General features: G+C 70.9%; 85 protein-coding genes and 2 pseudogenes (2 of these 87 only partly in view). 42 read left to right on the top strand and 45 right to left on the bottom strand.

Annotation, left to right across the window (positions count from 1 at the left end):
• Window positions 1-267, bottom strand: partial view of an aldo/keto reductase gene (locus F9278_RS34670; RefSeq protein WP_152171829.1) — the beginning only. It extends 693 nt beyond the left edge of the window; 267 of the gene's 960 nt are visible here — the first part of the coding sequence; the start codon lies at window positions 265-267; its stop codon lies off the left edge, out of view.
• A gap of 612 nt (window positions 268-879) precedes the next feature.
• On the opposite strand from F9278_RS34670, the gene F9278_RS34665 reads away from it, so the two are divergent.
• Complete coding sequence (locus F9278_RS34665) at window positions 880-1,500, top strand: AfsR/SARP family transcriptional regulator (RefSeq protein ID WP_226967086.1); 621 nt, start codon at window positions 880-882, stop codon at window positions 1,498-1,500.
• A gap of 28 nt (window positions 1,501-1,528) precedes the next feature.
• On the opposite strand, the gene F9278_RS34660 is transcribed toward F9278_RS34665, so the two are convergent.
• The 11 genes from F9278_RS34660 to F9278_RS34610 form a co-directional block, all read right to left on the bottom strand.
• Window positions 1,529-1,726: a ferredoxin gene (locus F9278_RS34660; protein ID WP_152171827.1), complete on the bottom strand. Its 198-nt coding sequence runs from the start codon at window positions 1,724-1,726 to the stop codon at window positions 1,529-1,531.
• A gap of 45 nt (window positions 1,727-1,771) precedes the next feature.
• Window positions 1,772-2,980: a cytochrome P450 gene (locus F9278_RS34655; RefSeq protein WP_152171826.1), complete on the bottom strand. Its 1,209-nt coding sequence runs from the start codon at window positions 2,978-2,980 to the stop codon at window positions 1,772-1,774.
• Window positions 2,981-3,030: 50 nt separating this feature from the next.
• Window positions 3,031-4,233: a cytochrome P450 gene (locus tag F9278_RS34650; RefSeq protein ID WP_152171825.1), complete on the bottom strand. Its 1,203-nt coding sequence runs from the start codon at window positions 4,231-4,233 to the stop codon at window positions 3,031-3,033.
• A gap of 194 nt (window positions 4,234-4,427) precedes the next feature.
• On the bottom strand, window positions 4,428-5,273 hold the full coding sequence (locus F9278_RS34645; RefSeq protein WP_152171824.1) for a PhzF family phenazine biosynthesis protein: 846 nt from the start codon (window positions 5,271-5,273) through the stop codon (window positions 4,428-4,430).
• On the bottom strand, window positions 5,273-5,578 hold the full coding sequence (locus F9278_RS34640) for a DUF1330 domain-containing protein (protein ID WP_152171823.1): 306 nt from the start codon (window positions 5,576-5,578) through the stop codon (window positions 5,273-5,275). The genes F9278_RS34645 and F9278_RS34640 overlap by 1 nt, the downstream gene beginning before the upstream one ends.
• A gap of 71 nt (window positions 5,579-5,649) precedes the next feature.
• The gene (locus tag F9278_RS34635) at window positions 5,650-6,639 is read right to left on the bottom strand and encodes an ornithine cyclodeaminase family protein (protein ID WP_152171822.1); all 990 of its coding nucleotides are present in this window, start codon (window positions 6,637-6,639) and stop codon (window positions 5,650-5,652) included.
• Window positions 6,640-6,661: 22 nt separating this feature from the next.
• Window positions 6,662-7,279 carry a hypothetical protein gene (locus F9278_RS47615; protein ID WP_226967085.1) on the bottom strand — a complete coding sequence of 206 codons (618 nt, stop codon included), beginning with the start codon at window positions 7,277-7,279 and terminating at the stop codon, window positions 6,662-6,664.
• Between the two features lie 76 nt (window positions 7,280-7,355).
• Window positions 7,356-8,333: an aminotransferase class IV gene (locus tag F9278_RS34625; RefSeq protein ID WP_226967084.1), complete on the bottom strand. Its 978-nt coding sequence runs from the start codon at window positions 8,331-8,333 to the stop codon at window positions 7,356-7,358.
• On the bottom strand, window positions 8,330-9,718 hold the full coding sequence (locus F9278_RS34620; protein ID WP_226967083.1) for a phenylacetate--CoA ligase family protein: 1,389 nt from the start codon (window positions 9,716-9,718) through the stop codon (window positions 8,330-8,332). Before F9278_RS34620 ends, F9278_RS34625 begins: the two co-directional genes overlap by 4 nt.
• A gap of 82 nt (window positions 9,719-9,800) precedes the next feature.
• Window positions 9,801-10,100: a Dabb family protein gene (locus F9278_RS34615; protein WP_226967082.1), complete on the bottom strand. Its 300-nt coding sequence runs from the start codon at window positions 10,098-10,100 to the stop codon at window positions 9,801-9,803.
• A 502-nt stretch (window positions 10,101-10,602) separates the two neighbouring features.
• Window positions 10,603-11,475 (bottom strand): UbiA family prenyltransferase, encoded by an 873-nt coding sequence (locus F9278_RS34610; RefSeq protein WP_193241763.1) that lies wholly within the window; start codon window positions 11,473-11,475, stop codon window positions 10,603-10,605.
• A 567-nt stretch (window positions 11,476-12,042) separates the two neighbouring features.
• On the opposite strand from F9278_RS34610, the pseudogene F9278_RS34605 reads away from it, so the two are divergent.
• Both F9278_RS34605 and F9278_RS34600 read left to right on the top strand, forming a co-directional pair.
• A pseudogene (locus F9278_RS34605) lies at window positions 12,043-13,395 on the top strand (2-isopropylmalate synthase); the annotation flags it as partial.
• Window positions 13,396-13,519: 124 nt separating this feature from the next.
• Window positions 13,520-16,264, top strand: a complete 2,745-nt coding sequence (locus F9278_RS34600) for an AAA family ATPase (protein ID WP_193241762.1) — start codon at window positions 13,520-13,522, stop codon at window positions 16,262-16,264.
• Between the two features lie 45 nt (window positions 16,265-16,309).
• Here F9278_RS34600 and F9278_RS34595 read toward each other — a convergent pair whose 3' ends face one another.
• The 8 genes from F9278_RS34595 to F9278_RS46440 all read right to left on the bottom strand — a co-directional run bounded on the left by F9278_RS34595 (window position 16,310) and on the right by F9278_RS46440 (window position 27,401).
• Window positions 16,310-17,638 (bottom strand): condensation domain-containing protein, encoded by a 1,329-nt coding sequence (locus F9278_RS34595; RefSeq protein ID WP_152171817.1) that lies wholly within the window; start codon window positions 17,636-17,638, stop codon window positions 16,310-16,312.
• Window positions 17,635-18,942, bottom strand: a complete 1,308-nt coding sequence (locus F9278_RS34590; RefSeq protein ID WP_226967081.1) for an MFS transporter — start codon at window positions 18,940-18,942, stop codon at window positions 17,635-17,637. The genes F9278_RS34595 and F9278_RS34590 overlap by 4 nt, the downstream gene beginning before the upstream one ends.
• Entirely contained in the window at window positions 18,936-19,187 is a 252-nt protein-coding gene (locus F9278_RS34585) for a hypothetical protein (RefSeq protein ID WP_152171816.1), read from the bottom strand. Before F9278_RS34585 ends, F9278_RS34590 begins: the two co-directional genes overlap by 7 nt.
• A gap of 38 nt (window positions 19,188-19,225) precedes the next feature.
• A complete protein-coding gene (locus tag F9278_RS34580; RefSeq protein ID WP_152171815.1) occupies window positions 19,226-21,028 on the bottom strand; it encodes a non-ribosomal peptide synthetase in 1,803 nt (600 codons plus the stop codon).
• 24 nt (window positions 21,029-21,052) lie between these two features.
• On the bottom strand, window positions 21,053-22,240 hold the full coding sequence (locus F9278_RS34575; protein ID WP_152171814.1) for an acyl-CoA dehydrogenase family protein: 1,188 nt from the start codon (window positions 22,238-22,240) through the stop codon (window positions 21,053-21,055).
• Window positions 22,237-25,362 (bottom strand): non-ribosomal peptide synthetase, encoded by a 3,126-nt coding sequence (locus F9278_RS34570; RefSeq protein WP_152171813.1) that lies wholly within the window; start codon window positions 25,360-25,362, stop codon window positions 22,237-22,239. Before F9278_RS34570 ends, F9278_RS34575 begins: the two co-directional genes overlap by 4 nt.
• A gap of 207 nt (window positions 25,363-25,569) precedes the next feature.
• On the bottom strand, window positions 25,570-27,105 hold the full coding sequence (locus F9278_RS34565; RefSeq protein ID WP_193241761.1) for an amino acid adenylation domain-containing protein: 1,536 nt from the start codon (window positions 27,103-27,105) through the stop codon (window positions 25,570-25,572).
• On the bottom strand, window positions 27,102-27,401 hold the full coding sequence (locus tag F9278_RS46440; protein ID WP_193241760.1) for an acyl carrier protein: 300 nt from the start codon (window positions 27,399-27,401) through the stop codon (window positions 27,102-27,104). Before F9278_RS46440 ends, F9278_RS34565 begins: the two co-directional genes overlap by 4 nt.
• Window positions 27,402-27,521: 120 nt before the next feature.
• On the opposite strand from F9278_RS46440, the gene F9278_RS34555 reads away from it, so the two are divergent.
• From F9278_RS34555 to F9278_RS34525, 7 genes are all read left to right on the top strand, one after another.
• A complete protein-coding gene (locus F9278_RS34555; protein ID WP_193241759.1) occupies window positions 27,522-29,369 on the top strand; it encodes a condensation domain-containing protein in 1,848 nt (615 codons plus the stop codon).
• Between the two features lie 497 nt (window positions 29,370-29,866).
• Window positions 29,867-30,076 carry an MbtH family protein gene (locus F9278_RS34550; protein WP_152171809.1) on the top strand — a complete coding sequence of 70 codons (210 nt, stop codon included), beginning with the start codon at window positions 29,867-29,869 and terminating at the stop codon, window positions 30,074-30,076.
• Between the two features lie 42 nt (window positions 30,077-30,118).
• The gene (locus F9278_RS34545; protein WP_152171808.1) at window positions 30,119-33,076 is read left to right on the top strand and encodes a type I polyketide synthase; all 2,958 of its coding nucleotides are present in this window, start codon (window positions 30,119-30,121) and stop codon (window positions 33,074-33,076) included.
• A gap of 17 nt (window positions 33,077-33,093) precedes the next feature.
• Entirely contained in the window at window positions 33,094-33,855 is a 762-nt protein-coding gene (locus tag F9278_RS34540) for a thioesterase II family protein (protein ID WP_152171807.1), read from the top strand.
• Window positions 33,839-35,578: an acyl-CoA dehydrogenase family protein gene (locus tag F9278_RS34535; protein WP_193241758.1), complete on the top strand. Its 1,740-nt coding sequence runs from the start codon at window positions 33,839-33,841 to the stop codon at window positions 35,576-35,578. Before F9278_RS34540 ends, F9278_RS34535 begins: the two co-directional genes overlap by 17 nt.
• Window positions 35,575-37,782, top strand: a complete 2,208-nt coding sequence (locus F9278_RS34530; protein WP_152171805.1) for an amino acid adenylation domain-containing protein — start codon at window positions 35,575-35,577, stop codon at window positions 37,780-37,782. Before F9278_RS34535 ends, F9278_RS34530 begins: the two co-directional genes overlap by 4 nt.
• A gap of 49 nt (window positions 37,783-37,831) precedes the next feature.
• Window positions 37,832-38,833: a LysR family transcriptional regulator gene (locus tag F9278_RS34525; RefSeq protein ID WP_152171804.1), complete on the top strand. Its 1,002-nt coding sequence runs from the start codon at window positions 37,832-37,834 to the stop codon at window positions 38,831-38,833.
• Between the two features lie 29 nt (window positions 38,834-38,862).
• On the opposite strand, the gene F9278_RS34520 is transcribed toward F9278_RS34525, so the two are convergent.
• Window positions 38,863-39,084, bottom strand: a complete 222-nt coding sequence (locus F9278_RS34520; protein ID WP_152171803.1) for an MbtH family NRPS accessory protein — start codon at window positions 39,082-39,084, stop codon at window positions 38,863-38,865.
• A gap of 263 nt (window positions 39,085-39,347) precedes the next feature.
• Here F9278_RS34520 and prcB point away from each other — a divergent pair, with 263 nt between their 5' ends.
• The gene (gene prcB, locus F9278_RS34515) at window positions 39,348-40,193 is read left to right on the top strand and encodes a proteasome subunit beta (protein ID WP_152171802.1); all 846 of its coding nucleotides are present in this window, start codon (window positions 39,348-39,350) and stop codon (window positions 40,191-40,193) included.
• 78 nt (window positions 40,194-40,271) lie between these two features.
• Here the strand turns inward: prcB and F9278_RS34510 are convergent, their stop codons facing one another.
• The 7 genes from F9278_RS34510 to F9278_RS34480 form a co-directional block, all read right to left on the bottom strand.
• Window positions 40,272-41,759, bottom strand: coding sequence for an MFS transporter (locus F9278_RS34510; protein ID WP_226967080.1), 1,488 nt, complete (start codon window positions 41,757-41,759; stop codon window positions 40,272-40,274).
• Window positions 41,760-41,936: 177 nt separating this feature from the next.
• The gene (ccrA, locus tag F9278_RS34505; protein ID WP_152171800.1) at window positions 41,937-43,289 is read right to left on the bottom strand and encodes a crotonyl-CoA carboxylase/reductase; all 1,353 of its coding nucleotides are present in this window, start codon (window positions 43,287-43,289) and stop codon (window positions 41,937-41,939) included.
• Window positions 43,290-43,392: 103 nt separating this feature from the next.
• A complete protein-coding gene (locus tag F9278_RS34500) occupies window positions 43,393-43,626 on the bottom strand; it encodes an MbtH family NRPS accessory protein (RefSeq protein ID WP_152171799.1) in 234 nt (77 codons plus the stop codon).
• Window positions 43,623-44,912, bottom strand: a complete 1,290-nt coding sequence (locus tag F9278_RS34495) for a cytochrome P450 (RefSeq protein ID WP_152171798.1) — start codon at window positions 44,910-44,912, stop codon at window positions 43,623-43,625. The genes F9278_RS34500 and F9278_RS34495 overlap by 4 nt, the downstream gene beginning before the upstream one ends.
• Before the next feature lie 8 nt (window positions 44,913-44,920).
• Window positions 44,921-46,714: a beta-ketoacyl synthase N-terminal-like domain-containing protein gene (locus tag F9278_RS34490; protein ID WP_152171797.1), complete on the bottom strand. Its 1,794-nt coding sequence runs from the start codon at window positions 46,712-46,714 to the stop codon at window positions 44,921-44,923.
• Window positions 46,715-46,763: 49 nt separating this feature from the next.
• Window positions 46,764-48,644, bottom strand: a complete 1,881-nt coding sequence (locus F9278_RS34485) for a non-ribosomal peptide synthetase (RefSeq protein ID WP_152171796.1) — start codon at window positions 48,642-48,644, stop codon at window positions 46,764-46,766.
• On the bottom strand, window positions 48,641-54,817 hold the full coding sequence (locus F9278_RS34480; RefSeq protein ID WP_152171795.1) for a type I polyketide synthase: 6,177 nt from the start codon (window positions 54,815-54,817) through the stop codon (window positions 48,641-48,643). Before F9278_RS34480 ends, F9278_RS34485 begins: the two co-directional genes overlap by 4 nt.
• Before the next feature lie 439 nt (window positions 54,818-55,256).
• Here F9278_RS34480 and F9278_RS34475 point away from each other — a divergent pair, with 439 nt between their 5' ends.
• Window positions 55,257-57,074: a fatty acyl-AMP ligase gene (locus F9278_RS34475; protein ID WP_152174304.1), complete on the top strand. Its 1,818-nt coding sequence runs from the start codon at window positions 55,257-55,259 to the stop codon at window positions 57,072-57,074.
• Complete coding sequence (locus F9278_RS34470) at window positions 57,071-58,066, top strand: beta-ketoacyl-ACP synthase III (protein WP_152171794.1); 996 nt, start codon at window positions 57,071-57,073, stop codon at window positions 58,064-58,066. Before F9278_RS34475 ends, F9278_RS34470 begins: the two co-directional genes overlap by 4 nt.
• 50 nt (window positions 58,067-58,116) lie before the next feature.
• On the opposite strand, the gene F9278_RS49085 is transcribed toward F9278_RS34470, so the two are convergent.
• Window positions 58,117-61,770: an AAA family ATPase gene (locus F9278_RS49085; RefSeq protein ID WP_264300189.1), complete on the bottom strand. Its 3,654-nt coding sequence runs from the start codon at window positions 61,768-61,770 to the stop codon at window positions 58,117-58,119.
• A gap of 323 nt (window positions 61,771-62,093) precedes the next feature.
• Between F9278_RS49085 and F9278_RS34450 the strand changes: the two genes are divergently transcribed.
• The 3 genes from F9278_RS34450 to F9278_RS34440 all read left to right on the top strand — a co-directional run bounded on the left by F9278_RS34450 (window position 62,094) and on the right by F9278_RS34440 (window position 65,579).
• Window positions 62,094-62,771, top strand: coding sequence for a helix-turn-helix transcriptional regulator (locus tag F9278_RS34450; protein ID WP_152171793.1), 678 nt, complete (start codon window positions 62,094-62,096; stop codon window positions 62,769-62,771).
• A 133-nt stretch (window positions 62,772-62,904) separates the two neighbouring features.
• Window positions 62,905-63,561: a DUF4255 domain-containing protein gene (locus F9278_RS34445; protein WP_152171792.1), complete on the top strand. Its 657-nt coding sequence runs from the start codon at window positions 62,905-62,907 to the stop codon at window positions 63,559-63,561.
• Complete coding sequence (locus tag F9278_RS34440) at window positions 63,558-65,579, top strand: ATP-binding protein (protein WP_152171791.1); 2,022 nt, start codon at window positions 63,558-63,560, stop codon at window positions 65,577-65,579. The genes F9278_RS34445 and F9278_RS34440 overlap by 4 nt, the downstream gene beginning before the upstream one ends.
• Before the next feature lie 83 nt (window positions 65,580-65,662).
• On the opposite strand, the gene F9278_RS34435 is transcribed toward F9278_RS34440, so the two are convergent.
• The 3 genes from F9278_RS34435 to F9278_RS34425 all read right to left on the bottom strand — a co-directional run bounded on the left by F9278_RS34435 (window position 65,663) and on the right by F9278_RS34425 (window position 70,098).
• Window positions 65,663-67,090 carry an RICIN domain-containing protein gene (locus F9278_RS34435; RefSeq protein WP_152171790.1) on the bottom strand — a complete coding sequence of 476 codons (1,428 nt, stop codon included), beginning with the start codon at window positions 67,088-67,090 and terminating at the stop codon, window positions 65,663-65,665.
• A 2-nt stretch (window positions 67,091-67,092) separates the two neighbouring features.
• Window positions 67,093-68,535 carry an RICIN domain-containing protein gene (locus F9278_RS34430; RefSeq protein WP_152171789.1) on the bottom strand — a complete coding sequence of 481 codons (1,443 nt, stop codon included), beginning with the start codon at window positions 68,533-68,535 and terminating at the stop codon, window positions 67,093-67,095.
• Between the two features lie 96 nt (window positions 68,536-68,631).
• Complete coding sequence (locus F9278_RS34425) at window positions 68,632-70,098, bottom strand: hydrolase (protein ID WP_152171788.1); 1,467 nt, start codon at window positions 70,096-70,098, stop codon at window positions 68,632-68,634.
• Between the two features lie 195 nt (window positions 70,099-70,293).
• Between F9278_RS34425 and F9278_RS34420 the strand changes: the two genes are divergently transcribed.
• The 4 genes from F9278_RS34420 (at window position 70,294) to F9278_RS46435 (ending at window position 73,069) form a co-directional block, all read left to right on the top strand.
• Window positions 70,294-71,871: a phage tail sheath subtilisin-like domain-containing protein gene (locus tag F9278_RS34420; protein ID WP_152171787.1), complete on the top strand. Its 1,578-nt coding sequence runs from the start codon at window positions 70,294-70,296 to the stop codon at window positions 71,869-71,871.
• 72 nt (window positions 71,872-71,943) lie between these two features.
• Window positions 71,944-72,387 carry a phage tail protein gene (locus F9278_RS34415; RefSeq protein ID WP_033526822.1) on the top strand — a complete coding sequence of 148 codons (444 nt, stop codon included), beginning with the start codon at window positions 71,944-71,946 and terminating at the stop codon, window positions 72,385-72,387.
• On the top strand, window positions 72,387-72,914 hold the full coding sequence (locus F9278_RS34410; protein ID WP_152171786.1) for a hypothetical protein: 528 nt from the start codon (window positions 72,387-72,389) through the stop codon (window positions 72,912-72,914). The genes F9278_RS34415 and F9278_RS34410 overlap by 1 nt, the downstream gene beginning before the upstream one ends.
• Window positions 72,911-73,069 (top strand): DUF6760 family protein, encoded by a 159-nt coding sequence (locus tag F9278_RS46435; RefSeq protein WP_193241757.1) that lies wholly within the window; start codon window positions 72,911-72,913, stop codon window positions 73,067-73,069. Before F9278_RS34410 ends, F9278_RS46435 begins: the two co-directional genes overlap by 4 nt.
• Here the strand turns inward: F9278_RS46435 and F9278_RS34405 are convergent, their stop codons facing one another.
• Window positions 73,070-74,428, bottom strand: a complete 1,359-nt coding sequence (locus tag F9278_RS34405) for a hypothetical protein (protein WP_152171785.1) — start codon at window positions 74,426-74,428, stop codon at window positions 73,070-73,072. It abuts the gene before it with no gap.
• 1,831 nt (window positions 74,429-76,259) lie between these two features.
• Here F9278_RS34405 and F9278_RS34400 point away from each other — a divergent pair.
• The 8 genes from F9278_RS34400 (at window position 76,260) to F9278_RS34365 (ending at window position 84,655) form a co-directional block, all read left to right on the top strand.
• Entirely contained in the window at window positions 76,260-76,862 is a 603-nt protein-coding gene (locus F9278_RS34400; RefSeq protein WP_152171784.1) for an extensin, read from the top strand.
• Window positions 76,863-76,953: 91 nt separating this feature from the next.
• A complete protein-coding gene (locus F9278_RS34395; protein ID WP_152171783.1) occupies window positions 76,954-77,379 on the top strand; it encodes a phage tail protein in 426 nt (141 codons plus the stop codon).
• Between the two features lie 58 nt (window positions 77,380-77,437).
• Complete coding sequence (locus F9278_RS34390) at window positions 77,438-78,163, top strand: CIS tube protein (RefSeq protein WP_152171782.1); 726 nt, start codon at window positions 77,438-77,440, stop codon at window positions 78,161-78,163.
• A complete protein-coding gene (locus tag F9278_RS34385; protein WP_152171781.1) occupies window positions 78,163-80,076 on the top strand; it encodes a VgrG-related protein in 1,914 nt (637 codons plus the stop codon). The genes F9278_RS34390 and F9278_RS34385 overlap by 1 nt, the downstream gene beginning before the upstream one ends.
• Window positions 80,077-80,159: 83 nt before the next feature.
• Window positions 80,160-80,621 (top strand): GPW/gp25 family protein, encoded by a 462-nt coding sequence (locus F9278_RS34380; protein ID WP_152171780.1) that lies wholly within the window; start codon window positions 80,160-80,162, stop codon window positions 80,619-80,621.
• On the top strand, window positions 80,621-82,579 hold the full coding sequence (locus F9278_RS34375) for a putative baseplate assembly protein (RefSeq protein ID WP_152171779.1): 1,959 nt from the start codon (window positions 80,621-80,623) through the stop codon (window positions 82,577-82,579). Before F9278_RS34380 ends, F9278_RS34375 begins: the two co-directional genes overlap by 1 nt.
• Window positions 82,580-82,679: 100 nt before the next feature.
• Window positions 82,680-83,237 carry a phage tail protein gene (locus F9278_RS34370; RefSeq protein ID WP_152171778.1) on the top strand — a complete coding sequence of 186 codons (558 nt, stop codon included), beginning with the start codon at window positions 82,680-82,682 and terminating at the stop codon, window positions 83,235-83,237.
• The gene (locus F9278_RS34365; RefSeq protein ID WP_152171777.1) at window positions 83,234-84,655 is read left to right on the top strand and encodes an NADase-type glycan-binding domain-containing protein; all 1,422 of its coding nucleotides are present in this window, start codon (window positions 83,234-83,236) and stop codon (window positions 84,653-84,655) included. Before F9278_RS34370 ends, F9278_RS34365 begins: the two co-directional genes overlap by 4 nt.
• A gap of 243 nt (window positions 84,656-84,898) precedes the next feature.
• On the opposite strand, the gene F9278_RS34360 is transcribed toward F9278_RS34365, so the two are convergent.
• Complete coding sequence (locus F9278_RS34360; RefSeq protein ID WP_045563253.1) at window positions 84,899-85,111, bottom strand: EF-hand domain-containing protein; 213 nt, start codon at window positions 85,109-85,111, stop codon at window positions 84,899-84,901.
• A 186-nt stretch (window positions 85,112-85,297) separates the two neighbouring features.
• On the opposite strand from F9278_RS34360, the gene F9278_RS34355 reads away from it, so the two are divergent.
• The gene (locus F9278_RS34355; RefSeq protein ID WP_152171776.1) at window positions 85,298-85,939 is read left to right on the top strand and encodes a GNAT family N-acetyltransferase; all 642 of its coding nucleotides are present in this window, start codon (window positions 85,298-85,300) and stop codon (window positions 85,937-85,939) included.
• Window positions 85,940-85,951: 12 nt separating this feature from the next.
• Here F9278_RS34355 and F9278_RS34350 read toward each other — a convergent pair whose 3' ends face one another.
• From F9278_RS34350 to F9278_RS34335, 4 genes are all read right to left on the bottom strand, one after another.
• On the bottom strand, window positions 85,952-86,587 hold the full coding sequence (locus tag F9278_RS34350; RefSeq protein ID WP_152171775.1) for an ADP-ribosyltransferase: 636 nt from the start codon (window positions 86,585-86,587) through the stop codon (window positions 85,952-85,954).
• A gap of 106 nt (window positions 86,588-86,693) precedes the next feature.
• Complete coding sequence (locus F9278_RS34345) at window positions 86,694-87,947, bottom strand: YncE family protein (protein ID WP_152171774.1); 1,254 nt, start codon at window positions 87,945-87,947, stop codon at window positions 86,694-86,696.
• A gap of 91 nt (window positions 87,948-88,038) precedes the next feature.
• Window positions 88,039-88,620 (bottom strand): GNAT family N-acetyltransferase, encoded by a 582-nt coding sequence (locus F9278_RS34340; protein WP_152171773.1) that lies wholly within the window; start codon window positions 88,618-88,620, stop codon window positions 88,039-88,041.
• The gene (locus F9278_RS34335) at window positions 88,617-89,810 is read right to left on the bottom strand and encodes a tetratricopeptide repeat protein (protein WP_226967079.1); all 1,194 of its coding nucleotides are present in this window, start codon (window positions 89,808-89,810) and stop codon (window positions 88,617-88,619) included. Before F9278_RS34335 ends, F9278_RS34340 begins: the two co-directional genes overlap by 4 nt.
• 233 nt (window positions 89,811-90,043) lie before the next feature.
• Here F9278_RS34335 and F9278_RS34330 point away from each other — a divergent pair, with 233 nt between their 5' ends.
• The 5 genes from F9278_RS34330 to F9278_RS34310 all read left to right on the top strand — a co-directional run bounded on the left by F9278_RS34330 (window position 90,044) and on the right by F9278_RS34310 (window position 94,310).
• Entirely contained in the window at window positions 90,044-90,775 is a 732-nt protein-coding gene (locus F9278_RS34330) for a hypothetical protein (RefSeq protein WP_226967078.1), read from the top strand.
• On the top strand, window positions 90,730-91,980 hold the full coding sequence (locus F9278_RS34325; protein ID WP_226967077.1) for an SIR2 family protein: 1,251 nt from the start codon (window positions 90,730-90,732) through the stop codon (window positions 91,978-91,980). The genes F9278_RS34330 and F9278_RS34325 overlap by 46 nt, the downstream gene beginning before the upstream one ends.
• Before the next feature lie 104 nt (window positions 91,981-92,084).
• Window positions 92,085-93,422 (top strand): UDP-glucose dehydrogenase family protein, encoded by a 1,338-nt coding sequence (locus tag F9278_RS34320; RefSeq protein WP_152171772.1) that lies wholly within the window; start codon window positions 92,085-92,087, stop codon window positions 93,420-93,422.
• Window positions 93,423-93,463: 41 nt separating this feature from the next.
• A complete protein-coding gene (locus tag F9278_RS34315; RefSeq protein WP_152171771.1) occupies window positions 93,464-93,820 on the top strand; it encodes a hypothetical protein in 357 nt (118 codons plus the stop codon).
• Between the two features lie 46 nt (window positions 93,821-93,866).
• On the top strand, window positions 93,867-94,310 hold the full coding sequence (locus F9278_RS34310) for an NUDIX domain-containing protein (RefSeq protein WP_226967076.1): 444 nt from the start codon (window positions 93,867-93,869) through the stop codon (window positions 94,308-94,310).
• Here the strand turns inward: F9278_RS34310 and F9278_RS34305 are convergent.
• The 4 genes from F9278_RS34305 to F9278_RS34290 all read right to left on the bottom strand — a co-directional run bounded on the left by F9278_RS34305 (window position 94,307) and on the right by F9278_RS34290 (window position 98,651).
• Window positions 94,307-94,810 carry an ATP-binding protein gene (locus F9278_RS34305; RefSeq protein WP_152171769.1) on the bottom strand — a complete coding sequence of 168 codons (504 nt, stop codon included), beginning with the start codon at window positions 94,808-94,810 and terminating at the stop codon, window positions 94,307-94,309. The two genes, F9278_RS34310 and F9278_RS34305, sit on opposite strands and share 4 nt — an antisense overlap.
• A 309-nt stretch (window positions 94,811-95,119) precedes the next feature.
• Window positions 95,120-95,887, bottom strand: coding sequence for an enoyl-CoA hydratase/isomerase family protein (locus F9278_RS34300; protein ID WP_152171768.1), 768 nt, complete (start codon window positions 95,885-95,887; stop codon window positions 95,120-95,122).
• A gap of 87 nt (window positions 95,888-95,974) precedes the next feature.
• Window positions 95,975-97,231, bottom strand: coding sequence for a L,D-transpeptidase (locus F9278_RS34295; RefSeq protein ID WP_193241756.1), 1,257 nt, complete (start codon window positions 97,229-97,231; stop codon window positions 95,975-95,977).
• A gap of 193 nt (window positions 97,232-97,424) precedes the next feature.
• Window positions 97,425-98,651: a L,D-transpeptidase gene (locus F9278_RS34290; protein ID WP_152171766.1), complete on the bottom strand. Its 1,227-nt coding sequence runs from the start codon at window positions 98,649-98,651 to the stop codon at window positions 97,425-97,427.
• Window positions 98,652-98,800: 149 nt separating this feature from the next.
• On the opposite strand from F9278_RS34290, the gene glgX reads away from it, so the two are divergent.
• Entirely contained in the window at window positions 98,801-101,056 is a 2,256-nt protein-coding gene (glgX, locus tag F9278_RS34285; RefSeq protein WP_152171765.1) for a glycogen debranching protein GlgX, read from the top strand.
• Window positions 101,057-101,089: 33 nt separating this feature from the next.
• On the opposite strand, the pseudogene F9278_RS34280 reads toward glgX, so the two are convergent.
• Both F9278_RS34280 and F9278_RS34275 read right to left on the bottom strand, forming a co-directional pair.
• Window positions 101,090-101,296 (bottom strand): annotated as a pseudogene (locus F9278_RS34280) (response regulator transcription factor); the annotation flags it as partial.
• 81 nt (window positions 101,297-101,377) lie between these two features.
• Window positions 101,378-102,031, bottom strand: a complete 654-nt coding sequence (locus F9278_RS34275; RefSeq protein ID WP_404818967.1) for an ATP-binding cassette domain-containing protein — start codon at window positions 102,029-102,031, stop codon at window positions 101,378-101,380.
• Between the two features lie 170 nt (window positions 102,032-102,201).
• On the opposite strand from F9278_RS34275, the gene F9278_RS34270 reads away from it, so the two are divergent.
• The 7 genes from F9278_RS34270 to F9278_RS34240 all read left to right on the top strand — a co-directional run bounded on the left by F9278_RS34270 (window position 102,202) and on the right by F9278_RS34240 (window position 114,426).
• Window positions 102,202-104,025 carry an ABC transporter ATP-binding protein gene (locus F9278_RS34270; RefSeq protein WP_152171763.1) on the top strand — a complete coding sequence of 608 codons (1,824 nt, stop codon included), beginning with the start codon at window positions 102,202-102,204 and terminating at the stop codon, window positions 104,023-104,025.
• Window positions 104,022-105,914 carry an ABC transporter ATP-binding protein gene (locus tag F9278_RS34265; protein WP_152171762.1) on the top strand — a complete coding sequence of 631 codons (1,893 nt, stop codon included), beginning with the start codon at window positions 104,022-104,024 and terminating at the stop codon, window positions 105,912-105,914. Before F9278_RS34270 ends, F9278_RS34265 begins: the two co-directional genes overlap by 4 nt.
• 122 nt (window positions 105,915-106,036) lie before the next feature.
• The gene (locus F9278_RS34260; protein ID WP_152171761.1) at window positions 106,037-107,776 is read left to right on the top strand and encodes an ABC transporter ATP-binding protein; all 1,740 of its coding nucleotides are present in this window, start codon (window positions 106,037-106,039) and stop codon (window positions 107,774-107,776) included.
• A complete protein-coding gene (locus F9278_RS34255; RefSeq protein ID WP_152171760.1) occupies window positions 107,773-109,563 on the top strand; it encodes an ABC transporter ATP-binding protein in 1,791 nt (596 codons plus the stop codon). Before F9278_RS34260 ends, F9278_RS34255 begins: the two co-directional genes overlap by 4 nt.
• Before the next feature lie 288 nt (window positions 109,564-109,851).
• The gene (locus tag F9278_RS34250) at window positions 109,852-111,918 is read left to right on the top strand and encodes a M4 family metallopeptidase (protein ID WP_152171759.1); all 2,067 of its coding nucleotides are present in this window, start codon (window positions 109,852-109,854) and stop codon (window positions 111,916-111,918) included.
• A 208-nt stretch (window positions 111,919-112,126) separates the two neighbouring features.
• The gene (locus tag F9278_RS34245; RefSeq protein ID WP_152171758.1) at window positions 112,127-113,785 is read left to right on the top strand and encodes a M4 family metallopeptidase; all 1,659 of its coding nucleotides are present in this window, start codon (window positions 112,127-112,129) and stop codon (window positions 113,783-113,785) included.
• 107 nt (window positions 113,786-113,892) lie between these two features.
• The gene (locus F9278_RS34240; protein ID WP_152171757.1) at window positions 113,893-114,426 is read left to right on the top strand and encodes a DUF1990 family protein; all 534 of its coding nucleotides are present in this window, start codon (window positions 113,893-113,895) and stop codon (window positions 114,424-114,426) included.
• Between the two features lie 290 nt (window positions 114,427-114,716).
• On the opposite strand, the gene glgP is transcribed toward F9278_RS34240, so the two are convergent.
• Window positions 114,717-115,343, bottom strand: the end of a protein-coding gene (gene glgP / locus F9278_RS34235; protein ID WP_152171756.1) for an alpha-glucan family phosphorylase. It continues 2,106 nt past the right edge of the window; 627 of the gene's 2,733 nt are visible here — the last part of the coding sequence; the start codon falls outside the window, past its right edge; it ends in the stop codon at window positions 114,717-114,719.

The raw sequence follows: 115,343 nt of genomic DNA, 5'->3' as shown, positions 1-115,343 counted from the left end.
GGCGCTCTGTGCGGCCGGCGGACCGTGGACGACGATGAACACCTCGTCCCGGCAGGAGGCGACAGCCTGCCTGATGATGCTCCGTACCCGCCCTCCAGCGAACATGTCGGGCGTGTCGAGCAGAACCACACCCGAGTCAACGGCCTGCCGCACCAGCTGCACTGCCTCGGCGTGGTCGACTGCGCCGTAGTGGCCGGCGAGAGCCAAGCTCCCCAGGCCGAGCCCGTGGGCTCCCGGAACCACAAGACCCGAGTTACTCAGCCCCATTGGCCTCTCTCCTCCGTGATCACGACTGCCAGGGCATCGGCGTTCGCGGCCGACACCCCATGTCCGTGTCTATCGTGATGCCCGGTTGTCGCCAAAGCGCCCCCAGACACCCCTGATCCCTCCGTTCTCCCACCCCTGTCGCGGGCACCTCGGGCGCAGCCACGGCACAGGGTCGGCAGGGGTCCGTCTGGGGCTCTCGCGCAGAAACCCGATGTCTACGGTCTTCAGCATCAACGCATCGGGTGAGCGTTTCTCAGTTCGCCGTGGAACACAGCTCGAACGTATTCCGCCGCTGCCGTAGAGCGCTCTTCCCGTGCCCCGCCGCCGGTCCCAGGCGAGAGCGGACGGACAAGCGAGGAGAAGGGAATCGTCCCAATGAAGTACCGATTGCTGGGCCAAGTCACTCTGCAACACACCAAAGTGGTGGACATCGGCGGAATGAAGCATCGGGTTCTCCTGGCATGCTTGTTGCTCTCCGCCAACAGGTTCCGGTCCATCGACGACATCACCGAGTCCCTGTGGGACTGCAGGCCCCCGAAGAGCTCGCAGAACCTCATCCGCCTCTATGTGCACCAGCTTCGGAAGCGGATGGGAAACTCTGGCGCCGACCTTATGACGTCTCCGGGCGGATACACCCTGCGCGTCGACCCGGGAGAGCTCGACCTGCACGTCTTCGAGACGAAAACGGGCCACGCGAGGGCGCTGATGGCCACCGGGGACTACGAATCGGCCGCGGCACGATTCGACTCGGCGTTCGCGCTGTGGCGCGCCCCCTTCATCTTCTACACGGGATCACCGTCGCTCGACGAGCTGCACGGCCCGCGGCTGGAAGACACGGCGATCTCCGCTGTGGAGGACCATGCGGAAACACTGTTGGCCCTGGGGAGGTGGCTGCCCCTGACCACGCGGCTGCGGCCGCTCGTCGAACGTTTTCCGTTCCGGGAGCGCCTGCTCGGCCAGTACATGCTCGCACTCCACTGGTCGGGCAGGCGGGTCGAGGCCCTGGACGTCTTCCAGCGGCTGCGCTCCAGCCTGGTCTCCGAGCTGGGCATCGAGCCGAGCCGGGAGTTGTCCGCCCTGAGGCAGCGCATCGTCTGTGACGACACGGACCTCGCCCCGCCCGACGTCCCGTTGCCCGCCCTCGCGATGGCCGGGCCCGCCCAGCCGCGCCGACGTGTTCGGACGCGGCAGGCCGGGCAGGGACTGCAGGGCGCCCTGGAGCGGCAACGCTGAGAAGACAGTGGGGCTGGTGCGGCCTGGCTCAGTGGTCGTGCGTGGTGATCACCCCCGCGGGGCAGAAGTGGACCGCCTGGCGTACCGCCGCATGGAATTCGGCCGGTGGGGCGGACTCCAGCACGACGACCAGGGCGTCGTCGTCGTGCTGGGCGAACACATCCGGTGCGAACACTCCACACTGGCCTGTACCCAGACACCTGTCCTTGTCGATCTCGATCCTCATCGGCGAGGCTCCTTCTCTCGGTGTCGTTCCTCGAACTGTCGCGTGCTACCAGGCGACGGGGATGTGGCGCACGCTCAGGAACTCGTGGTTCTCGCGGTAGCTGATCTCCTCGTCCGGCACCGCGAGCCGCAGTCCGGGAAAGCGCTCGAACACGGCGGGCAGCGCGATCTGCAGCTGGGCCCGGGCCAATCCCTGGCCTATGCACTGGTGGATGCCGTGGCCGAAGGTCAGATGGTGCCGGGACCCCCGTGCGACATCGAGCATCCCGGGGTCGTCGAAGACACGGGGGTCGCGGTTGCCCGCGGTCACGGCCAGGATCACGCCCTCTCCCTCACGGACCGTCACCCCACCGACTTCCACATCCTCGACAGCGATCCGCCGCAATCCCGTGTACTGAACCGGCAGATGACGCAACAACTCCTCCACGGCCGCCGGCACCACCGCGGGGTCGGCGACCAGCCGCCGCAACTGCTCGGCGTGACGCAGCAGGCCGACGGCGCCGAGACCGATCATGGTGGCAGTGGCGTCGTGCCCGGCGAGCAGCAGCATGAGTACGGCGCCGACAGCCTCCTCCTTGGGAAGCACTCCGGTCCGGACGTAGTTGACGGCGACGTCGCTCATCAGGTCGTCCTGAGGGTGGCGCTCCTTGGCGTCGAGGAAGTCGCCGAGCCAGTTGAACATCTCCATGAACGCAGCGGCCACCTCAGGACCGGGGAGGGCGTTGTCCAGTGCCTTCGGAGTGTTCTCCTGGAAGATCGCCCGGTCCGTGTAGGGGACGCCCAGCAGTTCGCACAGCACCAGCGAGGGCAGCGGAAGCGCGAACTCCTCATAGAGGTCGGCTGTTCGGGGCTTGTCGGCCATCCGGTCCAGAACATCGCTCACGATCCGGTGGATGCCCGGTTTCAGCAGGTCGATGCTCTTGGGCATGAAGGCCTTGGCCAGCATCCTGCGGATGACGGTGTGCTCGGGCGGGTCGTAGTGGTTGAAGGTGCCAGGCGGCATCGGCGGGTCGTCCGGGCGCAGATGCGGGAAGCCCGGCCGGTTGCGGTCGGCGCTCAGCCGGTTGTCACCCAGGGCCGCGCGAATGTCCGCGTGGCGGGTGAAGAGCCAGGCGGTGCCACCGCCTTCCACAGCGATCCGGCGGACGGGCTCCTCCTCGCGCCAGCGGTCCAGCACCTCGGGCAGATCCAGGCGGTTCTGTCCGCCCCCTCCCGGATGCGGAAGACGTTCGAGTTCGAGCATGGAAGTGATCATGTGATGCTCCGGAGAAGAAGGGGGAGACGGGGCAGCGAGTCGTACGGTCGTCACCACACGACGGGGAGTTCGTGCACCCCGTAGAACAGGGTGTTGTCGCGAAAGGCGACCTCGTTGAAGTCGACGGCCAGCCGCAGCCCGGGAAAGCGCTCGAACAGGGCGGGCAGCGCGATCTGCAGCTGAGCCCGGGCCAGCGACTGGCCCACGCACTGGTGGATCCCGTGTCCCCAGGCCAGATGGCCGCGCACGGTCCAGCCGCGGTCGAGGTCCAGTACCTCGGGTTTCTCGAAGGCCCGGGGGTCGCGGTTGCCCGCGGTGATGGCCAGGATCACGCCCTCTCCCGCGCGGACCGTGACGCCGCCGATCTCCAGGTCCGCTGTGGCGATCCGCCGGATACCGGTGTGCAGCAGAGGCAGATAGCGCAGCAGTTCCTCGACGGCGGCCGGCACGGCGTCGGTGTCGCCGAGCAGCCGGCGCAGTTGCTCGGGGTTGCGGAGCAGGGTGATGGTGCCCAGGCTGATGAAGTTCGCGGTGGTGTCATGCCCGGCCAGCAGAAGCAGCGCGAGGACACCGACGGCCTCCTCCTTGGGGAGTTCGCCGGTGCTGACGCGGTTGACGGCCAGATCACTCACGAGGTCGTCCTGGGGGGCCCGCGCCTTGGCATCAAGAAGGTCCCCCAGATAGGAGAGCATCCGGCCGAAGGCGGCGACCACCTCCTCGCCGGGCAGGGTGAGGTCCAGGATCTGCTGGGTGTTGTCCTGGAACACCGTCCGGTCTCCGTAGGGGACGCCCAGGAGTTCGCACATGGTCAGCGTCGGCAGCGGCAGCCCGAAAGCCTCGTGCAGATTCACCGGGTGCGGCTTCTGCGCCATGGCATCCAGCAGACCGTCGACGTTGTGGCGGATGCGGGGCTTGAGCCGTTCGATGTTTTTCGGCATGAAGGCCTTGGTGAGCATGCGCCGCACGACGGTGTGTTCCGGCGGATCGTACTGGGAGAAGGTCCCCTTGGGCATCGGCGGTTCGTCCGTGCGCAGATGGGGGAATCCGGGTCGATTGCGGTCGGCGCTCAGTCGGGAGTCCATCAGGGCGGTCCTGATGTCGTGGTGCCGGGTGACGAGCCAGGCGGTACGGTCACCGGGCACGGCGATCCGGCGAACCGGTTCCTCCTCCTGCCACCGGGCGAGACGACCGGGGGTGTCGAGCGGGTATTCACCCTGGTCGCCGGGGTACGGCAGGGTGTCGAGGTCAGGCATGGCAGTCTCCGTGGGATCCGTCGGGTAGGTGGTGAGAAGGAACAGAGGGTGGTACGACCGGTCGTGGCAGCCTTCGGGGCCGGTGGCGCACGGTGGTTCACGCCGATGCACAGCGGCTGCGGTTCACATCGGCGGCCGGCCCGGAAGGGGTCGGATACACGCCTTTTCACGGCGGCGACCGGCACGGAACGGCATCAGAGCCGCACGGTGCCACGCACACAGGTCACGCTCCGGCCGCCGACCCACACGTCGTCACCGTCGGCCCGTACCGTGAGCACTCCGCGACGTCGCAGCCGGGCTCCCTGCCCGGCCTGATAGGAGCGGGGGGCGGTGCCGTCGGCGATGAGCCATTGCGCGATGCCGGCCTGGAGGCTACCGGTGACCGGGTCCTCGCGGACTCCTGAGGGCAGTGCGAAGGCACGGACTTCGAAACGCAGGGGCGAGCCCTCGGGATGGGGGCCGACCACGCCGAGCATCAGGTCCCGCATGGCCTGGTCGTCCGGCTCAAGGGCGAGCACCTCATCGGCCGAAGCGAGCCGTACGGCGGCCCAGCCGGGTCCGTTGTCGACCCAACTGTGGGCGAGGATCCTTGCCCGGTCGATGCACAACCCCCGGGCGATACGGTGCACATGGGCATCGTCCAGGGGGCCCCTGCGCCGCAGTGCGGGGGCACGGAAGCTGAGGTCCGCGCCCGAGCGGCGTACCTCGACCAGTCCGGCTCGGCACTCCTGGACGAGGGCGCCGGACGACCTGGGTCTGCCACCGGCCTCCAGCCATGCGTGGGCCGAGCCGAGTGTGGGGTGGCCGGCGAACGGGATCTCCCCGCCCGGGGTGAAGATCCGTAGTTCGTAGTCGGCCTCGGGGTGCCGGGGCGGGCGGACGAAGGTCGTCTCGGAAAGATTGGTCCACCTCGCCAGACGTGCCATCGCAGCATCGGACACTCCCTCGCTGTCGAGGACCACCGCGACGGGATTGCCGAAGTACGGTGTCTCGGCGAACACATCGACCTGAGCGAAGCCGAGCAGGCGGTCGGACGGCATCAGTCACCCCCGTCCTCGATCTCACCCTCCAGCAGGATCAGGTCCATGTGGGTGCCTTCGCGCAGGGGGACGATGGCGCGGTACTCCGGGGAGTGGTACCAGCGACGCGCGGCGGCGGCCGTCGGAAACCTCATCACCGACAGATGTGTGGGCCGCCAGGCACCCTCCAGCGCTTCGAAGGCACCGCCCCGGATCATGAACCCGCCGCCGTACAGCTCCAGGGTGTGCAGAACCTTCGCACGGTAGTCCGACATTCGCCGCTCATCGGCGATGACTCCGACGTTGCCGATCAGTAGTGCCGTCATGGAGGCTCTCCGCTTCCGATGCTTCCGATGGGGGGTGAGGAGGGTGAGGGGGCAGGGCGCCTCGGCAGGAGTCAGCAGCTGAAGTCGACCTCAGTGCCGATGCCGAGTTCCCGCGCGGCCCGGACGACGGCGAAACCGGACGCGGCGTCCTGCGCGGCCATGCCCAACGACTTGTAGAGCGTGCGTTCGGCGGCAGATGTACGGCCGGGGTGTCTGCCGAGCAGCACCTCACCGATCTCGGGGAGGTGCCGGTCCGCGGGCACGAGGCCCTCCTCGATCGGTACGGCGATCTCCGAGGACTCGCGCAGGGCGGCCTCCCGGCTGTCGACGAAGACCGAACAGGAGGCCACCGCAGCGGCGTCGAGTTCGCGTCTGCCCGGCACGGACGAGCCGACAGCGTTGACATGGACGCCCTCGGCCAGGGCCTTTGCGTGTACCAGGGGCTGGGTCGTGTCGGTCGTCGTACACACCAGATCGGCACCGCGCAGCGCGTCATCGGGCGTGGCCACCAGTTCGACACCGGCATCCACCTGTGTACGGGCCCAGGCGAGGAACCGTTCCCCCCGCTCCCGGCCACGGTTCCAGACGCGCACCCGGCGCAGCCGCCGGACCTCGCGCAGGGCCAGCAGATGGCTGCGCGCCTGGGTGCCGGCGCCGATCAGCGCCAGGTCCCCGGCATCCGGAGCGGCGAGGGCCTCGCTGGCCACCGCGGACGCAGCGGCCGTACGGATCGCGGTGACCGACGCCCCGTCCAGCATCGCAAGGGGCTGCCCGGTCTCCGGGTCGAAGACGATCACCACGCCGACATGGGTGGGCAGCCCGCGGGCGGTGTTGCCGGGTATGTGGAGAACAGCTTTGAGGCCGTACCCCGAGTCCCGCTCGCCGGTGACACGGCTCGGCATGGTGGCGAAGAGCGAGCCGTCGCGGCTCGGCCCGAGCACCGTACGTACGGGCTGGACCACCTCCCCCGCGCTGTAGCGGCGCATGACCTCGCGCACCACATGGTGCGCCGACGCCTCGGGGAAGGCCTTCCTGACCTGGTCTCCGTTCAGCAGCAGCACAGCGGACGCTCCTCTCCCCGGCTCACGCGGCCCGGCCCGAGCCGTCGGCCGAGGTCGCCCTGCCGAACACGGACCACACCATGCGGATCGGCCGGGTGCCGGAGATGAACTCCAGCCCGTACTGCCTCACCGACGGCAGGGTGGTGAGCGCGAGATCCGCGGTTCCGTCCACCGCGGCGATGGCGGCGGCACTCGTGGAGGTGGAGTGCAGCACCTTGTGCGTGGCGTGCCTCTGGGGCAGCAGCTGGGTGATGATCGGCACGGGCGCGGGATGGCTCGCGATGGTCGGGGAGTCGGGTACCGGGCCGGAGCCACGGCGGACGGCGATGCCGTACGGCGGTGTGTCCATCACGAACACTCCGGCGAGTGTGAGTTCCGCGTCCATGTAGAACTTGCTGACCGACCGGTAGGCGTTGGCCACGATCACATGGGTCACCTCGCCGTCGCGCAGGGCGTCCCCGGCTTCCTCGTAGGTGTCGTACAGGCTGATGGCGGGCACCGGATCCTCCGTCCCCGCGGCCTGGCTCGCGTACAGGGCCGCGGCCGCCTCGCTGCTGGTGCCTCGGGGGCCGAGCGTGCCGATCGTGACCCGTTGATCCGGGCGGGGACTCAGAAGAGTGGCGAAGCTGAGCAGCGTCATCCGTATTCCCTGGAGGTGGAGTGAGTGGAGAGAGGGCTGTTCACTGAGGTCGTCGGGGAGGCCGGCGGACGGGCCGTCACCCGCCCTCGGGGGCGAGGTGAGTGAGCCACCGCCGACGGGCTCCGTCCGACGTGGTCGCGGCCGTGTTGTAGAGCTCGGCGACCCGGATCGTGACCGGACCGACTTCTCCGTCCGCGATGTCCTTTCCGGAGAGGGAGGTCACTGAGGCGACGCCCTTCCCCGTCGAGGTGAGGAAGACCTCGTCGGCGGTGCGCAGATCCATCGGGCTGAGTGGGCGTTCCAGGACGGCCATACCGGCCTCCTGGCACAGGGTGATGACCGTGTCCCTGGTGATGCCCGCGAGCAGGTCGCCCGTTGCGGGAGGAGTCCTGAGGACGCCGTTCGCCACTACGAACACGTTCGCGGTGGTGGCCTCGGCGACATTGCCCGCCCGGTCCAGCAGGATGGCGTCGTCGAAGCCGGCGGAGCGGGCCTCGTCGCTGGCAAGGGCGCTGGTCGCATACCCTCCCGCGATCTTGGCCTGGGCCGGTAGCGTGTCACGGGCCGGGCGCCGCCAGGAGCTGATGACGCAGCGGGTGGGCCGTGGGGAGCGGTTCGGCGGGAAGCCGTACGTGGCGATGGACAGCCCGTCGGAGACCCCGGCCAGTGAAACCCCGAGGGGAGTACCGGGCAGCAGGGAGAGCTTGTGAGCAAGCGGGCGCACATAGACGTCGAGACGGTCGTCATGGGCGTTGCGTCTGATCAACTCGACAGTGATGTCCACGAGTTCGTCGACCGACTGGGGCATCCCGGTCATGCGCAGCATGCGGCATGCGCGAAGCATGCGCGCATAGTGTTCATGGACACGGAAGAGGTGGCGCCCGTTCGGCGCGGCGTACGCCCGGATCCCCTCGAACACGGCGGTTCCGTAGTGCAGGCCCTGGGTGGACAGGGGCAGCCGCGGGGAGGCCGCCGGCACGAAGTCGCCGCGGTCGTAGGCCCATGCGCCCAGTCCGAGTGTCGATCCGCCGGTGAGCTGTTCGGTGTCCATCATGTCCTCGTGGCGGCGATTCGCTCGGCCGAGCGGTTCTCTGTGGACACCCGGGCGCGCAGATCCACGACCCGCGCGGCCTTCCAACTCACCATCGCCCCGGTGCTGGTGATGGGGCCGGGTGTTCCGAAGCCCACGGTCAGCGGGATGCCAAGCACCTCGCGGCAGTCCTCGACGGCCTGTTCGACGTCGTCGCGGACGTGGGCCGGGTCGGCCTTCAGGGTCAGGGCGAGGAGGTCCTGACCGGAGTCGTCGCGGGTTACGGTGATCTGGTAGTCCTGGTAGCCGTGGAACCGGCGCAGCAGCAGATTCTCCAGGTCGTAGCCGTTGACCAGACGACCGTTGAGGTCGAGCCGGTCCCGGACACGGCCCAGCGCCTCCAGCCTCGGGGCCGGTACGGCAGCGCCGGGCTCGGGGTCCGTCATCCGGACCAGGTCGCCGGTGCGATACCGGATCAGCGGCTTGGCTCCGGTGTAGAGGTTGGTGACGACCAGCTCGCCGTGACGCGCTCCGTCGGCGTCGGGCCGGACCGCCTGGCCGGTGTCGGGGTCGATCACCTCGTAGTGGTTGATCAGCGGCGCGGTGCGCAGCGCCCCGTCGGAGGTCACGGCGGCGAGGACGGACGCCTCCTGGGAGGCGTACAGGGCATTGCGGGCCTCTGCCCCCCACAGCGAGCCGATGTTGGCGAGCAGGCTGGGGGACATCAGCTCACCGGTCATCATGAGAACGTCCAGAGAGAAGTCCGTGCGGGGATCCAGACCGGCCTCGGTCGCCTTCTCGGCCAGGCGCATGGCCATGCCCGGCGTGCAGAACAGGCCGTTGACCGGCAGCAGACGCATCACTTCCAGCGCACGGTCGAAGCCGATCACCGGCGAGTGGGGCCACATCTTGGCGACGGCGTGCCCCAGATCGCGGCACACGTCGCCGAACGTGTCCCCCGTGGCGTGCAGTTCACTGGGACCGGAGATCCCGATCACCAGCTTCTCCCCGTGTGCGGCGAACACGTCGCGGTAGTACGAGGTGAGCACCGTGTTGTTGTGGATGCTGTCCGATTCGGTGCGGGGGCACGGGGTGGGGACGCCCGTCGTACCGGTGGTCTCGTAGAAGACCCAGGCTTCGGAGACGGGCAGCGAGAGCATGTCGAACTGCGCTGTCCGTAGATCGTCTTTGGTGGTGAAGGGAACGCGGGGCAGATCGTCGAGCCGCAGTCCGGCGATCGTCTGCTCGGTCAGACCGGCCAGTCGCTCCCGGTAGAAGGGGGAGTGGGTACGGACGTAGGAGAGGACCTCGCGTATCCGGAGCACCTGATGCGATTCCAGGCTGTCCGCGCTCCAGTTCCCCCTGCTGAAGTCGTCGAACATGTCGTGCAGCTCAGCCGTGAGTCTCACGGAATCCGGGTGATAGTGCGTGAACAATCGATCCTCCGATGGGAAAAAGTGCTTTCGCTGACCTGTGGGATCTCCGGCCGGCTCATTCGTCGTGCAGGTCGACGACCACCCAATCGGAGATCGCGCGCCATTTTGCGACGGATTCGCGGTGGAATTCGTTGACCTGGTACTTCTCCAATGCGGCGAGATCGGGCAACACTCCGACAGCCGCGAAGTCGTAGGCGATGTCACGGTCGACCGCGTTCCACCCCACCCGCCAGGTGAGCAGTTCCGGGACCTGACCGCCGACCGCCTTGGCTGACTTCTCGGCGTCGATCACGGAGGGGGCATTGCGTGCGAGTCCGTCCTTGAGCTTGAAGAGGACGATGTGTGTGATCATCATTGCCTTTCACGCAAGGACGCCCAATGTCCTTCGGGCTGCCGTGGCGTCACCACGTCCGAGGGCGCACTGTCGTTGCTGCGATTTTTTGATGCCGACGGAAGATCGGGGTGGCATCTCTCGAAAAAAATCATGCCGATAACGGGGGCGGCATTCAAGCGCAATTCTTCGATGCAGCGGATCGAGCTCTGAGATGGGTGTGCAGCGGGACGGGATCCCGTCGTGGCCCCGGGCGGGACCTGATCCTGTGCCGTGCGTTGCACCGGCTGGGACACGGGTCGCTCGCACGGACCGGACGACCCGTCAGCACCCGTGGGGCTGTCGTCGTCGCGGCCACACCGCCTGTTCCGCCGCCTGTTCCGCCGCCGTGATGACGGACGCGGCAGCCAGAACCCGCTGTGCCCGACAAACCGAAACGGCCCGCCGTATGGACCGGCGAGCCGTCATGAACGAGGTTGTCGGTGTTCGTGGCCCGTGCTCTTTCGGGAACCAGCGCCGAAGGAGCTCAGAGAATAATGGCCAAGAGGACGAGATGGGTGGCGATCTGGGTCACCATGAAGGCGTGGTACGGCCGCCTGCGCACCTTTCGAGGTCTGCCGGGCACCGCTTCCCGACTGGTCACCGTCACGCCGATGGCTCCGAGGATCACGGTGAGAGCGCACCAGATCAGCTGGGGCGCACAGAGCGCCGAGGCGACCGTGAGGCCTACGGCTATCGCCCCTGCTATCGCTGTCAGCAGCGCCTTGGCCCCCATGTCGCCGAGGACCATGGGCCAGGTGCACCGACCGGCCGCCCTGTCACCGTCGACATCGGAGAATTCCTTGGCGATGCTTCCGACGCATCCCATCCACAGAGTCATGGTCCCGGCCACGATCGTCGGACCGATGCCCGGATGCTGGCTGTTGGCCAGGAGACCGGCCGCGTAGGTGGCCAGACCGAGCCCGGCCCCGGCCCCGGTGCAGGTGTAGTAGGTCTGTTTGAGTGGGAACGGCGGCCCGGAGTAGGCGAATCCGAGCATGAGATACGCGAAGGACAGCACAACCGCTGCCGTCCCGCCCTGAAGCGCGCACAACATGCTGATGACGGCCGAGGCGACCACTGCGGTCCGTGCGGTGCGGACGGGCAGTCGGCCCGAGGCGATCGGCCGGGTGGACGCGTTGGCGATGTCCTCCTTCCTGTCCGCGATCCCGTTGAAGATATAGATCGACATCGTGGCGCAGATCCAGCCGGCTGCCGCGACGGCCACCCCTGGGGACAGGACCGGGTTGAGGGCAGGGCCTGGCAGCGCCGTTGCGAGGAATCGGAGCAGCACCACCCCCAGCACGGCGGGCCGGCTTTCGACGAGACAGGCTGACGCCTGGCGGGCGAGAAGCTGCATGGTCATCTCCAATCGAAGTCGCCTGGCCTGAGAAGCCGGGCGAGGCGTGAGAGACACGTGCTGGGTGCCGACCGTGATCCGCACCGGGGCTCGCGGGCAGTCCCGCGGCCGACGGCACGGCCGGTCGAGAATCGGATCGATCGCGGTACGAGATGGTGGGCGCGGCACATCGAGGTCACCGGCGATCCAGGAATCAGTGGCCCGCGCCCAACAGACGCCTTGGGATGTCCGACGACCCCTGCTCCCCGTCGCCCTGACGGTCGCGAATCGAGCATGGCGAGATGGACCGGGGCTCCGCGAGGCGTCGGGCGCAGAATGGGTAACTCGGCAGCGATGCACTACACCTTTTGATACCGGTTTCGAGCCTGTCGGTCAGGCCGCGATCGACCTTGGTGGCGCAACCGCATGTGCGGCCTTGTCCGCTGTTCAGACGTATGCCTACCCTGAAATCGCCGAAGGGAGGCGGGGCTTTCATGCAGGACTTCAGCAAGGTCCTGTGCCGCAGACCTCACCGCACATCTGGATTCGCAGCAAACCCGCCGAAGGATTGAAGGGAAGAATCTGTTCATGGGACGTGAAGGAAAGCACCTGCGGTACAGCCCGTTCGTTCCGGTCGTGCTGAGCGACCGGACCTGGCCGGACATGGAGATCAGCGGGGCACCGCGCTGGCTGTCAACCGATCTGCGAGACGGAAACCAGGCTCTGCCCCATCCCATGAATCCCCTGAAGAAGCTGAAGATGTTCGAGCTTCTCGTCGACATGGGGTACACCGAGATTGAGGTTGGTTTCCCTGTGGCGAGTCAGGACGAGTACGAATTCGTGCGCCTGCTCATCGAGCAGGAGAAAATACCCGATGACGTCTCGATATCCGTGCTGGTACCAGCGCGCGAAGAACTTGTCCACCGCACACTGGAGAGCCTGCGAGGCGCGCGGAAAGCCACGGTCCATCTCTACAACGCGACCGCTCCGCTGTTCCGTGAAACAGTTTTCGGGATGAGCCGTACGGAGGTCAGGGACCTTGCCGTGCGTGGAGTCCGGTGGACGACGGAGTACGCCGAGCGGAAACTGCCCGGACTCGACCTGGGGCTCCAGTACTCTCCCGAACTGTTCAACGAGACCGAACCCGAGTTCGCGGTCGAGGTCTGCGAGGCCGTCATGGACGTCTGGCAGCCCGGCGAGGGGCGGGAGATCATCCTCAACTTCCCGGCGACCGTCGAGCGTTCACTGCCGCATGTGTTCGCCGACCAGATCGAGTGGCTCGACCGGAACCTGTCGCGGCGCGAGCACCGGTGCCTGTCGGTTCATCCTCACAACGACCGTGGCACCGGCGTCGCCGCCACCGAGCTGGCCCTGCTGGCCGGCGCTCAACGGGTGGAGGGATGCCTGTTCGGTGGCGGCGAAAGAGCCGGCAATGTCTGCCTGGTCACCCTGGGTATCAACATGCTCACCCATGGGGTCGACCCGCGGATCGACTTCTCCGACCTCGATCACGTTCGGCGCACCGTCGAACACTGCAACGAGATGCTCGTCCCGCCACGGCATCCCTACGGTGGTGAACTCGTGTACACCGCCTTCTCCGGGTCGCACCAGGACGCCATCAAGAAGGGCTTCGACGCGCTGCGGCGCAAGGCCGCGGACACCGGCCTCCAAGCCGATGAGCTCCCCTGGGAAGTGCCGTATCTCCCTGTCGATCCCAAGGACGTGGGGCGCAGCTACGAACGCGTGGTGCGCATCAACAGCCAGTCCGGGAAGGGGGGCGTCGCCTATCTGCTGAGTGCCATGCACGGTCTGGACCTTCCCCGTGAACTCCAGATCGAGTTCGGTCAGATCGTCCAGGCGGAGAGTGAGCGCAGCGGCATGGAGGTCGCCCCGGACCGGCTCAGGGAACTCTTCCTGCGGGAGTACCTGACCGCGTCGGACCTGACGTCGGACCTGACGTCGTCCTCCCCGTCGTGCGACAAGCAACTGACCGTGTAGCAGGTGTCCAGGAGACCGGGAACACCCGCTGATGCGGAACGTGAACGTGATCGAAGGAAGGACGAGCATGCAACTGGCCGATCTCGACGAGCCGTTGGCTCTGCTGGCCACGATGCTGGCCGATGCCGAGCGTGGCCACGGCCGGACCGCCCTGGTGGAAGGCGGTGCGGCCCTGGGCAAGAGCGCGCTGCTCGACGCCTTCGCCGATCAGGCCACCGGGCAGGGCGCCCTGGTGCTGGTGGCGTCGGCCACCGAGTCGGAGAACCACATTCCGCTGGGCGTCATGAGCCAGTTACTGGAGGAGGCACCGCTTGTCGCCGAGGAACGCCGCAGAACCGATGCGCTGTTCTCGTCCGCGGCGGACCACGGCCCCGAACCCTCCGCGCCGGTGTCCGTGCAGGCTCTGCGGAGCCTGTACTCGGTGCTGCTGACTCTGGCGGAGAAGCAGCCGCTCGTCATCGTCGTCGACGACGCCCATCATGCCGACCCGCCGAGCCTGGCATGCCTGTCCTATCTGACACGGCGTATCCGCACGGCCCGTGTCATGGCCTGCTTCAGCCACTCGGAGCAGGCCGCACACCGGCACACGGCGTTCCGGCTGGATCTGCTGCGCCGACCGGGCAACTGCACCCTTCGGATCCTCCCGCTCACCCGCGCCGGTGTAACGAAGGCGGTCGCGGCGCGGTTGGGCGGCGAGACCGCCCACCGGATCGCCGCCGGCTGCCTGGCCGTCACCGGCGGTAACCCACACCTCCTCGAAGGCCTGCTCGCCGACCAGCCGGCCACCGCCGCGTCCTTCGACGCGGCGGTGGCGGACGGATACGGGAAGGCCGTGGTCTCCCTTCTGCACAGGAGTGGTTCGCGGACGCTGTCGGTGGCCCAGGGGCTGGCCGTGCTCCGTTCAGCCGATGGCGTGGACCGATTGCTGGGCCTCGACGGTGACAGCGTCGCCGAGGCACTGGACGACCTGACCGTGACCGGACTCCTCAGCGCCGGGGAATTCCGCCATCCGGCGGCCAGGGCCGCCGTTCTCAAGGACATCGGCCCTCGCCGACGAGGTGAACTGCACGCCGCGGCAGCGGAGCTCACCTATCTGAGCGGAGCGCCCGCAGTCGTCGTCGCCGAGCACCTGACACTCGCACGCAGTGCTGACGCGCCCTGGATGGTTCCGGTGCTGGAGCAGGGCGCGGCGCAGGCCGTGGCGGAGGGCAGCGTCGAGCGCGCGGTGGACTACCTCAAGCTGGCCTGCACGACCTGTTCCGACGAACGGCGGATCGCCCAGCTGCGAACCTCGTTGGTCAGGGCAGAGTGGCGGATCGATCCCAGGGTGGCCGCGCCGCACCTCGGCAGCCTCCTCGCCGCGCATCGGGAAGGTCTCCTGCGGCCCGACGACGCCGTGGTGTTGATCAAGGCATTGCTGTGGCATGGAAAGTTCGACGACGCCCGGGACGTGCTCGTGGCGCTTGGAGCCTCTCCTGCGCTCCAGGGCCCGGGGCTCGCGGCTCAGGTGCAGGCCATCCGGCTCTGGCTGCGCTGCACGTACACACCTCTGCTCGAACACGTACCGAAGCCCGCCCCGGAGGCAGGCGGCAGGGCTCTTGAGCCTCCGGCAGCGGCCCACCGGATCGAGGCCGTCGGTGCCCTGGAGGCCGTACTGAGCGGGGAACCGGCCGAACGAGTGCTGACGCAGACCGAACGTGTACTGCGCAGGACGCGGATGGACGAGACAGACATGGACAGCATGGAGTCGGCACTGCTCGCACTTGTCTACGGGGAACACCCTGACCGCGCGGAACTCTGGTGCGAGACGCTGGTGGAAGAGGCCGTGGCACGCCATTCACCCAGCCGGGAGGCCCGGTTGCGGAGCATCTGGACCGAGATCAGTTTCCGGCAGGGTGATCTCGCCGAAGCGGAGCGGCAGGCGCGGCTGGCCCTGAACATCATCCCGGCGGGCGGCTGGGGAGCCCGCGTCGGAACGATGCTGGCCGGTCTGGTGACGGGACTGACAGCCATGGGCAGCTACGAGGATGCCGGACGACAACTCGCCGTCCCCGTACCGGACATCATGTGGCAGAGCCGCTACGGCCTGCAGTACCTCCAGGCCAGAGGCCGTCACCATCTCGCCATGGGCAATCCGGACGCCGCGCTGAGCGACTTCCGCTCTTGTGGCGACCACATCGTCCAATGGGGCCTGGACGCACCCGGGTTCATCGCCTGGCGCAACGACTGCGCCGAGGCCTTGGTGGATACGGGAGACTTGGACGCCGCGCGGAAACTCCTGCAGGAGCAACTGTCCCGTTGCGGAACCACGGCGCAACGGACACATGGCGTGGCGATGCGGATCCTCTCGTCGACCTTGCCCGTGCAGCGGCGCCCCGAGGCACTTCACCGCTCTGTGGAACTGCTGGAAGGCTCCGGCGACAGGTACGAACTGGCCCGTACGCTGACCGATCTCACCAGGACCCACCGTGATCTGGGGGAGTTGCGTCTGGCCCGGCTGATCGGCCGTCGTGCGTGGGATCTCGCCCAGCGGTGCCAGGCGCGCCCGTTGGCCTCCGTGCTGGGGGCCGCCCTGGGGCAGCACGTCTGGGGGCTGGAGGCCGATCCGGCACCGGCCGGGTCCGAGACCGTGATCAGCAGGGCGGAGCAGCGGGTCATCGAACTGGCCGCACGTGGTTACACCAACAGGGAGATCGGGAGACGGCTGTACGTCACAGTGAGCACGGTGGAACAGCATCTGACCAATGTCTACCGCAGACTCAAGGTCACGCGCGCCGAACTGCCCTCGGTACTGGCGGACCTGGCGGGCTGACCGCGTGCACCGGCCCCCGGAACACGCGCGAACAGGCAAGGGAACTCACGGTGTCGAGGTGTCCCGGGTCGGCGGTAGGGCGTAGAGGTGGCGGCGCAGGGTGTGGAGCAGTACGCCGAAGGCGTCCCGTGCCAGATCGTCCGCAGCCCCGGAGCGCTCCCAGACCAGGCGCACCTTCAGGTCCTCACCATGTGAGGCGGCCATGGCGACCGGCGCCGCGTACCGCAGTGGTACGGCGAGGTGGGTCTCGCGGCCGGTCACCCCGGCCAGCCGCAGGCCCGGTCGACGGCCGAGGTCCTCGAAGGTGAGGATGCCGTGCAACGTTCCGGACCAGTTCCCTCCGGCGAGCCGCACGGCGCGCACCACCTCGTCGTAGGGGGTGCCGGCCCGGTCCAGGTCGTCCCACCAGGCGGCTGCGGTGTCCTCGATGCGCGCGGGCCCGGTCGCGGCGGGGTGGACCAGGGTGTTGATGAAACAACCCATGATGTCCGGCGCGCTCGTGGGACGGCCGCCCCACGGGTAGCCGAGAGCGGGTGTCTGTCCGGCACCGGAGCAGACGCGCAAGGCGGTGGACCCGGCGTCGAGCAGGGCCGGGAAGAGAATGTGGCGGTGCTTCGGAGGGACGGCGGGCAGCCGGTGGACGAGCATGCCTTTCTCCGGTTCCTCGTCGTCCGTGGGGCACGGTGGTGGTTCGGCCGGTTCCCGGAGACCGCTCAGGTCGCTCAACCGTGCTCCCCAGTAGGCCAGAGACGCCTCGGCGGACGCCGCGTGCTCGGCCCTGAGCTGGTGGTGCACCGCCTCCCGGTAGGCGGCGCCGTCGTCGGCCTCGGGCCACGGCCCGTCGCCGTCTTGGGCGGCGTCGTAGGCGCGGGAGATCCCTGCGACGACGGCACCGAGTGACTGTTCGTCACAGGCCAGATGGTCGAGTACGACGGCCAGCAGCTCCTGTTCCTCGTCGGGGCCGCACGCCAGCAGCAGGCGCAGGGCCGGACCGTACGCCGGCGCGGCGCCGAGTTCCGCGCGCAGGGCGTCCTGCGCGGTCCCGGCCGGCACCGGCACGCGCCGGACCTCGACAGCGGGCTCGCCGGTCCGGAGCACGGGAATGCCTTTGACGAGGCGGGCCCGGCCGCACAACACCGTGTGCCGTCGAGCGAAGCCGACAGCGGCGCGTCGCAGTCTCGGCAGATCCACGGTGCCCCGCGGGAGGTGGAAGAACAGCGGCGCGAGATCCGGGCGGCGCAGCGGATCGAGAGCGCGCGCGAGCAGGAACCGGCGTTGCGCCCCGGTGAGCGGATAGATGCCGGCGGGGTCGGCCGTCGTCGCCACGACGCTCCGGTACCGCGTCAGGTAGCTCTCGGTGATGCTGACGCTCACGTGGAACGGGCCTTTCCGTGATCGGGATCTCCGGTCACGGGACCGGCCACGTCGGCCGGCCCCGTCGTTCGCTTGCGCAGCGGGGAGGACAGCACCAGCAGCGGCAGGCAGAGGAAACCGGCCGCGCAGACCCACAGCGCCGCCCTCGGCCCCCACCCGGACGCGAGCGCTCCGCCGGCCAGGGCACCCAGCGGCATGACGCCGAGCGCCAGGAAGCGCATGGTGGCGTTCATACGCCCCAGCAGCTCGGTGGGGCAGACCAGCTGCCGGAAGGTGAGCTGCGCGACGTTGTACGTGACCGCGCCGGACCAGACGACGGCGAGTCCTGTCGCGAACGTGTACGGGGCCGACGGACCGGCGGACAGTGGCCACAGGAGCGCGAACGGGGAAGTCACCGTCACCGACAGCAGGATCAGCCGCACCTGGCCGACGCGCCGGGCCATGCGCCCCGCGAGCAGCGCGCCGGCGAGCCCGCCGACGGCCGAGGCGGAGAGGACCAGTCCGATCTCCAGCGGTGACAGGGCGAGATCCCTGGTCCAGAAGGCCGTCTGCACGGAGAAGAGGAAGGCGGTGAAGAGGTTGGACGTGCCGGTGGTGACCGCTATCGCCCGAAGCTCGGGATGCCCGAGGACGAAGCCGACTCCCTTGAGGATGTCCTTGCCGAACGTACGGTCCGCGGTCGGCGCGGGCGCGGCCTCGCGGAAGCGGATGCCCAGGAGCAGCACGGCTGAGACGAGGTAGCTGATCGCGTCCGCGACAAGGGCCAGGGGCGCCCCCATCGCCTGGACGAGTCCACCGCCGATCCCAGGTCCCACGACCTCCGCGGAGGACTGCACCGTCGCCACCGCCCCGTTGCCGGCGATCAGCCGGTCGCGGGGCAGCAGGCCGGGCAGGAACGACTGGCTCGCGATGTCGGAGAGGACCGTCGCGGCGCCGGTGACCGCGGCGGCCAGGTACAGGTGCGCCAGCGTCAGCCGGTCCATGCAGGCGGCCACCGGCAAGGAGCCGATGACCGCGAAGCGCAGCAGGTCGGCCTGGACGAGTACCGGCAGCCTGCGCACCTTGTCCACCCACGCGCCGGCCGGCAGACCGGCGATCAGCATGGCGGCGGTCTCCACCACCGTCAGCAGTCCGAGATCGAACGCCGAGGCGTCCAGTTGCAGTGCGGCAGCCAGCGGCAGGGCGAGGAGTGTGACCTGGCTTCCGGTCTTGCTCGCGGCGTAGCCGAGCAGGAAGAGCCGGAAGTCACGATGACCCGTGAGGGGCGCATGCCGCGGGCGCCGCCGGGTGTTCACGGTCAGCACCGGCACTCCGCGAGGGAGAGGGGGCGTAGCCGCACCCCGTGCCGGTCCGTGCGGTCGCGCGGCTTGCTCAGCGCGGGCCGGCGCGGTTCGTCGCCCGGCTCGGTGGCGAGTTCCGCCACAAACGGGGAACGCGTGCGACGGAAGAGGTGGCCGACCCGGGGCAGTTCAGGTGCGCCGGGCAGGAGCGTGGCCGGCCTGATCCGGTGCTCGGTACCGCCGATGCCGCGTTCACCTGTGTCGGGCATCTCGGCCCGATCGGGCATCCGGCACGTGGGGATCCGCATCATCGCGTTGCCGAGCGGCTCGCGACCAGTGTGGCTATGCCGCGGAGATCGGGCTGCCGGAGCAGTTCGTGGGCCCGCAGCCGTACCTCGTACCGCTGTTCCAACGCGGCGATCAGTCGGGCTCCGCCCAGTGAATTGCCGCCGGACTCGACGAAGTTGTCGTGCAGACCGACGCCGGAGTCGCCGAGGATGTCCCGGCACAGGCGCAGCACGTCACCCTCGATCGGGGTGCGGTCCTCGCTCACCTCGGCAGGCCGTTGCGCGGAGCGTGCGCCGTACCGGGCCAGCAGAGCGTCCCTGTCGATCTTGCCGTTGGGGTTCAGCGGAAACCGGTCGACCGGGTGGAAGGCCACCGGGCAGGATTGCTCGGGCAGCCAGGCACGCACGTGGCCGCGCAGTTCTGAGGGGGTCGGGGGCTCGGCACCCGCGGTGGTCTCCAGGAAGGCCACCAGCACGGCGTCGTCGGCGTCCCGGTGCACGGCCACGACCGCGCGGCGGACTCCGGGCCGGCGTTCCAGCACCCGCTCGACCTCGGCGAGTTCGGTTCGTACGCCGCCCACCTTGACCTGGCCGTCGAGGCGTCCCAGGAAGTCCAGCACTCCGTCCGGCCGCATCACCACCTGGTCGCCCGTGCGGTACACGCGGCCGGTGTCCGGGGCGGTGACGAACCGTCGGCCGGTCAGCTCCGGGTCGAAGTACCCCAGGGCCAGGCAGTGTCCTCCGATGCGGAGTTCACCGGGCAGGCCCCGGGGCACGGGGCGGCCTGTCCCGTCGGTGACGAGGACTGTGGCGCCCGGCAGCGGGAGACCGATGGCCGGGTCTCCCCCGCTGTCCGCCTCCGCCGGTGCGAGCGGGTACGCGGTGGTCACGACGGTGGCCTCGGCCGGACCGTAGGCGTTGTACACCCGCGCGGTCACGTCCGGTCCGGGCCTGCGGCGCAGGCGGTCTCCGCCGATGCCGAGGTGGCGCAGGACGAGTCCGGCCGGCCACGGCCGGTCGAGGACGGGCTCGGCCAGTGGTGTGGGCAGGAAGCCGACGGTGACGCCGGCATCGCGCCACCAGTCGGTGAGCGTGCCGGTGTCCCAGCGGACCTCTCTCGGGCTCACGCTCAGCGCGGCGCCGGCAGTGAGCGTCGCCCACATCTCCATCAGGTGGGCGTCAAAGGCGACGTTCATCAGGAAGCTGTGGCGGTCGTCCGGTCCCAGGTCCGTCAGTTCGCGGTACCAGTGGACGAGGGAGCCGAGCGACGCCTTCCCCACCGCGACCGCCTTCGGCTCACCGGTCGAACCGGAGGTGAGCACCGCGTAGTAGGTGCCCACCGGTGTCGCGAAGGCATCGGCGGCGGGGGCGTGGACGGACGCGACAACGCTGGTGCCCGGGAGGGGCAGGCGCAGGCGCTGCGCCGACCGGTGTTCGACAGGCAGGTGTTCGGGAGCGGCGACGATGCAGCGCAGGCGCAGGCTACGGGCTGCCGTGCGGATCCGCTGCTCACCGGCGTCGGGTCCGAAGGGCAGGTATACGGCGCCCAGCCGTGCGACTGCCAGCGCGACGGCGACCAGCTCCACCGAGCGGTCCAGGCACACGCCCACGAGGTCGCCCGGGCGGACCCGGTCGGCCAGGACGCGCGCTGTCTCGTCGGCCAGGAGGTCGAGTTCGGCGTAGGTCGAGCAGTGTTCGCCGTCGATCACCGCGGGGGCGTCCGGGGTGCGCAGTGCCCAGTCGCGGAAGAGTTCGTGCACCCGGTCCTCGCGCGGTGCGTCGGCGGCGAGAACACTGGGCTCGGCGGGGGAGGTTGTGGTCATGTCGTCTCCTGACGGTGTCGCCGGTCAGTACAGGCCCAAGGACTTGGCGACGATCACCTTCTGGACCTCGGAGGTCCCCTCGATGATCGTCATCATGCGGACATGGCGGTAAAGGAACTCCAGCGGGTGGCCCCGTACCCAGCCTGTCGCTCCGTGGATCTGGAGCGAGCGGTCCACGACCCGCAGGGCGGTCTGGGAGGCGGTCAGCTTGGCGAGGGCCGCGTTCTGCGGCGCTTCCATGCCGCTGTCGAGCAACCGGGCCGAGGCGAGTGTGAGCAGTTTCGAGCTCTCGACCTCGGCGTGGCTGCTCACCAGATGTTCCTGGATGTGCTGGTATCCGCCGATCCGTTCGCCGAACGCCGTCCGCTCGCGGGCGTACTCCAGGCCCAGCCGCAGGGCGTGTTCGGCGATGCCGTTGCACTGGGCGGCCACAATCAACCGGCCCCGTGAGAGGCTGTCGATCGCGAGTGCCGTGGCCGCTCCGATGCCGTGCTCCCCACCGATCACCGCCTCCGGGCCGATGCGGACGTTGTCCAGCAGCAGTTCGAACATGGGCTCGCCGGACATCCCCTCGTAGCGCTGCCCGATGCGTAGCCCCGGCCGGTCCATGGGGACGACGAAAGCGGTGGAACCCGTGGCCCGGCCGTCCCCGAGGTCCGTGGCGGTGACGACCAGGGCGATGTCGGCCCGGTCGGCGTTGCTGACGAAGGTCTTCCTGCCGTTGAGGACCCAGCCGTCCGCGTCCCGGGTCGCCACCGCGGCCAGCCGGAAGGCGTCCGATCCGGCCTGTGGTTCGGTCAACGCGAAGCAGCGGACGAGCTCGCCGCGGACCAGCGGCACGAGGTAGCGCGCGATCTGTTCGTCTGTGCCGTGTCGCAGCAGCGGGCTGGGACCGTCGGAACCGCCCAGCGCGTAGGGGGCCAGCGAGCAGCCACTGCGGCCCGCGGCATGATGCAGTTCGACCACGGCGGTCAACGGCATGTCCGAGCCGCCGAGTTCCTCCGGGTACTCGCCGGCGTAGAACCCGAGCGCGGCGGAGCGCTTGCGTACATACGTGCGGAGGTCGGCGGGCGGGATGTCGCGCGTCTCCGGCAGGTCGTTCGCCAGGGGCGCCAGTTCGCGCCGGATGAAGGTCTCGAACGAGCGCACCAGATCCAGGTGGTCGCGTTCGAGGACGCTGGAGGGAGCGGCGTCGCTCGCCGCGACGGTCACGGCTGCCCTGCCCGCGCGGCTGGGGCGAGGTCCAGGACGCGCGCCTGGTCGGCCAGCACGGGGTGCTGGAAGAACGTGCGCAGCGGGGGTCGGCTGTCCAGGTGGAGTTCCAGCCGGGCGGCGAGCTGAGCGGCCAGCAGTGAGTGGCCGCCGACCTCGAAGAAGTGCGAGTCCGCCGAGAAGCGCCGGTGACCCAGCACTTCCTGCCAGGCACGGGCCAGTAGTGCCTGTCCGGGGTCGGAGAAGTCGGCGGCGCTGTGCGCCTGTCGGGTCTCGGTCGATTCCCGCTCCGCCACGACGACCGCGAGCGCGGCCCGGTCCGGCTTGCCGGCGTTCCCGACCGGGATCTCGGTCAGCGCGAACCATTTGCTGGGGAGCAGGGCGCTGGGCAGGGTCCGGGTGAGCGCGGCGGTCAGCTCGTTGTGGTCGGGCTGCCTCGTGCTCTGGACGAACCCGATCAGGCGTGGACCGTGTTCTCCGCCAGGGTCGAGGATCACCGAGCAGGGCCGGCCGTCGAGTACGGCGGCCGCGGCTGCCTCTATCTCTTCCAGTTCAATGCGATGGCCCCGCAGTTTGACCTGATTGTCCTGGCGGCCGAGGAAGAAGAGCCTGCCGTCGAGATCGCGGTAGCCGCGGTCGCCGGTGAGATAGACCCGCTGCCCGTCGAGTACGGCCGGGCGCACGAACCGTGCCCCGGTCGTGTCGGCCGCGCCGAGGTAGCCGTCGGCCAGCGTCTCTCCGGCGATGGCGAGTTGGCCGACCGCACCGACGGGCAGGGGCATGAGCGCGTCGTCCAGCACATGCACCTGTACGCCGGGCAACTCGGTGCCGAGCGGGATGTCGCCCTCGGCTGCGAGGTCCCGCTCGGTGATGTCGTGGACTGTGGAGGTGATGGTGGCCTCGGTGACCCCGTAGGCGTTGAGCACGGCGGCCTCGGTGTCGTCGAGGATGCCGCTCAGGATCCTGGCGGGCAGTCGCTCGCCGCCGAGCACGATCAGCCGCGGCGACCAGCGGCCGTCTCGCAAGGCCTCGCGCAGCGGTTCCCGGGCGGCGAGGAAGTAGTTGGTGGGCAGGTTGGCGACCGTGACGCCGCGCAGGGCCAGGACCGCGACGAGTTCGGGACCGGTGGGGATCTCACGCTGCGGGACCACCAGGGCGGCCCCGGCCGCCAGGGCGGGGAGCACCTCTTCGAGCGCGACGTCGAAGGAGGGCTGGGCGAACAGCAGCACCTTGTCGCGCGAGTTCAGCCGGTAGCGGCGAGTGATCGTGTCGACGTAGCTGTGCAGGGCGGGGCGGCCGACCACGACGGCCTTGGGCACGCCGGTCGACCCCGAGGTGTGGATGAGGTAGGCGGCGTCCTTCAGGGGCTCGGCGGGTGCTGCCGCCGGAAAGCGGGGCCCGTCCAGGAGTGCGGCGGTGCGGTCGGCGGGCAGGGCGAGGGAGCTTTCCCGGGTGGCGAGCACCAGGGCGGGGCTCAGCCGGTCCAGCAGCGAGCCGAGCCGGTGGGCGGGATCCCGGGGCGAGAGAGGTGCGTACACCGCTCCGGAGCGCAGACAGGCCAGCAGCGCGACGATGCTGTCGACGCCGCGGGGCAGGACTGCGGCGACGGGTTGGCCGCCGGTGACGCCGGCGTCGTGCAGGCGGGTCACGAGTGCCGACACCCGCTGGTCGAGTTCGCCGTGGGTCAGGGTGCCGTCGCTGGTGATCAGCGCCGGCGACGCGGGGTCGTGGGCGGTGAGCGGGTCAAGCGCATCCGTCTCCCGCGGTGCGGCGAGCGGCGCCGGGGCCGACGGGATGGCGAGACTGTGCAGCGCGCCGGTGGGCCGGGCCAGGTAGGCTCCGAGGAGGTCCAGGTACCGGTCCATCAGCAGATCGATGGCCGCGCCGGGGAACAGGTCGGCGTCGTAGTCCCAGATCAGGGTCATTCCCGCCGGGCCGTTTCGGGCTCCGACGACCCTGCGGGCGTCGGGCAGCAGCACCACGTCCAGATCGAAGCGGGTGGTTCCCGTGTTGAACCCTTCGAACAGCGACACGTCCAGGCCGGGGATGTCGAGTTGCGGCAGTGGCGCATCGTGCGCGCTGAACATGACGTTGAACAGGGGGTTGTCCGCGCCGCTGGTGTGGAGGCCCAGAACCCTGGTCAGCTCCTGTACGGGGACGTGCTGGTGGGGGAGGGCCCGCAGCAGTGTGTCGGTGACCTCGTCCACGGCCGTGACACCGTCCGCCCCGGCCGGCGGGCTCACCCTCAGGGGGATGGTGTTCACGAACATGCCGATGGTCCGTTCAAAACCCGGCGGCCGGTTGCCGACGGCGGTGCCGATCACCATGTCGCGCTGTCCGCTGTGCCGGCGCAGCAGTTCACCGAAGAGGGTGAGGAGCGTGCTGAACGGGGTGTGGCCGCTGCTGCGGCAGTGGTTGCGCAGCCGCTCGGCGGACTCCCCGTCGATGAACTGTCGCACCTGCCGACCCCGGTGCCGGCGTTGCGCGCCGGGTTTGGTGAGCCCGGGCAGAGCGGTGTTCAGGGCAACACCCCGGAGTTCTTCGAGCCAGTGTTCCAGGCTGCTTCGCTCGGCGTCGTCGCCCGTGTCGGAGGCCGTGCGGACGAATTCCTCGTAGGACCGGGTGGGAGCCGGTTCGTGGGAGAGCCCGCGCAACTGGGCCGCATAAGCGGTGAAAAGGTCGTGCAGCAGAATCGCGAACGACTTGCCGTCGTGGGTCAGGTGATGTTCTACCTGGACGAGGCGGTGGAACCGTTCGCCCATGCCGACCAGGTGCCAGCGCAGCATCGGCGCCTGTTCGGTGTCGATGGGCTCCTCCGCTTCCTGGCGCAGAAGACGCTGGAACGCTTCTTCGGGATCGGCTTCGCCGGACAGGTCGGAGGTGCGCAGCCTTGGTTCCGCTCCCTCCCGGACGCGTTGGCCGGGAGGGGAGCCGACCTGCGGCACCAACTCCAGCCGCAGTCCCGGATGATGGGCCATGACCTGGGTGAGGGCTGCCTTCAGAGCGCCGACGTCGAGCGTGCCGCGCAGGTCGAGGACGGCCGTGAAGTTGTAGCTGCGGCTGCCGGGAAGCAGTTGTTCGTGCAGCCACACGATTTCCTGGGAGGGGGAGAGACTGAACACAAGAACACTCCTGGTGAGGGCATCTCGTCAGAATGTGCCGAGTCACAATGCTTGCGATCGAAGGGTCTTACCTGAATCCGGCCGACTCCCGCGCCGGATACCGGATCAGGCGCCCCCATTCGCTGTCGAGATTCGCGGTCGAGAAAATGGGACGGAGCAGCATGTGCGGGGTTCGGCGTCGGCCGGAAGCGGCGGGCACCGGCCTTCTCAGGCGGCGAACGGCTCCGGCAGCCGACGCCGGTCGACCTTGCCGTTCGAGGTCAGAGGCAGCCTCCCGAGCACCCGCCAGACACCTGGGATCATGTGCGCGGGGAGCTGCTCCCCCAGCCAGGAGCGCACCTCGGCCAGCGCCTGGTCCGCGTCCGGCGTCCGGGAGGGGGCCAGCACCGGGTAGGCGATGAGAACGCGGCTTTCCGGGCTGTCGCCGTGCGCCGTCACCGTCACGTCCCTCACCGCGGGGTGGCGCCGCACCGTGGCCTCGATCTCGCCGAGTTCGACGCGGAAGCCACGGACCTTGACCTGTCGGTCGATCCGGCCGAGGTACCGGATCGTGCCGTCGAGCAGGCGCACACACCGGTCGCCGGTGACGTACAGCCGCTCACCGGCTGCGCCGTAGGGGTGAGGGAGGAACCGCTCGGCGGTGAGGCCCGGGCGGTTCAGATAGCCGCGGGCCAGCCCGGCCCCGCCGATGAACAGCTGGCCGGGTTCCCCTGCGGGGAGGGGTTGCAGCGCGTCGTCCAGGACATGGAGATCGGTGCCGCCCACGGCCTTGCCGATGGGCACCGACTCCTGTGCCCGCCAGGGCGGGACGACGGTATGCGTGGCGGCGAAGACGGTCGCCTCGGTGGGGCCGTAGCCGTTGACGAACCGTATGCCCGGATGGGCGTCCAGCAGCTTGCGCACGTGCTCCGCCGACGGAGCCTCCCCACCCGCGAGGAGCTGACGCACACCGGTCAGGAGTTCGACCCCCTCGTCGACGACGGTGTGGAAGAGTCCGGCGGTGAGCCACATCGTCGTGACGCCGTGGTCGGCGACGACCCTGCCCAGGGCGCGCAGGGAGGCGGTGGCGCCCGGGGCGAGCACGAGACAGCCGCCGTTGAGCAGCGCCCCCCACATCTCGAACATCGAGACGTCGAAGCAGACGGACGTCAGCAGGGGGATCACCTCGCCCGGCCCCAGCCGGATCCAGTCCGGGTCCTGGACGAGCCGCACCACGCCGCCGTGAGGGACCATGACCCCTTTGGGCCGTCCGCTCGACCCGGAGGTGTGCACGACGTACGCCAGGTGGTCGGACCGGACGGGGACGTCCAGGTTGCCGTCGTGCCCGGTCGTGGACGGCTCGGACGCGTCGTCCAGGAGGACGGTGCGGGCGCCGTGGCCTGCCGCCCGCGCCGCCAGATCGCCGCGCGTGATCACCACCGTCGCCTCGGTGTCCGCCAGGACCGCCGCCAGCCGGGCGGGCGGATGCCCGATGTCCAGGGGCACGTAGCAGCCGCCGGCCTTCAGTACCGCCAGGGCGGCGAGCACGTAGTCGAACGACGGCTCCAGCAGCAGCGCGACGCGCTGTTCGCCGCCCACACCGAGGGCGTGCAGCCGGTGGGCCAGGCGGTTGGCCCGCCGGTTGGCCTCCGCGTAGGTGATCCGGGTGTCGGCCGACTCCAGTGCGGTGGCCCGTGGGAACCGCTCCGCCCGCGCCTCGAAGCGGCGGTGGATCACGGCCCGCGGCCCGCGCTCGGCCGTCACTCCTGCCCCCGGTCGAAGCGGGGCGAGTGCGAGTATTCGCTCACCACGCTCTGCACGGCGACCTCGAACTCGGCGAGGGTCGGATAGCGGAAGACCGCGGTCATGGGCAGTTCGATGCCGAAGGTCTCGCTCACCTCGGCGGCTATCCGCATGGCCAGCAGTGAGTGACCGCCCAGCCGGAGAAAGTCGTCGTTCGGACCGATGTCCACGAGACCCAGCGCTTCGGCCCAGATGGCCTGGAGAACAGGGTCGACGGTGTCGCCCGAAGCAAGATTCTGCTCTGAAATTTGAGTCACGCGACCAGGCTAGCAATGGCACTTTTATCTATTGTATAGAAAAGGTGGATACCGAATTCCTTGACACCCGGCGAGCGCCCGTCGGATGCTGTCCATAATCACACGACAACGGGAGGCGGCGTGCCAGAATTGCACGCGAACACCGAGCTCTCATTCGCCCAGCAGAAACTGTGGTTCCTCGACCGGTTGCATCCGGGCGACTCCGCTTACAATTTCGATGTGGTGCTGCGGCTTTTTGGTGAGGTCCACGCGGAAGCACTGAGAAGCGCCGTGCAACGCATCGTGGAACGCCATGACACCCTCCGGACGACTTTTGTCGCAAACGCGGAAGGGGTCCCTCTGCAGCATGTATCAGAAATCTCCTTCATTCCCCTGGAATTCATCGACCTGACGTCGGTTCCTGCCGGTGAGCGCCAGACCTTCGCTCAGGCGAGTGTGACGGAATGGGCGGCGCTTCCCTTCGACCTGGAGAAGGGGCCGCTGCTGCGGCTGCGACTGGTGCGCATCACAGCGGAAGAACATCTGCTGTGCTTCTGTTTCCACCACGCGGTCTTCGACGGATGGTCGACCGACGTACTGTTCCGGGAACTGGAGCACTATTACGAGCCGAGGAATCCGGGAGAGACGGGAGAGACGGGAGAGACGGGAGAGACGGGAGAGACGGGAGAGGCGGTCACCGGGTTGTCCGGGCCCGCCGTGCGGTACACCGACCACGCCCGTCGGCAGCGCCTTCGGCTCGCGGACGGGCGGCTCGACCGGCACCTCGACTGGTGGCGCGAGCGCCTCGACGGCGCGCCCGTCTCCCTCTGTCTGCCGCACCGCGAGGCCGGGGAGGACAGCGCGACGGAGCGGGGCGCGCAGGTGGTGTTGGCGTTGCCGCGGACGACCACGGCGGCGGTCTCGGCGCTCGCCCGGAGCATGTCGGCCACCCCGTTCCTCGTACTGCTCGCCGGCTACGCCCTGGTGCTCGCCCGGCACACGGGGATGAGCAGTCTGCTGGTCGGCACCCAGGTCGCCGGTCGGCCGCGCCACGACCTGCACGATCTGATCGGCTTGTTCGTCGATACGGTGCCCATCCGGGTGGACGTCGGCCAGGCACACAGCTTCACCGAGCTGGTCGCCCAGGTCCGCGAGTCCGCCTGGGACGCCTTCGCCCACGACCAGGTGCCCTTCGAGGCGATCGTCGAGGCCGTCCGCCCGGCCCGCGAGGTGGGGAGCACCCCACTGGTCCAGACGGTCTTCGCCGCCCCGGCGGCGCCCCCGGCCCCGCCCGTGCTCACCGGGCTGGTGGCGGAACCGGTCACCCTGACACCGACGACCGCCAAGTTCGCCCTCGGCATGGCGGTCGACCCCGGCGCCGACGAGGGACACCAGATCTCCCTGACCTACGACCCGCGGACCGTCGACCCCGACTGGGCGCGCCGGCTCGCCGAGCGGTACCGCGACGCGCTGGCCACACTGACGGCCGCGCCCGGTGCGGCACTGGCCGGGACACTCCCCGACCGGACGGCACCCGACGCGGCCCTCCCGCCGGCCTCGGCCGTACCGCGCACGTCCGACGCCGTACCCCCGACAGCTACGACCGATTCCCCGGCACCTCACGCCGTCCCCCCGACGCCGCGACTGGAACTGGAAGACGTGCTCCTCGGACTGTGGCGGGACGTGCTCAAGAACGACCGCGTCACCGTCCGAGACAACTTCTTCGATGTCGGCGGCCAGTCCCTGGCACTCGCCGCCGTCCACGCACGGCTGGAACGACGGCTCGACCGGGACCTGCCGATGGTCGCGTTCTACGAGCACCCGACCATCACCGCACTCAGCGCGCACCTGTCCGGAACCGGGCAGTCCGGATCCCCCTCCCCCGTGCCACGGGCGGGCCAGGACCGTGTGGCGCGCGCCCGGACCATCCAGCGGCGCCGGGAAGCGCGTACGGCGGCCCGCTCGGCCCACGACACCTCGCCCGAGTAACGAGCAAGGAGATTCCCCATGTTGTTGTCGAGCCACCGCTGCGACCGGTGGTACGGCCTGGTGGCACCGTCCGTCACGGGACCAGGGCCTGCTTGTGCCGCTCGCCCCCCACGCGTATGCGGTCGTGGCAGGTCCGGAAATCGGCACGGAGTCGCGCGGCGACGCAAGGGGCGCCGGGGCCGGAACCCTTGACGGGCAGGCTCGGGACGGCCTCGGCGAGCTTCCCGGCCGGCGCGGTCCGCGTCCACGCGGCCTCCGCCGCGGTCAGGGCCGGTGCTGGTGCCGTGACCGGAAAGGCCCAGCGGGGCCGGTCTGCGCCCCGTTCGGTGCGGCGCCACACAGGCCCGCGTCCGGGGCGGCCGATCTCCCTGAGCCGTCGGGCGGCTGCCCCGGGACAAGCCCCACCCGGAACCCCCACCCGGAACCCCCGCACGACCCCACCCCACCCCACCCCACCGATGGCCTGAGCGACCCACCAGGAAAGGCAGGGAACGACCATGCCCTTCGAGACCTCCGAAGAGTTCGTCGTCGTACGCAACAACGAGGGCCAGTACTCGATCTGGCCCGCCGGCACACCGCTGCCGCCGGGCTGGGTGGGGGAGCCGAAGCAGGGGGCCCGGGAGGACTGCCTGGAGTACATCGAGGCTGTCTGGACCGATATGCGCCCCCGGCGCCTGCGGCAGGCGACCGGCCGGTCCGCCGGCTGATCACCCGCGTCCCTTTCCCCCACCCCTGGCAGAAGGGCCATCATGAGCTTCACGGACGACCTCGGCGACGGCAGCGCCGCAGTCGCGGTCATTGGCATGGCCGGACGTTATCCCGGCACCGCGGACACCGCGGAGTTCTGGGAGCACCTCCTGACGGGCCGTGACCTGATCACCCGTTTCCCCGAGGCCGGTGACGGTCGGGCCGTACCCGCCTACGGCATCGTTCCCGAAGCGGAATGGTTCGACGCCGCCTTCTTCGGCTACTCCCCCGCCGAAGCGCTGCTGCTGGACCCGCAGCAGCGTGTCTTCCTCGAATGCTGCGCGGAGGCCCTGGAACGCGGTGGCTGCGTACCGGCCGGGCAGCCGGGCCCGATCGGCGTGTACGCGGGATCCGGCGCCTCCTCCTACGTGGAGCAGTTGCGGGCCGATCCGGCCGTGGCGGGGGTCGTCCCCGACTGGCACCTCCAACTCGCCACCGGCGTCGACTTCCTCACCACCAGGGCCGCCTACAAGCTCGGGCTCACCGGCCCCGCCGTCACCGTGCAGACCGCCTGCTCGACCTCCCTGGTCGCCGTGCACCTCGCCGTCCAGGCGCTGCTGGCCGGCGACTGCTCTCTCGCACTGGCCGGAGGCATCAGCCTGCGCACGCCACACCCCGTGGTGATCCCACCGGAGGACGGCATCTTCTCCCCCGACGGTTACTGCCGTCCGTTCGACGCCGATGCCCGGGGCACGGTGGCCGCGGACGGCGCGGGTGTGGTGCTGCTCAAGCGGCTGTCCGACGCGCTGACCGACGGTGATCACGTCCACGCCGTCATCCGGGGCTCGGCCGTCAACAACGACGGCATCGACAAGGTCGGGTTCACCGCGCCGAGCGTGGCAGGGCAGACCACCGCCATCCGCACGGCCTACGCGGTGGCCGGCGTGGACATGGGCACCGTGGGATACGTGGAGACCCACGGCACCGGGACCCCCATGGGCGACCCGATCGAGATCAGCGCGCTCACCAACGCGTTCCGTGCCGACACCGACCGCGTGGGGTTCTGTCGGATCGGGTCCGTCAAGTCGAACATCGGGCACACCGACACCGCCTCCGGGGTCATCGGCCTGATCAAGACGGTCCTTGCCGTGGAACACGGCATCATCCCGGCCAGCCTGCACTTCACGACACCCAACAAGGAGATCGACCTCGCCTCCGGGCCGTTCGTGCTGAACGACAGGCCGACGCCCTGGCCGCGGACGGACACTCCGCGCCGGGCGGGTGTCAACTCCCTGGGCATCGGCGGCACCAACGCGCACGTGGTCGTGGAGCAGCCCCCGCCGCCCGCCGCCCCGCCCGCCCGGGCCGGTGAGGCGCTGCCCCAGCTGCTGGTCCTCTCCGCGCCCAGCTCGCAAGGGCTGGCCGCCTCCGCCGAGCGTCTGGCTGACCATCTCGCGCAACGCCCGGAGGTCCCCCTCGCGGATGTGGCGTGGACCCTGCAGAGCGCCCGAACCGCGCACGGCCACCGGCTGCACGTGGTCGGCGAGGAGCCCGCCGGCGCGGCTCGACTGCTGCGCAGGGCGGCCGGCCGAGGCCCGCGGCGCACCGCCCCGTCCGAGGTGACGTTCCTTTTCCCCGGGCAGGGTGGCCAGCATCCCGGCATGGGCAGAGAGCTCTACGCGTGGTCCGCCGCCTTCCGGGAACGGGTCGACATCTGCACCGCCGTCCTCGGCGCGGAACTCGGTACGGCCGTGCGCACCGCCCTGCTCACCGACGTGGACGACCCCCGGCGGCTGGAAACCGTCCGCGAGCAGCTGGAGACGATGGAACTGGCCCAGCCGGTGCTGTTCACCCTGGAGTACTCGCTGGCCGGGCTGTGGCAGTCCCTCGGGATCTCCCCCACCCGGGTGCTCGGTCACAGCCTCGGGGCCTACACCGCAGCGTGCACCGCGGGCGTCCTCACCGTGGACGACGCACTGGCGCTGGTGGTCGAACGAGGCAGACTGCTCGGCGGTCTGCCCGCCGGAGCCATGCTCGCGGTCGCCCTCTCCCCCGCCGAACTCGGCCCCCTCCTGACGGACGGGCTGTCCATCGCGGCGGTCAACGGCGCTTCCCAGTGCGTGGTGTCCGGCCCCGCCGAGGCGACGGAAGCCTTCCGCGAGGAACTCGCGGGGCGCGACGTCGACACACGTCGGCTACGTATCTCCAGCGCGGCCCACTCCGGTCTGGTCGAGGCGGTGCTCGAGGAGTTCGACGCCCGGGTACGGGCCGTGCGCGTGTACGACCCCGCCGTGCCGTGGATCTCGGACAGCCACGGCCGGCCCGTGACGGCGGACGAGGTGCGCGACCCGGGGTACTGGACCGGGCACCTGCGGCACACGGTCCGCTTCGACCAGGCGCTGGAGACGGCTCTCAAGGAGCCCGGTGTGCTGCTGGAGGTAGGGCCCGGGCACACCCTGGCCACCCTCACCCGCCGCCATCGCAGTGCGTCGGACGACCATCGAGTGCTGTCGAGCCTGCCGCACGCCGTCGAGGGGACCTCGGCGCACACCGCGGTCCTGGACACCGCAGGTGAACTCTGGCGGCACGGCTTCGACCTGGCGTGGGAGCGGATGCACCCGTCGGCACGGTGCCGGACGGCCCTGCCCACCTATCCGTTCCAGCGTCGGCGCTACGCCCCCGGCCCGGCCGTACCCGAATCCCTGGCGCAGGTGGCCGCCCTCCGGGACGCCGAGCCGCCGGCCGCGCTCCTGGACCAGGATGCCGACCCGGCCCCGGTCGGTGTTCCCGGCCACGAGCGTGACGGGTCAGCCCGACTGGCGAAGGCGTTCTGCGACGTGCTGGGACTGGACGGGATCGGGCCCGACGACGACTTCTTCGAAGCCGGCGGCGACTCGCTGATCGCCACCCGCCTGGCGTCGCTGGTCCAACGGGAGTTCGGCGTGAAGGTCACCGTGCGCACGATCCTTCTGGCCCCCAGCGTCTCGCGTCTGCTGCCCCATCTCCTGCCCGAAGAGTGAGTGAAGGAAGTCATTCGATGTCCGACCGAGCATCGCGCTGGCTGCTGCGCAGAAAACCCGGTGCCGAGGCCGCTGTGCGGCTGTACTGCTTCCCGCACAGCGGCGCCTCCCCCAGCGAGTACATGAGGTGGGTCGACCATCTGCCCGGTATCGAGGTGCTGGGCGTCCAGGGCCCCGGCCGGGGCGCGCGTATCGACGAACCGCCGTACGACGACATGGGCACGCTGGTCGACGCGATCCTGGACGAGGTGGTTTTCGAGGCACCGTTCGTGTTCTTCGGGCACAGCCTGGGCGCCCTCACGGCGTACGAGGCGGCCCGGGCCCTGCGCGACCGCGGGCGCCCGCAGCCGGAGGTGCTCTTCGCGTCGGCCATGGGAGCCCCCCACCTCCAGCCGCACACCCCGCCCACCCATCACCTGGACGACGTCCGGCTGCTGCGTACCGTCGAGGCGTTCGGCCCTCTGCCCACCGAGGTCCTGGACGATCCCGAGTTGCGGGAGATCATCGTGCGGCTGCTGCGCGCCGACGCCCGGATCCTCGACACCTACCAGCACGCGCCGGGTCTCCCCCTGAACCTTCCGGTGGTCGCGCTGGGCGGCGCGTCGGACACCGAGACCGAGTTCCTCAGGGGCTGGACCGAACACACCACGTACCCGCTGAGCACCCATGTGCTGCCCGGCGACCACTTTTATCTGAGGGGACAGCGTGAAGAACTTCTCGGCATCATCCGCGACACCGTCCGCCGACGTCTCGACGCCCCGCGTGAGCCTGAGCAATGAGCTTTTTCTCGGCACGGTGCGCTGGGATCTGCTCGCCGCCTTCCCACAGCAGGAGGAGGGCGACCGGCGCGTCGGAGGCGAGGCGGTCGCCGAGTTCACCCGATTCCTCCACGAGCGCGTGGACCCGACCGGGACCGACCTCTCGCGCGAACTGCCGAAGGGGGTGGTGGAGGAACTGCGGGCCCGAGGCTGCCTGCGCTTGATGGTCGCGAGCGAGGACGGCGGACGGGGGCTGTCCCCCTACAACACCTTCAGGCTGATCGAGACGGCCGCGAGCTGGTCACTGCCGGTCGCGAACGTCATGGGCATCGGGAACGGGTTCGGAGCCGGCGCGTATCTCCGGATGCCGTTGGACGGTCCGCTGCGCGAGGTGCTGCGCGACCACGTCGCGGCCGGCAATGTCTCCGGCCGGGCCGACACCGAGCCGGCCGGGGCGGGCAACAGCCGTCAGACGACAGTGGCGACGCCGCTGGCAAGCGGCGGCGGGTACAGGTTGAACGGCGAGAAGGTGTTCATCGGCAACGCGGTGATCGCGGACCTCCTCGACGTCACCGCGACCCTGCACACGGTCGAGGGACCGCGGAGTGTGTCGTTCTTCGTGGACACCACGACGCCGGGCCTGGAGGTCGTCGGACAGCAGGACTTCATGGGCCTGAGGGGCGCCCCCATCGGCCATGTGCGGCTCACGGACGTCGAGGTGCCCGCCTCCCGGATGCTCGGCGGCGCGGAACTGGGACGCCTCGCCCGCGAGGTGAAGGAGTTCATCTATCTGGCCCGGACCCTGAGCGTGGTACCGCCGTCCCTGGCCATCGCGCGCCTGTGTCTGGAGTGGTCACGCGAGTTCACCGGCCGACGGACCATAGACGGCCGTCCGCTCGGGGCGTTTCCCGAGATCCAGCGGATCATCGCGCTGTCGATGGCCGACACCTACGCCGCCGAGAGCCTGGTCCGCTGGACCCTGCTGAGTCAGGACACCGATCCGCTGCACGAGCACGCGATGCTGAAGAACGTCGCCTCCGAGACCTGCTGGCGGGTCCTGGAGCGGACGATGGGGCTGCTCGGCGGCGAGGGCTACGAGACAGCCGACAGCAAGGCCCGGCGGGGCGCCCGGCCCCTGCCGCTGGAACGTTTCCACCGGGACGCCCGGGGCCTGCGGATCTCCGGTGGTGTCGACTACTTGGTGGACCTCCTCGCCGGGCAGCTCCGCCTCACCGACTGCTATTACGCCCGCACCTACCGGCAGGCCCCTGCGGGGAACGCCGCCGAGGCCGGGCAGCGCCTCGCGGCGATCCTCGGCGGCGTGAACGCCGGGCACGTCGAGTACGTCACCGCGCAGGCGGCGGCACTGGCCTGGGCGTGCCAGACGCTGACCGACCGTCACCCGGACCAAGCGGACGGTTTCCAGCAGCAGCACACCGTACTCACTCTGCACCGCATCGCCGCCGAACTGCTCACCATGAGCACCGCTCTCGCCCGCTCGGCCGCCGAGGACACCACGGGCGCCTCCGGTACCCGGGAACTGGTGGACATCCACTGCGCCGCGGCCAGGCACCGTCTGACCGGGTTCTGGGAAGAACTCGACGACGGCTACGACGAGCAGTACGCCGATGTGGCCGGGCGCTGGCTGGCCGGGCGAGGGCACGAGGAACTGCTCGGGGACGTCATCACCACCGTTCCCCGTACCGGGCGGGGGGCCCACCGCCGGCAAGGAGTCTCGCTGTGATCGATCCGGATGTCACCCTCAGTACACGTGACGAGGCCTCCTCCCACCTCCTCGACCCCACCGGCACGGCACTCCGTCCGACCCGCCGGCGGCACACGACCGTTCCACCGGCCGAGCGGTGGCTCGCCTTCGAGGTGCCCGCCGAGGAAGTCGGCGCGCTGGAGAAGACGGCGGCCGCGTCGGGGGCGACCCTGCACGCGGCCCTGCACGCGGTCTACGTCGCGCAGCTGGCTCGCTGGTCGGGCCGGTCGGAGTTCACCGTCCGGACACCCGACGGGCCGGTGACGGCCCGTGTGTCGCGGACCGAGTCCTTCCGGAGTCTGCTGAGGGAGACCCGGAGTTCACTGGAGACGACCCCGGCCAGGCCGCCCGTCGCCGGGCAGACGGAGGGACCCGAACCGGCGGAGGTGGTCCTCGCCCGGGGCGGTACGCCCTTCGGGGCCACGGAACACGACCTCGCCCTCACCTACGTGCCACGCGACGACGGCAGCCTCGGCTTCCGCGTGCGTTACGCGGAGGCCGCGTTCGAGAAGTCGACCATGCGGGGCCTGGCCCGGCGCTACCGCCTGCTGCTGCGCCACGTCTGCGAACTCCCGGACGCGATGCTGGAGGAACTGCCCCTCCAGGAGGAGCGGGACGGCGCCCACCTCGCCGACCTGGGTGTGGGAGCACCGCTGAGGACGCGCCCGGCGACCGTGCTGGAACGCTTTGCCGCGACGGTTCGGGAGCGGCCCCGGGCCGTGGCCGTCGTCGACAGGGGCACGGCCCTGTCCTATGCGGAGCTGAACCTGCGGGCGGAGTTCCTGGCCCGGCGGCTGGTCTCGGCCGGAGCGGGTCCCGAGTCGGTGGTCGCCGTCTGCCTGCCCCGCTCGGCCGACCTGGTGGTGGCGATTCTCGGCGTACTGCGCGCCGGCGCGGCCTATCTCCCCCTGGACCCGGCTTACCCCGTGGACCGGCTGGCGTACATGGTGGGCGACAGCGATGCCGGAATCCTGGTGACCGGCCAGGGCGTCCTGCCGGACGGTGTCCGCGGCGAGGACGTCGAGGTCGTGCACCTGCACGGGGACGAGGGTGCTCAGGACCTGGCGGCGCCCACGTCCCCCTGCGGCCCGGTGGACCCGGGGCAGTGCGCCTACGTCATCTACACCTCCGGCTCCACCGGACGCCCCAAGGGAGTACAGGTCTCGCATGCCTCCCTGGCCGCGCTGCTGGCGGGGCTGGAGGAGTCGGGCACGATCCGCGCGGGAACCGGTCGCGTGGGGTGGAACGCGAGTCCGTCGTTCGACGCTTCGGTGCAGCAGTGGATCCGCGTCGTGCGGGGGGACACCCTTGTCCTGTTCGACGACGCCGTACGGCTGGATCCGAAGCGGCTGGCCACGGCGGTGGCCGAGGAGCGGCTGACCGACTTCGACATCACCCCTTCGCACCTGGAATACGTCCTGCCGCGGCTCGGCCCCCTGCTCGGCACCGGCAGCGGGCTGCGCCTGTGGGTGGGCGGCGAGCCCCTTTCGCCCACGCTCCAGCGGCACCTCGGGGGGCTGGCGGACCGGTTGGACGCCGTCAACGTGTACGGGACCACCGAAACCACCGTCGACACCACCGTGGTGGTGGTACGGGGCGACGAGCCGACTCACCTCGGAGCCCCGCTGCCCGGCCAGACCGTCCGGGTGCTGGACGACCGGCTGCGCCCCGTCCCGGCCGGACGCACCGGCGACCTGTACGTCTGCGGCTCCGGCGTCGCCCGGGGATATCTGGGGCGGCCCGGCCTCACGGCGGCCGTCTTCCTGCCCGACCCGTGGGCCGGTGACGGCTCACGGATGTACCGCACGGGGGATCGCGCCCGCTGGACGGCCGACGGCCGCCTGGAGTTCCACGGCCGCGCCGACCGTCAGGTGAAGATCCGCGGCTACCGGGTCGAGCTGGGGGAGATCGAGGCCGTGCTGGCCGAGCACCCGCAGGTACTGGAGTGCGCGGTCCTCCGCCGCCTGCGAGGCGACGGCTCTCTGCTCGACGCCTACCTGCGGATGACGGAGGCGGGTTCGGTCGAGCAGGTGAGGGAGCGGGCCGAACGACTTCTGCCGCACTGGATGCGGCCCGCGACCTACACCCTGCTGTCCGTCTTTCCCCGGACGGTGGGGGGCAAGCTCGACCGGCCGGCTCTGGCCGACCGGGGTCCGCGGCCCGCATCCCGGACAGCGGCATGACCGAACATCGGCGTCACGGCATCGCCTGCCGGAAACAAAGGAACCCCGTATGAGCAACCGGCCGGATTTCAGCCTCACCCAACTCCTGTACTTCGCCACCATCGCCGAGACCGAGAACATCTCCGAAGCGGCGATGCGGCTGCACGCCTCCCAGTCCGCCGTGTCCTCCGCCATGCAGCGGCTGGAGCGCCAGCTCGGTGTCCAGTTGCTGCTGCGCCAGCGCGCCAAAGGAGTCGTGCTGACGCCGGCCGGGCGGCTGCTCCTGAAGGACGTGCGCAAGATCCTGCGACAGGCCCAGGAGCTGAAGGACGTCAGCGGCTTCCTCCAGGAAACGGCCTCGGGACACCTCGACGCCGGATGCTGCTGCGTGATCACGCCGTTCCTCATGCCCAGGGCCCTGGCCCGGGCCGAAGTGACGCACCCCAGGCTGCGCGTGACCGTTCACGACACCCAGACCCCCTACGACCTGCTGCGCGACGGGGTGTGCGAACTGGTCGTGACGTACCGTCTCTCCTCCGCCGAGGACATGGTGTTCACAGAGCTGGCCAGGCCCGCGCTGTCCGCCCTCGTCTCCGCTGAGCATCCCCTGGCGGGCGAACCGAGCGCCTCGCTGGCCGACTTCGCCGATCTGCCGCTGCTGATGCTCGCCCTGCCGCACACGGGGGCGCACGACGCCCACATCCGGCGGATCTACGCGGCGAGCGGGACCCCCATGCCCCGGGTGATCTACGCGACAGGACTTGAGTCCCTGCGCGGACTGGTCAGCGTCGGCATGGGGTTCACGCTGACGCACCAGCCTCACTCGGCACAGACCCTGGACGGCGGCCGGGTCACGCTGGTGCCCGTCTCCGGGGATCATCCGGATCTGCCGATCGGAGTCCTGACGATGGCGGGTGTCCGGCCGAGTCGCCGCGCGGAGAGTTTCGTGGCGGCCCTGCGAGCCACCGCGCGGCAGGTGTACGAGCCGGGGATCCGCCCACTGCTCGACCTCGACGTGCCGCTCCCTCTCGCACAGCAGACCGACACGCACCGTGTCCTCGGCCTGGTGTGAGGAGGCGCCCGCCGCCGGCGACGAATCCGTCACCCGGCCCGGGACCGCAGGAGTCGTTCGATGTACTCCTGTGCCGCTTCCCGGGCTGGAGAGGAGAAGACGACACGCCAGCCGACCGGGAGGCGGAGGAACGCACGCCACAGCACGTGGTGGCCGCCCTTGTCGAGGACGACCTGCCAGTTGTCGGCGCCGTCGGAGGATTTCGCGATCAGGGTGACCGGCACGGGTCGTCCGGGCAATTCTGGCTGCATGTTCCTTCCTCCGCGCATCTCGATAACCGGAATCCGGTGGGGCCGAGAACACCTTCCCTCCATCCTCGACGAGGGGAAATCCGTCTTCAAACACGCCTTTTCGATGTTCAGGAAAGGATGAATCGATCTGGCCGGCGTCGAGACACGGTGGACCCTCAATCAACTGGCTGAAAATAGAGGCGAGTTCGGCTCACGATCGGGAATCGCGCCGCAATCCCGTCGTGCTAGCTTGCAGTGATCGTCACTGGAACGAGGAGAGATCCATGGCACGAGACGACGGTCAGAGCAGGCCGGTCGCGGATCTGTTCGCGGCGGGAAGCTCCTCCTTCATCGACTTCCTCCAGATCCACCGGCCAGAACTTCTCGGCACGTCGGGGCTTCTTCCCGAAGGGGTCCGAGCCATGCCCGACCAGGTTCCGCACGGCACCACCGTACTGGCCCTGACCTATGCCGACGGTGTGCTGATCGCGGGGGACCGCAGGGCCACGATGGGCAACATGATCTCGCAGCGCGACCTGGAGAAGGTCCACCCGGCGGACGACCACACCGCCCTCGCCTTCGCGGGCTCGGTGGGGCTCGCGCTGGACCTGGTCAAGCTCTACCAGGTCGAACTGGCCCACTTCGAGAAGATCGAAGGCGTCCCGATGACCTTCGGCGCGAAGACGGCCCGGCTGGCCCACCTGGTCCGGCAGAACCTCGGCCAGGCCATGCAGGGCCTGGCCGTGGTTCCGCTCCTGGCGGGGTACGACACGGACACCGGGAAGGGCCGTGTCTTCGGCTACGACATCACCGGCGGATGTTTCGAGAAGACGGACTTCTACGCCGAGGGCTCCGGTTCCGTGTTCGCCCGGGGTTCGTTGAAGAAGCTGTACAGGCCGGACATGTCACGGCGGGACGCGGCTCTGACCGCGCTCCAGGCGCTGTACGACGCGGCGGACGAGGACTCGGCCACAGGCGGCCCGGACCTCAGCCGACGGATCTACCCCATCGTCTCGTTGCTGACCGAGGACGGTTTCGAGCGGCAGCCGGAGCAGGAGACGGAGCAGTTGGCTCGCGAGATCACCGAACAGCGCCACCGGCAGCCGAACGGGCCCGTCGCGCTGGTGTGAACGACGGCCCCGGGGCCGCGGAGTGCCGCCTGGCCCGGTCCTGCACCAGGCCGGGCGGGCCCGGTGCAGGAGTCGTCGTCACATCGAGGTTTGCTCCTGTTCCGCGTCCCCCGGGCCCGGCCGAACCGCCCTCGGGGCACGCTGGGTCCGTACGGCCACCAGCCATGCCAGCAGCACCAGCACCAGGCCCACATGAAAGGCCAGCCGGTAGCCGGAGGTGAGGGCCGACGCGGAGTCGGTGCCGTCCGCGGTGAGTTCGGCGGTGCGGTGGACCGCCAGGGCGCTCACCGCCGAGAGCCCCAGCGCGCTACCGATCTGCTGCATCGTGCTGAAGACACCCGAGGCGAGACCTGAATCGCGGGCGTCGGCGCCGGACATCACCAGGTCGGCCAAGGCCGGGATGACCAGGCCGAGGCCGATGCCGAGCGGGACCGTTCCCGGCAGGACGTCCTTCACATAGCTGCCGTCCGGCGACACCTGGCCGAAGAGCAACAGCCCCGAGCCGACCAGGGGGAGCGACCCCCACAGCACCACCAGGGTTCCCAGACGGGCGATCAGCCAGGGGGCGACGACCAGCGACATCAGACCGATGAGCACGGACGCCGGGAGAAGACCCGCGCCGGTTCGCAACTGGTCGAGGCCGAGGACGTCCTGCATGTACAGCGCAGCGTGGAACTGGAAGCCGTAGACGGCGGCGAACAGGAGGGCCAGAGTCACGAGGGCACCGGTGACGGTACGGCTCGCGAGGAAACGCGGGCTCAGCAACGGGTCCGCCGCCCTGGTCTGCCGCAGGGTGAAACCGGCGAGCATGACGGCAGCCAGGGCGCCGAGGCCAAGCGTGTGCGGGGAGTTCCAGCCATGGTCCGAGGCGCCGACGATCGTGTAGACGGCGAGGCTGAGGGCCCCGGTGACCAGGGCCGCGCCCATGACGTCCAGCGAGCGGGCCGGGCCGTTGTCCCGGCCGCCGTCCAGGAACCGTACCGCCAGGGCCAGGGTCAGTACGCCGAACGGCACATTGACGAAGAAGATCCAGGGCCAGCCCGCCAGTTGGGTGAGGACGCCGCCCACCAGCTGTCCCAAGGTGCCCCCGGCCGACTGGACGAAGCTGTACACCCCCAGGGCGCGGGCCCGTTCGCCCGGGTCGGGGAACAGAGCGACGACCATGGCGAGCGAGACCGCCGAGGCCAGCGCTCCGCCCACCCCCTGCGCGACGCGTGCTCCCAGGAAGAGGCCTGGGCCGCCGGCCAGCCCGCACAGCAGCGACGCCACGGTGAACACCGCCATGCCCATGACGAAGACACGCGTGCGGCCCAGCAGATCACCCAGCCTGCCCGACAGGAGCAGCAGACCCGCGAAGGGGACCAGGTAGGCGTTGACGACCCAGGACAGGCCCGAAGGCGACAGGTCCAGGCCGCGCTGGAGCGCCGGAAGGGCCACATACACGACCGTTCCGTCCAGGACGATCATCAACTGGCCCAGGCAGATCACACCCAGGGCCAACCGGCGGGAGCCCCGACGCGCGGCCCGGAGCGTGGGGGGCTGGGGAGTGGTGGGTGAGTCTGTCACGCCGTCCATCCGTCATGACGTCCTTCGTCCGATGGGATCGAGTTCAGGGAGTACCGCGGCGGGAGGGTTCGATCGGCGGCCTCGTGCCAGGGGCGCCGACGCGGTGGCTGGACCGACGGTCCGCAGGGCGGGCCGTCGGTCCAGCGGGGCCGGCGCCGACCGGAGTGCTCCGGACCGTCAGAGCCGCTCCGGGCCTTCCGTACGCCCCCGCAGCGGGTTGAGCCGTTCTTCGCCGATGCGTGCGCGCAGTTCGGGATCGGTCACCCCGAGACCGGTGCGCGGGGCCATGCACAGGACCGCGATCTTGCCTACCTGCCGGTTGGTCTGGACGACCCGGCAGGCTTCGGCCGCCTCGCTCAGCGGATAGACCGCCGACATGGCGGGCACGATGTCGCCGCGTTCGAACAGCCGGTGGGCCTCCCACTGTTCCTGGAGATTGGCGGCGTGACTGCCGATGATCTTCTTGAGCCGCATCCACAGATAGCGGTTGTCGTACGTGTGCTGGTAGCCGGAGCTCGACCCGCAGGTCACCACCGTGCCGCCGCGGCGCACCACGAAGACGGAGATGCCGAACGTGGCACGGCCGGTGTGCTCGAAGACGATGTCGGGGGCGCGGCCGGCCCGTTCGATGACGAGTTTGCCGAGCCGCTTGCCCGCCTTGATCACCTGCTCCGGATCGTCGCCGACGTCGTCGGTGATACCCAGCTCGGAGCGGTTGATCACGATGTCGCAGCCCAGCGCCCGTGCCGCGGCGGCCTTCTCCTCGGAGCTGACGACGCCCACAGGGATGCCGCCGCCGTTCTTCACGAACTGGATCGCGTACGCGCCCAGGCCCCCGGACGCGCCCCAGATGAGCACGATGTCGCCCTGCTTCATCCGGGCACCGCGGTCGCTCACCAGCATGCGGTAGGCCGTTCCGGCGCACAGCGGATTGCTCGCGGCCTCCTCCCATGTCAGATGGGCGGGCTTGGGAACCAGTTGACTCGCCCGTACGACTCCGTACTCCGCGAGCGCACCGAAGTTCGTCTCGAAGCCCCAGGCCCGCTGCTCCTCACCCATCATGCCGTCCGCCTGCGAGGCCGCCTCCTGCTCGTCGGCCTGGACGGGGTGGACCACGACCTGATCACCCACCTTCCAGCGCCGCACGCCCGCGCCGACGCGCACGACGACGCCCGCGCAGTCCGATCCGACGACCTGGTACGGCCGGTTGTGCCGCTCGGCCCAGCCGCCCTGCCGGGCATTCTGCTCAAGGAACCGGAAGGTGGGTATGGGCTCGAACTTCGCCGACCACACGGTGTTGTAGTTGATGGAGCTGGCCATCACCGCGACCAGGACCTCGTCCGGCGCGAGTTCGGGCATGGGGACCTGTCCCAGGCGTAGCGACTTGCGGACGTCCTTGTCCGCCACCCCGTCGAACATGGTGACGTCCTCGGCCCGCAGGTGGAGGGCCAGATACTCGTCGGGCAGCGGCGCCTTCTCGATCTCGTCGGGCGACGCTCCGTTCAGCACGGCTTCGGCTAGCTGGCTCATGTTCGTCTCCTGGTCTCTGCACGGCTCCGCGACGCGGAGCGGTTCCCTGCACGGGCGTCGGCACCCGCGAAACATCTCGAACGATCCAGTCGGCGGACGGACGTCATCGGCGTTCGGTGCCGGTGTCGGGCTCGGCCGGTGCGGCCGGTGCGGCCGGTCCCGGCATGCGCCAGTTCAGCTGGACGTAATCCAGCGCCGCCTCCCGGTCCGCCGAGTTCGCGACCACCCGCCAACCCGCCGGAAGGTCCAAGAACGGCCGCCACAGGGCATGCCGGCCGTCTCCGTTGACGACCACCTGCCAGTGGCCGTCTCCCTCGACGAACGGATTGCCGCTCATCGCCCCACCTCCCGCAACTCGTCGTCGTACGCCGGTCCTGCCGGGTCCGGGAAGAACCGCACCGGCAGACTGTGAAATCCGTTCAGCAGGTTGGAGCGCAGCCGCAGCGCCGGACCGGCCGGCTCGAAGCCGGTGGTGAAGTCCCTCAGTGCCAGCAGCAGTTCGGAAATCTCGATCTTCGCGAGATAGGCACCGACGCAGTAGTGCGGGCCGTAGCCGAAGGAGATCTGCCTGTTGGGAGCGCGCCCCAGGTCGAACACCTCGGGCCGGTCGAAGACGCGCTCGTCCCGGTTGGCCGAGTAGTGCCACAGTGTGACGATGTCGTCGCGGCGGATCGTGACACCGTTGATCTCGATGTCCCGCAGGGCGGTACGGCCGAAGTGCATCGACGGGGACGCCCGGCGCAGCACCTCGTCCACCGCCGTGTCGACGCCGACCTCGCCGTTCTTGAGCCGCTGCCACTGCTCGGGGTGCGCGGCGAGCGAGTACACACTGTCGATCATGGACAGTCGGCTCGTCTCGTCACCACCGATGATCAGGCTGTAGCAGTTGAGGACGACGTCCTCGTCCGTGAGCGTGGCCCCGTCGACCGTGCTGTGCGCCAGAACGCTGATGAGGTCCTCACCGGGCGCCCTGCGGCGCTCCTCCACCAGGTCGTGGAAGTAGAGGAGGATCTCGTTGCGGGCCATCGCCGACTCCTCCTCGTCGACGTCGTCGTCATCGCTGCTCAGCGCGGTCTTGTTGAGGCCCAGGAGGAAGTCGCGGTCAGTCTCGGGCACCCCCAGCAGGTTGGAGATGGTGTTCATCGGGATGCGGCTGGCGATCTCCAGGGCGAAGTCGCAGGTGCCGCCGGCCACGGCCTTCCGCACCAGGCTCCGGGTGTTGGCGCGCACCGCCGCCGCCACCGGCCTCAGCACCCGGGGGCCGAGCGAGCGCAAAAGGATCTTGCGCAACTGCTCGTGGCGCGGCCCGTCGGTGACCGCGAGCATCCTGCCCGCGCCCGCGTCACCGCCCTCCAGCAGGGTGACCAGGACATTGCCGCGCTCCGACGTGAAGTTCTCGTTGTCGCGGTGGACAGCCATGACGTCTTCGTGGCGCGACAGCACCCAGAAGCCGCGGCGCGTCGCGGTCGGCCGGTTCCAGTGGACGGGTCTGGTGTCCCGCAGAGTGCGCCAGAACGCCGTGAGATCGTGGTCGGCGAAGGTGGCGGGATCGGCGAGGTCGACCGTGTCGGGGTCGAGAGCACCGGGCGCGAGCGGGCCGGTGACGGAGGTGAGGGGATGCATGGCGCCGCTCACCAGCTGGTGCGCCAGAAGCGGCGGCGTTCGAAGGGGTAGCCGGGCAGCGGGACCCGGTGGGCTTCATCGCCCTTGTGCAGTGCGGCAAGGTCCACCGCCAGCCCCTGCGTCCAGGCCACGGCGAGCCGGCGCAGTGTCTGCTCGTCGCGGGCCTCCCGCGCCTCGCGCGGAGCGAGGCCGCCTTCGGTCTGGCGCAGGCCCGACAGGTCCACCTGCCGCACCGGGGCACTGGTGGCGGCCACCCGGGAACCACTCCCGGCGGTGAGCGCCTCGACCAGCTCCTCCTTGCTGCTCACCACGGCCGCCCACCGCCGCGCCATGACTCTGCGCCCCAGGTTCAGGCTGAGGCAGATGTCGTCGAGCCGTGCCTCGGGATGCCGGGCGATCCACTCCCGCAGTGCCGTGCGGCGGGCGGCGAGAGCCCGCTCGTCCCGTGCGGACAGGCCGACCAGGCGCGGTGCTCCGGTCTCCGGCTCACGGGACCGCCGAACCGGTGGCTCTTCCAGGACGAGGTGCGCGTTGTAACCGCCACCGCCGAGCGCGGTGACACCGGCCCGTCGGATGCCGGCCGCGGGTTTCCAATCCGCGCCCTCCAGTTGGGGCGCGAACGGGGTGTGCGGCAGGTCGAGTTCCTCGTTGACCTCGGTCAGATTGATCGTCGGCACAAGCTGGCCGTGGTAGAGGGCGAGTGCCGCCTTGATGGCGCCGGACCCGCCCGCCGCCACTCCGGCATGGCCGATGTTCCCCTTCACCGAGCCGAGTGAGACGGTACCGGTGGGGCCGTCGTACGCCATGGCTGCGGCACGGACCTCCAGCCCGTCGGTGATCGGCAGGCCGAAGGTGTTGGCTTCATACATCGACACCGTGTCCGGTCCCACCCCGCTGACGTGCAGCGCGGCCGCCATACAGGCGCTGAGCCGCTCGGGTTGCGCGAAGCCGTACGACACCGCGCTGGCGCCGTTGTTGTTGATGGCGCTGCCTCTGACGATCGCGTAGATGTGGTCGCGGTCGTCGACGGCCTGCCGCACCGGCTTGAGCAGCACGGTCGCGACGCCGCTGGCCAGCCGTGTCCCCGTGCCGTTGGCGTCGAACGGGCGGCAGTGCCCGTCCCGGGAGGCGATCCGGCCCTCCTCCCACAGGTAGCCGCGCAACTGCGGCAGCCGGACCATGACTCCGCTGGCGACGGCCATGTCCGTCTGGCCCAGCAACAGCGACTGGGACGCGAGATGCACGGCGTAGGGGAACCCCGTGCACACCGCGGTCAGGGTGACCGCCTCGCCCGTGAGCCCCAGGTAGTACAGGGCGTTCGAGGTCATGGTGTCGGTGAACCAGGCGTTGCTGCGGTCCATCACGTCGGGTCCGACCGAGACCCAGTCGGGCGGGGAACTGTAGAGCGCCGGGGTCTGCGGATTGGCCCCCGCGTAGACGCCGACCTCGGCCTGCAGGCGCTCGGGGTCGTAGCCGGCGTCCTCCAGGACGTCCCAGACGCTCTCCAGGAAGATGCGGTGCTCCGGGGTCATCAGGGTCGCCACATGGTCAGGAATGTTGAAGACCGCCGGGTCGAACTCGTCGTAACCGTCCAGCGGAGCGCACGCCGCCACGTACGCCGGATTGTTGACCAGGGCCTGGTCCACCTCGATTTCCTCCTTGCGCAGGAAACGGATGGACTCTCGGCCGTTGACAAGGTTGTCCCAGAACTCCTCCTTGTTGTTCGCGCCGGGAAAGCGGCACGCGATGCCGATGATGGCGATGTCGCCGAAGTCGTAGTCGTGCTCAGGCGGTTCTGTCATGCCTGCCAACACCTCCGATTGGGTTCCAAGAGCGAGGGACGCGGACGGCTCAGCCCCTTGAGGGGCGGCCGCGGTCCCGTACGGTGCGGCGGGTCTCGGTACGGCGCCTGGCCTGCAGGATCGCGTCCGTACCGGAACTGTCCCCGTCCGCGTCCAGCCAGGTGGCGAGGGAGGCGATGTCACGGAAGCGGAACAGGTCCGCGACTCCGACTCGCCGGCCGAAGCGCTGGGTCATCCGTCGGGCCAGCCGTACCAGCAGCAGCGAGTTGCCGCCGAGTTCGTAGAACGTGTCCTGCAGGCCGATGCTCTGCGCGTCGCGGGAGAGCAACTCGCCCCAGATCTCGCTGAGGGCCACCTGGGTCGGGGTGCTCGCCGGTGCCTCCGCGCCGGGTGCCTCGGCGGCCGGTGGCACGGGCAGCGCGGCCCGGTCGAGCTTGCCGTTGGGTGAGACGGGGAGCGCCGCGAGAAACACCACGGTGTCGGGCACCATGTGGTCGGGCAGCGACGCTCCGAGCTGCCGCCGGATCCCGGCCTGCAGGCCGGCGTCCAGCCACGGACCGTCCCCCGGCGCCGTGTCCGCTCCGTCGCGTGGAACGACGTAGGCCACCAGCGAGCCCGCCTCCGGCTGTCCCTCCGGCGCGCGCACCGCGACCGCCGCCTCGCGCACCTCGGGACAGCTGGACAGCCGTGCCTCGGCCTCTTCCAGTTCGATGCGGTACCCGCGCACCTTCACCTGGTGGTCCACACGCCCGGCGAACGCCAGCTCGCCGCCGGGCAGCCGTCGGGCGACGTCTCCGGTGCGGTACATGTACTCGCCGTCCGCATGGGGATCCGGCACGAAGCGCTCTGCCGTCAGCCGGGGCCGGTTGAGATAGCCCCACGTGAGCCCCGCACCGCCCAGGTACAGCTCGCCCGGCTCGCCCTCGGGCACCGGCCGCAGCGACGTGTCCAGGACGTAGAGACGGGCGGTGGTGGACGGCGTGCCGATCGAGGGTTCCGCGGTGTCGTCGCGCGGAACCTCCTTGAAGGTGCAGAAGACCGTACCCTCGGTCGGGCCGTATCCGTTGAAGACCCGTGCCACGTCGGTCTCGCGGTAGATCCGGTCCACCAGCGCGCGGCGCACCGTCTCCCCGCCCAGCACCACCGAACGCAGCCCGGGCGGCAGCCCGCCCGCGTCGAGCAGACTCGTCATGACGGACGGCACGGTGTTGAGGTGCGTCACCCGGCTCAGGTGCGGGCTCTCGGCCAGGTGCACGGCACTCTCCAGCAGCACCACGGCACCGCCCGCCGACAGCGGGGCGAAGATCTCCATGACCGCCAGGTCGAAACAGATCGACGTGACCGCCGCGACCCCGCTCAGATCGCAATGGGCGAAGATCCGCTCGGCCTCGTCGAGCATCGCCCCGCAACTGCTGTGCCTCAGCGGCACACCCTTGGGCTGCCCCGTCGACCCGGAGGTGTAGATGACATAGGCGGAGTCCACGGGCACGGAGGCCGCCGGCCGGGCGCTGCGGTCATGGGCGCCGGCCTCGCCCCTGAGGGTGTCGCCGTCCAGCACCAGCAGCGCGGGACCCCGGGGACAGTGCCCCCGGGCCCCAGGGGTGGTCAGCACCAGCCGGGTGCCACTGTCCTCGACCATGAACCGCAGCCGCTCGTCGGGGTACTTGGGGTCCAGCGGCAGATAGGCGGCGCCTGAGCGCAGGATCCCCAGGATCGCCACCAGCAGATCGGGGGTGCGCTCGGCGCAGACGCCCACCGGAACCCCGGGGCCGACACCCTCGGCCGTCAGCCACTCGGCCAGCAGCGCCGACCTGCGGTCGAGTTCGCCGTAGGTGGTCACTCCGGAGTCGGAGAGGATCGCCGCGGCACCGGGGGTCGTGGCCGCGACCGCCAGCAGCCTCCCGTGCAGCGTTCCGACGGCGGCCGTCACTCGTCCGCCCCGTTGCTGCCGGAGGGCGAGGGCGCAGTGCCCAGCGTGTCGAGCGGCACATCGGGGCCCGCGATGGCTTGAAAGAGTACGGAGCGGAAGCGCTCCAGGAACATGGTCACGTTCTCCCTTTCCACAAGTGTGGGCTTGTACTGGACCTGACCGACCACCTCGGCCCCGACATCGGCCATCGTGATCTCCAGGTCGAATTTCGCGATGTCACGCCGCAGCGGCAGCGGGACCAGCGGCAGTGCCTCCGAAGTGCCGACGGACCCGCCGACACCGTGGAAGAGCGTGTTGGCATAGGTGAATGAATCGCCCGACAGCCAGTTCACGGCGAAGTCGAACCAGGGCGTACGGCCCTGTGGGCGCGGCGGGTTGAGTTCGCGCACCAGCAGATCCAGGGGGTAGTTCATGTGCTCCAGCAAGCCCAGCGAGAACGCGTGGACCTCGCTCAGCAGCTCCCGGAAGGTGCTCCCGCCACAGGGCCGGGCGCGCACCGGCGCGGTGTTGAGGTAGTAGCCCACGGCGTTCTCCCGGCCGGCCAGATCACGCTGGGCGACGGCCGTGGCGACGATGGCGTCCTCGGCACCGGTCGCCCGGTTCAGCGTTGCGAAGAACCCGGCCAGCACCAGACTGCTGACGGAGACACCCGCGCCCAGGGCGAACTCCTTGAGCTCCTGTGTCTCGCGGGCGGCCCACCGGAAGGTCATGTCCGCGCCCGCGTAGTCGACGCCCTCCTCCCGGCCGTCGGCCGACGCGCGCGACCCCGGCAGATCGAGGTGCGCCGGCGGGTCGCCGAGCTGCTTCGACCACCAGGCCAGCGCCTCTGCCGCCTCGGGCTGCCGCAACCAGGTGCGCTCCCACTCGACGAACTCCGTGTACGGCGCTACCGGTTCCTGGGGGCCCGGGCCGCCGTCGAGCGCCTGCGCGTAGAAGTCCCGCAGATCGCGTATGACGACGTCCACCGATGCGGCGTCGGCCGCGGCATGGTGTATCACCACGAGCAGGAAGTGGTCCTCGGTCCCGCGCGTCAGGAGTGCCACGCGCAGGATCGGGCCCCGGTCGAGGTCCATCGGTTCGTGTCCGTGGGCCACGAGCAGGTCGTGCACGTCCTCGTCGCTGAGCCCCGAGGCATCCAGCGTGCGGAAGTCGTACTCCGCCGCCGCGGGGATCAGCTGGAACGGCCGTCCGGCCACGTCGACGAAGACGGTGCGCAGCGCCGGGTGACGCTCCACCACCGCCTGCACCGCACGGTCCAGAGCGTCCTCGTCGACGGCGGCCGCCACACGCGCGGCAAACATCAGATTGTAGGCGGCCCCGTCCGGCGACAGCTGCTGCATGAACCAGATCGCGCCCTGCCCGTGCCCCGCCGGTGCCAGTTCGAAGGCACCGGGTTGCGTCAGCGCGGCCCGCAGCGACTCCCGCGCGGGTACCGTGCCGGCGTCGGCCGTCAGCAGCCCCCGGGCAACCAGGTCGGCCATCAGTTCCCCGGCGTCCTCGTCCGTCAGGTCGTCGACGAAGGAGTCCCTCGCCACTGATTCCGCGCCCTTCGCGCCGTCCCCGAACGCGCGCTCGGGGGTGCCTGGCTCCGCGGGCCCGGCGACGAGTTCGGCGAGCCGGTCCAGGAGATCCGCGAGCGCCTCGCCGCGCAGGTACTCCGCCGGGGACACCCGATGCCCGAACAGTGTCTGGAGGCGGTTGCTCAGCCGGATGGCCAACATCGAGTCCAGACCGAAGTCCTGGAGCCGGGCATCGGAGGCAAGGCCGTCGGGGCGTATGCCCAGCAGTTCGGCGATCTCGGTGAGGATGATGTCCCGGGGCGTACGGTCCGGCGCGGCGGTCGTCGCAACGGCCTCGGCCGCACGGTCCGCCGACGTGTCGTTCCCGCCGACCGGCAGCGCCGCAGCCGCCCTCTCTGCGTCCCGCCCCGGCGAGACCGTGCCCAGCCAGTGGCGCTCCCGCTGCCAACGCACGAGCGGTGCCCCGGTCAGTCGTGCGCCCTCCGGGTACAGCGTGGCCATCGACAGCGGAACGCCGCGCGTGAACAGCGACGCGGCACTGGACAGAATGGCGCGGGTGTCGCTCGCGCCGCGCCGCAGGGAGTCGACCACGTGGAGGACGACGCCGCGGGCTGCCCCGATCTGCTCGATGACCCCGCGCAGCGCGCCGTGCGGGCCGATCTCGACGAAGGTGTCCACACCGTCGTCGACGAGTGCCTCGATCGTGGGCGCGAACCGCACGGGGTTGCGCAGATTGCGTACCCAGTAGTCCGGGCCGACGACGGGGTTCACCGTGCCGTGCAGCGCGGTGGAGCGGAACGGTACCTCGAACGGGTACGGCGTAAGACCCTGGAGGCGCTCGCGCAGCGGTTCCAGGATCGGGTCCATGAGCACGCAGTGCCCCGCACGCTCCACGCGCAGGGAGCGCGCCGACGTGCCCGCGCGCCGCAGGTCTTCCTCCAGCGCGCGGATCGCCTGGGGCGTACCGGCCACGGCGATACTGGTGGGACTGTTGAAGGCCGCGATCGACGCCTGCCCCTCGTAAGGGGCGAGATGACGGATCAGCTCCTCCTCCGGCAGCTCCACGGCGGTCATGGCGCCCGGCCCCAGCGCATGCTGGATGAGATGCGAGCGGGCCGCGGCGATCCGCGCCCCGTCCTCCAACGAGAGCGCGCCACCCACGCAGGCCGCGGCAACCTCGCCGATGCTGTGTCCGACGAGCGCGGCGGGCCGCAGGCCCAGATCGGTCCAGAGTGCCGCCAGCGACACCTGGAGGGCGAACAGCGCCGGCTGTTGGATGTCGACCTCGTCCACCCGCGAGGTCTCAGCGGGTTCCGCGAGTACATCGAGCACGGACCAGCCCGTCACGGCCCGCACCGCGGCGTCGCAAGCCTCCATCCGCTCCCGGAAACCGGGGTGCCGGTCGAGCAGCTCGCGGCCCATCCCGGGCCACTGGGTGCCGCTGCCGGAGAAGACGAGGGCGACGCGCTCTCCCGCACCGCCGACCGCGGTGTCCCGGACGAGGTCGGGGTGCGGCTCCCCGGTACCCACTCGCGCGAGCCCGTCCAGGAGTTCTCGTCGGTCGCGTGCCAGGATCGCGACACGGTGCCGCTGCGGGGTGCGCCCGCGCGCAAGGGTGTACGCGAGGTCGGGCAGCCAGAGGGATGTGTCGCGCTCCACGTGCTCGGAAAGCGCCCGGCACGCGTCGAGCAGCGCGTCCCGCGAGTGGGCGCTCACCGGCACCAGATGCGGCCGGTCGGTCGCCGTGACCGGAGCGGAGGGGGCGAGGGCGAACGCCCGGTGACCGGCGGGTGCGCCATGGCGCTGCGGGGTTCCGGTGACCACGGACTCCGTGCCCACCGTCAGCCCGGCGGCGTGCAGTTCGCCCAGTGAGGACAGCAGGCTCCAGCCGTCGTCGGTACCGCGCCGAAGTGACGGCAGACAACGGACGGGCCCGGCCAGGGTGTCGCGGACCGGCTTGAGCAGGACGGGGTGCGGGCTGAGTTCCACGACCACGTCGACACCGCGCTCCTCCAGTGCGCCGAGGGCGTCGCCGAGCAGGCTCCGCTCCCGGACATTGCGCACCCAGTAGTCCGCGTCCAGGTCGGTGCCCGCGATCTCCCGCCCGGTCACCGTGGAGATCAGCGGGACGCGGGTGGCGGCGGGCGTGATCCCCCCGAGTGCGGCGCGCAGCGGCTCCAGAACCGGGTCGACCAGCGGTGAGTGGGACGCGTACCCCATACGTACCCGGTGGCTCGTCACACCCTCCGCGGTGAGCCGCCCGGCCAGCGCCGTGAGGTCCGCGACACCGCCCGAGACGAGTACCGAACCCGGACCGTTGCGGCCCGCCACGGTGAGGCCCGCGCCCACGGCGGCGAGATGCGGCAGGACGGTGTCCTCGTCGGCCAGGACCACCATGGAGTCGCCGAGGCCCACGGCGTGCCGCTGGACGAGCCGCGCGTGTTCCACGGCCAGCAGCGTCGCGTCGTCGAGGCCGAGCGCCCCGGCGATGTGGGCGGCGGCGAACTCCCCGATGCTCTGGCCGATGACGGCCTCGGGTTCCACGCCCAGCGAGCGCCATGCGTCCGCGAGTGCGATCTGAAGGGCGAACAGGAGGGGCTGGACCACCTCCATGTCATCGAGTCGCGCGTGCTCCTCGCTCGTGAGCAGCTGGTCGACCACGGAGAAGCCCGCCAGCTGCGCGACGCGTCCGTCCACGCGCAGCAGCGCCCGGCGGAAGGCGGGCATCGAGGCGAGCAGTCTCCTGCCCATGCCCAGCCACTGACTGCCGGTGCCGGAGCACAGGAACGCCACGCGGGGCCGGCGCGGGGCCGGTCCGCCGGTGGCCAGCCCCGGGAAGGGGCGGCCCGCGGCGAACGCGTCGAGCTGGTCGCGGAGTTCGTTCCGGCCGCGGGCCGCGGCAGCGAGCCGGAACGGGCCCGGACCACGCGTGTCGAGCGCCTCGCGGCACAGCTGGGGCAGGGGGATGGCGGCGGAGTCCGCCAGTTCTGCCCGCAGCGCCGCGACCCGGTCGGCCAGTGCCTGCCCGGAGTCCTCGCTCAGCAGCAGCAGGGCACCCTCCGTGTGGGCGAACTCCTCGGCCACGACATGGCAGTTGGTGCCACCGAAGCCGAAGGCGCTGACACCCGCGCGCCGCGCGTCCGAGCGCCGGGGCCAGGGGGTCGTCCGGTCCTGGACCCTCAGGTTGGCCTCGGCGAACGGGATCTCCGGGTTGGGGGTGCTGTAGTTCAGGCTGGCCGGCAGTACCTCGTTGCGCAGCGCGAGGGCCACCTTGACCAGCCCGGCGACACCCGCCGCAGGTTCGAGATGGCCCAGGTTGGTCTTTGCCGAGCCGATGCGCAGGGCGTCTTCGGGGGACCGTCCGTGGCCCAGCACGGTGGCGAGGGCCTTCGCCTCGATCGGGTCCCCCAGCCGGGTGCCCGTCCCGTGGCACTCCACATAGTCCACCAGCGCCGGAGAGACCCCGGCCCGTGAGTAGGCGGTGCGCAGCATGGTCTCCTGCGCACGGGGGTTGGGCGCGGTGAGGCCGTTGCTCATGCCGTCGTTGTTGACGGCGCTGCCACGGATCAGGCAGTACACAGGCAGGCCGCGCTCCAGCGCGGTCCGCAGCGGGGCCAGTACGACCACCGCCGCCCCTTCGGCCCGTACGGTGCCGTCGGCGCGGGCGTCGAACGCCTTGATCCGGCCGTCCGAGGCGAGCGCGCCGGTCTGCTGCATCGCCAGGAAGTGGTCGGTGAAGAAGTTGAGGTTGACGCCGCCCGCGAGGGCCAGTTCGCTCTCGCCGCCGCGGATCGCCTGACAAGCGAGGTGGACCGCGACCAGCGAGGACGAACAGGCCGTGTCGATCGCCATGCTGGGCCCCTGCAGTCCGAGGGCGTAGGAGACGCGGTTGGCGATGATGCTGTCGTGCGTACCGGTCGCGGTGTGCGGACCGATGTCCTCCCGCACGCCCGACCGGTGAGCCAGCGCCGCGTAGTCGCTCCAGCTGGAGCCCATGAAGACGCCCGTGTCGCTGCCGGCCAGTCCGCCCGGGGGGATACCGGCGTCCTCCAGTGCCTCCCAGGCCAGTTCCAGCACCAGCCGCTGCTGGGGGTCCACCGAGGCGGCCTCGCGCGGAGAGATCCCGAAGAACAGCGGATCGAAGAGATCGATGTCGTCGAGATAGCCGCCGAAGCGGACCGGTGGCCGATCGCCGCCGAGCCCCAGCCGCGCGGCCCGGTCAGGGTGCACCGCGCGCACGGCGTCCCGTCCCTCCACGAGCAGTCGCCAGTAGGCGGAGGGGTCCGGCGCCCCCGGAAACCTGCACCCGATACCTACCAGGGCGATCGGCTCCTGCGCACCGGGGACCGGTACCGGTCGGCGCAGCCCACCCCTCGGTGCGCCAGAGTCCTCGGGACGTGAGTCGCCGTGCAGCGCACGGCACAGCCCGTCCAATGTCGGGTGGTCCCATGCCATGGTGACGGGAACGGGCCGGTTCAGGTATTCCGACAAGTCGGCGACCAGCATCACGGATTTCGCCGAGTCAAGCCCGTACTGGTGCAGCGGTGTCCATCTGTCGATGCCGTCCGGGAGCAGGCCGAGCATGTCCACGAGCCGGGAGAGAATGAACTCCCTGATCTCCTGGATATCATGCGGGCCAGAATCAGCTGACATGTCTCATCCTAGGCGAATTTCAGGCTACGGAAGGGGTTGTGCGAACCGGCCTTCGGTTCACGTCCGCACTGTTCTCCGGCGGTCGTTTGCGCATCACCGTCCCCACTATTTGCGATGAGGGGTAGCCGAGCAAACGCACTTGTTCGATGTACGGAAAAGCCTGAGTCGATGATTCGTGTCGCTTGCTTCCGGACCCACCGATTCATCTGATGCACCGATCTGCGGCATCGGGAAAAAGTGGTTGAGAATTCCCGGATCAACTCGACATGATCGCTCCGTGAGGAAATTCCCGAAGCCTTCCCGAGTGGATGGAAAAACGGTGGAGGGAACACCATTTCCAGCCGGCGTACAGCCGGTCCTCGTCCTGCCGGGACAGAGCCACGGGCAGCCCCACGGCACCGCGCCGGCACGGCCCAGCAAGGAGATGTGAAGCGTGAGCATGACCGGACCGGATATACAACCGCGCGTCCGCACCCTTCCGGACGCGCTGCGGCTGCGCGGCGGGGAACAGGCCGACCGCACGGCCTACGTCTTCCTGCGCAACGGCGAGGAACCACACGAGACGCTGACCTACGGCGAGCTCCACGAGGCCGCCGTGCTGCGGGCCGGATTCCTCGCAGGCGCCGGGCTGGCCCGGCGCAGCGCCCTGCTGCTGTATCCCTCGGGGCTGGAGTTCGTCCGTGCTCTCCTGGGCTGCATGTACGCGCGGGTGGCCGCTGCCCCGGTGCAGGTGCCCCGGCGTCGCAGCGAGGTGACAAGGCTTCGGCGCATCGCCGATGACGCGGGCACCACCATTGTTCTCAGCACCTCCGAGGTCATCCGAGAACTGCGCGAGCGCTTCGGCGACCTGCCCGCCCTGGCCGGTCTCACCCTGATCGCCACCGACGACCCCGGCCTGGCCCCGGCCGGTGTCGGCACGATCGCGGTCGAGGGGCCCGAACCGGAAGACATCGCCCTGCTCCAGTACACCTCCGGCTCCACCGGCGATCCGAAGGGCGTCATGGTCAGCCACGCCAACTTCCTGGCCAACGTGGTGGAGACCGACGCATTGTGGCCGTGCGGAGACGACGCCACGATGGTCAACTGGGCGCCGCTCTTCCACGACATGGGCATGCTGTTCGGGGTCGTCCTGCCGCTGTGGGCCGGCGTCCCCTCGTATCTGATGGCCCCCGACGCCTTCGTCCGCCGCCCGGCACGCTGGCTGGAGGCGCTCTCCCGCTTCGGCGGCACCCACACGGCCGCACCGAGTTTCGCCTACGACCTGTGCGTACGGGCCGCGGCGGAGGGCAAGGCCGCCGGCGTGGGAGACCTGTCCCGCTGGCGGGTCGCCGTCAACGGTGCCGAACCCGTGCGTTGGGCCACGATCCAGTCGTTCGCTGCCGCGTTCGGCCCGCACGGATTCGACGGCCGCGCCATGTGCCCCGGCTATGGCCTTGCCGAGAACACGCTCAAGGCGACCGGTTCGCCCCAGGACCGTGAGCCCGTCGCGCTGTGGGTCTCGGCTGGGGCGCTGAGCGAGGGAGCGGTGCGGCCCGCCGCCCCGGACACTCCGGGAGCGCAGGCCCTGGTCGCGAGCGGGATCACCGCTCTGGACACCCAGGTACGCATCGTGGACCCCGAGACCCGGCAGGAGTGCCCGGCCGGACGGGTCGGCGAGATATGGATCACCGGACCCTGTGTGGCCAGCGGCTACTGGGGCCGTCCCGACACGAGCGAGGAGGTCTTCCGCGCTCGTATCGCCGCAGAACCGGGCCTCCCGGGGGCGGCCTCGGATTCCGCGACCACTTTTCTGCGCACCGGCGACCTCGGATTTCTGTACGCCGGTGAGCTGTACGTCGCCGGGCGGCGCAAGGACGTGATCATCCGGAAGGGCCGCAACCACTACCCCCAGGACATCGAGTTGACCGCCGAGCGTTCCGCGCCGGGCCTTCGCCCGAACTGCGCCGCGGTCTTCTCGTCCGAGGACGGTGTGCGGGAACGGCTGATCGTGGTCGTCGAGGCCGACGGCCGGGTGCTGAACCTGCTTGGCGCGCGTGGTCTGCGTGCCCGGGTGGAGGACGCGGTACGGCAGGAGCACCGGATCGCCGCGGACGACGTCGTCGTCGTACGCCGGGGCACGGTACCCAAGACCTCCAGCGGCAAAGTGCAGCGCCATGCCTGCCGATGGCTGTACGAGGAAGGCACACTCACCTCGGTGACCGAGGCCCCGGTGCGCGAAGTCCCCCTGGCCACCGGCGTCGGCGGGGAGGCACGATGACCGCACTGCGCGTGCCCGAGCGCCCCGTCGGCGCCCGGATCCTGGGCATCGGCGCCCATCGGCCGTCCCGCGTCGTCACCAACGACGAGATCTGCCGTCGTATCGACTCCAGCGACGAATGGATCCGCAGACGCTCCGGTATCGTCACCCGGCGCTTCGCCGGCCCCGATGAGACGGTCATCTCGATGGGAGCGGAGGCGGCGCGCAAGGCCGTCGCCCAGGCAGGGATCGACGTCGGCGAGATCGACCTGGTGCTGCTGGGCTCCATGTCCTTCCTGGAACAGGCACCCGCCGGGGCACCGCGTATCGCCCATCTCCTGGGGACGACCGCCGCGGGCCTGGACATCGGCGCCGCCTGCTCGGGCTTCTGCCACGGCCTCGCCCTCGCCAACTCCCTGGTGTGTTCGGGCGACGCCCGCACTGTCGTGGTTGTGGGCGCGGAGAAGATGAGCGACATCATCGACCCCGAGGACCGGGGCAGCGCGTTCCTCTTCGGCGACGGCGCGGGCGCGGTCGTCGTCGGGCCCGGCACCACGCCCGGCATCGGGCCGGTCGTCTGGGGCTCGGACGGAGAGGGGCACCGGATGATCGCCCACAACCGCTCGTGGCTGGACGTCCGTGACACACCCGGGCCTTGGCCGACGCTGCGGATGGAGGGCCAGGGCGTCTTCCGCTGGGCCACCCGCGTCGTACCCGAGATCGCGCGCCGGGCCCTCGACGCCGCGGGGCTGGAGGTCGGCGATCTCGCCGCCTACATCCCGCACCAGGCCAACGCGCGGATCATCGACGCCACCGCCAAGTCGCTCCGGCTCGCCCCACACACCGTCGTGGCCAGGGACATCGTCACCGTGGGCAATACCTCGGCCGCCTCCATTCCGCTGGCCATCGACGAACTGTGCTCACGTGGCGCACTGCCCAGCGGTGGCCTCGCCCTGCTCGTCGGCTTCGGCGCCGGACTCACGTACGCGGCCCAGGTCGTCGAACTGCCCTGAGTTCCCGCAGGTGTTCTCCTTGCCGGGGATGAGCGTGTGTGTGGGGCGGGTCAGGCGGTCTCCTCCGCCTTCGCGAGGGCGGCGACGAGTTGTGCTCTGCGGCGGATGCCGAGCTTGCGATAGGTGCTGGTCAGGTGGGTCTCCACGGTGCGGCGGGCCAGGTGGAGGAGTTGACCTATCTCGGCGTTGGTGCGGTTCTGCGCGGCGAGTTCGGCGATGCGGCGCTCGCCGGCGGTGAGGGCGGCGGGGCCGGTCAGGGCCGTCGCCGTGCGGCGGGCGCCGCCCTCGCGAAGGGCCGCCTCCGCGTGGGCGCGTTGACGCGGCGCGCCCACGCGTTCGGCCCGCTCGGCCGCCTCCCGGAAGACGTCACGGGCCCGCGCCCGCTCCCCGGACGCGGCCAGCCCCCGCCCCTGCGCCACGAGCGCCGCTATCAACTCCGCCTCGACCGGCGCACCGACCGACGGCACGACCTGGCCGCCCCGCGGTGGTGCGGCCCGGTCGCCGCCTGGTGACACAGCCCGGATGCCGCCCGACGACGCGGTCAGGCCCCCACCCGATGACCCGACTCGGCCGCCACCCGATGGCACAGCCGGGCCGCCACCCGATGACATGGTCGGGTCGCCACCCGACCGTGGGCGGTTGCCGCTCGGTGGTGTGGCGCGGTTGCCGCTCGGTGGTGTGGCACGGTTGCCGCCCGGTGGTGTGGCACGGTCGTCGCTCGGTCGTGTGGCACGGTCGTCGCTCGGTCGTGTGGCACGGTCGTCGCTCGGTCGTGTGGCACGGTCGCCGCCCGATGGTGTGGCACGGTCGCCGCCCGATGGTGTGGCGCGGTCGTCGCTCGGTCGTGTGGCACGGTCGCCGCCCGGTCGTGTGGCGCGGTCGTCGCTCGGTCGTGTGGGCGGGGTGTCGTGGGGAGCGTCGGTGCGGTCCGTGGCCGGCGGCGCGGGGCGTACTCCGCCCGGAGTGGTGGCCCGTTCGCCGTCGGGCACCTCGGCCGCCGCCCAGCCCGTGGTCGACGACACCGCGGACCCGCCGCCCACGGCCCGCGCGGCGCCCCCGCCCAGCGCCCAGCCCCGCATCACCGTCACCCTGGCGGAGGTCCCGCCCGAGGCCGCCGCAGGATCGTCGACCGATCCTCGGCCGCCCGCCGCGTGACCGCCCGTTCCCGCGGCGGGCCACTCGCCGAGCCCCCGAGTGCCCGCGGCAGGCCTCTCGACCGTTCCCCGACCGCTCGGCGCTCCACCTCCCAGCGCCACGACCGACGCTCCAGTCACCGTCTCCGCAGTGTCCTCCCGTTCACTGTCGGTGCCGTGGCGTAGGAGGTGTACCGCGCGGTCCGCCAGTTCCAGGCCCCGCCGGCCGCCCGTCGCCGTGCCGAGGACGCTCAGGGCGCGGCCGAGGACACGCGGGGTGTTCCAGACGGTGGCGAGGCGGAGTTCCTCCTCGGCGAGCGCGAGGGCCTCGTGGGGGCGGCCGAGGGCGAGCCGGCACTCGGCGGCGGCGGTGCGCCAGGGGGTGACGACGGGGCTGGCCACATCGCGGGCCGACTGGCGGCGACCGCACTCCAGGAAGTCGTCGAGCGCGGCGGCCGGGTCGCCGGTGGCGGCACGCAGCAGGCCCCGGGCGTAGAGGAAGCGGTTCAGCTCCCAGGAGTCGTGGGCGTGCCGCACCTCGTAGGCGTCGGCGAGGCGGGCCGCCTCGTCCGTCCGGCCGGTCTCCAGCAGGGCGACGACCGCGTGGGCCAGCGCGTTGGCCGACTCGGGGCGGCCGGCGACCGCGCGCGCCACCTCGGGGTCGGCGAGGACCTCCTCGTGCGCGCCGCGCGCGGCGGCGATGTCGATACGGACGTTGAGGAGCGCCAGATGCATGGGGTGCAGCAGGGAGGTGCGCTGACCGCTGAGGCCGCGGTGGACCAGGCGTTCGGCCTCGTCCAGTGCGTCGGCCCACTGGGCGACGGCGGCGGCGGTGCCCAGCAGGAACACCTCGGCGAGCGGGTCGGCCGGCTCGGCGAGCAGCGCGCGGACGCGGTCCATGGCGGAGGCCGCCGAGGTGAGCCCGGCCGTGGCCTCGTAGCGGACGAGGAGGGCCTGTCCCGCCGTACCGACCAGATGGGGCGAGCGTGCGGCGGTCTCGCGCAGCCAGCGGTAGACCTCCTGCCGTACGCCCTGGTCGTGGTCGGAGAGCAGCGCGGAGGCGGTCTGGACGGTGCGGATCAGGTCCGGGTGGCCCGTCAGGTGTTCGTCGCGCAGTCCGCGCAGCACGTCGACGGCGGCGCGGGCCTCGCCGCGCCGGGCCAGCGCCGTGCCCAGGGCGACGGCCGCGTGGACGCGTTCGACGGGCGGGCCGGGCAGCCGCATCGCCTCGGCGAGCCGGGGGATGCCCGCCGTGGACCGTGTGGACCGTACCGTGGCGTACTCCAGGGAGCCCAGTTCGGTGAGGACCACGGTGCGGCGGGCGGCCGGCATCGGTTCGTCGAGGGCGCGGCGCAGGTGGGCGAGGGCGTCGTCGCTGCGGTCGTCGCGGACGGCGAGGTCGGCGGCGTCGAGCAGCGCGCCGGTCGCCCAGGCCTCGCCGACCGGGCCGCAGCGCAGCAGGTGTCCGGCGACGGCCTCGGCGCTGTCGCCGCGGTGCAGCATCGCCTCGGCGGCCCGGCGGTGGGCGGCCTGCCGGTCGGTGCCCGCCCAGCCGCCGAGCACGGCGTCCCGCAGCAGCGGGTGGGCGTAGCGGGGCCGGCCGTCGGCGTCGGGGCGCAGCAGACCGAGGCAGGTCATCGCGGTGAGCCAGCCGGGCACGCGGGCGGGGTCGGTACCGGCCGTACGGGCGAGCAGGTCGGCGTCGACGGCCACGGGGGTGTCCGTGTCGTCCAGCGCGGCGAGCGCGCGGGCGGCCTCGGTGGTCGCGGGCCCGGCGCTGTCCAGCCACCAGGACACCGCGGCGGCGTAACTGCCCGCGTAGAGCGCCGCGCAGGTGTCCGGAAGGGCAGCCGGGAAGGCCCCGGGGTAGGTGTTCCGGAGGTCGGACAGCAGGGCGCGCAGCAACAGCGGGTTGCCCGCACCCGCGCGTAAGCAGGCGTCGCCCCACTCCGGCGGGGCATCGGCGTGGACGGAACGGACCAGTCGCGCCCCGGCGTCCGGGCTCAGTGGGGCCAGGGTGCGGGTGTGCAGCAGGGCCGGGGAGAGGGCGTGCGCGAGTCCGTCCGCCGGGGGGTCGATGTCGTACTGGCTGCGTTCGGTGACCACCAGAAGCACGGGCAGGCGGTCGATGCGGCGGACGGCCTCGGCGAGCCAGCGGCGGGACGGGGCGTCGGCGAAGTGCGCGTCGTCCACGGCGACGAGCAGCGGTGACTCGGCCGCGTAGGAACGCAGCAGCCGCCACAGCCGGGCGGGCCTGCCCCGGTGCGGCTGGGTGTCCGGCGGGTCCGGCGCCTCGCCCGCGGCCTGGTCGAACTCGGGGCCGTGGGCGAGGAGTTGGAAGACCGTGTCGAAGGGTACGGAGCGGTGCTCCGGCGAGCAGCGGGCCCGCAGGACGCGCAGCCCGTTGGCCGCCGCGTGCTCGGCGGCGGCCTCCAGGAGCGCGGTGCGGCCGGTGCCGGTGGCGCCCCGCAGCAGCACCAGACGGCCGGCGCCGGTGCGGGCGCGCTCGGCCTCGGCGGCCAGCAACTCCAGGGGCTCACGGCGTTCGAGAAGCGGTTCGGGCGCGCACATCGCTGTCTCCTGTCGTGGACGGGGTCGTGGGCTGTGTCGTGGACTGGGGCGTGAACGGGGTCGTGGACTGGGGCGTGGACTGTCGTGTTCCGCTGTCGTTCCCGGTTTCGAAGACGGGGCGCGGCCGGTCGGGGTGCACCGCTCGCGGAAGGTCGGCGGAAATCCGCCGTACCCCCTCCCGTGGTGCATCTCGTGGTGGATCTCGTGGTGGATCTCGTGGTCCTCCACGATTGCGCGGCGCACACCACACACAGAAGTGTGAATCGAGCCCATCGGCCACTCCCCTCGCGGGAGCGGCGATTTCGCGCATACGGGAGAAACGGTTGCCCAGCACAGTCCGGACCGCCGGGACGACGACGGCGGAGCGCCAGGAGACCCGGCGCCGTATCCCCGTCGTGGTCCACACCCTCGACCCGCTCTCCCGTGCCGGCGTGCTGGCCCAGCTGCGCGGGCACCCGGTGATCGACCTGGCGGACGACGACGAGGTACGGCCGGGCACCGTGGCCGTGCTCGTCGGGGACACCCCGGACGAGCCGCTGCTGTCCACGCTGCGCCGGATGGTGCGCAGCGAGGGCGCGCGGGCCGTGCTGGTGGTGAGCCTGATCCGGGAGACCGAGCTGCTCGATGTCATCGAGTGCGGGGTCGGCGCCATCGTGTGGCGCCACGAGGCCACCGCGCACCGGCTGGCGCAGGCCGTGCTCGCGGCCTCGCGCGGGGACGGCGACCTGCCCGCCGATCTGCTCGGCCGGCTGATCAACCAGGTGGGGACGTTGCAGCGTTCCGTCGCCGGGCGCGGCGGGGCGCCGCTGTCCGGACTGGTGCCGCGTGAGATCGACGTCCTCCGGCTCGTCGCCGAGGGGATGGACACCGGCGAGATCGCGAGCAAACTCTCCTACTCCGAACGCACCGTCAAGAACGTGATGCACGGGCTCACCACCCGGCTGCATCTGCGCAACCGGGCGCACGCGGTGGCCTATGCCCTCCGGGAAGGCTACATCTGATCGAACGGGCATTCCCAACGGGCCGGTTGGGCAGCACACACTGCCCCCAGGTCGTCCCCGGCGCGTCTACGGGCGCGGCACCCGCGCGGGGCAGGATCGGTGGACAGGCACGACGACACGCAGGAGCACGACCGTGATCCACGAGGTGGACGAGGTCCTCAAGGGACTGATCGGCGGTGGTGCCCTGGCCGGCTCCGGCATCGACGTCTCCTTCGAGGCCCCGACCCGCGACTGGGCGGCCCGGCGCAACGCGCCCACCGTCAACACCTATCTGTACGACATCCGCGAGGACGTCTCCCGCCGCCAGCGCGGCCATATGCCGGTCCGTGACGAGCGCGACATCGTCGTACGCCGCCGGCAGCCGCCCCGCTGGTTCCGGCTGTCGTACCTGGTCACCGCCTGGACGAAACAGCCCCAGGACGAACACCGGCTGCTCTCCGCCGTGCTGGCCAATCTGCTGCGGCGCGAACTGCTGCCCCCGGACGAACTCCCGGGCGCGCTCCGCGCGCTGGGCCTCACCCTGCCGCTCTCGGTGGCCGGGCTGCACACCGAGTCGCGGTCCCTGGCGGAGATCTGGTCCGCGCTGGGCGGCGAGCTGAAGCCGTCCCTGGACCTCGTGGTCACGGTTCCTTTCCCGGCCTTCCCCGAGTACGACGCCGGTCCCCCGGTCACCGAGGGCGCGGCGATCCGGGTGCGCGGCATGGACGGCTCCCTGGAGGGCTCCGAGCAACGCGCGCACCGGCCGGGGCAGTTGGCGTCCTCGCCGATCACCGGGGAGGGGCAGCGGTGACCGTGGGTGTCACCCCCGACGGCGATGTCCTGCTGGTCCGGCTCGCCCGACTCCGGGAGCGGGTGGCCGAGTTGGTCGCCGAACGCGGCGCCGGTGATCCGACGGCGGGCGATCCGCTGCGCGGGCTGTATCTGTCCGAGGAGGGCGTACGGCATCTGCTGGCGCCGTCGGCGGGGCCGCACCCGTCCGCCTTCCCGGACCTCCCGGACCCGGAGAGCGCCCCGTACGGCCCGCTGGAGCTGCTCGCGGGGCGGCTCGGGCTCACCGAGCTGGACGCGCGGATCCTGCTGATCGCCCTGGCGCCCGATCTGGACCGCTCCTACGAGCAGTTGTACGGCTATCTGAACGACGATGTGAGCAGGCGCCGGGCCACGGTCGGGCTCGCGCTCGATCTGTGCGGGCTGCCGGTGCATCTCGCGCAGGCGCGGGCCCGGTTCCTGCCGTCGGCGCCGCTGAGCGCGCTCGGGCTGCTGACCATCGAGGACCCCGAACGGCCCTTCCTCGGGCGGGCGTTGCGGGTACCGGACCGGCTGGTCGCGCATCTGCTGGGCGACGACACGCTGGACGCGGCGCTCGTCGGCCAGGTCCGTCCACTGGCGTCACCGGGCGCGTTCGCGTCGCCTTCCGTGGAGGACGACGGCGGGTTCACCGCCCGGCTGGCCGCGCGGCTGACCGCCGCCCCCGTGACCGTCCATCTGCGGGAGCACCGCGAGGGCGACGGACTGATGCGCGCGACGGCGGCCCTGCACACGGCCCGGATCGAGGCCCTGCACTTCACGCCCCCGGAGGCCGCCGACGACCTCGCCGCGCTCCTCCCCCGGCTGCTGCGCGAGGCCCGGCTGCGCGACTGCGCGGTCGTGGTGTCCCCGGTGCCGGAGAAGCCGGGGCCGCTGTTCCGGGCGTTGACGGCGGCCGATGTGTCCGTGCTGTTCGTGGGGGCACAGCCGTACGACCCGCAGTGGTGCGACCGTGATCCGCTGGTCCTCGACGTGCCCCGGCCCCCTGCGGGCGCGGTGGCCGCCTGGGCGGCGGCGCTAGGTCGGGGCGCGGACGGGCCGGGGTTCGATCTGGCGGCCACGGTGGCCCCGTACCGGCTCGGTGGTGACCGGATCGAGCGGGCGGCCCGCGCCGCCGTGGACCTCGCGGCGTTCGACGGGACCGAGGTGACCGCCGCGCATCTGCGGCTGGCGGCGCGGCTGCAGTCCGCGTCCGGGCTGGAGCGGCACGCCCGCCGGATCCGGCCCGACGTCGGCTGGGGCGACCTGGTGCTGCCGGACAAGCCCCTCGCCGAACTGCGGGAACTCGCACTGCGGGCCCGGCATCGCGACCGGGTGCTCGGCGACTGGCGGCTGAGCGCCGGGGGCGGCCGGGGCCACGGGGTCCTGGGGCTGTTCGCGGGCGAGTCCGGCACCGGCAAGACGCTGTCGGCGGAGGTGGTGGCCGCCGAACTCGGCCTGGACCTCTATGTCGTGCAGCTCTCCTCGATCGTCGACAAGTACGTGGGCGAGACCGAGAAGAACCTCGAACGGATCTTCACCGAGGCCGACCGCACCGACGCCGTGCTGCTCTTCGACGAGGCGGACGCCGTGTTCGGCAAGCGCTCGGAGGTCAAGGACTCGCACGACAAGTACGCCAACATGGAGAGCGCCTATCTGCTCCAGCGGCTGGAGTCCTTCGACGGGATCGCCCTGCTGACGACCAATCTGCGGGCCAACATCGACGAGGCGTTCACCCGGCGGCTGGATCTGGTGGTCGACTTCCCGTTCCCGGACACCGCGCAGCGGCTGGCCCTGTGGCGGCACAGCCTCGCCGCCGTGCCCCGCGCCGACGACATCGACCCGGCGGCGGTGGCCCGGGACTTCGAGCTGGCCGGCGGTTCCATCCGCAGCGCGGTCGTCACCGCCGCGTACGCCGCCGCCGGGCGCGGCGGGCCGGTCACCACGGCCGATCTGCGGGAGGGCGCGGAGCGCGAGTACCGCAAGGCCGGGCGGCTGGTGCCGGGCGAGGGCAACTGGTAGCCCCACCACCGGCGTTCGGCGGGAGCGGCCCGACGGCTCCGATGGGGGCGATGGGAGCGATGGGAGCGCTCCCGCCGGACGGGCTACTTCACGACCCACTTCTGGTTGGGCGTGCCCGCGCAGGTCCACAGCTGGAGCTTGGCGCCGTTGCCGGTGCCGTTGTCCTTGACGTCGACGCACTTGTCGGCCTGCGGGTTGACCAGGTCGCCCTGGGTGCTGAGCACGAACTGCTGGGCCGGGTTGCCGCTGCACCGGGCCACCTGGATGACGGCGCCGTCGTCGCGGGAGCCCCAGGCGACGTCCATGCACAGCCCGAGGGAGCGCACGGTCCCGTCGCCCCGGAAGTCCCACTTCTGGTTGGCGGTGCCCGCGCAGTCCCAGATCTGGAGCGGGGTGCCGTCCTTGCCCTTGCCGTTCTCCGCGTCCGTGACGTCCACACAGCGGTTCGAGCCCTTGCCGATGATCTTGAATCCCTTGACGGTGGCCGGCTTCTTCGTCGTGGCCTTCACGTCCGGCTCCTTGTCCGACCCGGACCCCGAGCCGCCGGACCCCGAGCCGCCGGACCCCGACCCGCCCCCGGAGCCGGAGCCCGATCCGGAACCGGAGCCCGCCCCCGAACCCGAGTCCGCGGGCTGCTCCTCGTCCTGGGGTGCCTCGGGCGTCTCGGAGGGCAGCGGCGCGGCGGAGATGCTCGGCGCCGGGGCCATCGCGGACGGGCTGGCGCTCGGCACGGACGTCGTACCCGCCTCCTGCAGCTCTCCGGCGGCGCTGACGACCCTCGGCTGGTAGGCGAACCACAGCGTCACGAAGGTGACGGCCAGCGCCAGGAAGATCCCCACACAGGTGGCGAGCCAGCCCGGCAGGAACCCCCGCTGGACATAGATGCCGTCGACGGACTGCGGTGCCACGCCCGCCCGTTGCACGGCCAGCGCGTACGGTCTCTCCTGCCGGGAGCCGAACCAGATGATCTGGCGCGGCTTCAGGGTGGCCTTCACGAACGCGGCACGACCGGGCTCGATCCGCACATTGCTCGGGAGGATCTCGTACGACAGCTGGTCGCCGTTGTCGCTGCCACTGACGGCGGCGGTGACCTTGGTGTTCCCGAGGTTGTCGATGGCCAGCTTGGGCCGTCCCCGGAACCGTCCCTTCACGGTCGGCGGGACCAGCTCCGCCCGCACCTCCGTGAACGGCGTGATCGTCAGATTCCCCTCGGGGACGGTCGTCGCCTCGGGGTGCTGGGTCGGGGTGATCCGCACGGCGTACGGGTTCGGGCCGGCCGTCGCGTCGGGGGTGCGGGGCGGGGCGAACGTCAGCTCCACCGTCCCCGTCGTCCCCGGGTACAGCCGGAGCGTGTGCGGCTCCACGGTGGTCCAGGGCGCGATGTCACCGACCGGCTCGAAGCGGTACTCGTCGACCACGTCACCGGTGTTGCGCAGACGCAGCCGTACCGTCGTGCTGCCTCCCGGGTCCACGGTCGTGGAGGCCGGTTCGAGGGAGGTCCAGAGGCTCATGGTCAGATCCCCTCCGCAGGAACGATCTGCCATTCCTGGTCGTCGGTGACGGTGCAGTGGAAGAGCATCAGGGTCACCTCGTTGCGTAGGTCTTCGTTGCCCGCGACCTCAAGGCACTTGTTGTCGCTCGCGTAGTTGCGGATCCAGTAGCCGCCGCTCTGCTGCGGGTCGAGCCACCACAGCTGGTTGTCGCTGGTCGTGCCGTCACAGGTGAACTCCGTGATCTTCGTATGGATCGGGTTCGCCCCGTAGTTCGGCAGGTCCATGCAGAGCTGGTCCTTGGCGTTGCGGATCTGGAAGAGGTCGGTGCCGTCGGGCGCCTGCTTCTCGACCTTCACCTCCAGGTGCCAGAGCTGGTTGTCCGTCGTGCTGTCGTCGCAGGTGAACTGCTGGACCCGGCCGTCCCTGCGCCCGTTGCCCTCGCCGGGGACGTCGGCGCACAGCTTGGTGGCGAGGTTGCGCAGGAGGACGTTGCGCGCGGGCAGCACGCTCTCGTCCTCCTCCTCGACCGGCTCGGACGAGGCCTCGGGCGCACCGCCCCCGCCCCCGCCCCCGCCGCCGTCCGCCTCTTCTTCGGAGGGGGCCGCGTCCGGCTCCGGCTCGGCATCCTTCTCCGGCTCCGGTCGCACGGACTCCAGCGGCTGCGGCGAGGCCGAGGGCGGCAGCGTGCTGACGCCGGCCTCCCGGTACTCGCCGGCGGCGCTGACCACTTGGGGCCGGAAGGCGAACCACATCGTCAGGAAGGTGACGGCCAGCGCGAGGAGGATCCCGAGACAGGTGGCGAGCCAGCCGGGGAGGAAGCTCCGCTGGACGTACATGCCCTCGACATCGAGCGGGGTGACCCCGGACCGCTTCACCGCGAGGAGATACGGCCGTTCCTGCTTCGACCCGAACCAGGTGATCTGGCGCGGCTTCAGGGTGGCCTTCACGAACGCGGCACGACCGGGCTCGATCCGCACATTGCTCGGGAAGATGTCGTACGACAGCTGGTCGCCGTTGTCGCTGCCGCTGACCGACGCGGTCACCTTGGTGTTGCCCAGGTTGTCGATGGCCAGCTTGGGCCGTCCCCGCAGGCGTCCCTTCACGGTCGGCGGGACGAGTTCCGCCCGCACCTCCGTGAAGGGGGTGATCGTCAGATTCCCCTCGGGGACGGTCGCCGCCTCCGGATGCTCGGTCGGGGTGATCCGCACGGCGTACGCGTTCGGGCCGGCCGTCGCGTCCGGCGTGCGCGGTGGCGCGAACGTCAGCTCGACCGTCCCCGTGGTCCCCGGAAAGAGCCGCAGGGTCTGCGGCTCCACGGTGGTCCAGGGCGCGATGTCGCCGACCGGCTCGAAGCGGTACTCGTCGACCACGTCACCGGTGTTGCGCAGACGCAGCCGTACGGTCGCTGTACCCCCGGGGTCCACCGCCGCCGACACGGGTTCCAGGGAAGTCCAAAGGCTCACAGAGGGACGCTACGCGGCGGGCGCCGTCCGGTCAGGAGTCGCCGGGGCAGGCCCCGCTGCCCCGGCGGCCATCGGCGGCCCGCCCCAACGGCCTTGTCAGACGGTGAACTTGACGGCTTCGAGCCAGATGCCGTTGTCGAGGGTGCCGCCGAAGATGTAGTGCTCGCCCTCGCCGGGCTTGTCGCAGGCCAGGTTCTGCCAGCCCCGGTCCTTCTGGTGGACCGCCTGGCAGACGCCCTTGCCGCCTTCGTCGACGTTGATGGTGAAGCCCAGCATGTCCGGGGCGCCCGCCTTGGAACTGCCGAAGTAGTTGTCGAAGCCGTCCTTCGCGCTCGACCACGGCTTCGGGTAATGGCCCTGGCCGTTGGTCGAGTTCGGGTCGTGGACGAACGCGGCACTGGCCGTGCCGTTGACGCCGGACACCGCGATGTTGAGGGCCTTGAGCGACCTGCCCTGGCCCACCGTGCCGGCCGTGTCGCCGTCGCACTCGGGGGCCGTCCAGCCCTTGCCCGTCACGAAGGCGCGGTAGCAGATGTGCCGTCCGGCCGGGTCCGCCGCCGCCAGCTGCCGTACGGCGGTCGCGGCCGTGGGCGCGGCCTTCTTCTTCTCCTCGGTACCACCGCCGTCACCGCCACCGCCACCGCCACCGCTGCCGCCGCCGCTCCCGCCGGAGGAGGCGGCGCTCTCCGTCTCGGCCGCCTGCGGGGGCGCGGAGGAGGGGGCGGGTTCGGAGGGCGTGGGCGGCGGCGGGGTCGACGCCGGCGCCGACGGGCTGGGCGCCAGCGTGCTGACGGAGGTCTCCTGCAACTCGCTGGTGGCGCTGACCACTTGGGGCTTGAACGCGAACCACATCGTCAGGAAGGTGATCGCGAGCGCCAGGAAGATCCCGAGACAGGTGGCGAGCCAGCCGGGAAGGAAGCTCCGCTGGACGTACATGCCCTCGACATCGAGCGGCGTGACCCCCGACCGCTTCACCGCGAAGGCGTACGGCCGCTCCTCCTTGGACCCGAACCAGATGATCTGGCGCGGCTTCAGCGTGGCCTTCACGAACGCGGCACGACCGGGCTCGATCCGCACATTGCTCGGGAAGATGTCGTACGACAGCTGGTCGCCGTTGTCGCTGCCGCTGACCGACGCGGTCACCTTGGTGTTGCCCAGGTTGTCGATGGCCAGCTTGGGCCGTCCCCGCAGGCGTCCCTTCACGGTCGGCGGGACCAGCTCCGCCCGCACCTCCGTGAAGGGGGTGATCGTCAGATTCCCCTCGGGGACGGTCACCGCCTCCGGATGCTCGGTCGGCGTGATCCGCACCGCGTACGCGTTCGGGCCGGCCGTCGCGTCGGGGGTGCGGGGCGGGGCGAAGGTCAGCTCCACCGTCCCCGTCGTCCCCGGGTACAGCCGGAGCGTGTGCGGCTCCACGGTGGTCCAGGGCGCGATGTCGCCGACCGGCTCGAAGCGGTACTCGTCGACCACGTCACCGGTGTTGCGCAGACGCAGCCGTACCGTCGTACTGCTCCCCGGGTCCACGGTCGTGGAGGCGGGTTCGAGGGAAGTCCAAAGGCTCACGTCGGGACGCTACCGGGCGGGCGGCGGCCGGGTCACGAGGAGAAGGTGCAGGGTCGGGGTGCCCCGACGCCGCACCGAACTGCCCCTGGGGGCAACGGGCATGCCCCCTATCAGGTACCGGAGGACGTTTCGGGGGACGCGCTTCGCGCGTGAGGGTGAGAGGCGACCTGTCTCGTACCCCAAGGAGAGCAGAGCATGCCGTCCTACCTGTCGCCGGGCGTCTACGTCGAGGAGGTGGCCAGCGGCTCGCGTCCCATCGAGGGTGTGGGCACCTCGGTCGCCGCCTTCGTCGGCCTGGCCCCGACCGGCCCGCTGAACGAGCCGACCCTGGTGACCAACTGGTCCCAGTACGTCGCGGCCTTCGGCGAGTTCACCGACGGCTACTACCTCGCGCACTCGGTGTACGGGTTCTTCAACAACGGCGGCAGCGCCGCGTACGTCGTCCGTGTCGGCGGCACCGAGCAGGGCGGCGCCTCCGTCGGCGGCCCGGCCGCCGTGACGGGCTCCGCCGCGCCGGCCGCGCTGCCGCCGGGCGAGCCCAAGCAGCTGGGCACGTTCAGCGTGACCGCCGTCGCGGGCGGTTCGCTGAGCGTCGAGGTCGCCGACCCCGAGGGCGAGGGCCCGGCCGAGCGCTTCAAGCTGATCGTCAAGGACGGCGACAAGGCCGTCGAGACGTTCGACGTGACCGCGAAGAAGGGCGGCCGGAACTACGTCGTCACGCAGGTCAAGGAGCGCTCCAAGCTCATCACGGTCCAGGAGGCCGCGCCGGCCGCGCAGCTCGCGCGCCCCGACAACCAGACCGTGGCCCTGGCCGCCCCCGCCGCGCCGGCCGCCGTCGCGCCCACCGCGGCGGACGACAGCCACCCCGGACCGGCCCAGTACCTCGGCGACTCCGCCGACCGCACCGGTTTCGGCGGCCTGGAGGCCGTGGACGAGATCTCCATGGTCGCGGTGCCCGACCTGATGGCCGCCTACCAGCGCGGCGCGATCGACCTGGAGGCGGTCAAGGCCGTCCAGCTCGGTCTGATCGCGCACTGCGAGCTGATGGGCGACCGCGTCGCCGTCATCGACCCGCCGCCCGGCCTCAACGCCCGGCAGATCCGCGTCTGGCGCCAGGAGACCGCGGGCTACGACTCCAAGTACGCGGCCCTGTACTACCCCTGGATCAAGGTCTTCGACCCGGCCAGCGGCCAGTCCCGCGTCATCCCGCCGAGCGGCCACGTCGCCGGCGTGTGGGCCCGCAACGACTTCGAGCGCGGTGTGCACAAGGCGCCCGCCAACGAGGTCGTACGCGGCGCGGTCGACCTGGAACTCCAGATCACCCGCGGTGAGCAGGACCTGCTCAACCCCATCGGCGTCAACTGCATCCGCGCCTTCCCGGGCCGCGGCATCCGCGTCTGGGGCGCCCGCACCATGTCCTCCGACCCGGCCTGGCGCTATCTGAACATCCGCCGGTACTTCAACTACCTGGAGGAGTCGATCCTGATCGGCACCCAGTGGGTGGTGTTCGAGCCGAACGACCACGCGCTGTGGGCCCGGATCCGGCGCAACGTCTCCGCGTTCCTGGTCAACGAGTGGCGCCAGGGCGCCCTGTTCGGCCAGCGGCCCGAGGACGCGTACTACGTCAAGTGCGACGAGGAGACCAACCCGCCGGAGTCGGTCGACCTCGGCCGGGTCATCTGCGAGATCGGTATCGCCCCGGTCAAGCCCGCCGAGTTCGTGATCTTCCGGCTGGCCCAGTTCTCCAGCGGCAGCGGGGAGCTGGAGGAGTAGGCCGTCACCGGCCCGCGCCCCCTGCCCCACTGAAGCCCCTTGCCCCTGCCCCCTTAGAAGGACACAGAACAGATGAGTCTCGCGCCGGGTGACGCCCTTACTTCACATAATTTCGGCCTGCAGATCGACGGGGTGATGGTCGAGTACCTCGCGGAGGTCAGCGGCCTCACCCTCGAACAGGACGTCATCACGTACCAGCAGAACTCCGCGCAGGGCCGGCCCGAGGTCAACCTGCTGCCCGGTGTGCAGAAGAACGGGCAGTGCACGGTCGTGCGCGGTATGACGCAGTCGGCCGCGTTCAACACGTGGATCAACGACTCGATCAACGGTCAGATGGGGTCGGCGCGCAAGAACGCGTCGATCATCATGATGGATTATCAGAACAACCCGGTGAAGCGGTACAACATGCGCAACGCCTGGTGCAGCAAGATCGACGCGAGCACCCTCAAGGCGGGCGAGGCGTCCGCGCTCACCGAGACCGTGACCATCGTCTTCGAAGAACTGGTCATCGAGTAATGCGGCGCACGGCTGCCAGGGCGGGCGCGGTCCCGGGTGCGGGGCAGGAGGAAGCGGCTCCGGCCGCGGCCCCCTTCCCCACCACCGCCGCGCCTCCCGCCGCCGCGTCGGCTCCGGCGCCGACTCCGGCTCCGGCCGTCGCGCCGGTCGCGCAACGGCTGCGGACGGAGTTCCCGTTCGAGCTGCCGCGCGGCTATGTCGACGAGGCGGGCAACGTCCACCGGGAGGGCGTGATGCGTCTCGCCACCGCCCGGGACGAGTTGATCCCACTGCGGGACGTCCGCGTGCAGGAGAACCCGGCGTATCTGTCGGTCGTGCTGCTCGGCCGGGTCATCACCCGGCTGGGCAATCTGCCGATGGTCCACGACGGGATCGTGGAGAACATGTTCGCGTCCGACCTCGCGTTCCTCCAGGACTTCTACCGGCAGGTCAACGCGGAGGGCCACACCCGCGCGGCCGTGCGGTGCCCGCACTGCTCCGAGCCCTTCGAGGTCGAACTCGGCGGGAGCCGCCTGGGGGAATCGTGACGTACGCGACCGACCGGCTGCACGAGGAGATCGCGTACGTCGCCTACCACTTCCACTGGAGCTTCGAGGAGATCCTCGACCTCGAACACCACGACCGCCGCCGCTACACCGAACAGATCGCGTCCCTCGTGACACGGGGCGGGTCGGAGGGCTGATCACGTGGGGTTCTTGGATCGCTTTCGGAACACCGCCGGGTCGGCGGGGCGCCGGGGCGGGGGTGACGGGGCCGACGCCGGCACCGGGGCCGCATCGGGTTCCGGGGGCGGCTCGGGTTCCGGGGGCGGCTCGGGTGGCGGGGTGAGGTCCGATGCCGGAGCCTCGGGCTCCGGACCTTCAGGTTCCTCGGGTTCCGGTGCCTCGGGCTCCGGGGCCGGGGGGAATCCGGCTCCGGGGGGCGCGGGTGGCGGCTCGTTCGGTTCGGCCTCGGTCCGTGGCTGGGAGGGGCTCGCCCCGATCCAGCGGGCCATCGGGGGGCGGGCCGTCGTCGCGGACGCCGGGTTCAGCGGGCGGTTGAGCACCTGGCAGAACCCGTCCTTCGCCGGGTCGCTGTCCCACGCCGTCCTGCCCGGAGCTCCGGGCGGGCTGGTCAGGGACGTCCTCACCACGTCGGCGACCCCCGTCTCCGGACTCGAACTGCCCTCGCGCACACTGCCGGTGGCGCAGGACGGGCCCGAGGCACACGCCGACGCCCCGACCGACGCCCGGCCGGTCCAGCGCGCCCGGCACCAGGTCACCCCGTCCCGCCCGACGGGCCCCCGGGTGACCCCCGTACCGCCCCGCGCCCCCCACCGCCCGACCCCTTTGACCAAGGCCCCCACCACGTCACCGGCCGTCCAGCGCCGCACACTGCCGACGGCCCGTCCGCGGCCGACCGGGGCCGACGGGGTGTCAGGGGGTACGGCACCGGGGGCCGCGTCGCCCGTCGACCACGCACCGGGCGGACCGACGGCGCCAGCACCAGCGCCGGACGCTCCTTCGTCCGGAGGCACGGCTGTCGGTGGTACGTCGGTACAGCGCTCAGTTGCGGGCGATACGGCACCGGAGCGTCCGGCGTCCGGCACCGCCTCGTCCGGCCGCACGACACCGGGCAGTTCCTCCGTGCGGGACTCCGCGCCGAGCGATGCCGGGCCGGGGCTCACGGCTCCGGGCGACACCGCGTCCGGCCCCATGAATTCCAGCGGTGCGCCGCCGGTACAGCGCTCGGTGGCGAGCGACACGGCATCGGGACGCCCGGCGCCCGGCGCCACCTCGTCCGGCCGTACGACACCGGGGCGCGCCTCGGTACCGAACTCCGGGTCGGGCGACACCGCGTCGAGCGGCACGGCGTCCGGCGGTGCGTCGGTGCAGCGCTCGGTGGCGGGCGATGCGGCAGCGGGACGTCCGGAGTTGGGGGCCGGCTCGTCCGGCGGTACGACACCGGGTGGTGCCCCGTCGGGGCAGAGGGCTCCCGGCGGATCCCCAGTACAGCGCTCCGTGCAGCACTCGGTGCAGCGCGATGCCACGTCCGGGCGCACGACTTCCGGCGACGACTCGTCCGGCCGTACGACGCCGGGCGGTTCCTCGCCTGGGCGCCCGGCCTCCGCCGGTACGACACCGGGTGGCGCCCCGTCGGGACAGAGGACTCCCGGCGGATCCCCAGTACAGCGCTCGGCGCAGCCCTCGGTACAGCGCGATGCCGCGCCGGGGCGCACGGCTTCCGGCGACGACTCGTCCGGCCGTACAACGCCCGGCAGTTCCTCATCCGGGCACCCACCCGTCACCAGCAACACCCCGGCACAGCGTTCCGCATCCGAAGACACAACCTCGGGCCACAAGACTTCCGGCAGCGACCCCTCCAGCCGTACAACGCCCGGCAGTTCCTCATCCGGGCACCCACACGTCACCAGCAACACCCCGGCACAGCGATCGGCATCCGAAGACACAACCTCGGGCCACAAGACTTCCGGCAGCGACCCCTCCAGCCGTACAACGCCCGGCAGTTCCTCATCCGGGCACCCACACGTCACCAGCAACACCCCGGCACAGCGATCGGCATCCGAAGACACAACCTCGGGCCACAAGACTTCCGGCAGCGACCCCTCCAGCCGTACGGCACCGGGCGGAGCCTCGTCCGGGCGTAACACAGCGGGCTCGGCGGGCTCGGGTACGCGGCCGGTCGGCAGCCCTCTCGGGGCGACGGCTGCTGCCGCAGGCCCCGCCGGTGTCGAGGCCGCGCGGCACCGCTCAGCCGAATCGGGCGGCGGCTCGGGCGCGTCAGCCGACATCGGCCGCGCGGGGCTCGCCATCCAGCGGGCGGCGACCGACTCCACCGGTACGGCGGCGAGTTCCGGCCGTACGACCACCGACCCCACCGTGACGGCGACCGGCACCAGCCCCGCCAGCCCCACCAGCCCCACGGCACCGAACTCCACCGGCTCGACGGGCGGCTCCGGCGCGCGCGCAACCGCCCTCGGCGGCACGGCATCCAACCCCGTTGCGCGAGCGGCCAGTCCCAGTGGCTCTGTGGCCAACTCCGGCCACGCGGGGAGCGGTTCAGCGGACGCCCCGGCCATCTCCGGCCCCGCCGGGGTGAATGTCCAGCGGGCAGCAACCGGAGCCACCGGTACGCCGGCCGACCCCAGCCACACCGGCAGCGGCTCGGCACCCAACCCCATGGGTACCGGCGGCAGTTCAGCGGGGAGCCCGGCCGCCGCCCACAGTCCCGTCGGCATCAACATCCAACGGGCCACCACCAGCTCCACCGGTACAGCGGCCACCCCCAGCCCCAGCCCCAGCCCCGCCAAGGTCGATGTCCAGCGAACCACCACCGAAGCCACCGGCACGGCCAACCAGCCGACCGCAGCCCCGGCCGGCGCTCGTGGCACCGTCGTGCCCGGCAGCACACCGAACAACCCCCCGAGCGCCGCACCCACCCCCGCCGCCCACCCGGTCCAGCGGAGCACCCCCGGCGGAGCCAGGCGCATGGGTCTCGGTGCCCCGACCTCCGGCCCCGTCCCGCCCTCCGCGCCCCGCCCCGCCACACCCCCCACCCCCTCGGCGCCCCCGGTTCCCCCGGTTCCCCCGATCCAGCGCGCCCCCCTGACTCCGACCACCCCCCGTCATCGCCCCCTGCTCGGCGCACCTCTCTCCACCCCGCCCCAGGACACGCGACCCCTCTCCGGACGTACGGCCCCCGTACAGCGAGCGACCACACCACCCCCGGCCAGGACGACCCCCACCCCGGGCCCACCCCCACAACTCCTCACGACGCCGCCCCCCGGCCGGCGCACCGAAGGGGCGCGGGGAACCGCGCGACCAGCCACAACCAACCCGCAGTCGCCCACCCCACCAACCCCCCACCCCGTGATGCGCGCAAGCACCCCCGCCGCACGCCCCCTCACCCCCACCCGCGCCCTCACCTCGGCGCCCCTGCCCACCCCCACCACACCCCCGGCCGCCGTACCCCTGCGCCGCCCCACATCCCCAGGCACCGGCTCCACCCCCGTACAACGCCTCACCGCCGAAAAGCCCACACCGGCCCCCACACCGGCCCCCACACGCACGCCCCCACCCCGCGCCGCACGCCCCCTCACCGTCACCCCCACCACCCTCCACACACCCGCCCCCGCGCCCACACCCACGCCCTCACCCACCCCCATCCAGCGAGCCCCGGAGACCTCCCTCCGCCCCACCCCCGCCACCACGACCACGGCGGTCACCCCGGTGACGGCGACCGCGGTTCCCCCGTCGGGCACCACGCACCGCAGCGCCTCGGCCGACCTCCCGCCCGCCTACTTCGCGGTGGACGTGAACGCCGCCCCCGGCGCCCAGCTCGACCCCCGCGCCCTCACCGACTTCCAGCTGGACGAGCTGACGCACCGGCTGATCGGCCGGATCACCCGCCTCGTCCGCACCGAACTCCGTATGGACCGCGAACGAATCGGCAAGCTCCGCGACCCCCGCCACTGACACCACAGGCACCACAGGCACCACTGACAGCACAGACGCCGCAGACGCCACTGACCGCCACCGACCCGCACCACCAGAAAGGCCCTCCCCGATGCCCCGCGATCTCGACCCGGGCTCCACCATCTTCTTCACCCTGACGATCGACGGCGAGAGCCTCGGTTACTTCAACGGGTGCGAGGGGCTGTCCTCGACGGTGGAGATCGAGCACCGCCAGGAGGGCGGGAACAACGGGTTCGTCTGGCAGTTCCCGTCGCGTGTGACGTACTCGAACATCCGGTTGACCCGCCCGCTGACCCCGGACACGGCGAAGGTCGCGGCCTGGATCTCCTCCGTGGCGACCGGAGTCAAGCGCCCGACCGCCCAGATCGCGGCGCTGCGCGCGGACGGCTCGGAGGTGGCGCACTGGGGCCTGATCGACGTACTGCCGGTGAGCTGGCAGGGGCCGTCCCTGGACCCGGCGAACCCGAGCGTGGCGACCGAGGTCCTGGAGATCACCCACCACGGGTTCACGGACTGACCGGCCGGAACGCGGGGACAGGGACGGGAACAGGGACAGACAGGGACAGGGACAGGACATGGCGAAGGGCAGCAAGGGCGGCGCGGGCAAGAGTCTCGTGCGGGCCACACTGGCCATCCACGAGCCGCCGGTCGGGACGAGCACCACTCCGGGCGGGCTGAAGAAGACGTTCAACTTCGAGTTCAACCCGGCCGAGCTGACACTGCGCCAGGGCGCCCAGTGGAAGCGGACGACGAGCGCGGCCGTACGCGACGGCGCGCTGCCGGAGTTCATGGGCCCGGACCCCCGGGAGATGAACGTCGAGATCTTCCTCGACTCCTCCGACAAGCCGAGCGGCACCACGGTGCTGAAGAAGGTGGACACCCTGCTGTCGTGCTGCGAGGTGACGGCCAAGAGCCTCGCCGCGAAGCAGCCGTCGCCGCCGTGGGTGGTGTTCCAGTGGGGGTCGTTCTCGACGGCCCGCTTCACGGCGTACGTCAGTTCGGTGGACGTCACGTACTCCCTGTTCGGGACGACCGGTGTGCCGATCCGGGCCGCCTGCCGGATGACGCTGCACGAGATCCCGAGCCGTACCGAGGGGCAGAACCCGACGTCGGGAGCGCTGACCGCGCGCAGTGTGCACCGGGTCGTGGCGGGCGACTCGTTGCAGTCGCTGGCGTGGCGGGAGTACGGGCGGGCGTCCGCGTGGCGGGCGATCGCGGAGGCCAACGGCATCGACGACCCCTCGCGGCTGCCGACCGGCACCGAACTCGTCCTCCCGGCGGCCGGGGAGGTGGGCCACTGATGGGAGGCGGCCAGGCCGGAGACCCGTCCTTCTCCAACATCATCGAGGTCACCGTCGACGGCAGGAAACTGCCCACCGACTACGCCGATCTGCTGGTCGGCGGCTGGGTCGATCTCGGCGCCGGGGTGCCCGGCGCGTTCCGGCTCACCTTCCGGGACCCGCACGGGCTGCTGCTGGGCAAACTGAACGTCAGGTTCGGCTCCCTGGTGGTCATCTCGCCCGTGGCCGGCGGACAGGGCGCGGGCTCCCCGGTGTTCACCGGCGAGGTCACCGGCATGGAGACCGACTACGACGGCACCGGCACCTTCACCGTCGTCCGCGGCTACGACCCGGGGCACCGGCTGATGCGGGTGCGCAGGGTGGCGGCGTACCGCAATCAGACGGCCGCCGACATCGCCCGCAAGCTGGCCGGGATGAACGGCGTCCCGGTGGGACAGGTGCAGTCCACCAAGACCGTCTACGACTTCATCAGCCAGTCCAATGTGACGGACTGGGACTTCCTCGCGCGGCTCGCCGACGAGAACGAGATGGTGATGTCGCTGGACGCCAAGGGGAAGTTCCAGTTCGTCAAGCCGAAGCCGGCGTCCGGCGCGGCGGCGCCCAGCCCTCCCGGGCAGAAGAGCCCCTACGAGCTGAAGGCCGGCGTGGACATCCTGCGCTGCCGGGCCGCCGTCACCGCCGCCGACCAGGTCGACAAGGTCGAGGCGCGCGGCTGGAACGTCACGACGAAGAAGAAGCTCACCGCGACGACGAGGGCGAGCGCCAACCCCGGTATCGCGATCGGCACCACCCCGCAGAAGGCCGCCAACCCGTTCAAGGCCGCCAAGCTGGTCGAGACCGACACCCCGTACGACCTGCAGAGCGAGGTCACACACGCGGCCGGTTCGCTGGCCGACGACATCACCTCCTCCTTCGCCGAGCTGGAGGTCATGGTGCGCGGCAACCCGCTGCTGCGCCCCGGGGTGCCGATCACGCTCTCCGACGTGGGCGCCCCGTTCGAGGGCAAGTACACCTGCACGTCCGTACGGCACACCTTCGGCGACGGCAGCCACTACGAGACCTGGGTGACCGTCAGCGGCCGGCAGTGGCGCTCGCTGTTCGGTCTGTCCTCGGGGGGCGGTTCGGCGTCGCCTCGGCTGCCCAGCGTCGCCAACGCCCTGGTCACCGATGTCCAGGACCCGCTGAAGCAGGGGCGGGTGAAGCTCCAGTTCCCGTGGCTGGACGACACCTACGTCAGCGACTGGACGCGGACCGTGCAGATGGGCGGCAAGGGCGGCGGCGGGATCTTCCCGCTGGACGTCGGCGACGAGGTGCTGGTCGGCTTCGACCGGGGCGCGCTCGACCATCCGTTCGTCATCGGCGGTCTCTACAACGGCGTGGACAAGCCGACCCCGGTGAAGGACATGTGGCTGCACGACCCGGTCAAGAAGAAGGCGATCCTGCACACCCTGTCCGACCGGGAGGGCAACCGGGTCGACCTGCTCAGCCAGCAGACCGGCCCGCGCATGCAGGGCGTGCGCCTCGCCACCGGCAACAACCGGCTGACCGTCCACCTGGACCGGACGAAGACCGAGATCACCGTGGACAGCAAGGGCGCGGTCTCCATCACGGGCGGCACCTCGGTGTCCGTGAAGGCCGGTACGGATCTGTCCCTGACGGCGGGCCGGACCCTGTCCCTCAGGAGCGGCGGCCCGCTCAACATCCAGGGCGGGGGCATCGTCAGCCTCCGATCGGCCGGCGCGGTCAACGTCTCCGCGGCGGGCGCCCTCAACCTCAGCGCGGCCGGCATGGCGACGCTCAGCGCGGTCGGCACCGTGCAGATCAGCGCCGCCGCCCTGCTGAACCTCAAGGGCGTCAAGGTCGAGCTGATGGGTGTGTTCTCCGTCAACACGATCAAGTACCCGTTCGGATGAGCTTCGGATACGAGCATCCGATCGGATGAGGTTCGGACGAGGTTCGAATCGGATGAGACTCAGAAAGGAAGGGTGGCCCTCTGATGGCCGAACAGTTCGTCGGATCCGGCTGGGCGTTCCCGCTGCGGATCGGGCCCACCGGGGGCATCGCCCTGGTCAGCGGGGAGCGCGAGGTCGAGGAGGCCATCCGGCTCATCCTGGCGACCGCGCCGGGCGAGCGGCCGATGCGCCCCGAGTTCGGCTGCGCCATCCACGACCTGGTGTTCGCGCCGGTCAACGAGGCCACCGCCGGCCGTATCCAGCACGAGGTGTACACGAGCCTCGACCGCTGGGAGCCCCGGATCGAGGTGGCCGACGTCGAGGTGACGGCCGGTGCCGACCAGGGCGTCCTCTTCATCGATGTGCAGTACTCGATCCGGGGCACCAACAACCCGCGCAGCCTGGTCTTCCCGTTCTACGTCATCCCGTCCCACGACGAGCCGGACCTGGCCCCCGAGGGCTCCGACCGTCCCGATTCTCCCGACCGTCCGGAAAGCGACCGCTGATGGCCCTGCCCTCCCCGAACCTCGACGACCGCCGTTTCCAGCAGTTCGTCGACGACGCCAAGCGCTATATCCAGCAGCGGGCCCCGGAGTGGACCGACCACAACGTCTCCGACCCCGGCGTCACCCTGGTGGAGACGGTCGCCCACATGGCCGACCAGATCGTCTACCGGCTCAACCGGGTGCCGGAGAAGAACCATCTGGCGTTCCTGGACCTGGTGGGCATCACCCTGTTCCCGCCCTCGGCCGCCCGCACCGATGTGACCTTCTGGCTGTCGGCGCCGCAGGAGGAGCCGGTGCCGCTGCCCGTGGGCACCGAGGTCGCCACCGTGCGCACCGAGAGCGAGGAGGCGGTCGTCTTCGCCACCGAGCGCGAACTGAACGTCGTCCCTTGCGAGTTGCGGTATCTGGTCACCCAGCGGCCCGGTGAGCCGGGCGCCGACCGGACGGCCGACCTCGCCGAGGGCAAGGACCTGATGTGCTTCGCCGAGTCCCCGCGCCCCGGCGACTGCATGCTGTTCGGGCTGACCGCCGCCGTCCCGTACTGCGCGATCGCGCTGGAACTGGACAGCGTCGTCGACGGCGTCGGCGTGGACCCGCGGCAGCCGCCGCTGGTCTGGGAGGCGTGGACCGAGGACGGCTGGACGGAGTGCGAGATCGACCGTGACGGCACGGGCGGTCTGAACCGTCCGGGCGAGGTGATCCTGCACATGCCCGGCGCGCACACCCTGTCCCGCACCGGCGGCCAGGAGGCCGGCTGGCTGCGCTGCCGGGTCACCGAACCCCTCCCCAACCAGCCCTTCTACACCACCTCGCCGACCGTGCGCGCCGCCGAGGCCTTCACCGTCGGCGGCACCACCACCGTCGTGCACGCCGAGACCGTGTACGACGAGGCGCTCGGCGAGTCCACCGGCCTGCCCGGCCAGCGGCTGCGCCTCGCCCACTACCCGGTGGTCGGCGACACCCCGCCCGTCCTCCTGCAGACCGCCGAGCACGACGGCTGGACCGACTGGGACGTCGTCCCGTCCTTCTCCGCGTCCACCTCCTACGACCGGCACATCACCCTCGACCCGGCCACCGGCGAGATCGCCTTCGGCCCGGCGGTACGGGAGCCCGACGGCACCCTGCGCGAGTACGGGGCCGTCGCGCCCAAGGGCTCCGTGATCCGCGCCGTGCGCTACCGCACCGGCGGTGGCCGGGCCGGCAATGTCGCCCGGGGCGCGATCCGGGTGCTGCGCACCTCCGTGCCGTACGTCTCCGAGGTCGTCAACCGTGAGGCCGCGCGCGGCGGGGTCGACGCGGAGACCGTGGAGGAGGCGAAGGTCCGGGCGCCGATCACCCTGCGCGCCCAGGAGCGTGCCGTGACCCTGCGCGACTACGAGGAACTGGCCCGGCGCGCGGCCCCCGAGACCGCCCGGATCACCTGTCTGGAGGGCGAGGAGGGCGAGCACGGCGCGTACGCGGTACGGGTCCTGGTCGTCCCCCAGGCCGTCCCGGACCCCGGCGGCAGGCTCCGCTTCGAGCAACTCGTCCCCGGCGACGCCCTGTTGCGCCGTATCACCCGCCACCTCGACGAACGCCGTCTGATCGGCACGCGGTTGGCGGTCGGCCCGCCCTTCTACCAGGGCATCACGGTGGTCGCGACCCTGCACGCCTTCCGGGGCACCGACACCGACCGGGTCCGCCGCCAGGCCCACGACGCGCTCTACCGCCACCTCGATCCGCTGACCGGCGGCGCCGACGGCCGCGGCTGGCCCTTCGGCCGCCCCGTCCAGTCCGGCGAGGTCTTCGCCGTCCTCCAGCGCGTCCCCGGCGTCGAACTCGTCGACGACGTCCAACTCCACCCCGCCGACCCCCTCACCGGCAAACGAGGCGACCCCACCAACCGCATCGACCTCTCTCCCCCGTCCCTGGTCTTCTCCTTCGACCACCGGGTCCGAGTGATCGGGGACAAGCAGTGAGGCCCGGGCCCCGTAAGGGGCGCGGGGAACTGCGCGACCAGCCACGACGAACCCGCAGCCGCCACACGACAGCACCCCCCGAGCTACTGGGCGGCGCGTCATGAGGGGCTCCATAGACGGCCTCGGCTCCTCCACCCCCATCGGCACCATGCTCCCCGCCGTGTTCGCCGACGACGACCTCGCCCAACGCTTCGTCGGCGGCCTGGACGACATACTCGCCCCGATCCTCTCCGTACTCGACTGCCTGGACTCCTACTTCACCCCGTCCCTCGCCCCCGTCGACTTCACCCAGTGGCTCGCCGGCTGGGTCGGCGCCGAGACCGACGGCACGGAACCGGAGCCCCGGCTGCGCGCGGCCGTCGCCGCCGCCGCGTATCTGCACCGGGTACGCGGCACCCGCCGCGGCCTGTCCGAGGCGGTGCGCCTCGTCTTCGGCGTGACCCCGGAGATCACCGAGAGCGGGGCCGCCACCTGGGACGCCCGCCCCCTCGGCCCGGTCCCCGGCGAACGCCGTCCACGCCTCCACGTGGCCCTGAGCCTGCCCCACCCCACCGCGGCGGACGAACACCGGCTGGACAGCCTCGTGGCCGCCGCCCGCCCCGCCCATATGCCCTACACGGTCCAGGTGACCGCCGCCGAAAGGATCCCCGAGAGATGACCAGCCCGACCCCCGGCACCGGCCAGGCCCAGAGCTGCGCCGAATGCGGAACCCGCGGGGAGCCCGGCCAGTCCTTCTGCGACGCCTGCGGCGCGGTGCTCGGCTGGTCCGGAACCCCGGCCCGAGCGACCGCGGGCGGCGCCACGGGCGAGGCCCCGGCCGACACCGCGCGCACGGCCGACCCGGCTCCGACGCCCGCACCCGCGCCCACCGGTGCCTCCGCCGGACGCGCGCCGGCCGCCGGTGAGCCCGGCTGGGACACCTTCGCCCTCCCGGGCGCCGGCACGGGAGCGGCCACCGACGTCCGCACCCCGGAGACCGCCGCGACGGTACGGACGGACGCGCCCCCCGCCCCCGAACCGGCCCCCACGGGCGGCGCGCCGACGGCGGCTCCCCCGGCCGAGCCCCGGACGCAGGCCCCGGCGCCCCCCGCCGACCCGGGCCCCGCGCCCCACCCCCCGCACGACGACGAGGCCCCGACCACCCCCCTCCCGACCTCCGCCGACCCCGACCCGGGCCCCTCCGCCGCCGACCGGGCCAGGTCGCTGCTCGTCCCGGTCGCCGACCCCGAGCCGCGTGCCCCGGCGGAGCCGGCCGTCGCACCCGTGCTGCCGGGCCGCCCCGACGTGCAGCGCCCCCAGGTCCGTACCCCCGGACCGGAGTTCGGCACGGAGGGCGGTGTGCCCTGCCCGTGGTGCGGGACCCCGACCCGGCCGGACCGGCACTTCTGCGCGCGCTGCGCGATGCCGATGGCCGGCCGTACGGAGGCTCCGGGGCGGCTGCCGTGGTGGCGCCGACTGCTGAACGGCCGTGACACGGAGACCCCGTGGGCGGGCGACCGTCCGCGGCTGCGCCGGGGCTTCGGCGCGATCCTGAACTGGGTGGTCGCGGCCGTCGTCCTCACCCTGATCGTCACCCTCGCGTTCCAGGCGGACGACGGCTACCAGGCGGCCCGCGACCACTTCTCCAAGCGCGCGTCGGTCAACCCGGACACCTACAAGGCGTCCCGCTCCTTCCCCGGCCACAAGCCGGATCTGGCCTTCGACACGTACAACAACACGTGGTGGGGGCCGGGTGTCACCCAGTCCGGCGAGGGCGAGTGGATCGAGGCCCGCTTCGAGCAGCCCGTCCGGCTGCTGGACGTGGTCATCACACCGGGTGTCTCGAAGAAGCCGGACCAGCGCACGGAGTCGGCCCGCCCGCACCGCATCGAGGCGACGATCACCGCCGCCGACGGCACCAAGTCCACCAAGATGATCACCCTCGACCAGACCGTCGGCGGCCAGAGCCGCAAGTTCCGCGTCGGCAGCGCCGAGACCGTCCGCTTCACCATCCGCTCCTCCTACGGCGCCGACGACAAGAAGCAGGTGGCGATAGCCGAGATCGAGTTCTTCGGCCGCTCCAGCAGCAACAGCTGACCCGGGCGACCACCCGTCGGCCCCGGGAGGCAGGCACACGGTCCGACGACCTGTGCGCCTCCCGGGGCCGACGTCCGCGCCCCCGACCAAGGCTCCTCGATTGAGCCGAAGGCACCTGACTGCCTAGTCGTCCACTGACGTGCCCAGCTCTGCCCGGAGTCGCTTCGCCGTCCTGGACAGCACGCATGATCGTGGTCGGCGCCCCACCGCTCAGTGCGGTGGGGCGCCCCGTTCACTTGCGGCTCACTTGTTCAGGTGCGCCCAGAACTCGTCGAACGACAGAAGCTTGTCGCCGTTGAGGTCGCGGGTGCGGATGATGACCTCCGCCACGGACTCGGTGACGTTCCAGTCGCCCTCCTGGGCCAGGGCGGTCTTGAACTCGGCGGCGGTGATGAATCCGTCCCCGTCCGCGTCGATCCGCTGGAACTCCTTGCGCGCTGCCTCGATGTCCGCCACCGATCCGCCCCTTCTTGGTGCCCTGCCCGTCCGGGCAGTCCTGCCGACAGTCCTACTGACGCAGGTCAGATTAACCGGCCACCCGAGCACGCGGTGCGGCGACCACCGACGCGAACTCCTCGACTCTCGATCATGTCTGCGAGTGTGGGCCTTCCAGTGGGTGGCGACTCAAGGAGTACGGCGGCGATGAAGAGCTTGCGGGATGTTCTGGACGCGGCGGCTCTGGGGGTCTTCCCGCCGGCGGACGGCCGTACGACCGTCGTCGCCCAGCACTCGCCCCGGGACGCGGGCGTCCTGTGTTTCACCGCCCACTCCGTCGTCTTCACGGACGAGGATCCCGAGTGGGTGCACGAGACGCTGGCGGCGGCCGAGTGCGACGCGCTCTCGGCGAGCATGAACCCGCGGTTCCTCGCGGCCTTCATGGAGCGGACCGGCCGTACGGCCGAGACCGTCGACGCGATGCTGGTCGCCGCGCCCCTGCCGGGCGAACCCCCGCTGCCGCTGCGGGAGATCGAGGACCCGGGGCACCCCCGGGTCGCGTACGCGCGGCACCGGCGCGACGACGTACGCGTCTGGGCGGCGGACGGGGGTGTGCTGACGACGGGCCGGGGTATCGCCGGGCGGCTGGAGGTGTCGGTCGAGGTGGACGAGGGTCTGCGGCAGCGGGGGCTGGGCCGGGCGCTGGTGGCCGCCGCGCGGCATCTCGCCGACGAGCCGCTGTGGGCGCAGATCGCGCCGGGGAACGCCCGCAGCGTGCGGGCGTTCCAGTCGGCGGGCTACCGGCCGGTGGGTTCGGAGATACTGCTCAGCGCCCGACCGGCGCGATGAGCGTGCCCGGCGTCAGTGCCAGGGCCGGTAGTGGGGGTTGCTCTCGCACTCGCTCATCTTCTCCGTCTTGGTCTTCTTGTCGACCGGACAGACGCCGATGACGAACTCCGTCCTGATGCCGCCGGGGAAGGCGACCTCGACCTGGTCGGCCCACTTGTGCTGGTCGCCGATGGTCCTGTTGACGTCCACGCCGCCGGGGGCGTCGATGTAGTAGTTGTAGCCGGACTTGTACCAGGTCTTGTACAGGTCGTGGTCGTAGGTCGTGGAGACGTACGGCGAGGGCTGGTTGACCAGGACGTAGCTCTCGATGTCGTACTGGCCGTCGATGACGTCCCTGGGGAGGAAGCCCTGTGCGAAGACGACGGCCGGGCCCCGGCTGTCGCTGCGGTACAGCGTGCCGCAGGTGGTGCGCCAGACCGGGTCGGGGGTGATGCGGTCGACGTCCACGCGGCGGTCGGCGGCGGCGTGGACCGGGTCCTCGAACTGGGGGCAGGCGGGGGCGGCGGCCCCCGCGACGGCCGTGGCGGCGGCCTTGGTCGGTGGTGTGGCGGGGGTCTGGGCCGGGGCGGTCGCGGCGGAGGTCGCGAGGACGGCGGAGAGGGACAGGACGACGGCGGCGGCCCGGCGCCGCACACGAGAAGTGATCATGCTCGGCACGATCTCGGCTGCGCGGCGCCGGGCCGGGGACCGTCACTCGTATGGCGGCGTGTCAGCCCGTGCGGTTGTCATGTCCGGTTGCCGCCGGCGTGATGGGTCATCGGAAGATGCCCGTGTGGCCGAGGGAGTAGCGGCCGGGCTGCGGGTAGACGGCGAGGCCGTGGGGGCCGCTGCCGACGGGGATGCGGGCGAGCTGTTCCCCGGTGCGGGTGTCGATGGCGTACACCTCGGAGTCGTAGCGGCCGGAGAGCCACAGGACCTTGCCGTCGGCGGAGACGCCGCCCATGTCGGGGCTGCCGCCGTCGGGGAGGTGCCACTTCTTGGTCAGCTTGTTCTCGGTGAAGTCGAAGACCGACACCGTGCCCTCGCCGCGGTTGGAGACGTACATCTCGCGGGAGTCGCGGCCGACGTACAGGCCGTGGGTGCCCTTGCCGGTGGGCAGCAGCTTCGGTTCCTCGAAGGTGTCGCCGTCCAGGACCCACATGCCGTCGGCCATCATGTCGGCGATGTAGAACCGCTTGCCGTCCGGGGAGATCTTCACGTCCTGCGGCATGGCCCCCTCGAACGGCAGTTTCCGCTGTCCGATCACCTTCATCTTCTCGGTGTCGACCTTCAGCAGCTCACCGCTGAACTCGCACGACACGATGAAGTACTTGCCGTCGATCGAGAAGTCGGCGTGGTTGACGCCGTAGCAGGTGACCGGCTCGGTCTTGACCCGCTTCATGGTGTGCGGGTCGCGGAAGACGAGTTCGCGGTCGAGGGAGGCCATGACGACGGCGTACCTGCCGTTCGGGGTGAAGTACAGGTTGTACGGGTCGTGCACCTCGACCGGCTTGCCGGCCTTCCCCGTCCTCGGGTCGATGGGGGTGAGGGTGTGGCCCCGGTTGTTGTTGACCCAGAGGGTCTTCAGGTCCCAGGAGGGCACGACGTGCTGGGGCTGGCGGCCCACCGGGATCGTCTCGACGATCTCGTACGTCTTGGGGTCGATGACGGTGACGGTGTCGGACTCGCTGTTGGGGACGTAGACCCGGGACGGGAAGTCCTTGACCACCGGGGAGAGGCGGTTCGGGCGGTCGGCGGCGTAGACGTCCTCGGGGTCGAGCACGGGCGGCATGCCGTGCAGTCCCCGGATCGCGGTCCGCTGTTTCTTCTTGCGCTCGGCGGCTTCGGCCTCGGCGGCGGCCCGGTCGGCCCGGATCCGCTGCTTCTGTTCGTCGGTCCGGCTCTCGGAGCCGCACGCGGCCACGGCGGCGAGGACGGCGGCGGCGAGGATCGTGCGCTGCACGAGGTTGTGCTGCGTGTGGGTGCGCTGTTTCGGAGCGCGCGGGCTGAGATTGGGGGGCGTCGTCACGCGCACAGTTATAGAGAGCGGAACGGGAATCTTCGGCGATTGGCCCGTTTGACGGAGATCCGCGCCGGATGGGCTGATGCCGCCGAAGACATCATTTCGGAGAGGCTGTCGGCCGACGCAAAGGATCCCGAACCATCGTGGCGAATTCCGGCGAGTCGTCGAACGGTTGTTGACAGCCGACCTGCTTGTACCCCCAGGACTCGTAGACAGCCTTGAGGCGGCCTTCGGACAGAGCAGGGTTGACCAGCAGAGTGACGCGTTGTTCCTGACGTCGCGACAGCAACTCCTCGTGCAGAGCTCCAGCCGTGCCTTGGCCGTGTGCGCCGCGCCACCGTCGGCGTACGAGGATCTCGTTGAGTGCGAGGGTTCGCCGACCGTCTTCCTTCACGTACCCGTCGGGCAGCGGTTCCTGTTCCGCTGTCCACCATGCGGTGTTCTCACCGAGCGGTACGGCAAAGACGTACCCGACCGGTTCCTCACCGTGGTGGGCGACGACGGCCTCCCAACCAGGGCGGGAAGAATACGCCGACAACCGCTCGTCGAACCGGTCGAGCTGGTAGAAGGGCCGGTCCATCAGCCCGAATTCCCCGCGCACCTCTACATGAATATCGAGGATGAGCTGCCGTACTTCGGCGACATCGCGGGTCCTGCGATAGGTGATCGTGCCGCTCACGTGGCTGTCCTCCGGTACTCAAGCCACGCAGCGGTCTCGGCACTGCGCGGCGCTACGGTCACAAGTCGGGTGGTGAAGTCCGTCAAAAGCATGCTCACACGGCCGTTCACAGTCATCGCGGCGGGGACGTTCTGGGCAGTGGCGACGGCCGGCTCGATGTCGCCTTGGCCGAGTTGGGCCAAGGCGAGGTTCGCGTGCGTCAGTGCGCGGTTGCGTGCGAGGTCGGGCCGCAGGCCCGCGAGGCTCCGGTGAGCGTGGCGCTCGGCATCCTCCCACCTGCCAAGCCGCAGGTAGGCGAAGGTGGCGAGGCTGTCCAGTTCGGCCTGGTCGTAGAAGGCCATCCACGGCGGGCGGTGTCTCGCCTGATCGGCACGGTCGTAGCCTGCTTGTGCGAGACCGATGGCACGAAGAGCGCTGCGGTCGTCTCCCATGTCGGCGTGATAGGTGGCGAGTCGGGCCGTCGCGAGCGAGGCATACAGCGGGTCGCTTCGGGTGATGGACGTCGCGCGGGCTGCCTCGGCTGCCGCGAGGGCGTCGGCGGGTCGACCGAGGTGGCGATACATGATCCCGGCGTGGCCCCACACGCGGAAAAGTACCTGCCTGTTCTTGGCCAGACCGGCGAGCGTGACCGCCCGGTTGAGATAGGGCTCTGCCTCGGTGAGCCTTCGGCCGTCGATGGCCGCCCACATGGCGCTCGCCGTGAATGCGGCTGCGACGCCATACAACTCCGACCGAATGCGCGCCGACGCCATGTGGGTGTTCTGCAGTTGCGCGGTCTCTTCGGCGAGCTGCGCCGCGTGCTGTTGGAGTTCCCGCGTTCCTCCGTACTTGTCGTCCATGCTGACCACGGCCGCCAGCTTGGCATTCATACGGTCGACATCGGCAGAGCCGAGTCGGCGTCGCACGGCGGACGGCGCGGTCAGTGAGGCTCCAGCGGCGGCGGCCGCGGCAAGGAAAGTGCGGCGATACAAGGGGTCATCCTCGGGTGTGGGGCAGGAGTCTGCGTTCTTCCTCCCCCGAGAAACAAAGCCTAACTCCGCAGCTGGCAGACCCGTGATGTTCTCAAGTGCCGTCCGCAACTGACCGTTGGGAGAGCGGTGTTCGCCGCTCAGCAGCTTGAAGATGTGCCTTTCGTTGACCTTCCCATAACAGCCGGTCAAATCTTCAATCGCCTTATTGACCAGGGACATCAGCTCCCTGACAAGCACTCCGTGCCTCTGCATCCACGATGCGAGCGCTTCGTTCCGTGTTCCCGACATGACTGAACGTTAGAGCGGGGCATCTGGACCAAGGGTAAAGAGAACGCCAAAACGGCAGGCGCTTCGCGAGCGACGCCCAGTCCAAACGGCATCCCCAACAGCAGTGGTGTGGCGGTTGTCTGAGTACCCGGAAAGAGCACCACCGTGGACCAGGGAGTCCCTTGATGCCCCACACCGAAGACGCGGGACCAACCAGCCCTCCAGCGGTACTCGCCCCCGCCGAGCCAGAGCCCAGCAACGATCGCGACCTCTCAGCCCACGTCCGATCGTGGCTCTTGGCCGCGGCGTTCGAGCCGGAGAAAGCCCGAGAGCAGTGGGCACATGGAGGGCTGGCGCTCATCGGATGCGGTGGCCTCCTCAGCACCGTCCGGATCTCCACCACCTTGGTGTACGCGGCTGCCGACACGAACATCACTCGGGATGTGGACGCCTTCCTCTCCGAGGCGTTGCAAAACCACCCCGTGTTCATGGACAGGCACGCCCGGTGGTACTACGTCCTCGTGCCGTCGAGCGCCAGACGGCGTCCGGAGTGGAGAAGCACCGGACCGCGCCACGGCTCGGACATCGAGTTCTTGGGCATGGGCTCCTACGTGGGTGTGCCACGGCCCGAGGCGATCGATCCGGACGCGGAGCGCTCGTACTGGTGCGTTCCGGTAAGAGTTCCTGGTGCCCTCGCCGACCCGGACACCGTCCACCAGTTCCTGACGTTCGCCGTGCGCAGACGGGCGCAGGCAGCGGAGATGCCAACGGTCGCGCACGAGGACGCCCACCGCTCACGCCACGTTCCGCCTGGGCCGGCCCCGGAACGTCTTCTCACCCCACACAGCACCATCCGTGAAGGAGAACTCTCATGGTCTCGCCCTTGTACTTGCCCCACCCGGTCATCGAGCAGCTGAACGACACGCAGGTACGGACGTGGAACAAGTACTTCGCCGGTACGGGGCACGAGCGGCCCCGCAGCGTCGAGGAAGGCGTATGGCGCCGCACTCAGGACCCGGCCAACGCCGAGCAGTCCGGATGGAGCCATGACTCCACCGGCCGCCGCCGCATCGTGCACTACCGCTACGACTACGACCTCGACTACACGTTCCCCGTACCCCGGCTGGTCCTGGCAGAGCTGTACCTGTACGTGTCGTACACCGCACCGGCCGACGAGATCCGCGCCTACATCAAGCAGTTCCAGGGCTGGATCGCCGAGGGCAGGTGGAAAGAGAGCGCAGCGGGCGGATGGCACCGTGGCGACCTGGCCGTCGTCGCCGCAGAGTACGACGCCCATCCCCAGGACGAGCGCGCCGACCGGCCCACGCCCGACGGCTTCCGTTCCCTGGACGTACGGTTCGCCTCCGAGTGCTACCTCACCCCGCCCCGGCCTATGCGCCAACTCCCCTGGGACGTCCTCGCCGGCGGCATCCGAGTCAAGGAACAACGGGGCAACCCTGCGTACGCCGAGGACCTGACGGGCATCCTCGACTTCCTTCCCTTCCAGGTGGAAGTCGGCTGCGGCACCAGCATCGAGGCCGGTGTCCCGCCCCTGCACCATCTCCATGAGGTGTACCGGGTCACCGACCGGCGCGACAACGCGCTCACCCAGTCCCATGCCTTCACCCTCAGTCCAGAGGCCGACACACTCGTCCAGGAGATGCTTCTTGCCCCCTTGACCAAGGCCGAGCACTTCACGCGGATGTTCGCCGCGTGCTTCCTGGCCGAGCCGACCCCCGCGCACCGGGCCCTCAAGGCACTTCGCGACGCCGGGCTCATGGTCGGCCCTGCCATCACCCACAACTTCGACACGCTGTCGGCACGCGCCGGACTGCCGGAGGTCTTCGTCCGCCGTTACGACCAGAAGATCCCGCCCGTACCCCTGCTCGACGAGGCGAAGGCCCTGCTCGTCATCGGTCTGCACGCCGACCGGCGGGAGGTACAGGCCCGAGCGCGGGAGAGGGGCATGCGGATCTTCTACGTGGACCCCGAGGGTCTGATGGAGAACGGCACCTTCAAGGAGTACCCCATTGAAGGAGCACGGGAAGGCGACATCGTCGTCCGGGCAGAGGCCGTTCCCGCCCTGACCGGACTGTGCAGCCGCCTCGGCATCACCCTCTGAACAGCCCGTGGCCAAGGATCAACTCCCCTTTTTCCAGGGGCGATAGCGTCGTGGGGCGCACTCCTTGTGCGCCCCACGACAACCACCCACACCAAGGGACAGCAATGCGCGTTTCGGTGATCGGCTGCGGGCACCTCGGTGCTCCGCACGCCGCCGCGTTGGCCGAACTCGGTCACGATGTCATCGGGGTCGAACTCAACCCGGAGACGGTCAAGAAGCTCCAGAGCGGCCGGAGCCACTTCTACGAGAAGGGCCTGGACGAGCTGCTGGACCGGCACGTCCCCGCAGGGCGCCTGCGGTTCACCAGCAGCCTGAGCGAGGCCGCCGAGTTCGCCGACCTCCACTTCGTCGCGGTCGGAACGCCGCTGCGGGCAGACGGCCGGGGCTACGACGTCGGCCAGGTCGTCGGAGCCGTACGTGCCCTCGCACCACTACTGCGGCGGCCCGCCACCATCGTCGGCAAGAGCACCGTCACCGTCGGCACCGTGGCCCGCCTCCAGGAGATCATCACCGAGCACGCCGGATCGGACGGAGTCGACCTCGTCTGGAACCCCGAGTTCCTGCGGGAGGGCCACGCCGTCGAGGACTCCCTGTACCCCGACCGCATCGTCGTGGGCCTGACCTCCTCGGCTGCGGAGGAGAACGTACGCGAGGTGTACGCGCCGATCCTGGCTCGCGGAGACGCCGAGTTGATCGTCACCGACCCGGCAACCGCCGAAGTCCTCAAGAGCGCGGCAAACGCGTTCCTGTCCACAAAGATCAGTTACATCAACGCCATGGCGGAGGTCTGCGAGATCACCGGCGCCGATGTCGCCACCGTGGCCCACGGCATCGGCATCGACCCCCGCATCGGCCACGGCGGCATGCGGCCCGGCATCGGCTACGGAGGGGGCTGCCTGCCCAAGGACGTCGCTGCCTTCACCCACCGCGTCGGGGAGATCGGAGCCACGGGCGCCGCAGACCTGCTGAAAGCGGTGGAGAAGGTCAACCACGCTCGGATGGACGCCGCCCATGACCTGGTCGAGAGGGCGTACGGCGGCCCGCTCGACACCGCGACCATCGCCGTCCTCGGCGCATCCTTCAAGGCGGGCACCAGCGATGTCCGCAACAGCCCCGCCCTGCGCCTGGCCGGCCTCCTTCACTCCTCGGCCGCCCGCACCGTCATCCACGACCCCGAATCGGTCGCCGCCGCACGGCACCTCCATCCCGAATACAGCTACGCCGAGGACATCCGCACCGCGCTCGACGGCGCCGACATCGTCGTCCTGGCCACCGAATGGCCCGAGTTCACCAAGGACACCGCCCTCCCCACGACAGCCGCCCGAGTGGTACGCCGCCGAGTCCTGGTCGACGTACGTACGGCCGTCAACACCTCCGTATGGACGGCCGCCGGCTGGACCGTGCATCAACTCGGCCGCCCTGTACAGCACCCCACGGCCTGACCACGCCGGGCGGGCCGCCGACGACACAAAGGGAGACTCACATGCCCCAGCCCCAGAACACCGACCTGTTCACGCGTATCCGTGCACTGCGCGACCGTGACGAACGCCGCCTCCGGGCCGGTGACACCGAGGTGGAGACTCTGCTGCTCCTGGCGAAGGTCTCCGAAGAAGCCGGTGAATCCGTCGAGAAGTACCGGCGCTCGCGGGGCTGGGGCACGGACGGTGTCACCAACGCATCAGCGACCGACGTGTCCGACGAGGTATGCGCCACGATCATGGCTGGGCTCGTCGCACTGGACCGGATCTGTCCGAATGCGTCTGCCCACTGGGAGCGATACCTGGCGTACGGGTACGAGCGTGCCGCCCGCGAGAACGCGGACGTCGCCCTGGAGTCGTAGCGAGGCTACGAACAGCACCCCCGCCGGTACGGATTACGGTGGGGTGTTGTCGTTTCGTGAGCACGGAGGAACCACCGCTGTGGCTGCTGCCCCGAAGAAGACACCCGGATGCGTTGCGGTGATCGTGAACAGCCGCCGCGAGGTGCTGCTTCAGCTTCGGGACGACAAGCCCGGCATCTGTTGGCCAGGGCACTGGTCCCTTCCCGGAGGTGGCTCGGAGCCGGGCGAGACTCCGATGGACACGATCCTTCGGGAGATCAAGGAGGAGACGGGCATCGTCCCGGACACGATCGAAGAGGTCACGGTGGCCGCTTACGAGCCTGGTAGGACCCCACCCCATGTGTTCCTCGGATCATGGGAGGGAGTGGAGAGCGAACTCGTTGTCGGTGAAGGACAGGAACTGCGCCTCACCGCTGTCGGGAACCTGCCGGAAAGGATGCCACCACATATCCGGCACTACGTTCTTCAGCTCACAGGGCAATACACCTAGCGGTCCGCGACCCTCATCTCGAACCAGGTCGTCTTGCCTCGCGGCAGGAGATCGACGCCCCACCTGTCGGAGAGCTTGTCGACCAGGAACAGGCCCCGGCCGCTGATGTCCGTCTCCTGGACCGGGATCAGGCAGGGCAGCCCCCGGGAGGGGTCGCGGACCTCGACGCGGATCCAGCCCGGGCGGCGGCGCATACGGAGTCCGAAGACGCGGGCGCCGGTGTGCCGCACGGCGTTGCCCACGAGTTCGGAGACGAGTAAGACCGCGTCCTCGGTCATCTTCGGCGACAGCCGCCACTGGCGGAGGACGACGACCTGGGCGAGCCGGCGGGCCGTGGCCGCGGACTCGGGACGGGACGGCAGCGGGACCTCCGCCTCGGTCGGGTTGCCGAACAACTCCAGTGCCTTCTGCGCCCGTTCGTCCTCGATCGCAGGTGACCAACGCGCCGCGGTCGCACTCCCGTGCCGCCGCGGCTGTTCGATACCCTCCAGCCCCGCCATGCCCCCATCATGGCCGCCCCGAGCCCCTTTCGGGGCCGTTCCGCAGGAATACAACCCCCGGAACCAACCATTCCGGGGGTTTCGGTTGACATATGCCAGTGGCAGCAAGCCATCTGCGGCAGCCGCTCTGACCTGCGCGAACACCCTGAACTTCGGTCAGCGTCAAGAGCCTTGGGCAAGGCTCTCTTAAGGCTGCCTTAAGGCACGGATAAACCGCTCCTTCGAGGGACGCGGGTAATACATCGCGTCAACTGCAAGTCGATCAGCGGAACTTGTGGGCGGGATTTCGGGAGCCGCGCGGCGAAGCTGTCAGACGAACTTCGCCTTGCCCGGACCCTCTTCCACGAAGCTGCGCATACCGCGTTCGCGGTCCTCCGTGGCGAAGAGACCCGAGAACCAGTTCCTCTCGATCGCGAGGCCGGTCTCCAGATCGGTCTCCAGGCCCGCGTCGATGGACTCCTTGGCGGCGCGGAGCGCGATCGCCGGCCCTCGCGCCAGCCTCGCGGCCCACTCGTGCGCGGCGGAGTACACCTCGTCGGCGGGGACCACCCGGTCCACCAGGCCGAGTGCGAGGGCCTCGTCCGCCTTGACCATACGGCCGGTGAAGATGAGGTCCTTGGCCTTGGAGGGGCCGACGAGACGGGACAGCCGCTGGGTGCCGCCCGCGCCCGGGATCACGCCGAGCAGGATCTCCGGCTGGCCGAGCTTCGCGTTCTCCCCGGCGATCCGGTAGTCCGCGCACAGCGCCAGCTCGCAACCGCCGCCCAGCGCATAGCCGGTGACGGCCGCGACGACCGGCTTGGGGATACGGGCGACGGCGCTGAAGGAGTCCTGAAGGGCGCGGGCACGGGCGATCATCGCCGCGTGGTCCATGTCCTGCATCTCCTTGATGTCCGCGCCGGCCGCGAACACCTTGTCTCCTCCGAAGAGGATGACCGCGCGGACGTCGGCCCGGTCCGCGGCCTCCTCGGCGAGTTCCTTGAGGCGGTCCTGGGTGGCGATGTCCAGGGCGTTCATCGGGGGGCGGTCCAGGCGGATGGTGCCTACGCCTTCGGATACTTCGAGGTGGACGGTCATGAAGGCAGGTTAACGGCGACTAACGGCAACGGCCCCGGTGCCGTGCATCACACCGGGTCCGTACATCAGCATCTCAAGCGGGAGCGCCTACGCCTTCCACTTGTCCCAGTCCATGTTCCAGCCGTTGTACCCGTTGTCCGGGTCCACGATCCGGTCGTTGGAGTTCTTCACGACCACCACGTCGCCGATCATCGAGTTGTCGAAGAACCAGGCACCGGGCGCCTTGCGGTCCCAGCCGCCGCGGGTGTCGCGCAGGCCGATGCAGCCGTGGCTGGCGTTGTAGTTGCCGAAGGCGTCGCCGCCCCAGTAGTTGCCGTGGATGAAGGTGCCGGAGTTGGTCAGCCGCATGGCGTCCGGCACGTCCTTGATGTCGTACTCACCGCCGTAGCCGACGGTCTCGCCGTTCATGCGGGTGACGTTGAGGCGCTCGCTGATGACCATCTGGCCGTTCCAGGTCTCCATGCCGGGCTTACCGGTGGTGACCGGGATGGTCTTGATGGTCTTGCCGTCGCGCTGGACCTTCATCGTGAGCTTCTTGACGTCCACGACGGAGACCTGGCTGCGGCCGATGGTGAAGGAGACCTTCTTGCTCTGCTCGCCGTAGACACCGTCACGGCCCTCGACGCCGTCGAGGTTGAGGTCGACGGTGACCTTCGTACCGGCCTTCCAGTACTTCTCCGGGCGGAAGTCGAGACGGTCGTTGCCGAACCAGTGGCCCTCGACGTCGACGGCCGGCTCGGTCTTGATGGTGATGGCCTTCTCGACGTCCTCGGGGGCGGTGATGCCCCGGGTGAAGCGGATCGAGAACGGCATGCCGACGCCGACCTTCGAGCCGTCCTCGGGGGTGAAGATGCCGACGAAGGTGTTCTTCGGGGTCAGCGTGGTGAAGGACGAGTCCTCGGCCGCCTCGCGCCCCTCGGAGTCCTTCGCGACGGCGTGCACCTTGTACTCGGTGGCCGAGTTGAGGTGGATGGACGGCGTCCAGCTGGCGCCGTCCTTCGCTATCTCACCGGCGATCTTCTCGCCCTTGTCGTTCTCGACGGTGACCTCGGACAGCTTGCCCTCGGCGGCGGTCACCTTCAGGGCGCCGCTGGTGGCCACGGAGTCGGCGCCGTTCTTCGGCGCGATGGAGACCACCGCCTCCGAGGCCTTGGTCGCCGCCTTGTCGGAGGCCGCCTTGTCGGAGCCCTTCCCCTTGCCGCCGCCGGAGCCGGAGTCCGAATCCCCGCCCCCACCGCACGCGGTGACGGCGAGCAGCATCAGGACCGGCAGCATCGCCAGGGCCCCCTTGCGCCGCCGCGTCCGCGCGCCAACCGACGCCCCCGATATCGGTCGCCCGTTCAACTCTCTGTTCTCCCCTCGCACGGCCTGATCAGGCCCGCACCCCTTACGCGCAGCATGCGCGTACGCCCGTACATTAACCAGATGATCGGGATGATTTGGCCTCGGTGAATGTCACCGTTCAGTCCCAACTTGAATGATCACGCGCGCACGGTGAGGCGGTCCGATGCCGGTGCCCTGTCGGTGCCCTGCCGGTCTACTTCACCGCGGCACCCGCTTCCCATTCCTTCCAGCCCATGTTCCATCCGCCGAGCCCGTTGTCGGGAGCGACCTTCTTGTCGTCGCTGTTGATCACCTCGACGACGTCCCCGACGAGGCTGCGGTCGAAGAACCAGCCCGCGGGGGTGCCGGAGTCGCCGCCCTTCACATCGCGCAGGCCGACGCAGCCATGGCTGACGTTGGCCCGGCCGAAGGCGTCCGGGGCCCAGTAGTTGCCGTGCAGGAAGGTGCCGGAGGTGGTGAGGCGCATGGCGTGCGGGACGTCCGGGATGTCGTACTCGCCCTTGCCGTTCGCCTTTCTGAAGCCGACGGTGGCCCCGTTCATCCGGGTCACCTCCAGCATCTCGGTGACGACCATCTTCCCGTTGTACGTCGTGGTCTTGGGCGCCCCTGCGGTGATGGGGAGGGTGGCGAGCACCCCGCCCGCGCGTTCCACGCGCATGGTGTGCCTCGCCGCGTCGACGACGCTGACCTGGTGGCGGCCGACGGTGAAGGAGAACGTCCTGAGCTGCTGACCGTAGACGCCGGCCGCGCCCTCGACGTCCCGCAGCCGCAGGCCGACGGTGACCCGGGTGCCGGGCCGCCAGTACGTCTCCGGGCGGAAGTCGAGACGCTCGTCGCCGAACCAGTGCGGGCGGACCTCGACGGCCGGCTCGGCGGTCACCTCGACGGCGCGTTCGACGGCCGCCCGGTTCTCGATCGGCCGGTTGAACTCCAGGGAGACGATCATCCCGGTGCCGACGGTGGCCCGGTTCTCGGGCGTGACGTACGCGATGAAGCGCTCGTCGGGGACATGCGTGGTGAAGGTGACGTGCCGTGCCGAGCGGCGGCCGTGGCCGTCGAGGGCGACCGCGTCGACGGTGTACCGGGCGGCCAGCGCGAGCTTCGGTGCGCCGGTGGGGCGCCAGGTCAGCCCGTCGGCGGACATCCGGCCCGGTACGGGTGACTCCTGAGCGTCCTGCGACTTCACCACCTTGACGGACTCCAGGCGCCCGCTGGGCACCCGTACTTCGAAGCGCTGCTCCGGGCGCACGCCCTTGCTGCCGTCCTCCGGAGTGACCCAGATCGTGTCGTCGGGTGCCTTTCCGCTGGTCAGCGGCGGTCCGGCGGAGCAGCCGACGGCCCCGGCCAGCAGGCCGGCCCAGGTGAGCGCGGCGGCCAGGGCGGCCCCGGCGCGGCGCGCGTGCGTCTGTGCGTGGTTCACGTGCGGCCCAACGACGGCGCACGCCCCCGGGAAACGTGAGTGCGAGGCGTGCTCTGGGCAGAACCCTTGGGAGGACGACGCGATGGGGAGCGGTGACGGGACAGCCGGCTCCCCTTTCCCGTCGCCCACCGAGCCGCGGGAGGCCTGAGGTGTCGAGCGCAGCCGAGCAGGAGGAAGTGCGGGGGACGCGTGGGGTGCCGGCCGCGCGTCCGGCGACCGTGCTGAACGGCGGCCGTCGGGGCGAGGCCGCGCCGGAGACCAGGCCCGTGTGGCCGGGGGCGTCCACACCGCTGGGCGCGCGGTTCCGGGTGGGCCCCGACGGGGTCGCGGGCACCAACTTCGCGCTGTGGGCGGGCGGGGCGGAGGCGGTCGAGCTGTGTCTGTTCTCCGAGGCGGGCGAGGAGACCCGGCTGCGGCTCTCCGAGCTGACCCATGAGATCTGGCACGGCTTCGTGCCGGATGTCCTGCCGGGGCAGCGGTACGGCTATCGGGTGCACGGCCGCTGGGACCCGTGGACCGGCGCCCGCTGGAACCCGGCGAAGCTGCTCCTCGACCCGTACGCGCGTGCCGTGGACGGCGAGTTCGATCTGCCGCCGGAGGTGTACGCGCATGTCCGGGACTGGCCCGAGCAGCAGGTCGCGGACACCGTGCGCGACGAGCGGGACTCGGCGCCGTACGTCCCGAAGGGCGTCGTCGTCCACGATGACGACGACTGGGCCGACGACCGCCGCCCGAAGACCCCGTGGGCGGACTCGGTCATCTACGAGCTGCACGTACGGGGATTCACCATGACCCATCCCGGCATCCCGGAGGAGCTGCGGGGCACGTACGCCGGTCTGGCGCACCCGGCGGCGATCGAGCACCTGGTGAAGCTCGGGGTGACGGCGGTGGAGCTGCTGCCGGTGCACCAGTTCGCCCACGAGGACCATCTGCTGCGCCGGGGCATGCGCAACTACTGGGGCTACAACTCGATCGGCTACTTCGCCCCGCACGCGGCGTACGCGGCGTCGGGGACGGCCGGGCAGCAGGTCGGCGAGTTCAAGCGGATGGTGCGGGCGCTGCACGCGGCGGGCATCGAGGTCGTCCTCGACGTGGTCTACAACCACACCGCCGAGGCGGACGAGCGCGGCCCGAGCCTCTCCCTGCGCGGTATCGACAACCGGGGCTACTACCGCCTGCAGAGCGACGCCCGCCGGTACGCGGACTACACGGGCTGCGGCAACACCCTGCACGTGGTCCAGCCCCACGTCCTCCGTCTGATCACGGACTCCCTCCGCTACTGGGTGACGGAGATGGGCGTGGACGGCTTCCGCTTCGACCTGGCGGCGGCGCTGGCCCGCTCGATGCACGACGTCGACATGCTCTCCCCGTTCCTCGCGGTCATCGCCCAGGACCCGGTGCTGCGCCGGGTGAAGCTGATCGCCGAGCCGTGGGACGTGGGCTCCGGCGGCTACCAGGTGGGCGCCTTCCCGCCCCTGTGGACGGAGTGGAACGACCGCTACCGGGGCGCCGTCCGGGACTTCTGGCGGGGCGCGCTGCCGGACGTACGGGACCTCGGCTACCGCCTGTCGGGCTCCAGCGACCTGTACGCGTGGGGCGGCCGACGGCCGTACGCCTCGGTCAACTTCATCACCGCGCACGACGGTTTCACGCTCCGGGACCTCGTGTCGTACGAGCGCAAGCACAACGAGGCGAACGGGGAGGGCAACCGGGACGGCTCGGACGACAACCGGTCCTGGAACTGCGGCACCGAGGGCGAGACGGACGACGAGCGCGTACGGGCGCTGCGGCGGCGGCAGTTGCGGAACCTGCTGACCACGCTGCTGCTGTCGACGGGTGTGCCGATGCTGGTCGCCGGTGACGAACTGGGCCGCACCCAGGGCGGCAACAACAACGCGTACTGCCAGGACAACGAGATCAGCTGGGTCGACTGGAGCCTCCTGGACGACCCCGGCTGGAAGGGCCTCTTCGACCTCACGGCCCGGCTGATCGCGCTCCGCCACACCCACCCGGTCCTGCGCCGCCGGGCGTTCTTCTCCGGCCGCGCGCACTCGGCGGACGGGCTGCGGGACCTGGCCTGGTTCACGGCACGCGGCACGGAGATGACCGAACGGGACTGGTACGCGCCGGCGGCGACGCTGGGCATGTATCTGTCGGGGCGGGACATCCCCGGCCGCGACGCCCGCGGCACGCCCATCCTCGACGACAGCTTCCTCACCGTCCTCCACGCCGGCGACCGCCCCACCGACTTCACCCTCCCGGGCACCCCATGGGCCGACCGCTACGAGGTGGTCGTCGACACGTCCCGGGAGGAACAGGGGGAAGGGCCGGGGGTGGTGCACCGGGCGGGGGCCTCGGTGACGGTACCGGCACGGTGCGTGCTGCTGCTCCGGGTGATGGACTGACAGTTCCCCACCGGGCCCGCACCCGACCACGCGCTAGCCGAGGATGCCCCGCTCGTACGCGATCGCGACCGCTGCCGCGCGGTCCTTGGCGCCCAGTTTGGTGTAGAGATGGGTGAGGTGGGTCTTGACCGTGGCTTCGCTGATGAAGAGTTCGCGGGCGATCTCACGGTTGGCGGTGCCTCGGGCGACGAGGGTCAGGACCTCGCGTTCGCGGGCGGAGAGGGGCTCGTGGGCGGGGGTGCCGCGGTCATCTCCCCAGTCTGCACGGCCCGCACGGGCTGATGGCTCCCCATGGGCTCGCTGCTGCGCATCGCCTCGCGCCTATTCCCAGCGGAACCAGCGCGACGCGGCGAACGTGAGCAGCACCGTCCAGGCGGCGAGGACACCGAGGTGGTCCCAGCCGGGCCAGTCGCCCGCCGCCGCCTCGTTGAGGGCCTGGGCCGCCGCGCCGAACGGGGTGTAGCCGACGGACCGGGCCAGGACGTCCGGCATGGTCTGCACCGGCATCCACACCCCCGCGCAGAACATCGCCGGGAAGAACACGGCGGAGCCGATCGCCGCCGAGATCTTCGTGGTGCGGGACACCGCGGAGATCACGGCGCCGAGGGCGAGGGCGACCAGGACGGCCAGGACGAGGGCCACCGCGTAGCCGAAGGGTTGCAGTTCGCTCTCCTGGAGCTGGGCGCCGAGCACCCGGCGGGTGGCCTCGTGCTCGGCGACCGGGTCGAGTCCGGCGACCCGGACCCGGCCGGTGTCGGGCACCCGCAGGCCCTCGACGCATTCGACGGTGGTGGTCTTGCCGGCGCCGTTCGGGCCGAGGATCCCGAAGATCTCGCCCTCCTCGACGGTGAAGGAGACACCGTCGACGACGTTCCGGCCGCCGTAGGACTTGTGGAGGTCCATGACCTCGATGACGGGTGTGGACGATGTGTGGGGCATGTGTCGAGAATCCCGGCGGAACACGGGTGACCGCATCGGCCGTCACGCTCGACCCGGCATCAGCCGATCGGTTGATGCTCCGCTACGACCTCGCCGAACTCCCCGTACGCCCCCGCGCCCCGCGCAGGTCGTAGGACTCGCGACCGAGCACGGTCCGGCCAAAACTCGGTGGGCGTTGTCAGTGCCGATCCGTAGGCTCGCTGCTGATGCCCACGACACGTGCAACCGCCGAGGAACCCGACCAGTCCGCCGAGGAGCCCGGCCGGGCCGGAGGGCGGTCCGCCGTACGTACGCTGCTGCGGCTGTGGCCGTATGTGCGGCCCGTGCGGGCGCGGCTGTCCGTCGCCGCGTTCGTGGCGGTCGTCGCCTCGTGCGTGGGCCTGGTCATCCCGCTCGTCCTGAAGTGGATGGTGGACGGGCCGGTCGCCGACCGGGACCCGGCGGGAGTATGGCTCGGGGCGCTGTATCTGCTGCTGCTCGGGCTCGCCGAGGCGCTGCTGTTCGGGTTGCGGCGCTGGCTGGTGGCGCGGCCCCTCGCCGGGGTCGAGGCGTCGATGCGCGCCGATCTCTACCGGCATCTGCAACGCCTGCCGGTAGCCTTCCACGACCGCTGGGCCTCCGGTCAGCTGCTCTCGCGCGGTACGACGGATCTGATGCTGCTGCGGATGTTCCTCGCGTTCCCGCTGACGTTCCTGCTGGTCAACGCGGTGACCATCGTGGTCGGCGTGATCATCATGCTGATCCAGGACTGGACGCTCGGGCTGGTCATCCTGGGGCCCGTGATCCCGGTGATCGTCACCTGCGTCCTCTTCGAGCGGAAGTACGCGGCGGTCGCGCGCCTCGCCCAGGACCAGGTCGGCGACCTCACCACGGTCGTCGAGGAGAGCGTGCTCGGAATCCGCGTCATCAAGGGGTTCGGGCGGCACCGCAGTCAGGCGCGGGCCTTCCGTGAGCTGTCGCGGACGCTGCGGGGGACGGAGCTGCGCAAGGCCCGGCTGCTGTCGGCGATCTGGGGCGTCATCATCACACTGCCCGAGCTGGCGATCGGGGCGGCGCTGGTGGTGGGTGTGGTGCGGGTCGCGGACGGGGTGCTGTCGGCGGGCACGCTGGTCGCCTTCCTCTCCACCGCGCTCGCGCTGCGCTGGCCGGTCGACTCGATCGGCTTCCTGCTGGCGATGAGCCAGGAGGCGGCGACGGCGACGGAACGGTATTTCGAGGTGATGGACGAGAAGCCGGAGTCCGGCGGGACCAAGGGGTCCGGTGCTCCGGCGCTCGCGTCGGCGGAGGGCGGCCTCCGCTTCCACGACGTCACCTTCCGCTACCCCGACGCCGCCCCCGACACGCCTCCCACCCTCGCCCGCATCGACCTGCACATCCGCCCCGGCGAGTCGATGGCCCTGGTCGGCGCCACCGGCTCCGGCAAGACCACCCTCACCGCCCTCGTCCCCCGCCTGCACGAGGTGACGTCCGGCCGGATCACGCTGGACGGCGAGGACATCACCGGGATGTCCCGCGAGGAACTGCGCGCGAAGGTGGCCGTGGCCTTCGAGGAGCCCACCCTCTTCTCCGCGACCGTCGGCGAGAACGTCCTGATGGGCGCCGCGCCGGACGCGGGCGCGCCCGAGCTGGACCGCGCGCTGGCCATCGCCCAGGCCGAGTTCGCGCACGCGCTCCCCCTGGGCACCGCCACCCAGGTCGGCGAGCAGGGCCTCAGCCTCTCCGGCGGCCAGCGGCAACGACTGGCGCTCGCGCGGGCGGTGGTCGGCAGACCCCGCTTCCTGGTCCTCGACGACCCGCTGTCCGCGCTGGACGTGCACACGGAGGCCGCGGTGGAGGCCGCGCTGCGCCGCGTGCTGGCGGAGACGACCGCGCTGATCGTGGCGCACCGCCCGTCGACCGTGCTGCTCGCCGACCGCGTGGCGCTGCTCTCCGGCGGCCGGGTCACGGCGGTGGGCACCCACCAGGAACTGCTGCGCACGAACACGGAGTACGCCCATCTGATGTCCGGGACCGAGGGAGACCAGCGATGACGGCGCCCACGACCGCCGCGCCGAACAAGGACAGGGACGAGGACGAGGGCAAGGACAAGGGCCAGGGCCGGGCGACGCTCTCGGAGAAGGCGCCCGGCGTCGACCCCTTCGACCACGACGACCTCCCCACTCCCCCGGGCGCCACCCTCGCCCTGCTGCGCTCCCTGCTCGCGCCGATGCGGGCCCGCGTGATCATGGCGAGCGTGCTGCTCCTGCTCCAGCAGGCGGCCGTGCAGGCGGGCCCGCTGCTGGTGGCGTACGCCATCGACAGTGCCGTACCGGCGCTGCGGGACGGCCGGCACGGGCCGTTGATCGCGGTGGGGGTCGGGTATCTGGTGTGCGCGCTGGCGGCCGGCGGGCTGCAGTTCGCGTTCATCGGGGCGTCCGCGCGGGTGAACCAGGATGTGCTGCTGGAGCTGCGCGGCCGGATCTTCCGGCACGCGCAGGCGCTGAGCATCGACTTCCACGAGCGGTACACCTCGGGCCGGTTGATCTCCCGCTCCACCACGGACGTCGAGTCGCTGCGCGAACTGCTCGACGAGGGCTTGCAGGAGCTCATCGGGGTGATCCTCGCCTTCGTCTACATCTCGGCGATGCTGCTCTGGCTGGACCTGGGGCTGGGCGCGGCGGCGGTGGCGTCGTTCGTGCCGCTGTACGGGTTCGTGCGGTCGTACCGGCGGCGGGCGGCGAGCGTCTACACGGCCCGGTCGAGCGCGATCGCCGCGGTGATCGTGAAGTTCGCGGAGACGATGAACGGCATCCGTCCGGTGCGGGCGTTCCGCCGGGAGGCCGCGAACGACGCCGAGTTCAGCGCCCTGAACCGGCATCACGAGCGCAAGAACGGCGACGCGATCCTGGAGATGGCCCGCTATGTGGTCTGCTCCCGGGTGGTCGCCAATGTCACGGTCGCGGCGATCGTGCTGTGGGGCGCGTACCGGGTGGCGTCGGAGTCGCTCGCGTTGGGTGTGCTGGCGGCCTCGGTGCTGTATCTGCGGCGGCTGTACGACCCGATCGACCGGCTCGGCATGTTCCTGAACTCGTACCAGTCGGCGGCGGCCTCGCTGGAGAAGATCGCGGGCCTGCTGGCCCAGGTCCCGTCGGTCCCCGAGCCCGCCGAGCCGAAGGAGCTGCCGGCGGCGGCCTCCGAACTCCCGGGCCGTGAGGTCGTGTTCGACGACGTACGGTTCGCGTACCGCACGGGTGGCGAGGTCCTGCCCCGCTTCGGTCTCACCCTCGCGGCGGGCAGCACGGTGGCGGTGGTCGGCTCCACCGGCGCCGGCAAGTCGACCCTCGCCAAGCTGGTGGCCCGCTTCTACGACCCCTCGTCCGGGCGGGTCCTCCTCGACGGCGTCGACCTGCGCGACCTCGCGGTGCCCGAGCTGCGGCGCGGGGTGGTCATGGTGACCCAGGAGTCGTTCCTGTTCTCCGGAACGGTCGCCGAGAACATCTCCATCGGCAGCCCCGACGCGACCCGTGAGGACATCGAGCGCGCCGCCAAGGCCATCGGCGCCCATGACTTCATCACCGCCCTGCCCGACGGCTACGACACCGACGTACGCAAGCGCGGTGGCCGCATCTCCGCCGGTCAGCGCCAACTCGTCGCGTTCGCACGGGCGTTGCTCGCCGACCCGGCCGTCCTCATCCTGGACGAGGCGACCAGTTCCCTGGACATCCCGGGCGAACGGGCCGTCCAGCGCGCGATGACGACCGTACTGCGCGGACGCACGGCCGTGGTGATCGCCCACCGCCTGTCGACGGTCGCCATCGCCGACCGCGTCCTGGTGATGGAGCACGGCCGCGTCGTGGAGGACGGCACCCCGGCGGACCTGATCGCGGGCACGGGCCGCTTCGCGGACCTCCACCGGGCATGGCGGGACAGCCTGGCGTAGACGCGCCGCGCCCCGTAAGGGGCGCGGGGCTGTATCACTGTGCGGCTGCGCAGCGTGGGCGCGAGAAGCCCCACCGGGCCGCAGCCGACGCACCACGTATCCCACACTCGAATCGGGGGCCGATGATCAACGCGTACGAGGACCCCGGCACCCCCGACTGCCGAAGCGGCGCCCACTACCTCTGGTGGCTGGTCAAACGGCAGGCCCCCCGCTCCACCCTCGGCTCGCTCATCTCCTGCCTCTGGATGATCCTGCTCGCCGCCACCCCGTACCTGCTCTCCCGCGCGATCGACGAGGGCCTGGAACCCGGCGACGACCGCGCCCTGTTCGGCTGGACCGCCGCGCTCTTCGGTGTCGGCGCCTTCAACGCCTGGCTGGGCATCATGCGCCACCGCACGATGACCCGGGTGCGGATGGACGCCAACTTCCGCACGGTGAAGGTGGTGATGGCGCACGCCGTCCGGCTGGGGGCGGCGCTGCCGCGTCGCGTCGGCGCCGGGGAGGTGGTCACCATCGGCGTGGGCGACGTGCAGACGATCTCGTCCTCGCTGACGGTCATCGGTCCGGGCGTCGGCGCGCTCGCCGCGTATCTGGTGGTCGCCGGGCTGCTCGTGTCGGTCTCCCTCCCGATCGCGGCCGTCGTCCTGCTGGGGATGCCGCTGCTGGCGGTGATCGTGGGACCGTTGATGCGGCGGCTCCAGGGCACCGAGTCGGAGTACCGGGAGGGACAGGGCGTGCTGACCGCGCGGATCGCGGATCTCGCGGGCGGGCTGCGGGTGCTCAACGGGCTCGGCGGCAAGGGGCTGGTCGCGGACGCGTTCCACCGGGACTCACGGCGGCTGCGGGAGCAGGGGTACCGGGTGGGGGCGGTGACCAGTTGGATGCAGGCGCTCGGGGTGGGGCTGCCGACGGTGTTCCTCGCGGTGGTGACCTGGCTGGCGGCCCGGCTCGCCGCCCAAGGGGCCATCACGGTGGGCGAGTTCGTGTCGGTGTACGGGTTCGTCACCGTGCTGGTGCAGCCGGTGTCGTACTTCGTCGACTGGGCGTACGAGGTGAGCCGCGGGGTGGTGGCGGCGCGGCGTGTCGTCCGGTTCGTGACCCTGGATCCGCTGCCGGACCACGGCACCGCGGACGCGCCCGCCGAGCCCTCGGCGCTGCACGATCCCGACTCGGGCGTACGGGTGCCGCCGGGGCGGCTGGTGGCGCTGGCCGCCGACCGGCCGGCCGAGGCGGCGGCCGTGGTGGACCGGCTGGGCCGGTACGCGTCGACGGCGGTGACCTGGGGCGGCACCCCGCTGGACGCGGTCCCGTTGGCGCAGGTCCGGGCGCGGATCCTGGTCGCGGACCATGAGGCCGACCTGTTCGCGGGCCGGTTGCGTGAACTGCTCGGCGGACACGGTGACGTGGACGACGCGACGGCCGCGCGGGCCCTGCACGCGGCCGTGGCCGAGGACATCGTGCAGGGCATGTCGGACGGCCTGGACTCGGCCGTCGACGCGCACGGCCGCAATCTCTCCGGCGGTCAGCGGCAGCGGGTGCGGCTGGCGCGGGCGCTGGTGGCCGACCCGGAGATCCTGCTCGCCGTGGAGCCGACCTCGGCGCTCGACGCCCATACCGAGGCCCGGGTCGCCCAGCGGCTGCGGGCCGCCCGCGCGGGCCGTACGACCCTGGTCACCACCACCTCGCCGCTGCTCCTCGACCACGCGGACACCGTCCTCCACCTGGTCGACGGCAAGGTCGCGGCGAGCGGCACCCACCGCGAACTGCTCGCGGCCGAGCCGGGGTACCGGGCGCTGGTGGCGCGGGACGCGGGCGAGGCGCGGGACACGGACGACACCACCACAGAGGAGGCCGTACGGTGACGGCGCTCGACCCCGCCCCCCGCTCCGCCCCGGGCCGGCTGCCCATCGCCGACGCGGCGGCCGTGCGGCGGGCCACCGTACGGCTGGTGCGGGCGGACGGGCGGGCGTTCCTCGCCGTGCTGGGGCTGAACGGGGCCGCCGCCGCGACGGGGCTGGCCGGGCCGTGGCTGGTGGGGCGGATCATCGACGAGGTGCGCGGCGGGGCGGGCGTCGGGGTGGTGGACCGGCTGGCGGCGGTGATCCTGGTGTGCGCGGTGGCGCAACTGCTGCTGGCCCGGTGGGCCCGGTATGTGGGGCACCGGTTCGGGGAACGGACGCTGGCGCGGGTGCGGGAGGAGTTCGTGGACCGGACGCTGGCGCTGCCCGCGTCGGTGGTGGAGCGGGCGGGGACCGGTGATCTGACGGCGCGCGGCACGGCCGATGTGGACGCGGTCGGCAGGACGCTGCGGGACGTGGGCCCGGAGCTGCTGATCAGTTCGGTGCAGGCGCTGTTCCTGATCGGCGCGGTGTTCGCGCTGGATCCGCTGCTCGGGCTGTGCGCGCTGTTCGGGCTGAGCGGGATCGGGGTGGTGCTGCGCTGGTATCTGCGGCGGGCGCGGACCGGGTATCTCGCGGAGGGCGCGGCCAATTCGGAGGTCGCGGAGATCGTGGCGACGACCGCGTCGGGGGCGCGTACGGTCGAGGCGCTGCGGCTGGAGCGGCGGCGGATCGCGGCGAGCCGGGACGCGCTGGAGACGTCCCGGCGGCGCCGCCTCCACACCCTGTTCCTGCGCACGGTGTTCTTCCCGGCGGTGGAGCTCTCGTACTTCGTGCCCCAGGTACTGGTCCTCCTCGTCGGCGGGGTGCTGCTGGCGCGCGGCTCGGTCGGCCTGGGCGCGGTGGTGACGGCGGCCCTGTATCTGCAGCAGCTCAGCGGCCCGCTGGACGACATCCTGATGCGGGTCGAGCTGCTGCAGAGCAGCGGTGCCTCGTTCGCCCGGGTGGAGGGGCTGGCCGGGGCCCCGCGCGCGGGCTCCGCCGACACCCCGGAACCGGCGGACGACCGTATCGACGTGACGGGTGTCCGGTACGCCTACGAGCGGGGCGGCGAGGTGCTGCGCGGTGTCGACCTGACGGTCCGCCCCGGCGAACGGCTGGCGGTGGTGGGCCCGTCGGGTGCCGGGAAGACGACGCTCAGCCGACTCCTCGCGGGCATCGACGCGCCGACGTCCGGCACGGTGACGGTCGGCGGCGTCCCGGTCGTCGCGCTCGCGCCGGAGCGTCTGCGTCGCCAGGTCGTGCTGGTCACCCAGGAGCACCACGTGTTCCTGGGCACGGTCCGCGACAACCTCCTGATCGCCGAACCGGCGGCCACGGACGAGGAGTTGTGGGCGTCCCTGGCGGCCGTGGGCGCGGACAGCTGGGTCCGCGACCTGCCCGGCGGCCTCGACACCCGTCTCGGCGAGGGCGGTCGCCGTACGGACGGGCCCCAGGCGCAGCAACTCGCCCTCGCCCGGGTCGTCCTGGCCGACCCCCACACCCTCATCCTCGACGAGGCCACCGCGCTGCTCGACCCCACCACCGCCCGCCACACCGAACGCGCTCTCGCCGCCGTCCTGCACGGCCGCACCGTCATCGCCATCGCCCACCGCCTCCACACCGCCCACGACGCGGACCGGGTGGCCGTGATGGAGAACGGCCGCCTCACCGAACTCGGCACGCACGAGGACCTGGTGGCGGCGGGGGGCGCGTACGCGGCGCTGTGGCGGAGGTGGCACGGGGAAGGGGCGGGCGAGCGGCCCGCATAGCAAACAGTTCGTATAGCGAACATGACCAACCGGGCAACGGACTGTTTCCGGCCAACTTCTTGACGCGGTCCTGACAGGAAGCGCGGTCTGGTGCCACTCTGCCCACAACCGCGGCACAGCAACCTCACAAGGAGCGCTCGCCGTGCCGCGCGGCACCCCCCACGCATGTGGTTTCGCGTTCACCAGTTCTCGTCAGTTCTCATCAGTTCTCACCTTGTTCTGCCCGGTCGGCCACCAGCCGTCCGTTCTCCCCTGGCCGTGCGAACCGCGGCCACGCAGAAGGAGTCAGTGTTGAGACGCCAGTCCCACAGACGCACCTCCCACACCGGTAACACCCTCGGTCACGGCACCCGGCGCCGCGCGGCCGCCGGCGCGCTCGTGGCCGTCACCGCCCTGCTGGCCGCCGCCGTCCAGTCGGGTTCCGCCACCGCCGCCCCGGAGAAGGCACCGTCGGCCGCGGGCAAGGCCACCGGCGCGGCCTCGGTCAAGCTCACCCCCGCCCAGCGGGCCGAGCTGATACACGAGGCGAACGCCACGAAGGCGGAGACCGCCGGGGAGCTGAACCTCGGCGCGAAGGAGAAGCTCGTCGTCCGTGACGTGGTCAAGGACCGCGACGGCACCGTGCACACCCGGTACGAGCGGACGTACGACGGCCTCCCGGTCCTCGGCGGCGACCTCGTCGTCGAGACCTCGAAGGCCGGCGAGACCGAGGACGTCGTCAAGGCCAGCAAGGCGAAGATCGCGGTCGGGTCGCTGACCCCCGCCGTCTCCGCGGCCAAGGCCGAGAAGCAGGCGCTCGGCGCGGCGAAGGCCGAGGACGCCAAGAGCCCCGAGGTCAACCGCGCGCCCCGCAAGGTCGTCTGGGCCGCGAGCGGCAAACCGGTCCTCGCCTACGAGACGGTCGTCGGCGGCTTCCAGCACGACGGCACCCCGCAGGAGCTGCACGTCATCACCGACGCCACCAGCGGCGCCGAGCTCTTCGAGTGGGAGGCGATCGAGACCGGCACCGGCAACACGGTGTACAGCGGCACGGTCAACCTCACGACCACGCAGTCCGGTTCGACGTACAACCTCACCGACGGCGCGCGCGGCAACCACCGTACGTACAACCTGAACCGCGGCACCTCCGGCACCGGGACCCTGTTCTCCGGCGCCGACGACGTGTGGGGCAACGGCACCCCGTCGAACCTGGAGTCGGCCGCCGCCGACGCCCACTACGGGGCGGCGCTGACCTGGGACTACTACAAGAACGTGCACGGCCGCAGCGGCATCCGCGGGGACGGCGTCGGCGCCTACTCCCGGGTCCACTACGGCAACGCGTACGTCAACGCCTTCTGGTCCGACAGCTGCTTCTGCATGACCTACGGCGACGGCGCGGGCAACAACAACCCGCTGACCTCGATCGACGTGGCCGCGCACGAGATGACCCACGGGCTCACCTCCAACACGGCCGGTCTCAACTACTCCGGTGAGTCGGGTGGTCTGAACGAGGCCACCTCGGACATCTTCGGCTCGACCGTCGAGTTCTTCGCGAACAACTCCTCCGACGTCGGTGACTACCTGATCGGCGAGGAGATCAACATCAACGGCAACGGCACGCCGTTGCGCTACATGGACCGGCCCAGCAAGGACGGCTCGTCCCGGGACGCCTGGTACTCGGGCATCGGCTCGATCGACGTGCACTACTCCTCGGGCCCCGCCAACCACTTCTTCTACCTGCTGAGCGAGGGCAGCGGCGCCAAGACCATCAACGGCGTCAGCTACAACTCGCCCACCTCGGACAACCTGCCGGTGACCGGCATCGGCCGGGACAAGGCGGAGAAGATCTGGTTCCGCGCGCTGACCACCAAGTTCACCTCGACCACCAACTACGCGGCGGCCCGCACGGGCACCCTCGCGGCGGCCGGTGAGCTGTACGGCACCACGAGCGCCGAGTACACGGCCGTGGCCAACGCGTGGGCGGGCGTCAACGTGGGCACCCGGCCCGGCGGTGGCGGAGGCGGCGGTACGTCGTTCGAGAGCACGACCGACGTATCGATTCCGGACAACGGCACGGCGGTCACCTCGCCGGTCACCGTCTCCGGCCGGACCGGAAACGCACCCTCCAACCTCGCGGTCGCCGTGGACATCGTCCACACCTACATCGGTGACCTCCAGGTCCAGCTGGTCGCCCCCGACGGCACGGCGTACACGCTGAAGGCGTACGGCACCGGCGGCAGCGCGGACAACCTCAACACCACGTACACCGTGAACGCCTCCTCCGAAGTCGCGAACGGCGTCTGGCAGTTGAGGGTCCAGGACAACGCGGCGCAGGACACCGGCCACATCAACAGCTGGAAGCTGACGTTCCCGTAGGTCACTCCCTGAAGAGCGCCGCCCCGGTGGGTCGATTCCCGCCGGGGCGGCGCCCGTTCATGTTCCCGCAACATTCACCGGACAGTTGACTTTTGGCCAACATCATCACCCCTCCTGACATGGACACGACCTAGGTGTCACTCTTCCTCCACCCGCCGCACCAGCACCAGCACCAGCACCAGAGAACTCCCCCACATAAGGAGCTTGTGTGACTCCCCTCTACGCGCGTCACAAGCGCACCACGCTCGCCATCGCGACCGCCGTCGCCGCCGGCGCGCTGCTCACCACAGGGCTGACCTCCGGTGCCACCGCCCAGCCCGCGCCGGTCGCGGACAAGGCCCGGCCGGCCGGCGCCCAGGTCCCGCTGACCCCCGCCGCGCGCACGGCCCTGATCAAGAAGGCGGACGCGGCCACCGCCGAGACCGCCGACGAGATAGGCCTCGGCGCCAAGGAGGAACTGGTCGTCCGTGACGTCCTCAAGGACACCGACGGCACGGTCCACACCCGCTACGAGCGCACCTTCGGCGGCCTCCCGGTCCTCGGCGGCGACCTCGTCGTGCACGAGTCCGAGGCCGGTGGCATCAAGAGCGTCACCAAGGCCACGAAGGCCGCCGTCAAGGTCTCCGACCTGACCGCCGCCGTCACCAGGGCCACCGCCGAGAAGCAGGCGCTGAAGGCCGCCAAGGCCGAGGGCTCCACCAAGACCGCGGCCGACAAGGCCCCCCGCAAGGTCGTCTGGGCCGCGGACGGCAAGCCCGCCCTCGCCTACGAGACGGTCGTCGGCGGCTTCCAGCACGACGGCACCCCGCAGGAGCTGCACGTCGTCACCGACGCGGAGACCGGCAAGAAGCTCTACGAGTGGGAGGCCGTCCAGACCGGCAGCGGCAACAGCCAGTACAACGGCTCGGTCACCATCGGCACCACCAAGTCGGGGTCGACGTACAACCTGACCGACGCCGGGCGCGGCAGCCACAAGACGTACAACCTGAGCCGCTCCACCTCCGGCACCGGCACGCTCCTCACCGACACGGACGACGTCTGGGGCACCGGCAGCATCTCCAGCTCCTCGACCGACCAGAACGCGGCGGTGGACGCCCACTACGGCGCCCAGGTCACCTGGGACTTCTACAAGAACGTCCTCGGCCGCAACGGCATCAGGAACAACGGCGTCGCCGCCTACTCCCGGGTCCACTACGGCAACGGGTACATCAACGCCTTCTGGTCCGACAGCTGCTTCTGCATGACGTACGGCGACGGCGAACGCAACGTCAAGCCGCTGACCTCCCTCGACGTGGCCGGTCACGAGATGACCCACGGACTCACCTCCAACACGGCGCGCCTGACCTACTCCGGTGAGTCCGGCGGTCTGAACGAGGCCACCTCGGACATCATCGGCACGGCGGTCGAGTTCTACGCCGGCAACTCCAAGGACGTCGGTGACTACCTCATCGGCGAGAAGATCGACATCAACGGCAACGGCACACCGCTGCGCCACATGGACCAGCCGAGCAAGGACGGCGACTCGCCCAACTCCTGGTCCTCGTCGCTCGGCGGCCTCGACGTCCACTACTCCTCGGGCCCGGCGAACCACTTCTTCTACCTGCTGAGCGAGGGCAGCGGCAGCAAGACGATCAACGGGGTGACGTACAACTCCCCGACGTCGAACGGCTCCACGCTCTCGGGCATCGGCCGCGACAAGGCCGTCCAGATCTGGTACAAGGCGCTCTCGACGTACATGACGTCCACCACGAACTACAAGGGCGCGCGTACGGCGACCCTGAGCGCGGCGTCCTCCCTCTACGGCTCCAGCAGCGCGGAGTACGCGGCGGTGAACGCGGCATGGGCGGCGGTCAACGTCACCGCGTGACATGACGTGGTACTGACCGCGTGACCTGACGTGGTGGTGCAGGCTTGGGCGGTCGGGGCGGCCCCCGGAGAGAAGGCGACTCCGGGTGCCGCCCTAGTCTTTGCGCCATGCCCGAAACCAACGGCCCGCTCCCCGAGGGCCCTTTCACCTACGACGCGGTCGGCGCGACCCGTGAGGGCCACTGCCCGCCCGACTTCAACGCCCTCCACGTCCGCTCCCGCATAGGCGAGGGCACGGATGTGTTCCAGCGCGCCGCGCACGCCGTCCGCACCTGGGAGATGCACCGCGCGATGGGCGTCGGCATACGGACGGACGCGGCGGAGGCCGCCCCGGGTGTCGACGTGACGGTGACGCTGGGCGGCCTCATCAAGGCGCCCTGCCGCATCGTCTGGACCGTCGACGAACCCCGCCGCAAGGGCTGGGCCTACGGCACCCTCCCCGGCCACCCCGAATGCGGCGAGGAGGCCTTCATAGTCGACCGCACCGGCGACGGCACGGTCTGGCTCACGGTCACCGCCTTCAGCCGCGGCGCCAAGTGGTACGCCCGAGCCGCCGGCCCCGCGACCCGAGGCCTCCAACACGCGTACGCACGACGGTGCGGAGTGATACTGCGACGGCTGGCGGACAACCCTAAAGGGTGAGCCTTTGCCTAACTCGCCCTCGCTGTTCTCGCGGACGACGACCCAGTCCAGCTCGGTGTCGTCGGCCTTGCGCAGCGGGCTCCGCACACACCGGGTCCCGGCCGGCCGTCGCACCACCTGTCGGCTCGGTGAAGCGGCGCACGGACGAGGAGGTCCACGACCAAAATCGATGCCCCGTACAGGCGGTGCCTGTACGGGGCGCGACGAGAGAACGGGGCCGCGGAAGGGAGCCCTCGGATCGGACGGGATCGCACGGATCGGAAGGGGTCTCTCGGATCGGAGGGGAGTCGCTACCGCATCAGCACCCCCGCCTCCTCCGTCAGCTCCTCCGACGGCACCGCCACCAGCCCCAGTTCGGCGGCCGAGGCCAGCAACCGGTGGGTGGGCAGGATGCGGACCGTGTAGCCGAAGGAGCCGGTGCGGTCCAGGGAGAGCGGGCCCTCGTAGGACCAGCGGCCCTCCTCGTCGGGTCCGCTCGTCGGCTTCAGCGGGACGTACGTGGCGTCCGTGATCCGGTCCTCGGTGTCGACGCGACCGGAGACCGCCTGGACCTCGACGTCGTCCGGGCCCAGCTCGCCCAGGCCGACCCGGACGCGCAGCACCAGCGTCGCGCCGAGTTCGGCGGCCGTGCTCGCGGGGGCCGCCGAGGTCTCCACATGGTCCACGGTCACCCGGTGCCAGGCGCCCCGCACCCGTGCCTTCCACTCGGCCAGTTCGCGGGCGGTGTCCGGGACCAGCGCCCGGTGGGCGCGCGCGGCCGGGGCGTACAGGCGCTCGACGTACTCGCGGACCATACGGCCGGCGAGCACCTTGGGCCCGAGGTGGGTGAGGGTCTCGCGGACCATCTCGATCCAGCGGTCGGGCAGTCCGCCCTGCCCGCGTTCGTAGAAGCGCGGGGCGACCCGCTGTTCCAGCAG

This window comes from Streptomyces phaeolivaceus, assembly GCF_009184865.1.
GTDB lineage: Bacteria > Actinomycetota > Actinomycetes > Streptomycetales > Streptomycetaceae > Streptomyces > Streptomyces phaeolivaceus.
The sequence above is the reverse complement of the archived record's forward strand: the minus strand, read 5'-3'. Positions and strand labels throughout refer to the sequence as shown.

What these genes read in the sequence shown, in the direction of transcription:
- F9278_RS34640 (WP_152171823.1), bottom strand. Translation starts at nt 5,578, where the DNA reads ATGACGGCACTACTGATCGGCAACGTCGGAGTCATCGCCGATGAGCGG.
- F9278_RS34350 (WP_152171775.1), bottom strand. Translation starts at nt 86,587, where the DNA reads ATGATCACTTCTCGTGTGCGGCGCCGGGCCGCCGCCGTCGTCCTGTCC.
- F9278_RS34320 (WP_152171772.1), top strand. Translation starts at nt 92,085, where the DNA reads ATGCGCGTTTCGGTGATCGGCTGCGGGCACCTCGGTGCTCCGCACGCC.
- F9278_RS34655 (WP_152171826.1), bottom strand. Translation starts at nt 2,980, where the DNA reads ATGATCACTTCCATGCTCGAACTCGAACGTCTTCCGCATCCGGGAGGG.
- F9278_RS34365 (WP_152171777.1), top strand. Translation starts at nt 83,234, where the DNA reads ATGACCAGCCCGACCCCCGGCACCGGCCAGGCCCAGAGCTGCGCCGAA.
- F9278_RS34270 (WP_152171763.1), top strand. Translation starts at nt 102,202, where the DNA reads ATGCCCACGACACGTGCAACCGCCGAGGAACCCGACCAGTCCGCCGAG.
- F9278_RS34325 (WP_226967077.1), top strand. Translation starts at nt 90,730, where the DNA reads ATGGTCTCGCCCTTGTACTTGCCCCACCCGGTCATCGAGCAGCTGAAC.
- F9278_RS34390 (WP_152171782.1), top strand. Translation starts at nt 77,438, where the DNA reads ATGGCGAAGGGCAGCAAGGGCGGCGCGGGCAAGAGTCTCGTGCGGGCC.
- F9278_RS34580 (WP_152171815.1), bottom strand. Translation starts at nt 21,028, where the DNA reads ATGACCACAACCTCCCCCGCCGAGCCCAGTGTTCTCGCCGCCGACGCA.
- F9278_RS34665 (WP_226967086.1), top strand. Translation starts at nt 880, where the DNA reads ATGACGTCTCCGGGCGGATACACCCTGCGCGTCGACCCGGGAGAGCTC.
- F9278_RS34540 (WP_152171807.1), top strand. Translation starts at nt 33,094, where the DNA reads ATGTCCGACCGAGCATCGCGCTGGCTGCTGCGCAGAAAACCCGGTGCC.
- F9278_RS34495 (WP_152171798.1), bottom strand. Translation starts at nt 44,912, where the DNA reads ATGCATCCCCTCACCTCCGTCACCGGCCCGCTCGCGCCCGGTGCTCTC.
- F9278_RS34355 (WP_152171776.1), top strand. Translation starts at nt 85,298, where the DNA reads ATGAAGAGCTTGCGGGATGTTCTGGACGCGGCGGCTCTGGGGGTCTTC.
- F9278_RS34265 (WP_152171762.1), top strand. Translation starts at nt 104,022, where the DNA reads ATGACGGCGCCCACGACCGCCGCGCCGAACAAGGACAGGGACGAGGAC.
- F9278_RS34415 (WP_033526822.1), top strand. Translation starts at nt 71,944, where the DNA reads ATGAGTCTCGCGCCGGGTGACGCCCTTACTTCACATAATTTCGGCCTG.
- ccrA (WP_152171800.1), bottom strand. Translation starts at nt 43,289, where the DNA reads ATGAGCCAGCTAGCCGAAGCCGTGCTGAACGGAGCGTCGCCCGACGAG.
- F9278_RS34550 (WP_152171809.1), top strand. Translation starts at nt 29,867, where the DNA reads ATGCCCTTCGAGACCTCCGAAGAGTTCGTCGTCGTACGCAACAACGAG.
- F9278_RS34385 (WP_152171781.1), top strand. Translation starts at nt 78,163, where the DNA reads ATGGGAGGCGGCCAGGCCGGAGACCCGTCCTTCTCCAACATCATCGAG.
- F9278_RS34585 (WP_152171816.1), bottom strand. Translation starts at nt 19,187, where the DNA reads ATGCCCGACACAGGTGAACGCGGCATCGGCGGTACCGAGCACCGGATC.
- F9278_RS34420 (WP_152171787.1), top strand. Translation starts at nt 70,294, where the DNA reads ATGCCGTCCTACCTGTCGCCGGGCGTCTACGTCGAGGAGGTGGCCAGC.
- F9278_RS34645 (WP_152171824.1), bottom strand. Translation starts at nt 5,273, where the DNA reads ATGCCGTCCGACCGCCTGCTCGGCTTCGCTCAGGTCGATGTGTTCGCC.
- F9278_RS34380 (WP_152171780.1), top strand. Translation starts at nt 80,160, where the DNA reads ATGGCCGAACAGTTCGTCGGATCCGGCTGGGCGTTCCCGCTGCGGATC.
- F9278_RS34315 (WP_152171771.1), top strand. Translation starts at nt 93,464, where the DNA reads ATGCCCCAGCCCCAGAACACCGACCTGTTCACGCGTATCCGTGCACTG.
- F9278_RS34600 (WP_193241762.1), top strand. Translation starts at nt 13,520, where the DNA reads ATGCAACTGGCCGATCTCGACGAGCCGTTGGCTCTGCTGGCCACGATG.
- F9278_RS34545 (WP_152171808.1), top strand. Translation starts at nt 30,119, where the DNA reads ATGAGCTTCACGGACGACCTCGGCGACGGCAGCGCCGCAGTCGCGGTC.
- F9278_RS34650 (WP_152171825.1), bottom strand. Translation starts at nt 4,233, where the DNA reads ATGCCTGACCTCGACACCCTGCCGTACCCCGGCGACCAGGGTGAATAC.
- F9278_RS34525 (WP_152171804.1), top strand. Translation starts at nt 37,832, where the DNA reads ATGAGCAACCGGCCGGATTTCAGCCTCACCCAACTCCTGTACTTCGCC.
- F9278_RS34260 (WP_152171761.1), top strand. Translation starts at nt 106,037, where the DNA reads ATGATCAACGCGTACGAGGACCCCGGCACCCCCGACTGCCGAAGCGGC.
- F9278_RS34275 (WP_404818967.1), bottom strand. Translation starts at nt 102,031, where the DNA reads ATGCGGTCACCCGTGTTCCGCCGGGATTCTCGACACATGCCCCACACA.
- F9278_RS34475 (WP_152174304.1), top strand. Translation starts at nt 55,257, where the DNA reads ATGACCGGACCGGATATACAACCGCGCGTCCGCACCCTTCCGGACGCG.
- prcB (WP_152171802.1), top strand. Translation starts at nt 39,348, where the DNA reads ATGGCACGAGACGACGGTCAGAGCAGGCCGGTCGCGGATCTGTTCGCG.
- F9278_RS34370 (WP_152171778.1), top strand. Translation starts at nt 82,680, where the DNA reads ATGAGGGGCTCCATAGACGGCCTCGGCTCCTCCACCCCCATCGGCACC.
- F9278_RS34375 (WP_152171779.1), top strand. Translation starts at nt 80,621, where the DNA reads ATGGCCCTGCCCTCCCCGAACCTCGACGACCGCCGTTTCCAGCAGTTC.
- F9278_RS34300 (WP_152171768.1), bottom strand. Translation starts at nt 95,887, where the DNA reads ATGACCGTCCACCTCGAAGTATCCGAAGGCGTAGGCACCATCCGCCTG.
- F9278_RS34335 (WP_226967079.1), bottom strand. Translation starts at nt 89,810, where the DNA reads ATGTCCCTGGTCAATAAGGCGATTGAAGATTTGACCGGCTGTTATGGG.
- F9278_RS34500 (WP_152171799.1), bottom strand. Translation starts at nt 43,626, where the DNA reads ATGAGCGGCAATCCGTTCGTCGAGGGAGACGGCCACTGGCAGGTGGTC.
- F9278_RS34330 (WP_226967078.1), top strand. Translation starts at nt 90,044, where the DNA reads ATGCCCCACACCGAAGACGCGGGACCAACCAGCCCTCCAGCGGTACTC.
- F9278_RS34480 (WP_152171795.1), bottom strand. Translation starts at nt 54,817, where the DNA reads ATGTCAGCTGATTCTGGCCCGCATGATATCCAGGAGATCAGGGAGTTC.
- F9278_RS34435 (WP_152171790.1), bottom strand. Translation starts at nt 67,090, where the DNA reads ATGAGCCTCTGGACCTCCCTCGAACCGGCCTCCACGACCGTGGACCCG.
- F9278_RS34625 (WP_226967084.1), bottom strand. Translation starts at nt 8,333, where the DNA reads ATGATGGACACCGAACAGCTCACCGGCGGATCGACACTCGGACTGGGC.
- F9278_RS34520 (WP_152171803.1), bottom strand. Translation starts at nt 39,084, where the DNA reads ATGCAGCCAGAATTGCCCGGACGACCCGTGCCGGTCACCCTGATCGCG.
- F9278_RS34240 (WP_152171757.1), top strand. Translation starts at nt 113,893, where the DNA reads ATGCCCGAAACCAACGGCCCGCTCCCCGAGGGCCCTTTCACCTACGAC.
- F9278_RS34660 (WP_152171827.1), bottom strand. Translation starts at nt 1,726, where the DNA reads ATGAGGATCGAGATCGACAAGGACAGGTGTCTGGGTACAGGCCAGTGT.
- F9278_RS34490 (WP_152171797.1), bottom strand. Translation starts at nt 46,714, where the DNA reads ATGACAGAACCGCCTGAGCACGACTACGACTTCGGCGACATCGCCATC.
- F9278_RS34610 (WP_193241763.1), bottom strand. Translation starts at nt 11,475, where the DNA reads ATGCAGCTTCTCGCCCGCCAGGCGTCAGCCTGTCTCGTCGAAAGCCGG.
- F9278_RS34615 (WP_226967082.1), bottom strand. Translation starts at nt 10,100, where the DNA reads ATGATGATCACACACATCGTCCTCTTCAAGCTCAAGGACGGACTCGCA.
- F9278_RS34400 (WP_152171784.1), top strand. Translation starts at nt 76,260, where the DNA reads ATGCGCGCAAGCACCCCCGCCGCACGCCCCCTCACCCCCACCCGCGCC.
- F9278_RS34410 (WP_152171786.1), top strand. Translation starts at nt 72,387, where the DNA reads ATGCGGCGCACGGCTGCCAGGGCGGGCGCGGTCCCGGGTGCGGGGCAG.
- F9278_RS34305 (WP_152171769.1), bottom strand. Translation starts at nt 94,810, where the DNA reads ATGGCGGGGCTGGAGGGTATCGAACAGCCGCGGCGGCACGGGAGTGCG.
- F9278_RS49085 (WP_264300189.1), bottom strand. Translation starts at nt 61,770, where the DNA reads ATGTGCGCGCCCGAACCGCTTCTCGAACGCCGTGAGCCCCTGGAGTTG.
- F9278_RS34395 (WP_152171783.1), top strand. Translation starts at nt 76,954, where the DNA reads ATGCCCCGCGATCTCGACCCGGGCTCCACCATCTTCTTCACCCTGACG.
- F9278_RS34470 (WP_152171794.1), top strand. Translation starts at nt 57,071, where the DNA reads ATGACCGCACTGCGCGTGCCCGAGCGCCCCGTCGGCGCCCGGATCCTG.
- F9278_RS47615 (WP_226967085.1), bottom strand. Translation starts at nt 7,279, where the DNA reads ATGACGCTGCTCAGCTTCGCCACTCTTCTGAGTCCCCGCCCGGATCAA.